At 42.2% G+C, this 115,343-nt stretch carries 103 protein-coding genes, 3 tRNA genes and 1 pseudogene (2 of these 107 cut by a window edge); 50 read left to right on the top strand and 57 right to left on the bottom strand.

Annotation, left to right across the window (positions count from 1 at the left end; all coding sequences use genetic code 11):
- The 3 genes from OEG80_RS05255 to OEG80_RS05245 all read right to left on the bottom strand — a co-directional run.
- On the bottom strand, positions 1-1,317 hold the 5' portion of the coding sequence (locus OEG80_RS05255; protein WP_263242169.1) for a propionate--CoA ligase. The gene continues 729 nt to the left of window position 1, outside the view; 1,317 of the gene's 2,046 nt are visible here — the first part of the coding sequence; it begins with the start codon at positions 1,315-1,317; its stop codon lies beyond the left edge, outside the window.
- A gap of 223 nt (positions 1,318-1,540) precedes the next feature.
- Entirely contained in the window at positions 1,541-3,211 is a 1,671-nt protein-coding gene (locus tag OEG80_RS05250; RefSeq protein ID WP_011513850.1) for a fatty acid--CoA ligase, read from the bottom strand.
- A 252-nt stretch (positions 3,212-3,463) separates the two neighbouring features.
- Complete coding sequence (locus OEG80_RS05245; RefSeq protein ID WP_149409673.1) at positions 3,464-4,642, bottom strand: MFS transporter; 1,179 nt, start codon at positions 4,640-4,642, stop codon at positions 3,464-3,466.
- A 587-nt stretch (positions 4,643-5,229) separates the two neighbouring features.
- Here OEG80_RS05245 and OEG80_RS05240 point away from each other — a divergent pair.
- Positions 5,230-5,652: a tetratricopeptide repeat protein gene (locus tag OEG80_RS05240; protein WP_263242166.1), complete on the top strand. Its 423-nt coding sequence runs from the start codon at positions 5,230-5,232 to the stop codon at positions 5,650-5,652.
- A 193-nt stretch (positions 5,653-5,845) separates the two neighbouring features.
- Entirely contained in the window at positions 5,846-6,592 is a 747-nt protein-coding gene (locus OEG80_RS05235) for a hypothetical protein (RefSeq protein WP_263242164.1), read from the top strand.
- A 28-nt stretch (positions 6,593-6,620) separates the two neighbouring features.
- Here OEG80_RS05235 and OEG80_RS05230 read toward each other — a convergent pair whose 3' ends face one another.
- Together OEG80_RS05230 and OEG80_RS05225 are read right to left on the bottom strand one after the other, a co-directional pair.
- Positions 6,621-6,770 (bottom strand): hypothetical protein, encoded by a 150-nt coding sequence (locus OEG80_RS05230; RefSeq protein WP_263242161.1) that lies wholly within the window; start codon positions 6,768-6,770, stop codon positions 6,621-6,623.
- A 170-nt stretch (positions 6,771-6,940) separates the two neighbouring features.
- The gene (locus tag OEG80_RS05225) at positions 6,941-7,486 is read right to left on the bottom strand and encodes an Rrf2 family transcriptional regulator (protein WP_011513854.1); all 546 of its coding nucleotides are present in this window, start codon (positions 7,484-7,486) and stop codon (positions 6,941-6,943) included.
- A 489-nt stretch (positions 7,487-7,975) separates the two neighbouring features.
- Here OEG80_RS05225 and ychF point away from each other — a divergent pair, with 489 nt between their 5' ends.
- The 3 genes from ychF (at position 7,976) to OEG80_RS05210 (ending at position 11,400) form a co-directional block, all read left to right on the top strand.
- Positions 7,976-9,067, top strand: coding sequence for a redox-regulated ATPase YchF (gene ychF, locus OEG80_RS05220; protein WP_011513855.1), 1,092 nt, complete (start codon positions 7,976-7,978; stop codon positions 9,065-9,067).
- 136 nt (positions 9,068-9,203) lie between these two features.
- The gene (locus OEG80_RS05215) at positions 9,204-10,637 is read left to right on the top strand and encodes a deoxyguanosinetriphosphate triphosphohydrolase (RefSeq protein WP_263242159.1); all 1,434 of its coding nucleotides are present in this window, start codon (positions 9,204-9,206) and stop codon (positions 10,635-10,637) included.
- A gap of 82 nt (positions 10,638-10,719) precedes the next feature.
- Complete coding sequence (locus tag OEG80_RS05210; protein ID WP_011513857.1) at positions 10,720-11,400, top strand: TetR family transcriptional regulator; 681 nt, start codon at positions 10,720-10,722, stop codon at positions 11,398-11,400.
- Between the two features lie 50 nt (positions 11,401-11,450).
- Here OEG80_RS05210 and gspK read toward each other — a convergent pair whose 3' ends face one another.
- The 8 genes from gspK to tsaA all read right to left on the bottom strand — a co-directional run bounded on the left by gspK (position 11,451) and on the right by tsaA (position 19,278).
- Positions 11,451-12,524: a type II secretion system minor pseudopilin GspK gene (gspK, locus tag OEG80_RS05205; protein ID WP_263242157.1), complete on the bottom strand. Its 1,074-nt coding sequence runs from the start codon at positions 12,522-12,524 to the stop codon at positions 11,451-11,453.
- 3 nt (positions 12,525-12,527) lie between these two features.
- On the bottom strand, positions 12,528-13,391 hold the full coding sequence (gene gspJ / locus OEG80_RS05200; RefSeq protein ID WP_263242155.1) for a type II secretion system minor pseudopilin GspJ: 864 nt from the start codon (positions 13,389-13,391) through the stop codon (positions 12,528-12,530).
- Positions 13,388-13,867 carry a type II secretion system minor pseudopilin GspI gene (gspI, locus tag OEG80_RS05195; RefSeq protein WP_133104546.1) on the bottom strand — a complete coding sequence of 160 codons (480 nt, stop codon included), beginning with the start codon at positions 13,865-13,867 and terminating at the stop codon, positions 13,388-13,390. Before gspI ends, gspJ begins: the two co-directional genes overlap by 4 nt.
- 3 nt (positions 13,868-13,870) lie before the next feature.
- Complete coding sequence (locus OEG80_RS05190) at positions 13,871-14,554, bottom strand: prepilin-type N-terminal cleavage/methylation domain-containing protein (protein WP_263242152.1); 684 nt, start codon at positions 14,552-14,554, stop codon at positions 13,871-13,873.
- 176 nt (positions 14,555-14,730) lie between these two features.
- Entirely contained in the window at positions 14,731-15,414 is a 684-nt protein-coding gene (locus OEG80_RS05185) for a TetR/AcrR family transcriptional regulator (RefSeq protein ID WP_011513862.1), read from the bottom strand.
- A gap of 233 nt (positions 15,415-15,647) precedes the next feature.
- Positions 15,648-16,436, bottom strand: coding sequence for a TatD family hydrolase (locus OEG80_RS05180; RefSeq protein WP_263242151.1), 789 nt, complete (start codon positions 16,434-16,436; stop codon positions 15,648-15,650).
- Between the two features lie 148 nt (positions 16,437-16,584).
- On the bottom strand, positions 16,585-18,372 hold the full coding sequence (locus OEG80_RS05175; protein WP_263242149.1) for a GspE/PulE family protein: 1,788 nt from the start codon (positions 18,370-18,372) through the stop codon (positions 16,585-16,587).
- Between the two features lie 63 nt (positions 18,373-18,435).
- Positions 18,436-19,278 (bottom strand): tRNA (N6-threonylcarbamoyladenosine(37)-N6)-methyltransferase TrmO, encoded by an 843-nt coding sequence (gene tsaA / locus OEG80_RS05170; RefSeq protein ID WP_263242147.1) that lies wholly within the window; start codon positions 19,276-19,278, stop codon positions 18,436-18,438.
- Positions 19,279-19,676: 398 nt separating this feature from the next.
- Here tsaA and OEG80_RS05165 point away from each other — a divergent pair, with 398 nt between their 5' ends.
- Both OEG80_RS05165 and OEG80_RS05160 read left to right on the top strand, forming a co-directional pair.
- A complete protein-coding gene (locus tag OEG80_RS05165; protein ID WP_011513866.1) occupies positions 19,677-20,450 on the top strand; it encodes a ferredoxin--NADP reductase in 774 nt (257 codons plus the stop codon).
- 139 nt (positions 20,451-20,589) lie between these two features.
- Positions 20,590-20,676: transfer RNA gene (locus tag OEG80_RS05160), tRNA-Leu, on the top strand.
- A gap of 242 nt (positions 20,677-20,918) precedes the next feature.
- Here OEG80_RS05160 and OEG80_RS05155 read toward each other — a convergent pair.
- A complete protein-coding gene (locus tag OEG80_RS05155) occupies positions 20,919-21,572 on the bottom strand; it encodes a TetR/AcrR family transcriptional regulator (protein WP_263242145.1) in 654 nt (217 codons plus the stop codon).
- 238 nt (positions 21,573-21,810) lie between these two features.
- Between OEG80_RS05155 and OEG80_RS05150 the strand changes: the two genes are divergently transcribed.
- The 4 genes from OEG80_RS05150 to OEG80_RS05135 all read left to right on the top strand — a co-directional run bounded on the left by OEG80_RS05150 (position 21,811) and on the right by OEG80_RS05135 (position 27,637).
- Positions 21,811-22,962: an acyl-CoA dehydrogenase family protein gene (locus OEG80_RS05150; RefSeq protein WP_263242142.1), complete on the top strand. Its 1,152-nt coding sequence runs from the start codon at positions 21,811-21,813 to the stop codon at positions 22,960-22,962.
- Positions 22,963-23,137: 175 nt separating this feature from the next.
- The gene (locus tag OEG80_RS05145; protein WP_263242140.1) at positions 23,138-24,346 is read left to right on the top strand and encodes an acetyl-CoA C-acetyltransferase; all 1,209 of its coding nucleotides are present in this window, start codon (positions 23,138-23,140) and stop codon (positions 24,344-24,346) included.
- Positions 24,347-24,402: 56 nt separating this feature from the next.
- Complete coding sequence (locus OEG80_RS05140; RefSeq protein ID WP_263242139.1) at positions 24,403-26,586, top strand: 3-hydroxyacyl-CoA dehydrogenase NAD-binding domain-containing protein; 2,184 nt, start codon at positions 24,403-24,405, stop codon at positions 26,584-26,586.
- A complete protein-coding gene (locus OEG80_RS05135; protein ID WP_263242138.1) occupies positions 26,579-27,637 on the top strand; it encodes a CaiB/BaiF CoA transferase family protein in 1,059 nt (352 codons plus the stop codon). The genes OEG80_RS05140 and OEG80_RS05135 overlap by 8 nt, the downstream gene beginning before the upstream one ends.
- A 472-nt stretch (positions 27,638-28,109) precedes the next feature.
- Here the strand turns inward: OEG80_RS05135 and OEG80_RS05130 are convergent, their stop codons facing one another.
- Positions 28,110-29,015, bottom strand: a complete 906-nt coding sequence (locus OEG80_RS05130; protein ID WP_263242136.1) for a LysR family transcriptional regulator — start codon at positions 29,013-29,015, stop codon at positions 28,110-28,112.
- A gap of 150 nt (positions 29,016-29,165) precedes the next feature.
- Between OEG80_RS05130 and OEG80_RS05125 the strand changes: the two genes are divergently transcribed.
- The 4 genes from OEG80_RS05125 (at position 29,166) to OEG80_RS05110 (ending at position 32,049) form a co-directional block, all read left to right on the top strand.
- Positions 29,166-29,555: a DoxX family protein gene (locus tag OEG80_RS05125; protein ID WP_133104536.1), complete on the top strand. Its 390-nt coding sequence runs from the start codon at positions 29,166-29,168 to the stop codon at positions 29,553-29,555.
- A 77-nt stretch (positions 29,556-29,632) separates the two neighbouring features.
- The gene (locus OEG80_RS05120) at positions 29,633-30,355 is read left to right on the top strand and encodes a YoaK family protein (protein WP_133104535.1); all 723 of its coding nucleotides are present in this window, start codon (positions 29,633-29,635) and stop codon (positions 30,353-30,355) included.
- 239 nt (positions 30,356-30,594) lie between these two features.
- The gene (locus OEG80_RS05115; RefSeq protein WP_133104534.1) at positions 30,595-31,305 is read left to right on the top strand and encodes a pirin family protein; all 711 of its coding nucleotides are present in this window, start codon (positions 30,595-30,597) and stop codon (positions 31,303-31,305) included.
- Between the two features lie 135 nt (positions 31,306-31,440).
- Complete coding sequence (locus tag OEG80_RS05110; RefSeq protein WP_011513876.1) at positions 31,441-32,049, top strand: nitroreductase family protein; 609 nt, start codon at positions 31,441-31,443, stop codon at positions 32,047-32,049.
- A gap of 148 nt (positions 32,050-32,197) precedes the next feature.
- Here the strand turns inward: OEG80_RS05110 and OEG80_RS05105 are convergent, their stop codons facing one another.
- The 5 genes and pseudogenes from OEG80_RS05105 to speB form a co-directional block, all read right to left on the bottom strand.
- The gene (locus tag OEG80_RS05105) at positions 32,198-32,329 is read right to left on the bottom strand and encodes an aldehyde dehydrogenase family protein (RefSeq protein ID WP_133104532.1); all 132 of its coding nucleotides are present in this window, start codon (positions 32,327-32,329) and stop codon (positions 32,198-32,200) included.
- A 27-nt stretch (positions 32,330-32,356) separates the two neighbouring features.
- A pseudogene (locus OEG80_RS05100) lies at positions 32,357-32,473 on the bottom strand (aldehyde dehydrogenase family protein); the annotation flags it as partial.
- A gap of 207 nt (positions 32,474-32,680) precedes the next feature.
- Complete coding sequence (locus OEG80_RS05095; RefSeq protein WP_263242133.1) at positions 32,681-34,087, bottom strand: YjiH family protein; 1,407 nt, start codon at positions 34,085-34,087, stop codon at positions 32,681-32,683.
- 120 nt (positions 34,088-34,207) lie between these two features.
- Positions 34,208-35,968, bottom strand: a complete 1,761-nt coding sequence (locus OEG80_RS05090; RefSeq protein WP_263242131.1) for a 5-guanidino-2-oxopentanoate decarboxylase — start codon at positions 35,966-35,968, stop codon at positions 34,208-34,210.
- 119 nt (positions 35,969-36,087) lie between these two features.
- Positions 36,088-37,056, bottom strand: coding sequence for an agmatinase (speB, locus tag OEG80_RS05085; protein WP_201532048.1), 969 nt, complete (start codon positions 37,054-37,056; stop codon positions 36,088-36,090).
- Positions 37,057-37,283: 227 nt separating this feature from the next.
- Here speB and OEG80_RS05080 point away from each other — a divergent pair, with 227 nt between their 5' ends.
- Complete coding sequence (locus OEG80_RS05080; RefSeq protein WP_263242129.1) at positions 37,284-38,204, top strand: LysR family transcriptional regulator; 921 nt, start codon at positions 37,284-37,286, stop codon at positions 38,202-38,204.
- Between the two features lie 32 nt (positions 38,205-38,236).
- Here OEG80_RS05080 and nhaC read toward each other — a convergent pair whose 3' ends face one another.
- From nhaC to hppD, 4 genes are all read right to left on the bottom strand, one after another.
- Positions 38,237-39,661, bottom strand: a complete 1,425-nt coding sequence (gene nhaC / locus OEG80_RS05075) for a Na+/H+ antiporter NhaC (RefSeq protein ID WP_263242128.1) — start codon at positions 39,659-39,661, stop codon at positions 38,237-38,239.
- 92 nt (positions 39,662-39,753) lie between these two features.
- Positions 39,754-40,095, bottom strand: a complete 342-nt coding sequence (locus OEG80_RS05070; RefSeq protein ID WP_263242125.1) for a 4a-hydroxytetrahydrobiopterin dehydratase — start codon at positions 40,093-40,095, stop codon at positions 39,754-39,756.
- Positions 40,096-40,190: 95 nt separating this feature from the next.
- Complete coding sequence (phhA, locus tag OEG80_RS05065; RefSeq protein ID WP_263242124.1) at positions 40,191-41,066, bottom strand: phenylalanine 4-monooxygenase; 876 nt, start codon at positions 41,064-41,066, stop codon at positions 40,191-40,193.
- A 204-nt stretch (positions 41,067-41,270) separates the two neighbouring features.
- Entirely contained in the window at positions 41,271-42,377 is a 1,107-nt protein-coding gene (hppD, locus tag OEG80_RS05060) for a 4-hydroxyphenylpyruvate dioxygenase (RefSeq protein ID WP_020443699.1), read from the bottom strand.
- A 154-nt stretch (positions 42,378-42,531) separates the two neighbouring features.
- On the opposite strand from hppD, the gene OEG80_RS05055 reads away from it, so the two are divergent.
- The 4 genes from OEG80_RS05055 (at position 42,532) to OEG80_RS05040 (ending at position 47,121) form a co-directional block, all read left to right on the top strand.
- Complete coding sequence (locus OEG80_RS05055; protein WP_263242121.1) at positions 42,532-43,461, top strand: LysR family transcriptional regulator; 930 nt, start codon at positions 42,532-42,534, stop codon at positions 43,459-43,461.
- A 188-nt stretch (positions 43,462-43,649) separates the two neighbouring features.
- Complete coding sequence (locus OEG80_RS05050) at positions 43,650-44,846, top strand: amino acid aminotransferase (RefSeq protein ID WP_263242119.1); 1,197 nt, start codon at positions 43,650-43,652, stop codon at positions 44,844-44,846.
- Positions 44,847-45,101: 255 nt separating this feature from the next.
- On the top strand, positions 45,102-46,391 hold the full coding sequence (gene fahA, locus OEG80_RS05045; protein WP_263242118.1) for a fumarylacetoacetase: 1,290 nt from the start codon (positions 45,102-45,104) through the stop codon (positions 46,389-46,391).
- Between the two features lie 154 nt (positions 46,392-46,545).
- Complete coding sequence (locus OEG80_RS05040; protein WP_263242117.1) at positions 46,546-47,121, top strand: VOC family protein; 576 nt, start codon at positions 46,546-46,548, stop codon at positions 47,119-47,121.
- 64 nt (positions 47,122-47,185) lie between these two features.
- On the opposite strand, the gene OEG80_RS05035 is transcribed toward OEG80_RS05040, so the two are convergent.
- A complete protein-coding gene (locus OEG80_RS05035) occupies positions 47,186-48,046 on the bottom strand; it encodes an IclR family transcriptional regulator (protein ID WP_263242115.1) in 861 nt (286 codons plus the stop codon).
- Between the two features lie 172 nt (positions 48,047-48,218).
- Here OEG80_RS05035 and maiA point away from each other — a divergent pair, with 172 nt between their 5' ends.
- Positions 48,219-48,863: a maleylacetoacetate isomerase gene (gene maiA / locus OEG80_RS05030; protein WP_263242472.1), complete on the top strand. Its 645-nt coding sequence runs from the start codon at positions 48,219-48,221 to the stop codon at positions 48,861-48,863.
- Positions 48,864-48,967: 104 nt separating this feature from the next.
- On the opposite strand, the gene OEG80_RS05025 is transcribed toward maiA, so the two are convergent.
- On the bottom strand, positions 48,968-49,213 hold the full coding sequence (locus OEG80_RS05025) for a hypothetical protein (RefSeq protein ID WP_020443706.1): 246 nt from the start codon (positions 49,211-49,213) through the stop codon (positions 48,968-48,970).
- A gap of 565 nt (positions 49,214-49,778) precedes the next feature.
- Here OEG80_RS05025 and dinB point away from each other — a divergent pair.
- The 7 genes from dinB to infA all read left to right on the top strand — a co-directional run bounded on the left by dinB (position 49,779) and on the right by infA (position 58,401).
- The gene (gene dinB, locus OEG80_RS05020) at positions 49,779-50,894 is read left to right on the top strand and encodes a DNA polymerase IV (protein ID WP_263242112.1); all 1,116 of its coding nucleotides are present in this window, start codon (positions 49,779-49,781) and stop codon (positions 50,892-50,894) included.
- Between the two features lie 176 nt (positions 50,895-51,070).
- Positions 51,071-52,288: a tRNA preQ1(34) S-adenosylmethionine ribosyltransferase-isomerase QueA gene (gene queA / locus OEG80_RS05015; protein ID WP_263242111.1), complete on the top strand. Its 1,218-nt coding sequence runs from the start codon at positions 51,071-51,073 to the stop codon at positions 52,286-52,288.
- 120 nt (positions 52,289-52,408) lie between these two features.
- Complete coding sequence (locus OEG80_RS05010; RefSeq protein ID WP_263242108.1) at positions 52,409-54,214, top strand: type IV pilus assembly protein FimV; 1,806 nt, start codon at positions 52,409-52,411, stop codon at positions 54,212-54,214.
- Positions 54,215-54,265: 51 nt separating this feature from the next.
- A complete protein-coding gene (locus OEG80_RS05005) occupies positions 54,266-55,951 on the top strand; it encodes a FimV/HubP family polar landmark protein (RefSeq protein ID WP_263242106.1) in 1,686 nt (561 codons plus the stop codon).
- A gap of 142 nt (positions 55,952-56,093) precedes the next feature.
- Positions 56,094-57,179, top strand: a complete 1,086-nt coding sequence (locus OEG80_RS05000) for an asparaginase (RefSeq protein ID WP_263242104.1) — start codon at positions 56,094-56,096, stop codon at positions 57,177-57,179.
- Between the two features lie 33 nt (positions 57,180-57,212).
- Positions 57,213-58,055, top strand: a complete 843-nt coding sequence (truA, locus tag OEG80_RS04995) for a tRNA pseudouridine(38-40) synthase TruA (RefSeq protein WP_263242101.1) — start codon at positions 57,213-57,215, stop codon at positions 58,053-58,055.
- Between the two features lie 124 nt (positions 58,056-58,179).
- Positions 58,180-58,401 carry a translation initiation factor IF-1 gene (infA, locus tag OEG80_RS04990; RefSeq protein ID WP_010199824.1) on the top strand — a complete coding sequence of 74 codons (222 nt, stop codon included), beginning with the start codon at positions 58,180-58,182 and terminating at the stop codon, positions 58,399-58,401.
- Positions 58,402-58,584: 183 nt separating this feature from the next.
- On the opposite strand, the gene OEG80_RS04985 is transcribed toward infA, so the two are convergent.
- The 5 genes from OEG80_RS04985 to leuC all read right to left on the bottom strand — a co-directional run bounded on the left by OEG80_RS04985 (position 58,585) and on the right by leuC (position 64,440).
- Positions 58,585-59,760 (bottom strand): L,D-transpeptidase family protein, encoded by a 1,176-nt coding sequence (locus tag OEG80_RS04985; protein ID WP_263242098.1) that lies wholly within the window; start codon positions 59,758-59,760, stop codon positions 58,585-58,587.
- Between the two features lie 445 nt (positions 59,761-60,205).
- Positions 60,206-61,312 carry a 3-isopropylmalate dehydrogenase gene (gene leuB, locus OEG80_RS04980; RefSeq protein ID WP_263242097.1) on the bottom strand — a complete coding sequence of 369 codons (1,107 nt, stop codon included), beginning with the start codon at positions 61,310-61,312 and terminating at the stop codon, positions 60,206-60,208.
- A 90-nt stretch (positions 61,313-61,402) separates the two neighbouring features.
- Complete coding sequence (locus OEG80_RS04975; RefSeq protein WP_263242095.1) at positions 61,403-62,149, bottom strand: hypothetical protein; 747 nt, start codon at positions 62,147-62,149, stop codon at positions 61,403-61,405.
- Between the two features lie 174 nt (positions 62,150-62,323).
- Positions 62,324-62,974: a 3-isopropylmalate dehydratase small subunit gene (gene leuD / locus OEG80_RS04970; RefSeq protein WP_149409543.1), complete on the bottom strand. Its 651-nt coding sequence runs from the start codon at positions 62,972-62,974 to the stop codon at positions 62,324-62,326.
- A 47-nt stretch (positions 62,975-63,021) separates the two neighbouring features.
- A complete protein-coding gene (gene leuC, locus OEG80_RS04965) occupies positions 63,022-64,440 on the bottom strand; it encodes a 3-isopropylmalate dehydratase large subunit (protein WP_020443717.1) in 1,419 nt (472 codons plus the stop codon).
- A gap of 308 nt (positions 64,441-64,748) precedes the next feature.
- Here leuC and OEG80_RS04960 point away from each other — a divergent pair, with 308 nt between their 5' ends.
- Both OEG80_RS04960 and putP read left to right on the top strand, forming a co-directional pair.
- Positions 64,749-65,621 (top strand): LysR family transcriptional regulator, encoded by an 873-nt coding sequence (locus tag OEG80_RS04960; RefSeq protein WP_020443718.1) that lies wholly within the window; start codon positions 64,749-64,751, stop codon positions 65,619-65,621.
- A gap of 536 nt (positions 65,622-66,157) precedes the next feature.
- Positions 66,158-67,657, top strand: coding sequence for a sodium/proline symporter PutP (gene putP / locus OEG80_RS04955; protein ID WP_011513904.1), 1,500 nt, complete (start codon positions 66,158-66,160; stop codon positions 67,655-67,657).
- Positions 67,658-68,086: 429 nt separating this feature from the next.
- Here the strand turns inward: putP and OEG80_RS04950 are convergent, their stop codons facing one another.
- The 3 genes from OEG80_RS04950 to OEG80_RS04940 all read right to left on the bottom strand — a co-directional run bounded on the left by OEG80_RS04950 (position 68,087) and on the right by OEG80_RS04940 (position 71,694).
- Positions 68,087-69,514 carry an outer membrane protein transport protein gene (locus tag OEG80_RS04950; protein WP_149491800.1) on the bottom strand — a complete coding sequence of 476 codons (1,428 nt, stop codon included), beginning with the start codon at positions 69,512-69,514 and terminating at the stop codon, positions 68,087-68,089.
- A gap of 370 nt (positions 69,515-69,884) precedes the next feature.
- The gene (locus tag OEG80_RS04945) at positions 69,885-71,117 is read right to left on the bottom strand and encodes an OmpP1/FadL family transporter (RefSeq protein ID WP_263242092.1); all 1,233 of its coding nucleotides are present in this window, start codon (positions 71,115-71,117) and stop codon (positions 69,885-69,887) included.
- A gap of 220 nt (positions 71,118-71,337) precedes the next feature.
- Positions 71,338-71,694, bottom strand: coding sequence for a SlyX family protein (locus OEG80_RS04940; RefSeq protein WP_263242090.1), 357 nt, complete (start codon positions 71,692-71,694; stop codon positions 71,338-71,340).
- A gap of 114 nt (positions 71,695-71,808) precedes the next feature.
- On the opposite strand from OEG80_RS04940, the gene OEG80_RS04935 reads away from it, so the two are divergent.
- From OEG80_RS04935 to OEG80_RS04920, 4 genes are all read left to right on the top strand, one after another.
- A complete protein-coding gene (locus OEG80_RS04935) occupies positions 71,809-73,755 on the top strand; it encodes an ATP-binding cassette domain-containing protein (RefSeq protein ID WP_263242089.1) in 1,947 nt (648 codons plus the stop codon).
- Positions 73,756-74,186: 431 nt separating this feature from the next.
- Positions 74,187-74,771, top strand: coding sequence for a ubiquinol-cytochrome c reductase iron-sulfur subunit (gene petA, locus OEG80_RS04930; RefSeq protein WP_011513909.1), 585 nt, complete (start codon positions 74,187-74,189; stop codon positions 74,769-74,771).
- A 22-nt stretch (positions 74,772-74,793) separates the two neighbouring features.
- Positions 74,794-75,999, top strand: coding sequence for a cytochrome b (locus tag OEG80_RS04925; protein ID WP_011513910.1), 1,206 nt, complete (start codon positions 74,794-74,796; stop codon positions 75,997-75,999).
- Positions 75,999-76,712 (top strand): cytochrome c1, encoded by a 714-nt coding sequence (locus OEG80_RS04920; protein WP_011513911.1) that lies wholly within the window; start codon positions 75,999-76,001, stop codon positions 76,710-76,712. Before OEG80_RS04925 ends, OEG80_RS04920 begins: the two co-directional genes overlap by 1 nt.
- Before the next feature lie 227 nt (positions 76,713-76,939).
- On the opposite strand, the gene OEG80_RS04915 is transcribed toward OEG80_RS04920, so the two are convergent.
- The 14 genes from OEG80_RS04915 to OEG80_RS04850 form a co-directional block, all read right to left on the bottom strand.
- A complete protein-coding gene (locus OEG80_RS04915; protein WP_263242086.1) occupies positions 76,940-77,158 on the bottom strand; it encodes a hypothetical protein in 219 nt (72 codons plus the stop codon).
- 9 nt (positions 77,159-77,167) lie between these two features.
- A complete protein-coding gene (locus tag OEG80_RS04910) occupies positions 77,168-77,404 on the bottom strand; it encodes a hypothetical protein (RefSeq protein ID WP_263242085.1) in 237 nt (78 codons plus the stop codon).
- A 3-nt stretch (positions 77,405-77,407) separates the two neighbouring features.
- The gene (locus OEG80_RS04905) at positions 77,408-77,665 is read right to left on the bottom strand and encodes a hypothetical protein (protein ID WP_263242083.1); all 258 of its coding nucleotides are present in this window, start codon (positions 77,663-77,665) and stop codon (positions 77,408-77,410) included.
- A gap of 11 nt (positions 77,666-77,676) precedes the next feature.
- The gene (locus tag OEG80_RS04900; protein ID WP_263242082.1) at positions 77,677-78,165 is read right to left on the bottom strand and encodes a hypothetical protein; all 489 of its coding nucleotides are present in this window, start codon (positions 78,163-78,165) and stop codon (positions 77,677-77,679) included.
- A gap of 343 nt (positions 78,166-78,508) precedes the next feature.
- Positions 78,509-80,146: a YfjI family protein gene (locus OEG80_RS04895; protein ID WP_263242081.1), complete on the bottom strand. Its 1,638-nt coding sequence runs from the start codon at positions 80,144-80,146 to the stop codon at positions 78,509-78,511.
- A 47-nt stretch (positions 80,147-80,193) separates the two neighbouring features.
- Positions 80,194-81,359 (bottom strand): IS3 family transposase gene (locus tag OEG80_RS04890; RefSeq protein ID WP_263241793.1). Its coding sequence is split into 2 segments (ribosomal slippage): positions 80,194-81,101 and positions 81,101-81,359, totalling 1,167 coding nucleotides; the frame shifts between segments, so codons are not numbered across the junction.
- A 39-nt stretch (positions 81,360-81,398) separates the two neighbouring features.
- Positions 81,399-81,896, bottom strand: a complete 498-nt coding sequence (locus tag OEG80_RS04885) for a hypothetical protein (RefSeq protein ID WP_263242080.1) — start codon at positions 81,894-81,896, stop codon at positions 81,399-81,401.
- A 171-nt stretch (positions 81,897-82,067) separates the two neighbouring features.
- The gene (locus OEG80_RS04880) at positions 82,068-82,343 is read right to left on the bottom strand and encodes a hypothetical protein (RefSeq protein ID WP_263242079.1); all 276 of its coding nucleotides are present in this window, start codon (positions 82,341-82,343) and stop codon (positions 82,068-82,070) included.
- On the bottom strand, positions 82,336-82,596 hold the full coding sequence (locus OEG80_RS04875; RefSeq protein ID WP_263242078.1) for a hypothetical protein: 261 nt from the start codon (positions 82,594-82,596) through the stop codon (positions 82,336-82,338). The genes OEG80_RS04880 and OEG80_RS04875 overlap by 8 nt, the downstream gene beginning before the upstream one ends.
- Positions 82,593-82,829: a helix-turn-helix domain-containing protein gene (locus tag OEG80_RS04870; RefSeq protein WP_263242074.1), complete on the bottom strand. Its 237-nt coding sequence runs from the start codon at positions 82,827-82,829 to the stop codon at positions 82,593-82,595. The genes OEG80_RS04875 and OEG80_RS04870 overlap by 4 nt, the downstream gene beginning before the upstream one ends.
- The gene (locus OEG80_RS04865) at positions 82,822-83,070 is read right to left on the bottom strand and encodes a helix-turn-helix domain-containing protein (RefSeq protein WP_263242072.1); all 249 of its coding nucleotides are present in this window, start codon (positions 83,068-83,070) and stop codon (positions 82,822-82,824) included. The genes OEG80_RS04870 and OEG80_RS04865 overlap by 8 nt, the downstream gene beginning before the upstream one ends.
- 105 nt (positions 83,071-83,175) lie before the next feature.
- A complete protein-coding gene (locus OEG80_RS04860; RefSeq protein WP_263242069.1) occupies positions 83,176-84,195 on the bottom strand; it encodes a hypothetical protein in 1,020 nt (339 codons plus the stop codon).
- 328 nt (positions 84,196-84,523) lie between these two features.
- The gene (locus OEG80_RS04855) at positions 84,524-84,826 is read right to left on the bottom strand and encodes a hypothetical protein (RefSeq protein ID WP_263242068.1); all 303 of its coding nucleotides are present in this window, start codon (positions 84,824-84,826) and stop codon (positions 84,524-84,526) included.
- A 37-nt stretch (positions 84,827-84,863) separates the two neighbouring features.
- On the bottom strand, positions 84,864-86,234 hold the full coding sequence (locus tag OEG80_RS04850; RefSeq protein ID WP_263242066.1) for a tyrosine-type recombinase/integrase: 1,371 nt from the start codon (positions 86,232-86,234) through the stop codon (positions 84,864-84,866).
- A 308-nt stretch (positions 86,235-86,542) separates the two neighbouring features.
- Between OEG80_RS04850 and OEG80_RS04845 the strand changes: the two genes are divergently transcribed.
- Both OEG80_RS04845 and OEG80_RS04840 read left to right on the top strand, forming a co-directional pair.
- Complete coding sequence (locus tag OEG80_RS04845) at positions 86,543-87,157, top strand: glutathione S-transferase N-terminal domain-containing protein (protein WP_263242064.1); 615 nt, start codon at positions 86,543-86,545, stop codon at positions 87,155-87,157.
- Positions 87,158-87,283: 126 nt separating this feature from the next.
- Positions 87,284-87,727, top strand: a complete 444-nt coding sequence (locus OEG80_RS04840; protein WP_149491803.1) for a ClpXP protease specificity-enhancing factor — start codon at positions 87,284-87,286, stop codon at positions 87,725-87,727.
- A gap of 88 nt (positions 87,728-87,815) precedes the next feature.
- Here OEG80_RS04840 and dcd read toward each other — a convergent pair whose 3' ends face one another.
- The 6 genes from dcd to OEG80_RS04810 all read right to left on the bottom strand — a co-directional run bounded on the left by dcd (position 87,816) and on the right by OEG80_RS04810 (position 94,142).
- Positions 87,816-88,391 carry a dCTP deaminase gene (dcd, locus tag OEG80_RS04835; protein ID WP_011513914.1) on the bottom strand — a complete coding sequence of 192 codons (576 nt, stop codon included), beginning with the start codon at positions 88,389-88,391 and terminating at the stop codon, positions 87,816-87,818.
- Between the two features lie 135 nt (positions 88,392-88,526).
- Positions 88,527-89,669, bottom strand: coding sequence for a DUF2804 domain-containing protein (locus tag OEG80_RS04830; RefSeq protein ID WP_263242061.1), 1,143 nt, complete (start codon positions 89,667-89,669; stop codon positions 88,527-88,529).
- Positions 89,670-89,814: 145 nt separating this feature from the next.
- Positions 89,815-91,041: an iron-sulfur cluster carrier protein ApbC gene (apbC, locus tag OEG80_RS04825; protein WP_263242059.1), complete on the bottom strand. Its 1,227-nt coding sequence runs from the start codon at positions 91,039-91,041 to the stop codon at positions 89,815-89,817.
- 752 nt (positions 91,042-91,793) lie between these two features.
- The gene (locus tag OEG80_RS04820) at positions 91,794-92,594 is read right to left on the bottom strand and encodes a 3-hydroxybutyrate dehydrogenase (protein WP_263242058.1); all 801 of its coding nucleotides are present in this window, start codon (positions 92,592-92,594) and stop codon (positions 91,794-91,796) included.
- A gap of 136 nt (positions 92,595-92,730) precedes the next feature.
- The gene (locus OEG80_RS04815; protein WP_263242057.1) at positions 92,731-93,360 is read right to left on the bottom strand and encodes a CoA transferase subunit B; all 630 of its coding nucleotides are present in this window, start codon (positions 93,358-93,360) and stop codon (positions 92,731-92,733) included.
- A gap of 68 nt (positions 93,361-93,428) precedes the next feature.
- Entirely contained in the window at positions 93,429-94,142 is a 714-nt protein-coding gene (locus OEG80_RS04810; protein ID WP_133104498.1) for a CoA transferase subunit A, read from the bottom strand.
- A gap of 358 nt (positions 94,143-94,500) precedes the next feature.
- Here OEG80_RS04810 and OEG80_RS04805 point away from each other — a divergent pair, with 358 nt between their 5' ends.
- Both OEG80_RS04805 and metG read left to right on the top strand, forming a co-directional pair.
- A complete protein-coding gene (locus OEG80_RS04805) occupies positions 94,501-95,916 on the top strand; it encodes a GntP family permease (RefSeq protein WP_133104497.1) in 1,416 nt (471 codons plus the stop codon).
- 408 nt (positions 95,917-96,324) lie between these two features.
- The gene (gene metG, locus OEG80_RS04800) at positions 96,325-98,430 is read left to right on the top strand and encodes a methionine--tRNA ligase (protein WP_263242470.1); all 2,106 of its coding nucleotides are present in this window, start codon (positions 96,325-96,327) and stop codon (positions 98,428-98,430) included.
- 99 nt (positions 98,431-98,529) lie between these two features.
- On the opposite strand, the gene OEG80_RS04795 is transcribed toward metG, so the two are convergent.
- Positions 98,530-98,967 (bottom strand): hypothetical protein, encoded by a 438-nt coding sequence (locus tag OEG80_RS04795; RefSeq protein WP_133104496.1) that lies wholly within the window; start codon positions 98,965-98,967, stop codon positions 98,530-98,532.
- Positions 98,968-99,389: 422 nt separating this feature from the next.
- Here OEG80_RS04795 and OEG80_RS04790 point away from each other — a divergent pair, with 422 nt between their 5' ends.
- The 12 genes from OEG80_RS04790 to OEG80_RS04740 all read left to right on the top strand — a co-directional run bounded on the left by OEG80_RS04790 (position 99,390) and on the right by OEG80_RS04740 (position 112,202).
- Positions 99,390-100,439, top strand: coding sequence for an ABC transporter substrate-binding protein (locus tag OEG80_RS04790; protein ID WP_263242055.1), 1,050 nt, complete (start codon positions 99,390-99,392; stop codon positions 100,437-100,439).
- 139 nt (positions 100,440-100,578) lie between these two features.
- The gene (locus tag OEG80_RS04785; protein WP_263242054.1) at positions 100,579-101,604 is read left to right on the top strand and encodes an ABC transporter substrate-binding protein; all 1,026 of its coding nucleotides are present in this window, start codon (positions 100,579-100,581) and stop codon (positions 101,602-101,604) included.
- Between the two features lie 348 nt (positions 101,605-101,952).
- Positions 101,953-102,852 carry an ABC transporter permease gene (locus OEG80_RS04780; protein ID WP_133104493.1) on the top strand — a complete coding sequence of 300 codons (900 nt, stop codon included), beginning with the start codon at positions 101,953-101,955 and terminating at the stop codon, positions 102,850-102,852.
- Positions 102,853-102,883: 31 nt separating this feature from the next.
- A complete protein-coding gene (locus OEG80_RS04775) occupies positions 102,884-103,678 on the top strand; it encodes an ABC transporter ATP-binding protein (protein WP_011513927.1) in 795 nt (264 codons plus the stop codon).
- A 455-nt stretch (positions 103,679-104,133) separates the two neighbouring features.
- Entirely contained in the window at positions 104,134-106,476 is a 2,343-nt protein-coding gene (locus tag OEG80_RS04770; RefSeq protein WP_263242052.1) for an FdhF/YdeP family oxidoreductase, read from the top strand.
- 60 nt (positions 106,477-106,536) lie between these two features.
- Positions 106,537-107,550, top strand: a complete 1,014-nt coding sequence (locus tag OEG80_RS04765; RefSeq protein WP_263242051.1) for a formate dehydrogenase accessory sulfurtransferase FdhD — start codon at positions 106,537-106,539, stop codon at positions 107,548-107,550.
- Positions 107,551-108,300: 750 nt separating this feature from the next.
- Entirely contained in the window at positions 108,301-109,956 is a 1,656-nt protein-coding gene (locus OEG80_RS04760; protein WP_327108143.1) for a sodium:solute symporter family protein, read from the top strand.
- An 88-nt stretch (positions 109,957-110,044) separates the two neighbouring features.
- A complete protein-coding gene (locus tag OEG80_RS12980) occupies positions 110,045-110,179 on the top strand; it encodes a putative transporter small subunit (protein WP_020443739.1) in 135 nt (44 codons plus the stop codon).
- 128 nt (positions 110,180-110,307) lie between these two features.
- Positions 110,308-110,381 (top strand) — tRNA-Cys (locus OEG80_RS04755).
- Positions 110,382-110,506: 125 nt separating this feature from the next.
- Positions 110,507-110,593 (top strand) — tRNA-Leu (locus OEG80_RS04750).
- Positions 110,594-110,947: 354 nt separating this feature from the next.
- Complete coding sequence (locus OEG80_RS04745) at positions 110,948-111,502, top strand: BLUF domain-containing protein (protein ID WP_263242047.1); 555 nt, start codon at positions 110,948-110,950, stop codon at positions 111,500-111,502.
- Between the two features lie 367 nt (positions 111,503-111,869).
- Complete coding sequence (locus OEG80_RS04740) at positions 111,870-112,202, top strand: hypothetical protein (RefSeq protein WP_263242046.1); 333 nt, start codon at positions 111,870-111,872, stop codon at positions 112,200-112,202.
- A gap of 239 nt (positions 112,203-112,441) precedes the next feature.
- Here the strand turns inward: OEG80_RS04740 and OEG80_RS04735 are convergent, their stop codons facing one another.
- Together OEG80_RS04735 and OEG80_RS04730 are read right to left on the bottom strand one after the other, a co-directional pair.
- Positions 112,442-112,597 carry a hypothetical protein gene (locus tag OEG80_RS04735; protein ID WP_263242045.1) on the bottom strand — a complete coding sequence of 52 codons (156 nt, stop codon included), beginning with the start codon at positions 112,595-112,597 and terminating at the stop codon, positions 112,442-112,444.
- 803 nt (positions 112,598-113,400) lie between these two features.
- Positions 113,401-115,343 carry the 3' portion of a YfjI family protein gene (locus OEG80_RS04730; protein ID WP_263242043.1) on the bottom strand. 181 nt of this gene lie beyond the right edge of the window, so the window shows 1,943 of its 2,124 coding nt (coding positions 182-2,124); its start codon lies off the right edge, out of view — the gene reads right to left on this strand; it ends in the stop codon at positions 113,401-113,403.

Raw genomic sequence — 115,343 nt, 5'->3', positions numbered from 1 at the left:
CCAATAATGGTCTAAAATCGGTACACCCAAATGCTTGGTCAGCCAGCTGGCAGTAGACTCATCTAGTGGCTCACCTGCCAAAAAGAACGATTTGACGCTTGAGACATCGTAGCGCGTCATCCATGTCTCATCTTGCTTTTTCAGCATACGTACACCAGTCGGTGCGGTAAACAAAATATTGACCTTGTTGGCTTCCACAATTCGCCACCAGATACCAGGGTTTGGCAGATGCGGTAAGCCTTCATACATAACACTGGTCATGCCAGCGAGCAATGGCGCATAGATGGTATAAGAATGCCCAACGGCCCAACCGATATCAGATATCGCCCAAAACGTCTCGCCTGCCTTACCGTCGTAGATATAGTCCATCGATGTGGTCAGTGCTACTGCATGACCACCGGTATCACGTTGCACGCCTTTTGGTGTGCCCGTCGTACCAGAGGTATAAAGCAGATACGATGGCGTATTAGACTCAAGCCATACAGGCTCGACGATAGCATTGGCTTCACAGCTGATACGGCGTTCAGTGGCATAATCCACATCAAGTTCTTTTACGTCAAACGGCAAAATACCACGATTGACCACTACTACATGCTCAGGCTTAGTGGTTGCCTGCTCGATACCTTGATTGACAAGATTTTTATAGTTGACGACTTTACCACCACGCAAACCTGCATCCACTGTGATGACCATTTTTGCTTCAGCATCATCCATACGAATGGCTAAATTATGGGCGGCAAAGCCACCAAATACCACCGAATGCACTGCACCGATACGCGCACAGGCGAGCATTGCATAAGCGGCCTCTAAAATCATCGGCATATAAATGATGACACGATCGCCCTTCTCAATACCGTAACGCTTTAATACATCGGCAAAATAATTCACTTCTTTATAAAGGTCGTTATAAGTCAAGCGGCGCTTGGTGTAGTCGGTATAAAACTCAACATTATTACCCAAGTCTTTAAAAGCATCGACTACAGCAGGATAGGTTTCTACGAGTTCTTGATTAATCTCTGATGACAGCCAAATAAAAGCATCCTGCTCTGCACGTTCTTCAAGGTGACGATCGACACAGTTATAGCAAAGATTGGTCTCGCCGCCGACATACCATTTAGCAAATGGCAAATTACTATCATCAAGGATTTGCTCAGGCTCTTTATGCCAATAAATACGCTTGGCTTGCTCAGCCCAAAACTCTTCTTTATTTTCAATAGAAGACTGATAAATCTCAGCAAAGGTTTGAGTCGTATTTAGTGCTTGAAATGTTGGGGCTGACGTTTGATTGGTCACTGCAGTGGCGGTTTGCGCGCTCATAATAGCTGTCCTTAGCATAAATGATGGGTAATGCGATATGATTTGTCCGATAATATCATAATATAAGACTGGCTATCCCGGCCAGCTATCCTTACTAAATCAAAAAAAACCGATACACTATGTATCGATTTAGTGTGTATCGGTTTAAAATGTAGCAGAGCCAATCATAAAGGTCAACTATTAAGCCTGTTATCTGCTTAATAGTTGAGTTAGTTTAAAAAAACTATACCTCGCTCTGATTGGCATACATCTCACGCATCACTTTTTTATCGTGTTTACCAACAGAGGTCTTTGGTAGTTCATCGACAAACTTAAACTGACTAGGTATACCGTATTTTGGAATGATACCACGGGCCACTGCCTGCTCTGCCAGCGCTTTGATGTCATCAACTTTGGTATCTTGGCAATTTGGTTTGAGTACTACCAATGCTAATGGACGTTCGCCCCATTGCTTATCACGTACCCCAATCACAGACACATCCGCTACCGAAGGATGTAGCGATAGAATCGTCTCAATCTCTAGTGAAGATATCCACTCGCCACCTGACTTAATCACGTCTTTTAAGCGATCGGTGATTTTGATATAGCCATCAGGTCGTATATAAGCGATGTCTTGCGTATGCATGTAGCCGTTTTCCCACAGCTCTTTGCCAGCGTCATCATTTTTTAAATAGCTTTGGGTCAACCACGGTGCGCGTAATACCAGCTCGCCAGTATTGTCCTGACCTGTACCAACTGGCTGATTGTTCTCTCCCCATACTTGAGCATCAACCATAAGTACAGGCTTACCCGTCATACAGCGGCGAGCAATATCCTCTTCTTCACTCAGCTGCGGTTCATTAAGACTAAAGTCAGTCAAACTGATTAGAGGTGCGGTCTCCGACATGCCATAACCGGTATAAACTTCAATACCCTGATCCATCGCCGCTTTTGCCAAGCCTTCTGTCAATCGTGAACCACCAATAATCATTTTTAGACCATTAAAGCTGGCACCGCGGTCTTGCGCTTCTTTGAGTACCATTTGCAAAATCGTCGGTACACAGTGGGTGATGCTGACCTTTTCATTGATAATCAAATCCATCAACAAATCGGGTGCATAACGACCAGGATATACTTGCTTTAGACCTGTCATAGTAGCTGTAAACGGAAAGCCCCACGCATGGACATGGAACATCGGGGTCATTGGCATATAGACATCACCATAGCTGACGCCTTGTTTATTTGGCAACATACCAATCGACGCTGCTTCCGTCAGAGTATGCAGTACTAACTGACGATGGCTAAAGAACACGCCTTTCGGATCACCTGTCGTACCTGAGGTATAAAAAGTTGTAGCAATGGTGTTTTCATCAAAATCTGGGAAATCAAAATGGTCATCAGCAGCATCAAGTAGCGCCTCATATTCACCTTTGACACGGTTCTGGTTACCCCCGAATACGCCCTCAGAGGTCACGCCATTATCATCTAACCAAATAATATGCTCAATGCTAGAGTTTTCAAACTGATAATCTTTGACCAACGGCGCAAATTCAGAGTTGAGTAGCAGCACCTTTGGCTTAGCATGATTAATGGTGTAAAGGATTTTGTCAGGTGATAGACGAATATTGACCGTCTGCAAAATATACTCTGACATCGGTACGGCAAAGTAAGATTCAAGATAGCGATGACTGTCCCAATCCATCACAGCAACCACATCACCAGCATCAAGGTTTAAGCCGTCTAAAACATTCGCCAAACGATTGATACGGTTAAATAAGTCTTTATAAGTAAAACGTTTTTTATCCGCATAAACGATTTCTTGATCTTGTGATACGGTTTTGGCGCGGTTTAATAACTGCTTAACCAATAGCGGAAAATCATAGGCGGATGGCGCACTGTGATAGATATTTGACATAAGTTTGACGTCCTTGTTTATAGTATTTTTGAGTGCAGATAAAAACCAATTGATTGGATATCAGTCGTGATTACATAGTGATGTTTTTATCAATAACCTCTTGATAGTAAGAAAAAACCAGCCTCATGTAAAGGCATGACACATAAGTGGCACAATACTCATTGTTCTAAGATAATCGTTTCTCGATTGCTTAGCTTGTGATAGCTTATTTTATCTCTTATGTTGGTTTGTCTGGTGTTAGCTTGTCTGGCATTAAGCAGGACGCGGTTTTGTTTTTATCATGCCAAAACTTGCGACCAAAAGTGCCAATACTTGTACAAATAATAATAGCCAAACGGTTAATGACCATTGTCCACGTGCATAAACGATACCGCACAGCCATGCGCCCATCGTGCCGCCCGCATAATAAGCCATGTAATATAAACCTGAGGCTAATGAACGTCCGTTTTTGACATTGACGGCGATATAGCTAATGGTTGCCGCTTGGGTAACAAAAACGCCTGACGACATAATGGCAAGCCCAATAATAATGCCCCATAATGGCGTGACCAGCGTTAATAACGCACCAAGCATCGAAAAAATCACTGCCACTCGAACGGTGCGTGCTGCCCCAAATCGACGTAACAATGTCGTCGACAATGGCGTGATAATCACTCCGATTAAATAAACCGCAAAAATATTGGCAAGCGCGCCAGTGCTAAGCTCATAAGGCGTGCCAGCAAGATGTAGATTGATAAAGGTAAAGCAACCAACGAGCGAAAAAAGCACACAAGCACCGAGCAAACATGCGGTTACCACATAACGATTGGTCAAATGCTCACCAAGCGTCTGCATCGCTGAGCGAAAATTTGGATTGGCTACAAAATGCCGCGACGATGGCAACATCTTGCCAACCCATAGTGCACCGATAAGCGTCATCGCTGCCATCACATAATAGCCTGCACGCCAGCCAATATATTCATGTAAATGCCCCAGTAAGAACCGCCCCATAAAGCCGCCAAGTACCGAGCCTGAGACATAGAATGACATCAGCTCTGTGACAGCTCGCCCCTCGAACTCCTCACCGATATAGGCAATGGTCACAACCGTAATGCCTGGGACAGACAATCCTTGCATAAAGCGCCACATACCTAGCCAGCCAATACTAGGACTTTGGGCGATTAAAGCAGTAGGTATCGCTAAAAACAACAATGCCCCAACGATAAAAGATTTGCGCCCGACGGCATCAGATAGCATCCCTAAAAACGGTGACATAATGGCAATCGCCATCACTGTTGCGCCAACAACCATCCCTGCCTGCACTTCAGTCGCTGAAAAATCTACCATCAATACTGGCAATACCGCTTGAATAGAATACACCTGCAAAAAGGCGAACATCCCAATCAGACCGATAGTTAACTTCAGCACCCATGAAGGCGAATCAAAGGGCATCTTTGTCGTGTTATTATTTATATGATTATTCAAAAGAGTACTGACTATAAAAAGGCTCATTTAGCTTAGGCTAATTGGGCGTGGGTGATAGAAATACGGCAATAGTACACAAAATATCTAATCTAATAACTGTAAAAATCATGACTTAACATCAAAAAAATTTAATGAATAAGACTTTAATCACAGTATTGTCTATTAAAGTCTTATTCATTAAAGCAGCTGGATTTAAAAGCCAATAACTCTCAAAAAGTTAAGTTGCATTTTATCACAGCACATAACAAACACAGGTTGCGCTATGTTACAAAATAGCATTCAACACCATGATGGCAGTAGCCTGCAAATAGAAGCCTATAACTATAAAAATGGCTTATAAAGCGCTCAATAATAAACCGTGGATAAACTCAATCGTCTCTTGAGTCAGCGCAGGTAGGGTGCTATTTTACAGTCCCTTCCAATGTATGGCGTTCAGCAGTAACACAAATGATGTTAAAATAACGATTTTTCCGTATTTTACCTACAGTGTTGTCCGTAATTTCAGCCATATGTTGCCTAAAACGCTATGCTTAATTTTAAAAAGGATGTAAGTCATGATTAACACCAAAATATACAAGTCCGTTTATACCTTGGCTGAAAAGCTACTAGAAGCCGATAGAAAAGGACATCAAGAAGCCTTTAATTGGCTATATAGCGAGTTAAAAGCGATTTGTGTCGATAATGAAAATACCGATAAAGACCATCCAGAGCAATGGGAAACGCTAGCCGACTTCACTGCAGAGTTAGATGAAGCGTTGGTCATTTATGATAAGGCACTTGAAAAAGCCAAAGCCATCAACTCAAAAGACCATCTGTCATCCATTGCGTTTTCTATGGCAGTTATCCAAGTTGAATTGGGGCAAAAAGATACTGCAATTACCAGCCTGCAGAACGCAAAAATTACCGCCAATAAAATCGAAGATAAAGAGTTTAAAGCGGAAATAGATGAATTACTTACCAAATTGTTAGAAGAATAAACAACTCAAACTTTCAATCCGGTGCCAACACAACATCAAATCAATACATTTCTACATTCGTATATTGATACACATCCTGCTATCTTTTTTATGGCAAACTTTGTATACCTATACATAGGCATAAGCGTTTATATATCAGCAACCGTATAACCACTAAAATAGTTAAAAAAATAAACCATAAGGACGAGTATTAATGAGCGATAAAATCATAGATTTGGGTGCAGGATTTTGGAACATTCGTGGTACGTTTCGTTTAGGCGGTGTGCTGAATATAGGTACACAATGCTCATTGGTTAAGCTTGCCTCTGGACGATTTGTTTTTTTAGACAGCTACACCTTGACTGATGACGTGCGAGCGCAAGTGATGGCACTGACTAACAATGGACAAGATGTCGAAGCAGTACTTAATTTGCACCCCTTTCATACGGTCCATTGCGCGCAAATGGCAAAAGACTTTCCGCAAGCGACTTTTTATGGCAGTAGTCGGCATCATAAAAAAGTACCTGAAGTGCAATGGGCAGACGATTTGGTCGAAAGTGATGCGGTCGCTGAGCGTTATCCTGAGCTTAAATTCTCATTGTCACAAGGGGTTCACTATATCGCACCTAATGAGATGATTCATGCAGGTTCGCTACTGGCATTCCATCCTGCTAGCAAAAGCTTACACGTCGATGATACTTTTATGAGTCCACCAACCAAATTGCTAGAAGCAGTGTTACCTGAATTATTGCTACATCCTACTACCAAAAAAGCACTAAAAAATGAGCCAAATGCTGGCAAAGAGTATTGTGATTGGGCGAACAACTTGGCAGATGACTGGCGCGATGTACGCAACTTTTGCGCAGCACATTCTTATTTAGTAAAGTTTAAAGACGGTGAGTTTGAGAAAGCATTATTAAAAGCGATTGCAAAAGCACGACCTAAGCTTGAAAACGCGTAATGGTTGATTGGATAAACGATAAAAAAGGCTACCAAAATGGGTAGCCTTTTTTAGCGCGAAACCCTGTTTGCAACGTCGGGGCAACTTGTATGATACTGTCTTGATTGGCGTTGCTAACCGTATCTAAACTTGAGCAACCTATTAATAACATAACTGCCATAACAGCTGATGCGCTCATTTTGCAAACGCATTTTATAATATGACTCTTTAACAATTTTGAAGTTAATTTAAATAATTTTCACTAGAATGGCATAATATTAATCGTAACTTCACAATGATGCTAAGTAGATCACAAAATCCTGTCTTATCTAAATTGTCTTTCAAAATAGAGAAAATATGTTATGACAATTATGATAATAACGCTGCAAGCTCATCCTTATTCTCGATAATGTCTGCCAATGTATAACGTTCAAGCACGGCAATAAATGCTGTCAACGCTTCAGCAAGCACCTGTTTTAGCTGACAGACCGGACTGATAATACAGCCTGAAGCTATGTGACTTACAGTTTCATCAATCAGTTTTAATGACATATCGTTGGCGCTAGCGTTCTTTTCATCATTTATTACAGCACTATTAATATCAGCGATCGAGCTGTCCAATGAGTTTGTAGAAAAGCACTCAACCAAAGCAAAATCCGGCTCTATCTTTTTAATCAATTCACCCAAATTAATGTCTTTTGGCGCGTGCGCTAAGCGAATACCGCCATTCTTACCGCGCACACTATCGATATAACCAAGCTGTCCGAGCTGCTGGATAATCTTGGTCAAATGACTTTTAGATATATGATAACTATTGGCAATATCACTGATATTTGCCAATAGCGTCGGCTCGGGCTTAGTCGCCAAATATATTAATGAGCGCAGTGCATAATCACTGTAATTGGTCAATCGCACCTTAAAGTGCTCCTATTTTTAATGGGTCATCCATTTATTCTAAGGGCTGGGCTAGATAAGTAAAGTGATTTAAAACCGCTTTATAAAAAGAAATGGATTGAATGTGGAATAACGCCCCAAGATTATCGAATCAGTTATTATCCGCTCTCAAGAAAACAGTAGAAATCTGCTGCTTTCATCGACTTAGACTATTCATATATAAAAACTATCAGGAGTCTAAATGTCTAAAGAGAGAAATAGAAGTTAATGAATGCTATTCTGTCAACAAAAGCACCCTATCGATGTCTATTTTGAAGTGCTTCAACTACAGTAGCTTAGCATAATAATGAGAACCAAAAAGGCAGCTAATACTGCTCGATGAAATTCCAATTAACCAGTATAACAACCTCACCCATATTCGGTTAAATTTGCTACAATACGCCCAATTTTGATTTACTATTTTACTAAGTCTTATATCAACTGATTTTATCAATATATTGAGAGCATGTTATGGGTTTTAATTGCGGCATCGTCGGTCTACCAAACGTGGGTAAATCCACCCTGTTTAACGCCTTGACCAAAGCGGGTATCGCCGCTGAAAACTTTCCATTTTGTACCAAAGATCCCAATACGGGTATCGTTCCAGTGCCTGACCCACGTCTAAAGAAACTGGCTGATATCGTTAACCCTGAGCGCGTACTACCAACGACGATGGAATTTGTTGATATCGCAGGTTTGGTCGCTGGTGCGTCAAAAGGCGAAGGCATGGGCAACCAATTCTTAGCCAATATCCGTGAGACCGATGCGATTGCGCACGTGGTACGCTGTTTTGATGATGACAACGTCGTACACGTTGATGGTCGCGTTAGCCCTATCGACGACATCGAGACCATCAATACTGAATTGGCATTAGCCGATTTAGAAGCGGTTGAGCGCGCGATCTTTAACTTGACTAAAAAAGCCAAAGGCGGTGATAAAGACGCTGGCGCTATGCTTGATATCTTCAAAAAAATTGAACCGTTATTAGCAGAAGGTCAAGCCGCACGCGCCGCCAATCTTGATGCTGATGAGAAAAAATTAATCAGAAGTTATGGTTTAATTACTCTGAAGCCTACCATGTATATCGCTAACGTGAGCGAAGATGGCTTTGAGAATAATCCATATCTTGATGCCGTACGCAACTATGCCACTGGCGAAGATTCTATCGTTATCGCATTGTGTAACCAAATCGAATCTGAAATTGCCCAGCTTGATGAAGATGATAAAAAAGACTTCTTGGCTGAAATGGACATGCTCGAGGCCGGTCTTGACCAAGTGATTCGCGGTGGTTATGATTTGCTTGATATGCAGACTTACTTTACCGCCGGTGTAAAAGAAGTACGTGCATGGACAGTCGCTGTTGGCGCAACCGCACCTCAGGCAGCTGGCGTGATTCATACGGATTTTGAGCGTGGCTTTATTCGTGCTGAAGTGATTGCTTATGACGACTTTATTGAACATAACGGCGAAAAAGGTGCTGCTGCTGCCGGTAAATCACGCTTAGAAGGCAAGACTTATATCGTACAAGATGGCGATGTGATGCATTTCCGTTTTAATGTTTAATACTTAACCTTTAATACCAGACAGCATGTTTACACAGTCTTAGCATAGAACAACCAAAAGCCAGCCTTGATGCTGGCTTTTTTTATTATACTGGGAGCGATAACATCTAAATAATAAGAATAAAGGATTATGCACTATGATCGCTCCTATCAATAAATCACTTAATAGCCGTAGCCACTGGGCAAAACTATTTAGTGCCCAGCGTTTAGGCAGTCATAAAAAAGCCCCTGCTCAAGATACTGCGCGCTCTTCTTTTCACAAAGATTATGACCGATTGGTGTTTTCTCATTCCTTTCGTCAACTCAATCAAAAGACCCAAGTCCATCCATTGACCAATCAATTGGGCATTCATACCCGACTTACACATTCGCTAGAGGTTTCTTGCATTGGGCGCTCTTTAGGGATCATGGCAGCCGAGAAGCTACATGACAAACTAGAAAGTGGTTTACCTGATGGTGTCACGCCAGCTGATGTGGGTGTGATTGTACAAGCGGCGTGCCTCGCCCATGATATCGGCAATCCACCCTTTGGGCATGCAGGAGAATACGCCATTCGCGATTGGTTTATGCATCCTGACCGTCAGGCTATTTTGCAAAATCTGAATAATAATGAGCAATTAGACTTGTTGGCTTATGAGGGTAATGCGCAAGGATTTCGCATACTCATCCGTAATGAGCATCACCCTGATGCAGGTGGTATGCGCTTGACTTGTGCCACGCTAGGCGCGTTTATGAAATATCCTTGGCTTGCGACGCATAGTAATAATGACACTCAAAGCAGTCATCAAAGTACTCCGCACAGCAGGATATCAGCTAAGGCACAGAAATTTGGCTGCTTTTATAGTGAAGCCGCACAGTTAGAAGAGTTAGCAGCCTGCTTGAGTCTACCTCGCTCAGAGCAGCATGACGGTTATGCTCGCCATCCCTTCGCCTATTTGTTGGAAGCTGCTGACGATATTTGTTATGCGCTGATAGACTTAGAAGATGGTATCAATCTAAATATGCTTACCTACAAAGAGGTGGCTGCTATCTTCTATGAGCTGATTGGCGAGCGTCCTAACACTATCAGCCTGCCTACATATATGTCCGTCAGGCAGCATCTGGCATCACTACGTGCACGGGCAATGATGCGATTGGTCAATACTGTCACCGATGCGTTTGTTGATAATAGTGATGCGATGCTAGCGGGTACACTGCAAGGCAGTCTATTTACCTATTGTGATGCGACCGTTCAGCACGGTATTACCCAAGCCAAAGAGTTAGCACGTGAAAAAATCTTTAACCACCCAAGTAAAGTGCGCATGGAGCTAATGGCCAATCAATGTCTGCATCGCCTGTTAGATGCTTTTATGCCGTTAGCTTGGACAAATCAGACAAGCACACCGATGTCCTTTGAACAACAGCGTTTGCTCATGTTGCTAAAGCCACATCTTGATGAGCATCACCGTGTTTTAACAGATAATATTTATCAAAATATGCTCAATGTCTTAGATTTTATAACCGGTATGAATGACCATGAAGCTTATCGATTGGCTCAAGAGCTACAGGGACATTGGGGGACTGTTGTTTAAAAGCTACATTTAAGCGTATTTCATTCGTATTTTTGCAATGAAATGAGTATGATAGACATCTATCAGTTAATTTTGAAATATTATGAGCAGTCGCGAACAAAAAAAACTTCAAACTCGGCACGCCTTTTTTAATGCAGTGCTTGATTTATGTATGACAGGACAATCTTTTAGCTCTATTAGCCTCAGACAAGTCACGCGCGAGGTTGGTGTCGTGCCGACCGCATTTTATCGCCATTTTGATGATATGGAATCGCTCGGTCGCGCTTTGGTGATTGAAGAGCTAGGTGGTACATTAGCCACTTTGAGTGAGAGTTTGCATATTGGACGTAAACGCAGCTTTGAGCGTCAAATCGCCAAAAGTATCCAGCTATTCTTGCATATGGTCAGTGAGCAACCCTACTATTGGCAGTTTTTGGTTAGTGAGCGCTATGGTGGCTCGGACGCCGTCCGTAAAGCCATCAATGAGCTTATCAAACAGCATGGGGGAAGCTTAGCAGACGATTTGGCGTTACAGCCTGCTTTTACACACATTAATACTTATGATCGTAGACTGCTGGCTGAGGCTGGGGTCAATATGTTTTTTTCTTGGATTATTGATTGGCTAGAGCTGACTTATACTGAAGATCATGATGATGAAGTCGACTTGGCTGAAATTGAACAACGAAAGCAGCTGATGCTACATAATTGTACGCGCCAAGCACAGATGTTGTTTTATGGCGCTTATAATTGGAAATCTACTGAAGAAACTCATTTAAGTGATTAATAAGACATATATTTGATTATCCTTTGATGGTTATCGTTTAATGATAATCATCAAAAATTCGGTCGAAATGCCCAAAGTCGTTGCGTCACCACGCGAACCTCTTTGGGCTTTTTGTTATCAGAGTTTTTATTATTGATATTGGTATCATCGCTGTTATTGCTATTTTCCGTAACATCAGTAGCAGTCTTGCTAATCATGATGGTTGCATAGCGTTGTCTCACCTGACCAACAGTTGCATTATCCGTAGCAGTGATAAGTGCCGTAAAAGCTTGGCTATCAACCGCTAGGAGTGGCGCTAGTGCTTTTCGTTGCTTATTATCCAAACTGCTTAATATTGGCAGCTGCCATATCTCATCAATAGACTCGAATACTTGCTTTTCCCGTAGATCAACGATGGTTTGCATTTGCTGGCTAGTCGCGCCGTCGATCAGAGCAGCAAGTATCACCGGACTGGCTGTATTCATATTAATAGGTAAATAATGTGGCACCACTGTGATGTAAGGTCGTAGCACTGCCAATACTTCCGCATCGATGCCTTTCACATTTTGCAGCTGATCGATATTGACCAATCGTTGATTGGGTAAATCGTTATCCGCTGAGCTATTAGACTGCTGGTTATAAACCGTACTTTCATCACCACCATCTTGATAAACCTCACTGTCTGTATCTTGATAATCAAGAACAGCAATAGCAATATCTGGCGCCAAATTCAATTGGGTTAATAGCCGTTGAAACACTGCCAAAGCATTACTATCAACTGCGCCATTTTGATATAAATTATTGATATTAAAGCGACTGGCTTCATCACGTATTTCAATGCCAATACTATGTGTGCCCAAGGTATAAGGGGGTACAGGCTTTGCCCAGATATCTTGCGTACTATCAGTGTCATTTAGATTAGCATCGGCACGAATCATCGTAACCGCTAGTTGCTGACCGGCATCGATATCTTGTAAGAGCTGATTTTGATCAAACAACAAACCGCTGCGTCTAATCGCAATTTTTTGGCTGGCAAGCATCGCCCCTGCAACCACCGTAATACTAACCACTAGTAATAAAATGGTAAGTAGCGCGACACCACGCTGAGAGTCGGCTTTCATGGGCATAACTGGCATGCTTGGCATATATTAAATTCCATTCCCTGAATTATTATCTACATTGCCATTGGCTGCATCATTGTTACTTGCGCCATTACTATTGCCGTTGCCGTTGCCGTTGCCGTTGCCGTTGCCGTTGCCGTTAGAATTATCAGGAGTATTATTTTTATTGGCACTATTATTTGGTATTGGATGAGGAGCAAGTGCCCACTGCCAAGTGATCGGCAGATCTTGATAAGTGAAAGTGATAGCAACTCCTTTCGGTAGTAGCACACTCTCAGGCTGAGCAGTGGTTAACGCCGCCCCTTGTCCAAATTGGCTGTTCAAGCTGGCATTGTTACTATTACTGTCTTCATTGGGAAACTTTGTACTCATTTCTGGCAGATACGCTTGCCATTGCCCTGCTGTCACGCCTTCAAGCAAGATACTATCCAAACTGATGCTATCACTACCTCCGCCTATACTGGCATATTGACGGCGAATCAAACGCTCATCAGCAAAAATATATTCGACATGCTGCATACTAGGACTGCTTTGATATCGAGGATCAGGATCAGCAAAACGGACAAAGCTGATACGCGCACTATCCAAGCTCATAAAAGGTTCAGGCGCAGGCTGTAGTGCATTTTCTTGATTGCTATTATTTGCATTATCAACATTTGAAGCACTGGCAATTTGAGTACCTACTGCTTGATAAGGAACGATTTGCCCCATATCTTGCTGTAGCTGCAGATAAGTATATTGCAAAACGGCTAAATTATCTGCATGGAACTGGGCACGTTCTCGAGCACGGTTGACGCTATCAAACACCTGCCAGCCTGCCACTGCTAGCATCGCAAATATTGCCATAGCAACCATAAGCTCAAGTAAGGTAAATCCATGCTGCGATTTCACAGACTACCTCCATTTGGGTTTGAGCCAGTCAAGTCCAAACTACCTATATCTTGCTTTGAGTTGCTCAGTATCACATTGATATCATTGACTGCGGTACGCGTCTGACCATCTATGATAGGCGCAACGGCGATATTCACTTTTTTTAATGCTGGCGTTATATCCTGACTCACAGTCATCGTAATTTGCCAGTCGCGACCTTGGGCATTGATTGTCTGGGCACTATTAGCAGTTAGCCAGGTGTCTTGAATACGTAAGTCAGCAGCAGCGTTTTGAGCAACGAAATGCGCAAGCGTGCGCGTGCGCAACACATCGACCGAGCTCAAATAAGCACTACTGGCACGACTCGCAGCAACAGCAACGACCGCCAAGATCGCTAAGGCAACCATCACCTCAATCAAGGTAAATCCGCTCTCAGGCTTTGGTAGGTTTGGCTTTCGGTTTACATGGTTAGGTTTGGCCCTGTCATTATTTATCATCGGTTATTGCCCTTGACCTATCGACATACTGCCATCTGGCATAATCGTAATGACCTCACCTACCAGACGCGAATTATGGCGCACTTCAATGGTCACCGGTGCTGCTTGCCCTGTGCCAAACCATAATACTTGCGGCACTGTTTGATCTGTAAACCAAGGTTGCAGTGCTTGGATTTGTCCTCTATTTGACATATTACCAGCATCTAGGCCTTGTATGGCTAAGCTCACCCCAGCAGGCAGCTCAGGCAAAGTGACTTCGGACTCAAGCTCCCAGCTTGGTGTTGGTAGCTTGTCTTTAATCCCACTAGACATATTGGATAAATCGGCAGATAGCTCCATTGAATTCTTAGGCGTACTGTCTCCACTAGAAGACGCCGAGGTATCAGTTTGATAAGCCACATAAGGATTAGATAGAGTGACAATCACAGGGGTAATTTGACCTTGCTTATTGGCTTGCAGACTCAAACCCATCGGCTGCATACGTTCAGCCGATAACAGCCTAACATAGCTTAATGAATCCGTCAGATGCTCATAAAAAGCACGATTTTTACGCGATTCACTACTACCTACTGACAAACTCATCATGCCAGCGAATATAGACAAAATAACGACGACGACAACAATTTCAACCAGTGTAAAGCCAGCTTGGGTGTGATGATGTGTCATTGATGATGAGAGTTTTGACATACAGAGGTCATCTAGGATGGCGTCATTCTTTTAAAAATGACGTTATATTGGGTGAGATATAAAACGGGAGAGAGGATTGATCATATCAAGTAAAGGTTAATGTGCTGCTATATAGCATATAACAACACAGATTTTTATAAAATAACGACTCATGGTTTTCACGTTACAGTAAAAACCTAATAATTGGTGTTGCGATGTTCCTCTGACTCAGTATCAATCTGTTCGACCAATTCCTGCATGTCCTCATCCATCACTTCATCCTCAGCCGCCGGGTAATGGCTTGGCAGCTCTAGCATTTGTTGGACAAAGGCATAACGCAGAGTGTCGCGGCGTCCCAAATAACGCTGATAAAAACTTGAGTTCAACAGCCCTGCACCGCCCTGACCCATTGCCCAGATAGACGATAGATAATCACGCGTGCTTAAGCTACTGTGCTCATCCTTTAGATAAGCACTGATGATATCAATCAAGCGCTTCATGCGCTGACGGCGAATATCATACAGCTCACCAAATAAGCGGTTAAGACCTGTCACTGATGCCGCCAAACGCTCTTCGATTTGATTGAGTAGCATGGCTTTTTGTGGATTAAATAATTGCTGGAAAATCATACGAGCGACGCCTGCTGATGGGCAATCGTCAATACGATTAATCTCAAACAGCTGCTCTTCATAACGAATGATAATACGCAGATAGAGCTCATCTTTACTAGAGAAATGCTTATACAATGTACCTTTAGCCAAATCAAGCTGGTCTGCCAAGCTGTCTAAAGTGATGTCGCCATCGCCTGACTCAAGTAGCAATTGCTCTGCCATTGCTAAGATATTCTCTTCTCGTACCTTGAATTGATGCTGACGACTCATAACTTCTCCTAAAACTTGACAATATCATGCATATGACCACAGTTCGTATTGGCATATCGGCATTCGGAGTATCAAATACTACAAAGACTGCGCGACGAACACAATAAAGAAATATGCGTATGTTTACTAAATAATCATTTATAATCATGTGCTTATATTTAACGCTGCAAGGCGGCATGCATAAAACAGCTGCCACTTGCAAGAAATGACTGAGTGGTCATAGCATAACCATTTTAATGATACTGTGCTAGTAAATTCTCAAAGTTTTTTGCAGTCAGTGTACCGACCTCTTCGCTACTGCAGCCATACATCTCTGCAATACAACTGGCGACATAAGGCACGTAAGCTGGTTCATTCGGGCGACCACGTTTGGGGACAGGCGCTAGATAAGGGCTATCTGTTTCGATCAATATCCTGTCTCTTGGCATATTTTTTGCCGCATCTTTGATATTTTGGGCGCTTTTAAAGCTGACAATGCCTGAAAATGAGATGTAAAACCCTAAGTCTAAGGCATCTTTTGCGGTTTCCCAATCTTCGGTGAAACAATGAATAATGCCATGCTCAGCACCTTCTGCTTTTAGAATATCAATCGTATCTTCTTTAGCATCACGCATATGGATGACAAGCGGTTTTTTTAGGCTTTGGCTAGCATGAATATGACGAGCAAGGCTGGCTTGTTGCGCTTTTTTATTTTCTGTCGACCAGTAATAATCAAGTCCCGTCTCCCCTATTGCCCACACATGGTCAGCGCTAGCCGTTTCTATCAAACGTTCAACGGTTGCAGATTGTAAAACGCTGATATCTTCACAAGGATGTATACCAACGCTCATGCCAAGATTGAGCGTTTCATCGCCATAAATCTTGACGATATTGGCAATCTCATCATATTCAGCAAAATCACACATAATTGCCATCGCGCGAGTGACATTGGCTTCTTTCATCGCGGCAATTGCGCCAGACAATTGACCATCGTATTTGGTCAAATCTAAACGGTTAAGATGGCAGTGGCTATCAGTAAACATAAACAATCTCGTTATAGTCATTTTTAAAAATTATTAGGATAAAAATTTCAATTTGTATGGTATTTATTGTTTTGAAGCATGCACTTTTCAAGCACTGCTTAACAAACCTATTTTTAGTGTAATGGCACCTTTCAATATACCGAAACTACTAATACAAAGGTACCACGCGCATGACCTCTTCCATGGTTGTTACCCCTTCACTAATACGCTTCGCACCCGATAGGCGTAATGGCTGTACGCCTTCACGGTATGCTTGCTGCTTTAATACATCCAGATTGGCATCAGTAGCGACCAGTTTTTTTAGCTCATTCGATAATGGCATAATCTCATAAAGACCAATACGACCTTGATAACCGGTATGGCGACAGTGTTCACAACCCTGCGCTTTATAAACTTGTGCTGGCACTGGGGCGCGCCATGGCTGTACCAGTTCTTGCCATTGAATGGCAATCTCGCTATCTGCCGTAACATCCACGGCTTGCTTACAATGTGGACATAATGTCCGTAATAGACGCTGTGCCATGATGCCCAAGATAGTCGCTGAGGTCAAAAAAGGCTGAATACCCAAATCGTGCAGTCGAGTAATTGAACTTGGCGCATCATTGGTATGCAAGGTTGAGAGCACCAAATGTCCTGTCAAAGACGCTTGTACTGCCATATTAGCCGTTTCAGCATCACGAATCTCACCAACCATAATAATATCAGGGTCTTGGCGCATCAAAGAGCGAATACCATCAGCGAAATGTAAATCAACCCCTGGATTGACCTGCATTTGATTAAAGGCAGGTTCAATCATTTCAATCGGATCTTCAATAGTACAGACATTGACTTGCTCAGTGGCGAGCTGCTTGAGCGTACTATATAAAGTGGTCGTTTTACCCGAACCCGTCGGACCGGTAACCAATATAATGCCATTTGGATGCGCTGTCAGCTCGTGCCAAGTCTCCAGCTGCTTACCTGACAAACCAAGCTGAGCAAAGGAGCGTACCAGAACTTCAGGGTCAAATACTCGCATAACCAGTTTTTCACCAAAGGCAGTCGGCATCGTGGATAAACGCAGCTCCGTCTCTAAGCCTTTCGGTGTGCGCGTTTTCAACCGTCCATCTTGCGGCTTGCGTTTTTCTGCTACATTGAGCCGTCCCAAGATTTTAATACGTGCAGTTACCGCCACTATAATAGCGAGTGGCATCTCATAAACACTATGCAGCACCCCATCGATGCGAAAACGCACCTTGCCCGTCTCACGACGTGGCTCTAAATGAATATCACTGGCACGCTGCTCAAAGGCATATTGCAATAGCCAATCGACCACTTTGACAATATGTTGGTCATTGGCATCGGGGTTGGTATTGTCCCCTAGCTGTAATAGTGCTTCAACATTGGTGATATCAGATGCGGCACGTTTATGTAGTGAGTTCGCCCCTGCAATCGCTTGCGTGACTTGATAAAACTCTTGCCGATAGCGATTGATTTGTTCAGGATTAATAAAGACTGTGCGATAGCTTTTTGACTTAATGAGCTTTTCAATATTGCCATGCCAATCGGTATAAAATGGCTGATCGGTACCTATAACCACCTCATCAAGCGTTACTTCAATCGGTAAAATATGCTGCGACCGTGCATACTCAAACGACATCAGCTGCGTCACTGCTGGCACATCGACTTTTAACGGGTCAATACGGACAAGCGGCATATCTGCTTTGGCAGCCAACCATTGATTGAGCCATGCCAAAGTTAATTTATTTTCAGTATTATTATCAAGTGCATGACTATTAGGCAGACCAAACTCACTTATAGTCAATAGCGGATGCTGACCCTTAGTGCGACGGCTGGTAATGACGAGATTATAACCCCGTTGGTCTATCACTCGATCTGCCAGCAACTCATCAAGGCACCAACGCAAATCAATTACTATCGAATACTGTTGAGCAGGCATATTTTTTCTTCTTTTATGGTTTAAAGCATTTGCGCAATGTCGATATTCATCTTACCTATTAGACTATATTGTGTCGATATCCGTTATCTGTAATTCACCTGAACCTATCAATTGAAAACTCACATCAACAGATTTATAGCGCATGATAAATGAAGTATTAACCTCTTTCTGGCGATAAGCAGGGCGTGGGTCTTGTGCTATCAACGCTTTAATATTATCAAGATCAGGCATAAGCAATTGTTTTTGCATTTTATGAATGACCGATTTTACCGTTGCTTTTTCATTGTGAGCTATTTTTTCTGCTTCATTGTGAATATGTTGATTGTCTATAATTTGCACAAACTGCTCATAGGCAACTTTAGTGACAGTCACCTCCAACAAATGCGGCGCAGAGGGCGCAAAACCGCTTTGTGCATCAGGTAACGCATCACTATAAGCCACATAAGGCTTGATATCGATAATTGGTGTACCATCTATCATATCAGCACCGCTAATGATAAGTAGCACCCGTCCTTCTACAATCTCAATAGCTTCAAGCTTAACCACAGACAATCCAAGCGCTGAGGGTCGATACATACTGCGACTGGCAAACACACCTATCTTTTGATTGCCGCCCAAACGCGGCGGTCGCACTTGCACACGAAAGCTGCTATCCGCTTTATTAGCCTGTTTATCTTTATACAAATAGTTGTGATGAAACTGCCAACTTACCCATATATGGCTAAAATCCTCCAGCCCGATAAATGCCGCTGGCGTATCATAAGGCGCAATCATCTCAATCACGCTGGTCAATGCAACCAGATTTGGCTGTCTTGGCGCGCCAAACTTCTGTGAAAGCGGCGCACGGTGGTAGCCGATAATTGGTGCTATATGATTACTCAATGAAGAAGCAGTCTGACAAGACATAAATCAAATCCAAAAAACAAGGTTTTATAGTTCCACATAAGCGCTATACAAGCCATCTGTGACTAATTATAGATAATAACTCACTAACGATATTCCATTTTATCATGCTATACCAAAGCCGCTTGACGGATTTTTATTTTAAAGTTTGTTATGATGAGCGAGAAATTTATTGAGAATGGCTTGCATTCATCATTAATGGCTTAAAAATCGCGGTCATGCGCGCCGCATCACCTTATAACGCCGAATAATAATGTTAAAATAACAGAGTGATGGCTTAATTAGCATTGATAGCATTCATCTTCTATTAAAATTTTGCACCATTTTGACTTTATCATGAAAAATGGGTATTCAGCATTTATTTAGATTGATACAGATTACCACTTACTAACGAGGAATTTATGTCAAAACTTCGCACCGAAACGGTTACAGAGGTTCATCATTGGAATGATGCACTATTTAGCATCAAAACCACACGCGACGACGGCTTGCGCTTTCGCAATGGCGAGTTTGCGATGATTGGTTTGGTCGTTGATGGCAAGCCGTTGCTGCGCGCTTACTCGATTGCCAGTCCTAACTATGAAGAGCATTTGGAGTTTTTCTCCATTAAAGTGCAAGACGGTCCTTTAACGTCGCGTCTGCAACATATCAAAGTTGGTGATGAGCTATTGGTCAGTAAAAAACCAACGGGCACTTTGGTATTAGATGATCTATTACCGGGTAAAAACCTTTATATGCTCTCAACTGGTACAGGTGTTGCACCATTTTTAGCATTAGCACGTGACCCTGAAGTCTACGAGCGTTTCGAAAAGGTCATATTAGTGCATGGTGTGCGCGGTATTAGTGACTTGGCTTATCGTGACATGTTCGAAAACGAGCTGCCGAATGATGAAATTTTTGGTGAAGATTTCCGTAAGAAATTCATCTACTACCCAACGGTCACTCGCGAAGAATTTAGAAACACTGGTCGTATTACCGACTTAATGAAATCTGGCAAATTTTTTGAAGATATCGGACTGCCTCCGATGAACAAGGAAGATGATCGTGTCCTAATTTGCGGTAGTATGCCATTTAATGCTGAAGTCTCAGCTATTTTGAATGATTTTGGTCTAACAGTATCACCGCGTATGGGTGTGCAGGCAGATTATGCGGTTGAACGCGCCTTTGTGGGTTAAAATCTAATCTTTTATTCAAAATACAATAAATAATTCTTGACGCTCAAAAATAGGCTGCTATAATACGCAGCCTATACAGAGATAACCCTGTAGCCTAATTTGATAATGTTTGCAGTATATAAACTTTATTACCTAACACGCCGGTGTGATGGAATTGGTAGACATGACGGATTCAAAATCCGTTGCCTTTAAAAGCGTGTCGGTTCGAGTCCGACCACCGGTACCAATTAGCAGTACAAGTAAGTTCGAGAATGACTGATTAGCCCTTATGTTTAATAGCATAAGGGCTTTTTTGTGTCTGTAGTAGTCCGAGCAGGTCTATAGCAAACTGAGATTAATAACAGTAAACCAGACAGTAATGCCCCTTTTTACTGTTTTCATTAGTTAAAATGACTGTCTAACGATAAAAGTTAAGATTAGAAACACTGTTAGAAAGTCAGGTTCTAGTATGGTCTAGGCGATAAGCCATTACACTTTCTCTGTTTCAGGCTTAGATATCGCTCGCCATAAAATCACAAATAGCGCGTCAAATTCTGCGTTTATCGGCGTATTTGTCTGCCGCATAATATGCATAAAACCTAGACGGCTGATAAAACCCATAAAAACATCAAATAGGATATATAGCGGCACGCTGTCGTTTAATACCCCTCGTTTTTGCCCATCTTCTAATACATCCAAAAATGCACCAATCAGCTCTTTATTCTCATAGATAGCAATACTACGAATGCGGGATACCGATATCGAGGACAGCACCATCACTGCATCTGGATGGCTGTCGACAAAATCAAAACATACCCAGAGTGTCTTGCGCAATCGATCTTTCACGCTATCAATCCCTTGTAAATGGTCCATGATCCGCGTCGCCAACCTACCAAGTACGATATCCATAATGGTATTAAACAGGGTTTGCTTATCACCAAAGTATTTATAAAGCGTTTGCAATGAAACGTTGGCAGACTTTGCAATTTGCGCCATCGTTACTTCACTAGGGTCGAAGCCTGCGAACACTTTACGAACCGCTTGTTCAATCTTATCCAAGGTGGCAGGTCGCATATCTGATAAGGGCGCTAAATGTTGAGAGGTCTCAATACTATCCTTTTTCTTGACTGTCCTCATTGTCATTACTATTTACTCCCTTGTAATCTACTTAGACTAGAGTCAATCTCTTCACTCAATAAGCCAATTTTATATAAGGTAAGATGTATTACCATTTATTTTAAACGTATTGAATAAAGCATTTTGGTCATCTAGTATATCTTCTTCAAGTTTTTATTTTAAAGAGTTTTTAATACCGAACTAAAGGGTAATATAAATTACCCTAAATTCGATTTCTATATAATTAATGTCAAGGATAGACAACATGAGTATTGAAGCTTTTACCTCAAACTGGATGACCGAAGAACATAGCATGGTGTATGACAGTGCTTTGAAGATGTTTCAAAGTTGGAAGGATAAAGATGAGCAGTGGCGTGAAAATGGCATGATTGACCGTAAAGCTTGGCACGAGGCTGGCGATATGGGATTTTTATGTGCGTCAATGCCTGAAGAATATGGCGGTGGCGGTGGTGATTTTGGTCATGAAGCCGCGATTCTTTTGGCTCAGGCACAGGCTAACCAAGCTGGTTTTGGTGGTATGGTTCACTCAGGTATTGTAGCGCCATATATTTTAAAGCACGGTACTGAAGAGCAGAAAAAAGCATGGCTACCTAAACTGGCTACTGGCGAATCTGTTGGCGCTATCGCAATGACAGAACCAACGACAGGCTCTGACTTACAGGCAATCAAAACCTATGCGGTTAAAGATGGCGACGACTATATCATCAACGGTTCAAAAACGTTTATTACTAACGGTCAGCATACCAACCTTATCGTATTGGCTTGTAAAACGGATCGTGAGCAGGGTGCACAGGGTGTCTCTCTTATCATTGTTGAAACTGATGGTCTAGAGGGTTTCTCGCGTGGCCGTAATCTTAAAAAGACTGGTCTATCTGCTCAAGATACTTCAGAGCTATTTTTTAGTAATGTCCGTGTCCCACAGAAAAATGTATTGGGCGGTATAGAAGGTCTTGGCTTTATTCAAATGATGCAAGAGTTGCCACAAGAGCGTTTAATCATTGCGTTAAGTGGTTGCGGCGCTATCAAGTTAGCTTTAGAGTTGACGCTTGAATACGTAAAAGAGCGTGAAGCCTTTGGAAAGTCAATTTGGAAGTTCCAAAACACGCGCTTTAAGCTCGCTGAAGTTCAAGCTGATTACCTGGCCGTAAGAGCGTTGTGTGACTCTGCTGTTGAAGCGATGATTAATGGCACTCTAACCGCACCGCAAGCATCATTAATTAAGTACTGGGTGACTGAAAAACAGTGCAATGTCATGGATGAATGCTTACAGTTATTCGGTGGTTACGGCTATATGACAGAGTACCCAATCGCTCGTATGTATGCGGATGCTCGCGTCCAAAAAATCTACGGCGGCACTAATGAGATTATGAAGGAGTTGGCCTCACGATTTATGTGATAGCGTTGGGTGAAACCAAGCCGCTGCATGAAAACTGCTACATGCAAATAAATACATGCCAGCCAATATACGAATGTTATTAAGCCAAATGTTCTTAAGTATTGAATTGAGGAGAGTACGTTCTCTTCAAAACTTCATTTAACAAATATCCAATGAAATATTAAAAGGATTTATTATGACTGAGACCGCTTATATCTATGATGCCATCCGCACCCCACGTGGCAAAGGTAAAAAAGATGGCTCCCTCCATCAGGCGTCACCTATTTGGCTCGTTCGTACGCTACTCAAAGAGATGCAACAACGCCATAATTTAGACACCCGTTTGGTAGACGACGTCATTTTAGGCTGTGTGACACCAGTCGGTGAGCAGGGTTCTGACATCGCACGTATCGCCGTTATCGACGCCGATTGGCATGAGAGCGTGGCAGGGTTAACGCTGTCACGCTTTTGTGCATCTGGTTTAGAATCCATTAACCTTGCAGCAACCAAAGTCATGTCTGGTATGGAAGACTTAGTCGTTGCCGGTGGTGTTGAGTCAATGAGCCGTGTACCAATGGGTATGGACGGCGGCGCTTGGTATATGGATCCACGAGTAAACGATGCAGTTCAGTTTGTACCTCAAGGGGTTGGCGCTGATACTATTGCTACCTTAAAAGGTTTTAGTCGTAAAGACGTTGACGAGTTTGCCTCAGAGTCACACAAAAGAGCAGCGGCTGCATGGGAAAAAGGCTACTACGATAAGTCAGTCGTTCCCGTAAAAGATCTAAACGGTTTATTACTATTAGACAAAGACGAAACCATTCGTCCAAACACTTCAGTGGAAACGTTAGCAGGCCTAAACCCATCATTTATAATGCCAGGTAAAATGGGCTTCGATGGCGTTATTCTTGATAAATATACGACGATTGAAAACGTAAATCATGTTCATCATGCGGGTAACTCTTCAGGCATCGTTGATGGTTCAGCATTATGTCTTGTGGGTAGTAAGGCTGCTGGCGAAAAAGCAGGTCTAAAACCACGCGCTAAAATAACGATGGCATCTGTGATTGGTTCAGAGCCAACCATCATGTTGACTGGCCCTACCCCTGCCTGCAAAAAAGCACTGACTAAAGCCGGTATGACTGCTGCTGATATCGACCTTTGGGAAATCAACGAAGCATTTGCAGCTGTGCCGCTTAATACCGCTGATGACTTTGGTCTCTCGCTTGATAAAGTGAACGTCAATGGTGGCGCTATCGCTATGGGTCACCCACTGGGTGCGACAGGCGCGATGCTGCTGACCACGGTACTTGATGAGCTTGAGCGCCGCGATCTAAAAACAGCAATGATTACCCTATGTGTCGGCGGTGGTATGGGTATTGCTACCATTATTGAGCGTGTTTAAGCCTCAAATATTACCTATATATGGACAAACCTACGCATAGAAAATAAGGATATCGAATGAACACAAACAGCGTAAATGCCATTAATGAATTAAACAGTTTTTCAGCAGAATCAGACAACGGTATTATCACGGTTACTATCGATCAAGTAGATCGTAAAATGAATGTCATCGGCGACGGCTTTAATGACGCCTTTGCTACATTGACTAATGCTTTTGTCAACGACCAAGAAGCAAAAGGTTTGATTTTAACGTCTGGTAAATCAACCTTTGTAGTTGGCGCAGATATTGACCAACTGGCCACTATTGAAACTGCTGAGCAAGCGTTTAACTTGGTTGAAGACTTAAAAGCTAGCCTGCGTAAACTTGAAACGTCAGGTAAGCCAGTGGTTGCTGCTATTACTGGTACGGCACTAGGTGGCGGTTTAGAGCTGGCGTTAGCTTGTCATTATCGTATCGCCATTGACTCTCCAAAGACAGCGTCTAAAACCAAGCTGGGTTTACCTGAAGTTAAGCTAGGCCTATTGCCAGGTGGCGGTGGTACACAGCGTCTGCCACGTTTAGTTGGTATTCAAAAAGCACTTGAACTGATGACGCAAGGCAAAACGCTTAGCGCACAGCAAGCGGTTGACATTGGTCTTATCGATGATGTGGCTCATGACAATGATGAGCTTATCAGTAAGGCTAAAGCGTGGATTAATGAAAACCCAAAAGCGCAGCAGCCATGGGACAAAAAAGGCTTTAAAATCCCAGGCGGTGACAGCAAACATCCTAAAATAGTGCAAGTATTTTCGATTGCGCCAGCGATGGCAAATCAAAAGTCGCACGGCAATTATCCGGCAATCACCCATATCTTATCTAGTGTCTTTGAAGGCTGCCTAACCGATATCGATAACGGTCTTAAAATCGAATCACGCTTTTTTGTCGCTTGTGTATTATCAGACGCGTCCAAAAATATGATAAATACGCTTTGGACACAGTTAAATAGTATTAAAAAAGGTCAGTCACGCCCAGAAGGGTTTGAGCGTTCTAAAGTAAGCAAAGTCGGCATACTTGGTGCTGGCATGATGGGTGCGGGTATCGCTTACGTCTCAGCTAAAGCGGGTATGGAAGTGGTGCTGTTAGATACGGCTATCGAAGGCGCTGAAAAAGGCAAAAACTATTCTGCTAAGTTGCTCGACAAGGCTATCAGCCGTGGTCGTTCAACGGAAGAGAAAAAACAAGCACTGTTAGACCTTATTAAAACCACAACGTCTTACGACGATTTAGAAGGCTGTGATTTAATTATCGAAGCGGTATTCGAAGATGTAGACATCAAAGCTGAATGCACGCGTAATGCTGAAGCAGTAATTCCAGAAGATGCCGTTTATGCGTCAAACACGTCAACCTTGCCTATCACTGAACTTGCCAAAGCCAGCAAGCGTCCAAACCAGTTCATCGGTCTACATTTCTTCTCGCCAGTAGATAAAATGCCATTGGTTGAGATTATCGTGGGCGAAGAAACCGATGATGCCACTTTGGCTAAAGGTTTTGATTATGTCGGTCAAATCGGTAAGACACCTATCGTTGTCAATGACAGCCGAGGCTTCTACACTTCTCGCGTCTTTGGTACTTATGTCTCAGAAGGTATTGCCATGTTAAGTGAAGGTATTCATCCTCGTAGTATTGAAGTGGCTGGTATGAAATCTGGTATGCCGATGCCGCCACTCGCACTGCAAGATGAGGTGTCACTAAGCCTATCATTACATGTCATGCAGCAAACCAAGCGTGCCTTAGAAGCGCAAGGCAAAACCTTTACACCGCATCCAGCCATGCCAGTGGTAGAAAAAATGGTCAAAGAACTTGGCCGTGAAGGTAAAAAGGTTGCTAAAGGCTTCTATGACTATCCGCAAAATAGCGAGAAGCATCTATGGCCTGAGCTAACTGAACTGTACCCAACGACAGATGAGCAGCCGTCTCAGCAAGACTTGGTAGACCGCTTACTTTACGTGCAAGCTAATGAGACCGCGAAGTGTTTCGAGGAAAATGTTGTACGTACTGTGGCTGATGCAAACGTAGGTTCAATCTTCGGTTGGGGCTTTGCACCAAACCAAGGTGGTACATTACAGTTCATCAACTCAGTAGGCGTCGATAAATTTGTAGAGCGTAGCCGCGAGCTTGCGAGCAAATACGGTGAGCGTTTTGCACCTGCACAAATATTAGTAGATATGGCTTCAAGTGGTGAGGAGTTTGTAGATGGTTAATCAAGCTGATGCTATGAAAGACTGCTTACAGGGGCTGCGCGTCGTTGATTTGACGCGTAACCTTCCGGGGCCTTTTGCGACTAGACTGCTTGCAGACTTAGGCGCGGATATTATCAAGATTGAACCGTTTAATGGCGATCCAGCCCGCGCTTTTGGCGAGCTGTTTACCGCATTGAACCATGGTAAAGAGACTCAAAAAGTTGATTTCCGTGATCCAGTAGGTATTGAGATGATCAAAGCGCATCTTAAAGATGCGGACGTGATGCTTGATAGTTTTCGTCCTGAGGTGCTTGAGGGCATGGGACTGGACGCTAAGACTTTGCATGCCATTAATCCAAAGCTGGTTATGGTATCGATTACTGGCTATGGCGTAGCTGATAGCGACGACATCACTCATGACTGGGCGGATAAAGCGGGTCATGATGTCAACTTTATGGCGATGAGCGGCGTGCTTGACCAGCTCAAGACGGCAAATGGCGATCAGTCAATGCCTAACATCCAGTTTGCAGACTTAGCAGGTGGCAGTGACACGGCGGTGATTGCTCTTTTGGCCGCTGTATTTTCAGCACAGCGCACGGGCAAAGGTCGCCACGTTGCCGTCAGTATGACTCACAGCTTGTATCAGCATCTGGTTATGCCAAAAGCGACTGGAAAGCTGGTGGCAAGCTTTACTGGTAAAAACCCAAAGCCGCAACATGATTTCTTAGGTGGTTTATTACCTTGTTATCGGTTGTACAAAACCGCAGATGGTCGTCATATGGCGGTCGGCTCTTTAGAGTTAAAGTTCTGGCAAGGATTATGTGAGGTATTAGAATTGCCTGAGCTTAAGACTAAGCATTGGCAAATGGGGGTCATGCCTAATACCAAGGACAGTCAAGAGGCAGCACAAGTGGTTGCTGATACCTTTGCCAGCCATGATCTTGCCCATTGGCAGCAGGTTTTTGAATCCACCGATGTTTGCGTCACACCAGTGCTAACCTTAGAGGAGGCAAAAGCGCATCCTTTATTTGCTCACCAAGATGAGCATGGTGCGACACCGGGCTGGCAGTAGAATGACATACTAAGAACGCTATTTTAAAGTTAATCGTCAAAAACCAAAAAAGGTTTATGCTGCAAAAAATCGTTCATGATACCAACATTAAAAATATCAGCAGCAGCGGTATCGACACCATGCACACAAAAGGCTATATAAAATCTTTGTCGTTAAAGCAGATCTAAGTTTGACTAAAGAGGAAGTCTTGCAATTTTGCAAAGAAGATTTAACGGGATGTAATAGTTATCGCGGTGATAGCAATAAGATACGGCATATGAACCTAAAACATTATTTGCATTGTTGTTTTTAATTATCTTTATTCAGGCATTTTGAGACATCAAAAATAACCACTAATAATTACTACTCATTTAGTTAAGAGCAGTCGTTGTCAGTACCATGGGCAAGTATTTAACACCTATTAAGTTGCTCTAAGCGAATCTATACAGGCATTACAAACTTAAGCAAAACAAACACCAACGCATAAACAAAGTTAAAAACGATCCCAATAAGGATCATCGCCAAAACGCTCAGCGATAAAATCGATTAGATAACGGCAGCGCTGCGATAAGAAACGGTTTTTGGGATAAACAGCATAAGCATTTAAAGTCGGCAATTGATACTGCTGCATGATGGGCACAAGTGCACCACTGGCTAAGGTTTTGTAAGTAATAAAATTGGGCAAAAAAGCGATTCCATGACCTTTTACCGCCATTTCTCGTAAAAAGTCGCCATTATTGACCTTTATCTTTGAGTTGATAGCGACTTGGTGCTTTTTACCTTGCTCATCTATGAGCTCTATCGTGCTGGATTTATTTAGACCGTATTGTAAAAACTCATGCTTGGCAAAATCTTCTAGGGTAGTTGGTGTGCCCATTTTACTCAAATATTCAGGGCTGGCACATAAGGTATAGCGAATCAGCGCCAGACGTTTGGCTTGATAGCTCGAATCCTGCAGTTCTCTAATACGAATCCCCAACTCAAACCCTTCTTCAACCAAATCTGTATGCCGATCAGAGAAATCGAGCTCAAAGTTCAAATTGGGATGCTGATTGGCATATTCATCAATGACATCATTTAGATGCATCAAGCCAAATGATAATGGCGCGGTCATTTTTAAGGTGCCCTCGATACGCGTAGGCGCACCACTGGTTTCTTCGTTTAGGGCGTCAACTTCGCTCAGTATATTGCTCACCTTTTGGTAATACTGCTCACCGGCTTGGGTTAAGTTGGATTGGCGCGTGGTGCGGCTAATAAGTTGACTGCCCAAGCGCGTCTCTAAATCCTTGAGGCGACGGCTAACCGCTGATTTGGCAATATTTAGTTGTTCGGCAGCCTTGGTAATGCTACCGGCTTCAACAATGCGTACAAACATTGCCATGTCTTCTAATTGTCCCATATAAGATGCTCCTTGACTGTTCTCTAAATAAGAACTGTTATTTGCGATTATTACGGTTTATCTATATGTGGTCAACAATTAAAATATAATCATTACTTAGCGACATATAAACGATTTAGATCCACATTGTGACATTTTTGGAGAATTACTATGGATAAATTACAAGAGCTTAGCGCCCCAATTGGTCGGCTATTTTTATCAATGATTTTTATCTTTTCAGGCTTTACCAAAATCACAGGCTACGCTGCTACTCAAGGTTATATGGAGTCGATGGGCGTACCTGATACGCTATTACCGTTGGTGATTGCCCTTGAGTTATTTGGTGGCATTGCTGTTTTGCTTGGTTTTAAAGCACGCCTGATTGCGTTATTGTTCGTGGGTTTTAACATCATATCAGCACTGCTTTTCCATCAGTTCTGGATTGATGAATCACAAATGAACCCCTTTATGAAAAACATCGCGATAGCAGGTGGGTTCTTGATGATTTTTGCTCATGGTGCAGGTGCTTATTCAATTGATCACAGCAACACGCGTAGATAATTGCCTATAACTAAAAGTAAGAAAACGATGGTTAAACGTGTATTTATGCTCACTTATACTTATGACAGCTCCTTATCATGACAACTAACGCTCACAGCCCATCTAATGATAACTTACCAAGTTTTTGGCAGCGTCATCAAACGCCTGTGTTATTGACAGTGGTTGGCGGTGCCATTGATACCATTGGTTTTATCACCTTGTTTGGTTTCTTCACCGCACATGTCACGGGTAACTTGGTAATGGCGGGCAGTGGCTTGGTGAAAGGTGAAGCCGGTCTATGGATTAAACTTGCCGCCTTACCGTTATTTATTTTGACGGTCATGGTGACCAAGATATTTATTGACCATAGTAAAAATAAACAGCTAACACTGAGCCATTTATTCTTAGCGGAAGCATTTTTTCTGACCACTTTTATGATTGCCGGTTTGTACTATCAGCCTTTTGTCGATGCTGGTGATATAACCGTGGCGATAACGGGTGGATTAGGCTTAATTGCGCTGGCGATTCGTAATACCGCTAGTAAAACGGTGATTAAGCATATGAGTCCGACAGTATTGATGACGGGTAATACTACGCAACTGGGTATCAATCTGACCGATTACTTGGTCAATCGCACAGCGGACAATCGCAAAAAACTGGCACACAGCTCAGTATTGGTATCTAGCTTTTTAGTAGGCGCATTAGTGGGTGCGTTGTTATATATGCAGCTAAGTTTTTGGGCAGTAGGCTTATTTGTTTTGCCCGTGCTGTATCTATCAGTTAGGGCGCGTGATAGAGACTTTTTACAACATATTGCGTAATCGATTTTTGGGTTTATGGCAACCGTTTATGCAACTGACCCTGTTATAGAGTCCATGGTTCTACTATGAATATGTGGCGCTATCTCTGCCATCCAATTGTTCTAAAAAAAAGAATAGTTAATTGCAGTTAACGTTGTTTATCTATTATAGGACAACAATTATAATGGACCCATTGTTTAAACAAGTCAATTAATAATACATTTATAGACATTTAACCTATTAATATCTAAGGATAAATTATGAAAACGATCTATCATGCAGCAGACTCTCGTGGCGATGCCAACCATGGCTGGCTAAAAAGCAAGCACACTTTTAGCTTTGCTAATTATCATAATCCAGATCGTATGGGTTTTGGTGCGCTACGCGTCATCAATGATGACTTCGTCATTGGTGGTCAAGGCTTTGGTAAGCACTCACACCGCGATATGGAAATTATCAGTATTCCTTTATCAGGTAAGCTCGGTCACGGCGATAACATCGGTAATAATGGCATCATCGAAACCGGTGAAATCCAAGTCATGTCAGCGGGTACTGGTATCACGCACAGCGAAATGAATGGCGATGACAAAGAAGAGGTGAAGTTCCTACAGATTTGGGTTATTCCAAATAAAATGAACGTTGAGCCTCGTTATCAGCAAGTTCGTATGGACGATATCCTAAAGCCAAATGAGTTCAATCAAGTATTGTCACCCAATGCTGACGATGCAGGCGTATGGATTCATCAAGATGCTTGGTTTAGCATGGGTGATTTCGATAAAGGTGTTACCCATACCTATCAGCTAAAAGATCCTAACAATGGTGTTTATGTCTTTGTCATTAGCGGTAAAGTTGTCGTAAACGGTAACACTTTGGATACACGCGATGGCCTTGGTGTTTGGGATACTAAGAACTTTACGATGGACGTCATCGATGATGCTAAAGTATTGCTAATGGAAGTACCAATGAGCTAATGGACGCTTCAACGCATTTTAATTTATCTATACTAAAAGATAATTATTGGAAGTGTAGATACTGGATATAACCATTAATAGTACCGATCATTTATTAGTTCGAATCAATTTATATTAACCATGTGGAGAAATACTATGTCAGACCTAAATACCTTACAACAACTTGCTGAAAAACGCCGTTCTATCTATGCGTTGAGCAATCAATTACCCGTATCGAATGACGAAGTCGTTAAGTTGGTTGAGCATGCAATCTTGCATACGCCGTCGTCGTTCAACTCACAATCGACGCGTGTTGTCGTATTGTTTGGTGAAGAGCATCAGAAACTGTGGAATATCACTGAAGAGACGTTACATGCAATCGTTGGTGATGAAGAGAAGTTTAAATCAACAAAAGACAAAATCGCGGGCTTTAAGGCGGGTGCAGGTACAATCATGTTCTTTGAAAATCAAAGTGTCGTGAAAAGCATGCAAGAAAACGCGCCGTTATATGCAGATAAGTTCCCCATTTGGGCACATCAAACCAACGCGATGCATCAGTATGTTATTTGGACGGCTTTGGCCAGTATCGACGTTGGCGCAAATCTGCAACACTATAATCCTATTATCGATGACAAAGTTGCTGAAGCATGGAATATTGACAAAGACTGGACGCTAAACGCTCAAATGGTATTTGGTGCTATCGAGCAGCCTGCAGGCGACAAAACGTTTAAGCCTGTTGAAGAGCGCATGAAAGTATTCGGTTAATATCGCATAGTTTTTAATACTAAGCTGCTCACAATATAGACAATAAAACCGCTATCGAAATATCTTAGCGGTTTTATTGTTTTGACATTCTTTATTGGCTTAAAAAAGCCTCCTTATTGGAGGCTTTTCTGTGTACAGATTTTGAGCATTATTGCGGTAACAAGACATGCTTGCTCTTTTGATAAGCTGATAGACCACCTGCGCCCAACTCTCGACCAATACCACTTTGCTTAAACCCGCCCCAGCCTGCTTCTGCCAATACTATTTGTTGCTCATTTATCTAAATACGACCTGCTTGGATTAATGTCACCTCAGAAGGTTTTAACAGTACGGTACAGCCTGCAGCCAATGCAAAGGCTAATTTCCAAGCAGTGGTTACCATTGGAAAATTCCACGGGACAATAAGCGCACAGATATCAACGGGTGTAAGACCGATAGACTTGAGTAGCGACATCCACTGCCATATCTACGCGGGCTTTTGTGCTCAGTCTGGTCTTAGTAATAACCTCTCCTAAATTTGGGTCATATAATGCATAAGTATCTTTCTCATCATCTCGGTCTACCGCTTCAATAGCTACCTTTAATCAGGCACAACCGACTGCTGGCATAGCATTACGCACAAGCACATTTTTTAATACAACAGATGCGCCACAGTGGTAATGACCACCAAACTGATCAGCGTGCGCAGAATAAAAATCATAAATAGCTCTAGCACATTCAGCTTAATGTTTGATTTTAGAATCAGCGCCCCTACTTCAGACATATAGATAATCTGGGTAATAGAAGCTGCACCAACGATAAATCTTGTCATCTCACTCTCAATACTCTTACCAACTAACGCCGGCAAATACATATCAGCAAAGCCCATAATCATCGCTGGTGCCGCTTCAGCAGCTTCTGGAATTTGTAGCAATTCAAGCACTGGTACGAGCGGTGCCGACAACCAATTAAATACAGGTGTATACTCGACTAAGCCAAGACCGATGGTACCGATAGCAAAAACCACCGGAATTAAGCCAAAATAGATATCAAACAAGTTCTTTAGGCTGTGTTTAAAAACTTTACCCAAGCTTGGCATAGAGTGCGCGCGCGTGATGGCACGGTTGAGCGCCCATTGATAGGTGGTGTACTCAGTTGGAATCTCTTCATCAAGCATGCTCTTACCTAAGTGATAAGTATCAGGCTTCAAAGACAATGGTGGTAGGCGCGGCATGATAATGGCAGCAATAAAGCCCGTTAAGGCAATGGTCAGATAAAAATACACAAAGTTATTGTCAACGCCGATGGTTTTGGCAACCACATAGGTAAAAGCGATGGAGGTGACCGAAAAAGTCGTTGCGATAATGGCTGCTTCGCGCTGACTGTAGTAGCTTTTATCATACTCTTGCATGGTCACAAGTAAACCGATAGATGCGGCGCCAAACCAAGAAGACATAGCATCGACGGCTGAGCGACCCGGCAACCGGAACAGTTTGACAAACACCTTACTCGACAAGGTACCCAAAAATTCCATCAAACCAAAATCCGTCAGAAACGGTAAAGATAAAATAGCAAAAAAGAACAAAGGTATCAAAATAGGAATCAGGTCTTCAAAAATGACGCCGCCAGTATTGCGGTTGATAATAAACTCAGGTCCGATTTGTAGGTAAATCATCCAAACAAATAGCGCCCCTAAAAAGCGCGCGGATAGCCAAAACCAATCGACATCAAACAACTTTGCACGCATAGAGTCTGCTGGCAGGTTAGGCTTCAAACCTTTGATCGCTAGCGCCCCTACAAAGGAGACTGTAACAATCGCTAATGCAGTGTAAACAACATAACCTCCAACCAATGCTTGCAAGGTATCGGTAAGCACTCCTAATAAAATAGTGACCTTGCCGTCCCATTGAAACGGGATGATAAATAACGCAATACCCAATGCTGAAAACAGCAAGAACTTCCACATTGCGGCGCGCCATTGTGCGCCTTGCGGGGTCTCTGACACACTAACATGATTGCCCAATATGGGCTGCTGCGATTGATCAATAACATTTGACATCTGATTCCTCCTTGATAAGCGACGATCACCAATTTTTCCCTTTGGCGGTCTGAACAATGCTCGGATTGAGTGAATTGGTCGGATCTAATTTTATTAATTATTTTTAGTACAAATCAATATTCAGCTAAAGCAGGTAAAGGTTTTACCCATTTCAAGAAGAAATTCATCAGCTTCATCAACTTCATAAATCATCGGTTGTGTGCCTTTGATGTCTTCTTTTAATACCTCGATCAGTTGCTGTTTGGCTGTGATTCTGCGATAGCCTGCGCCAAATCCTGCGGCTAATGGCTCAAAGTTCGGGGTTTTAATATTGACCCCAATCAGTGGCATGCCACCCTCTTCCATATAGCGGCGAATCTCACCATAACCTTGGTTGTTCCATAACAGCACAATCAATGGCAGCTCAAGCTCGGCGGCGCAGATTAATTCTGCGATGGTAAACTGAATGCCACCATCGCCAATCAGACTCACAACCGGCGATTTTGAGCCAATCATGGCACCAATAGCGGCAGGCAAACCATAACCCAAGGTGCCAAAGCCAGTCGATGAATTAAACCATCGGCGCGTCGCTAAGGCCTCAAAACCAAGGTTGCCACTATAAACAGGCTGGGTCGAGTCACCAACAAATATGACGTCTTTTACTTCATCTCGAATCAGCTGTAGCAGCGCATTTTGACCAGCAAAGTCTGGTGTCATTTCCTCTATCAACGCCTGCTTTACCTTTGCTACTCTCACGAGGGCTTGATGATTCAGCGGTTGATTTTCTAAGCGCGTACATAAACCGCTAATGGCCATTTGCGCATCAGACAATAGCGTAATATCCGCTCTAAACGGACGCTGTAATTGCTGGGCATCGCAGTCAATGCGAATCAACATGCCATTGATTTGGAAGCCACCGTTAAAGAAAACATCGTAATCAGTCTCGCCAAGCTCAGTACCAATCGCCAATACTAAGTCGGCCTCGCTAATGACGGCGCGACCGGCGTCTAATGACTGATTGCTACCCAAACTCAACGGATGAGCAGGTGGCAGTAAACCTTTGGCATTGATGGTCAAAAAGGTGGGCGCATCGATAAGTTCTGCCAGTTTTTGCGCGTCATGATTAACATCAACGCAGCCACCACCATAGAGCAATACTGGATTTTTTGCCGCTTTTAGAGATTCAACAATCAAATATAATTGCGCAGGATGAGGTAGTGGTCTCATGACTTGCGGTAGTGTTAAACCATCATCAGCTTGGCTTTTTGCAGTGTTATTTAAATTTTTAGTTTTATTAAAATTAGAGGTTAAATCAGGCGGCTTGGCGACATGACTGGCATCGGCGGTAATCACATCAATAGGCAACTGGATATGAACTGGTCCCAGACGCGCGCCATTAAATAACGCAAAAGCTTCAGCGATGACTTTGGGTAACGACTCAGGTTGCCAGATGGTTTTACTCATGAGCGCAACCTTACTGACCATACCTTGCTGGTCATGCAATTCATGCAAGTGCCCTTCACCGCTGCCGGTATGCTGCACTTTATTGACACTAGATATCACTAGCATCGGTATAGAATCTGCCAATGCTTGCGCCATTGCCGTCATGATATTGGTCATGCCGGGACCGGTGATGATAAAGCATACCCCGACTTTGCCAGACGCGCGGTAATAACCATCAACCATAAAGCCTGCGCCTTGCTCATGACGCGGTGTCACGTGGCGGATATCGGTATTGGGCAGGCCACGATATAGCTCGACCGTATGTACGCCCGGAATACCAAATACCGTCTCAACCCCGTAATATTCTAGCCACTGTACGAGTAGCTCACCGCAAGTTAGAGATGAGGTAACTAGCGCAGATTTTGGCAATGAAGAAGGCGTTTGGAGAGAATGCGTCATGAGTTAATCATCCTAAAAATTCAATAGCAAGTAAATAAGTCGTTCAGTATCAAATCCAAGCTAAACCCAAACTGCCCTTTAATTCCTTATAAAGGACAGTTTGGAATTATAAATCATGCTCAATAAATGGCTTTGACTTTGTCGTCATAGCGCACGCCCGGTAGAATACATAGCATCTCAAATAGCAGGTTCGCGGCTAGTACTGAGGTGTTACCAAACGGGTCATACGGCGGTGACACCTCTACCAAATCGCCACCAACCACATCAAGTCCGCGCATACCACGAATGATCTCAATAGCTTGTGTTGACGTTAAGCCACCGATTTCCGCGGTGCCCGTACCCGGTGCAAACGCAGGATCAATCCCATCAATATCAAAACTTAGATAGACGGGACCATCACCTAGCTTCTCGCGCACTTCTGCCATCAAAGGTGTCAGTGATTTATACCAACATTCTTCAGCAGGCACTACTCGAAAACCTTGCTCGGTTGACCAATCAAACTCTTCAGCACTATAACCCGTACCACGTAAGCCAATTTGTACCACACGGTTGCCATCAATGAGGTTCTCTTCAACTGCGCGGCGAAATGGTGTGCCATGAGCAATTTTTTCGCCAAACATTTCATCATTGATATCAGCATGCGCATCGATATGCACCATCCCAACAGGCCCATGTTTTTTGGCAAGCGCACGTAAGATAGGCAAAGCAATGGTATGATCGCCGCCTAACGTTAAAGGAATAGCGCCATGACTGACGATTTTATCGGTATAGAATTTTTCGATAATATCGACGCTTTTTAGCAGGTTAAAAGTATTGATAGGAACGTCGCCAATGTCAGCGACTTGCAAAGACTCAAAGGGAGCGGCGCGAGTGGCGACGTTATAAGGGCGAATCATGCGTGATTCATCGCGAATCTGTCTCGGACCCAATCTTGCACCGCTACGGTTTGAGGCGCCAATATCTAAAGGCACCCCAACAAATGCGACATCCAGTCCTTCAGCATCGGCTTGGGTTGGCAGGCGCATCATAGACGCAAAGCCGCCAAATCTTGGCATGTCGTTGCCGCTTAATGGTTGATTGAATTTCATCACTTACATCCTTGTATCGATTGGTCAAAACAGACAATTTGTCTATATTACTTTTTATCTATGCCACTTTTTCTATAGCTCTGACAATACCTAAATATCAGAGGCGAGACCATGGTAAAATTTAGAAGTAAACTTCTGATTTTTCGTAGTAACTTTGATTTATTCGTTATTTATAGAAGTTTTATAAAGGGTTGATTAAGACAATAGATACGGGGACATGACTTTCGATGCTAGATGAATTGATAAAAATTGACATCAAAACCCTGCGGAGCTTTATGGCCATCGTAGAGTGTCAAGGTGTGACCGCCGCGCAGTCACGCTTAAATGTCACGCCGTCTGTCATCAGCGGTCATTTGACCCATTTAGAAGACCGCTTGGGTATGACACTTTGTCATCGTGGACGCGCGGGTTTTAAGCTCACCGAGGACGGTGCCGCGGTTTACGAGGCTTGCTTAAGTTTTACCGAAGCGGTGGCAAGCTTTCAGCATCAACTGCATTATATTCGGCAACTGGATTCGGTACGCGGCGGTCATATTCGGTTATGTCTTATCGATCAGATGCCGACGGTTTTTTATGATGCCTTACGTCAGTGCTTGGCAGCAAGCTATCGTAATAATCCATTGATACATTTTTCTATCGATGTGCAAAGCCCTGAGAGTATGCTCGACAAGTTACTTAGCAATGAAAGTGATATTGGCGTGGGCTATTTTGGCAGCTTCCCACCCCTATTGACTTTTCAGCCCGCATTTATCGAAAAGCAAGTGGTCTGCTGCGGACGCGAGCATCGGCTATTTTATGAGGCAGAAGGTTTAACCTTTGAGGATTTGGAACACAGCTATCCATGGATAAAACGAGGCTATATTACTGATTTGAGTATCAATCATGTCCGCCCAAAAACGTTAAGCGCCACCACTTACCATATGGAGGCGACCGCGCAGTTGATTTTGGCGGGTCATCATGTCGGCTACTTGCCCAATGACTTGGCAAAGCGTTATGAAGAGATGGGAATGATGAAAATACTGTTGCCCAATGAGGCAAGTTACGAGGTCAAGCATCATTGGGCCTATCGACAAAACCTACATAAGCACGTCGCTGATTTTTTAGAGCAGATGATTAGTCTATTACGAAAAAACCCCTTTAAAGAATGAATATTCTTTAAAGGGGTTTATGTAGCCGTTATTTAATTAACTGCTTGTGCTTTTTGATGCTTACGGACGCTAGACCCATCTTTGCGCGTAATCGTTATCCCTGTAAAGCCAAACAATATCGTCAGTAGCAGTGATAAATAACAGAAGAACGCATAAGGTAGATAATCAAGCACTGGCACGCCTAACGCTTGACTGATAAACACACCGCACACACTCCATGGTACAAGTGGATTGATCACTGTACCGGCATCTTCAATGGTGCGTGATAGATTTTTTGGATGCAAGTTCAAGCGCTCAAACGTCGGACGAAATGCCGTACCCGATAAAAGAATACTCAAATACTGCTCACCGATGAGGACATTGATACTGAGTGCTGACATGGCAGCGGCAAAAATGGCGCGTCCTGCTGTCGTTAAATTGTCTTTGATACCAGATAACAGTGCTGGCAAGATACCCAATGCCGTCAACAATCCGCCTAAACTCAGCGCCAATATCACGATGGCTTGAGTAAAGAACATACTTTGCACACCGCCACGCGACAGCATACCACCCACTTCATCAAGCTCCAATGATTCTGCGGGTGTATAACCTGCAAAGAAATAACCGCCCAACTGCCCAACGTTTGGCGTGCTATGCATATAAGTAATGATAATTGCCACAGCAATGGTACAAATAATGGTGTAAATGGCATTAACTCGAAATAGAGCCAGCGCAATCAAGACCACAAATGGCAATACCGCATAACCATGTACCAAACCACTGTCAATCAATTGTCCTTTTAGCACCGTTACTTGACTTAAATCTGAGCCAGCTGTCTGTCCTGAGAAAAACCAAAATAATATAACCGTTAATATCCATGCCGGAACTGTGGTATACATCATATTGCGTATATGCTCGAACAAATCGATGCCTACAACTGCTGAAGCAATGGTACAAGTATCCGATAATGGCGACATTTTATCACCAAAAAACGCCCCTGATACCACAGCGCCTGCCGCTATCGCAACGTTAGCATCAAAGGCATCACTCATACCAATGAAAGCCACGCCAAGCGTCGCAGCAGTCGTCAAACTACTGCCCAAAGCGATACCGATAATAGAGGTCAATACAAAGGCGGAGATATAATAATACTGCGGAGATATCAGCTCAAAACCAAAATACATCAGCGTTGGGATGGCACCAGACATCATCAAAGCGGCGACCATCAAACCGATAAAGAAGAATAAATAGATCGCACCAATACCGCGCATAACGCCGGATGCCATTTGCGCTTGCATGTCATCAAAACTTAATCCTTTAAATAGACCAATGCCTAGCAGGACACAGATAGCGAGGATCAATGATAAATGCGGTACCCAGCCAAAACCAATCATGGTAACGCCCATGATAGCAATGACAATGGCTGAAATCATAAATGCCAGTTGCGGTGAGATTTGGGTTAGAATTTTTGGAGGCATCACACATCCTTAGAGTGCCAGTAGAGTCTGGCAACAGGGTTTGATTTTAGGGTGACAAGTTTAATCAGTTGCTAGCAGTATTGCTACTCTGATTATTTGGTGAGTAAGCTGTCGGTCTTGGCTGCCATGACAAAGTCATTGCGATGCAAACCTTTAATACTGTGCGACCACCAAGTGACCGTCACCTTGCCCCACTCTACCAATATGCCCGGATGATGCCCTTCTGCTTCAGAAATCTCAGCAAGCTCATTGGCAAATGCCATTGCTAAAACGAAATTCTTAAATTTATATTGGCGCTGTAATTGCTTGATGCCATCGATTTCAATCAACGTCCACTCTGGAATTTGTTGTAATAACTCTGTGGCTTCGCTGTCGCTGACTGTCGGTGCGCCAATACGGCAGGCTTCACAGCTGGCTTGTGATAATGACGTCATGATAATATCCTTTTATATTAACTATTAGTTTTTTAATGAATGTACGTCCGTGTTGACGTTGGTTCTTTTACTACTTATAAAAAATGCACTATCTATTAAGCCGTCTTAATAGCATATGTTGGCTCAAACAATCCTAAACTCATCGCCTTTTTTACAGCGCCCATAATGTCGCTATTCACGATATCAAATAACGTATCCAAATCGTCAATTGCATAATAGATAGGCTGAATTTGATCAATACGGTAAGGCGTGCGCAATACGTCAATCAAATCAAATGCACGACAGTCCGGTTCATCGCTTAGGGCATAGATGGTTTCAGACGGTGAGCTTAAAATGCCGCCACCATAAATCTTGCGGGTTTCTTTGGTCTCGCCCATTAGACCAAATTCGATGGTGAACCAATATAGGCGCGCTAAGTAAAGACGCTCTTGCTTAGTCGCATTTAGACCAAGCTTGCCATAAGTCTCATTAAAAATTGCAAACGCAGGATGGGTCAGCAGCGGACAATGCCCGACGATTTCATGAAAAATATCTGGCTCTTCGATATAGTCCATATCATCAAAGCGGCGGATAAAGGTCGCAACCGGAAAGCGTTTATTAGCTAAGAGTTTGAAGAATTTACCGAAGCTTATTAACGCTGGTACAGCAGCGGTTTGCCAACCAGTACTGGCTTGCAATACTTCATCAATATCTTGTAGTTGCGGAATATGCGTTGCTGGTAGCTTGAGTTTCTCTAAACCCTCAAGATAGGCTGAACTGGCACGATTGGGTATTTGCTTGGCTTGACGTTCAAGCAGTGCTTGCCACATCGCGTTTTCATCGTCACTATAATGAATATGACCATGATCGTCTGGCTGACGCGATACGTAAGGGTGCTTCTTCTGAGTTAAATGATGAGTAGAAGCTTCAGTGCTTAACGAATTGCTACTGAGAGGCTTTATGTACGCAGTTGTCTGGTGACGGCTTTCCATGCCTAGTTTCCTTATATTGCAATGAGTCCAATACCTTGGTATCAGTCATTTGCTTTATTCACTTTATCTGCCTCGCTTTTAACGTTTATTATTAATAGCAGAGTAACAAAGGTAATAAGGACAAGATAAACCCCTTTCATCTTGCCCTTTTGATACTTGTTTAAAAGTGCTTTTTTAAAGGCACTCTTAAGAAATCTCTGAAAATTATGGCGCTTCTGTCTCTATCTCTGTCTGACCAACCATACCGCGGCGTACTTGGTCGCGCTCGATAGATTCAAACAATGCTTTAAAGTTACCTTCGCCGAAGCCCTCTTCGTAATCGCCTTTACGCTGGATAAACTCAAAGAATACTGGGCTACCTAAGATGGTTTCAGAGAAAATCTGTAGTAACAGACGTGGAACATCACCTTCCGTTGTGCCATCTAACAAGATACCGCGCATCTGTAGCTCAGAGATATTCTCGCCATGACCTGGTAGACGCTCATCAAGCATCTTATAATAAGTATCATTTGGTGCCGTCATAAGCGGAATGCCCATCTCTCGCAATTTGTCGATGCTAGACAATAGGTCATCACTCAATAGCGCGATATGCTGGATACCTTCGCCATTAAATTGCATCAAGTACTCTTCGATCTGACCGCCGCCCTGCTTTGACTCTTCGTTCAATGGGATACGAATTTTGCCATCAGGTGCAGTCATCGCTTTACTGGTCAAACCAGTATATTCACCTTTGATATCGAAGTAGCGGATTTCACGGAAGTTAAAGATACGCTCGTAGAAGTCAGCCCAGTAAGCCATGCGCCCACGGTAGACGTTATGCGTTAGATGATCGATGACTTTGAAGCCAAAGCCTTTTGGATGCTTATCAACATCAGGCAGATATTCAAAGTCGATGTCATAAATAGAGTTACCAGCGGTAAAGCGGTCGATAAGATAAATGAGCGAGCCGCCGATACCTTTGATCGCTGGCAGACGTAACTCCATCACCCCTGTTTTGACATCGACTGGCTCAGCACCGTTTTCGATCGCTAAATCATAAGCTTGCTGGGCATTTTTTACACGAAAACCCATGCTGCAAGCGCCGGCACCATGCTCACCTAGAAAGTAGCTACCATGGCTTTTTGGCTCACGGTTTAAGATAAGGTTGATGTCTCCTTGACGAAACAAGGCAACATCTTTTGAGCGGTGATTGGCGACATGAGTAAAGCCAAGGTTGCGAAACAGCTCTTCGACAAGCTCAGGCTCTTGTGAGACGAACTCAACAAAATCGAAGCCTTGTAGACCCATAGGGTTGTCAAATAAATCTGCCATTGTCATCATCCTTAATTGCAATTGGTGGTATAAAGCGCTAAAAATTAGCAAAAAATAAGTTTCATCAATCATTCCTATTGACGATTCATTTATATTAGATTAGCTTGATTTATAAGACTAATCGTATTTTTTGATTTATTTATCAGGTTTACTTATGAATATCAGCATTCGCCAACTTACCGCTTTTATCAAAGTCGCTGACAACGGCAGCTTTACTCGTGCCAGCGACCAGATGCATTTGACCCAATCTGCCGTTAGTGGATTGATAAAAGAGCTTGAATCTAGCCTTGGCATTGTGTTGTTTGATCGCACTACACGCCAGCTGTCGTTGTCGGCAGTTGGACGGCATCTATTGCCGCAAGCTCGGCGCATCTTAAATGAGATGCAGCTGTTTGAAAATGAAGCCAGTAGCTTAACGAGCTTAGCGCAAGGTCAGGTCAGGCTCGCTGTATCACAGTTTGCGGCCTCCTCTATGCCAGCGGTTATCGCTCAGTTTGCCAAAGAATATCCTGAGATTAGCGTGTCTTTGCTCGATTGCTCAGCAGAAAATGTCTTAGAACACATTCAAAACATTGAGGTGGATTTGGGCGTGGGCACTGAGCTTGAATTTATGGACGCTGAAGATGACATCAGCGCCGATTTGTTATATCAGCTGCCATTCTGTGTGGTCATGCCTGATAGTCATGCGCTGGCACGTAAATCTGAGATTATTTGGCAAGATTTGATTGATACGCCGCTTATTACCCTGCAAGGTCCATTTATTGAGCAAGTGACCGCAGAGCTTGATGAGCGCATCGCAAACCACATCCAGCAAGCACGCTATAAAGTAAATTTTATGTCGACGGCGCTCGAGATGACCCGTCAAGGCTTTGGTATTACCTTGTGTCTGCCTTATATGCCGGAGGTGATAGACTGGGTCAGCGCTAATAGTTTGCAGATGCGACCTTTGACGCAACCTGTCAAAATGCGCCGATTCTTTATTTACCAACGTTCATCGCGAGCTTTATCGCCAGCGAGTATCGCTTTTAAGCATTTTTTGCAGCACTACTTTGCGAGCCATTTTGATGATTTGCAAAACATTTAACAGCCAGCTTTCTACCCTTTATCAAAACAAGTCAGACGATGATTCAAGAAAATGGCATCACTAGGCAAAAAAATGCATGAATTGATGGGGATAATGGAATCTAACATTGAGTTAATGCCCAAACTGGTTTATGCTTTTTAGCGCCTCAACTTATACCTTTGTACTTATATCCCTTGTAAGGAAAACACATGTTTGAACGTATCGATTACTATGCCGGCGACCCAATCTTAGGATTGATGGACAAATTTGCAGCCGATAACAACCCAGATAAAGTCAATTTGGGTGTCGGTGTCTATTATGACGAAGATGGCAAAATGCCCGTACTTGAGTGTGTAAAAACGGCTGAACAGCGTATTGCCGACCCCATCTCTCCGCGTCCGTACTTACCAATGGCAGGTCTGCCAGGACATCGTAAAGGTTGTCAAGAATTGCTGTTTGGTAAAGATGCTCAGATTTTACAAGATGGCTTAGTGGCTACTATCGCGACCATCGGTGGTTCTGGTGCATTAAAAGTCGGTGCAGAATTTATCAACGAATGGTTCCCGCAATCTAAGTGTTACGTGAGCGACCCTACATGGGGCAATCACATTGCCATCTTTGAAGGCTCTGACGTCGAAGTCGGTAAATACCCGTACTACGACACTGCTACTGGTGGCATCAAATTTGATGAGATGATTGCGTTTTTTGAGACATTGAATAAAGATGACGTTCTGTTACTTCACCCTTGCTGTCATAACCCAACGGGCGTTGATTTGACTCGTGAGCAATGGGATCAAGTCCTCAACGTCATTCAAGCGCGCGAGCTGATTCCATTTATGGACATTGCTTACCAAGGCTTTGGCGAAGATATGGACAGCGATGCTTATGCCATTCGTAAAGCAGTTGATATGGGTCTGCCATTGTTTGTCAGCAACTCATTCTCTAAAAATCTATCGTTATATGGCGAGCGTGTCGGCGGTCTATCAGTCGTTTGCCCAACGGTAGATGAAACTGATCGCGTCTTTGGTCAGCTGAACTCTATGGTACGTCGTATTTACTCAAGCCCGCCATCACATGGTGGTCGCGTGGTTGATATCGTTATGAACGACGAAGCCTTGCATGAGCAATGGATTGGCGAAGTATATGCGATGCGTGACCGTATCAAATCTATGCGCACCAAACTCAAATCAGTATTAGAAGAAAAGATCCCAGGTCGTAGCTTTGATTACTTGACCGCACAAAACGGTATGTTTAGCTTTACAGGTCTGACGCCTGAACAAGTTGCACAACTACAAAGCAAGTATGGTATTTATATGGTATCGAACTCACGTATGTGTGTTGCCGGCTTAAACAGTAGCAATATCGACTATGTTGCCAATGCAATGGTTGACGTTTTAAAAGATTAATTCCCTAATCGCTTTTATTAAAATATAAACAAAGGCTAAGTATCATTACTTAGCCTTTTTTCATGCGTTGGATTTCGTAGTGGTGATATTTTTAGCAAAAAGAATAACCAAATAGCTTTTCGTCTCGGTCAATACTCAATCAATTTATAGAACGAGCACATAAAAAAACTTGCAATCGATTACGCTATAAATTACATTATACGTAAGTAGTTAATTATAACGTAATTTAATATTCGCTTTAGCAAGGAGCCGATCATGTCAACGATTGACAAAAACCTCTCATCTTTCCTCGATATCGCAACCGATTCTGACTTCTCTATTCATAACCTGCCTTATGGCATTTTTAGTGACAGCATCGACGGCAAACGTCGCGCTGGTATCGCTATCGGCGAGCAAGTGTTAGATCTATCGGTACTTGAAGCTGAAGGGCTATTAAGTTTAGACGGTGGTTCATATTTCGATCAAAATACCTTAAACGCCTTTATTGATTCTGGTCGAGACAACTGGACCAAAGCACGTCAAACCATACAGACGTTACTTTCTAGCGACTGCGATACCTTACGTGATAACGAAGATTTGCAGCAAAAAGCCCTATTTAAGCAAGCGGATGTCACCATGCATCTGCCGGTTCAAGTGCCAGGCTTTACCGATTTCTATTCGTCTAAAGAGCACGCAACCAATGTCGGTACTATGTTCCGTGACCCAAGTAATGCCTTACTGCCTAACTGGACTGAGATGCCAGTAGGCTATAACGGACGCGCCAGCACCGTCATCGTCAGTGGTACAGATGTGATACGTCCATCGGGTCAGCTAAAACCCAATGCCGATGACCGCCCTATTTTCTCACCTTGTAAGCGTCTGGACTTTGAGCTTGAAACGGCGTTTGTCATTGGCAAAGGTAATAATATTGGTCAACCAATTGCCGTAGATAATGCTATTGATCATATTTTTGGTATGGTTTTGCTAAACGATTGGTCAGCTCGTGACATTCAAAAATGGGAATATGTGCCGTTGGGTCCATTTAACGCCAAAACTTTTGCCTCTGAAGTGTCTCCTTGGATTGTGACGATGGAAGCCTTAGCACCGTTCAAGATGCCATGCCCAACGCAAGAACCAAAGCCGCTTGCTTATCTGAACGAAAAAGACAGCAATAATAGCTATGACATCCATTTGTCAGTAGAACTATTGCCTGAAAATGCTGAAGAAGCAACGGTGGTTTGCGAAACCAATTTTAAACATATGTACTGGTCAATGGCGCAGCAGTTGACTCACCATACTATTACTGGCTGTAAAGTAGAAGTGGGCGATATGATGGGTTCAGGGACTATCTCAGGACCGACGCCTGATTCTTATGGCTCAATGTTAGAGATTGCGTGGAATGCGACCAAACCAGTGACCCTACAAGGCGGCGAGACACGCAGCTTTATCGAAGATGGTGACACGGTCATCATGAAAGGCTATAGCGAAAAAGACGGTATTCGTGTTGGCTTTGGTGAAGTACGCGGCAAAGTATTGCCTGCCCTTACCTTCGATTTTGACAAATAGTACTTATTTGTTGACCTGTATATAGTAAACGTTTATGTATGAAAAGGCGTGCAAACGATAGCGTTACGCTGTTAGGGGTTAATGACTTATATTCATAATTACTAACAGCCAACCGATTGATACAAATTGTACGTCCTATCAAAAGGAGTTTGATATGAGTTTTAAAATTGAAAAAATCCATCATGTGGCCTATCGCTGCAAAGACGCTAAAGAGACCGTTGAATGGTATAAAAAATATCTGAATATGGATTTCATCCTAGCATTCGCTGAGGATCATGTACCTTCGACCAAAGCCTTTGACCCTTATATGCATGTGTTTTTAGATGCGGGCAATGGCAATGTATTGGCATTTTTTGAAGTGCCTAATCAGCCTGAAATGGGCTTTGACCCTAATACGCCAAGCTGGGTACAACATCTAGCGATGAAGGTAAAAGACCGGGATGCCTTAATGGCAGCTAAAAAGCATTTGGAAGAAAACGGCATCGACGTGGTCGGTGTGACGAATCATGGTATCTTCCATTCTATCTATTTCTTCGATCCAAATGGACATCGTATGGAGCTTACTTACGATGATATTACCTCAGAAGAAAAAGTTTCGATGATTACTGAAGAGATGAAATATGCGATGCTGGACGAATGGTCACGTACCAAACGTGCGCCCGCTCATACTCAGTTTTTACATGCGGCTGAACTAGCTGAAGCACGAGAAGTCGCGCCTGCTGGTGAGTAATATTTTTTAGCGTTTAGAGTATTCTTTATAAAATAGCTAAGATAAGTTTTAGCTATTTTACGAGCTACACTATTTGATAGCGCTGTGCAATTGCTAATATTTGCTCGACCACATTATGCTGCTCACTCATGGGCAACTGCTCTGTGGTACCAATGATAGTAATGGCATACTCCAAAGACAAACTTTCAACAGATAGTTTGTCTTTGTCATATAGATTCGCAGTGGTTGATAGCTGCGGTATGATAACGGGAATAGTAATCGCATTAATCCCCATTAACATATCACCAGTAACAGTCGCATAGCCTTGGGTACGAACTTTCGCTCGTAACTGGTTAAAGTGCTGCCATTTCTCTGTTATTGCTTGCTCTTGCTTCGCCTGCCATTCTGCGATGACCAAGGGTTTGATAATGGTATCTGGCTGATAGCTTGCGAACAAATGACCTGTCGCCGACGTAGTCAAGGGCATACGCGATCCGATACGAGTAATAATACTAATAGCGCTATCTGGTTCAACAGATTGAATGATAATGGGACCTTCGCTGAACCATTTAGCGATTTGTACACCACAATTAAGCGTGTCTTTGATCTCATTAGCAATATGCGTCAGACGATCCAAGATATTATTTTGATTAAACCCACTATGACCTACTGCTCCTAGCGCGCCCATTGCATGAACTCTATCACCAAGTCCATAACGTCCATCACTGAGCTGGCGAGCATAGTGTTTACGAATAAGACTGACCAAATAACGGTGGCACTTTGCTGGATGCATTTGCATGGCTTGTGCAATATCCTTTAGCATCATCGGCTCGTTACAATCGATGAGCACGTCTAATATCGACAGCCCAATCTCAAGCGATTGTACGCCGCCTTGGTTTTTATTCATCCTAGTAAGATTGTCTATCAGGTTTTCAGCTGCTGGCATGGTTTACTCTGTGAATGATTAACTGAATGCGTTATCAATACAATATTAGAAAATTGAAATAAAGACTTAATGTCATAATAGGTATCTTTTACTCTTTAAGACATTAGTAAGCTTAGTAATTATAACCCTTTATCTTACTCACAACACAGCATAATAAAAGGAATGCCCTATGATGAGACTTTATGGCTACTTTCGCAGTAGTACCTCTTACCGTACACGTATCGCAATGAATTTAAAGCAGTTAGATTACGATTACATTGCGGTTAATTTAGCAAAAGATGAGCAATTAGAAGCCGTCTTTCAATCTATTAATCCTCAAGGCTTGGTACCCGTCGTACAAGTAAATGATTTATGGTTGTATCAAAGTCCTGCTATTTTGGAGTGGTTAGAAGAGGTATATCCTGAGCATCCTCTGTTGCCCAAAGACGCAGCAGGTCGCATGCAAGTAAGGGCTTTGAGCGCTATGATTGGCTGTGATATCCATCCGCTAAATAACCGACGTATTTTGCAGTATCTGCGTAATGAGCTGTCAGTAGATGAAGATCAAGTCATGGCTTGGTGCCATCGCTGGATGAGTGAAGGTTTTGACGCTCTCGAAAAACGCTTGGCACAAGACAAAACACGCGGTAAATTCTGCTATGGCGACAGCCCTACTTTTGCAGATTGCTATCTGATTCCGCAGGTCTCTTCTGCCGAACGCTTCAAGGTAGATCTCAGTGCTTATCCAAATATCGTTGCGATCGACGCCCACTGTCGAACATTAAAGGCTTTTGCCGACGCTGACCCTATGGTGCAGCCTGATGCACCAAATGCTTGATATAAGCTGCAAAAAAGCCTCCTAAATTGGAGGCTTTTTTCTGGAAATATAGTGGTGCTATTGCCATTTATACTATTTAACTTAAAGTATGAAAAATAGGCTATTCAAATATTCATATCAGATTGTGTTGCAGCCACTGTTTTTATGGGTACTGCGAACAGCCAAGCCGTACCACAATTACAGTAAAAACAGCCATCTTTAAATTCGACAATATAAGCGGTAAAATCGTTACCACAATGATCCATCATCGCTTGTTCATCACTGTCATCATCGACTGCGCACCATATTTGTTTGTCGCCTCGTGCAAGCAATGCGCGTGTTAAATCACTTCCTCTCAACTCATTATTCATACCCAGCTCCTTAACTTCTCTCACCATAGTTTGAGCTATTCGTCATGAAATATAGGGTTTTCTATACTGATATTTATTAATGATCTTTATCGTTGCTAAAGCGATGAGCTTGATATAGGCGATGCAAATCCATTTGCTACTCATCTGTACCCATCAAAAATTATGCCTATATTTAACGATGATTTACCTTTCTTACTCTATATCTATAAACGCTTTGTATCCTAGCTGTCTTATTGTAACGCTATGCAAGCAAAAGTGTAACAACCAATTATAGCATTTCCGATGAATGGTCAAGATATGAATATGAACGGTCAGTACATTTAAAAATATTACTAAGTGTTATGCATATTTATCAGATTTGGCACCTTATAATCTAATAGTTCTTTGAATATTATCGATTAAATGAACGATGATGCACTATCGATATTAAATTTTTAGAGTAGTTTTCAATAGTTAAAAACCCTAATGAAACTCTTGTTTTTTATCAATCTATGTAACACTTCTCAATTTTTGAGTGAGCATTAGAGACCAAAATCGGTGCGAAAAATCAGGTAAAATAGTTTTTATGACAATACATGTTACGACAACAAACATTAAGCCTGCCATTAGCCAATCTAACCTTCGCAAAATCATTCATATTGATATGGATGCTTTTTATGCCAGTGTAGAACAGCGTGATTTTCCTGAGCTGCGTGGCAAGCCATTGGTGGTTGGCGGCGATCCCAATGGTCGCGGCGTGGTTGCTGCTGCCAGTTACGAAGTTCGTAAGTTTGGCGTACGCTCCGCCATGTCATGCTATGAAGCCAGAAAGCGCTGTCCTGACGTGATATTTGTACCGCCGCGCTTTGATGTTTACCGTGCTGTTAGTGTTGAGATACGTCGTATCATGCACAGTCTGACCCCACATGTTGAGCCGTTATCATTAGATGAAGCCTATTTGGATGTTACTGGATTGTCTGTTCATCAAGGCTCAGCCACATTAATGGCAAATTGGTTACGAGCGCAGATTTTAGAACAAACGGGTCTAAATGCCTCTGCCGGTGTCTCATTTAATAAAATGCTGGCGAAAATTGCCTCTGATATTAATAAACCTAATGGCACAGCGGTCATCACGCCAGCGGATGCTGATGCCTTTATCAGCGCTTTGCCTATTGAACGCTTCCACGGTATTGGTAAGGCAACGGCCAAACGCCTGCATGCAATGGGTGTTAGTAACGGCGCTGACCTTCGGCGTACGCCAGCTGCCATACTAGTCAATGAGTTCGGTAAGCGTGGACAGTTTTATCATGATATCGCTCATGGACGTGATGAGCGTGCGGTCAAGTCTGAGCGTACACACAAATCGGTGGGCTCTGAGACTACGTTTAGAGAAAACTTAACGGATGATAATGAACTAAAAATACAAATCTATGAACAAAATGCTGATGCCTTTAATCAGCTGCACAAAAAACAGCTTATTGCCTATACTATTACTCTAAAGGTCAAATACGCAGATTTTACTCAAGTCACGCGCTCGCATACCTTATCGACGGCATTTGATAGCGCAGAATCCGCTCACTTTTGGTTAGATAAACTCTTTTTGGACATTCCGCGTGCCCTTCCTATTCGATTGGTTGGTGTGACATTTTCTTCGCTCACATCTGCCATGCAAGTCACGCCACAATTAAATTTATTTGAATGATTTTTCGCCTGAATTCTTTAGAGAGTTTTCCTAAATAAATATCTCAATTTTTTACTTAGGCTATTTTATTTATATTTAGAGGTAAATAAAAAAGTCCTGCTTAGTAAAACATTCTTTCATATCCTCATTTCTGCTACAATTGCTCTCAAAATTCCCACCTATCGAAAGACTTTCTTATGACTGATTCTGAACCTCAAACCTTAAATAATAACTCTGAAATTACTGCCAGTCATAATGACGATATTTTAGAGTATCTAAGTGTTGATGATTATGATTATGAACTGCCAGACCAGCTGATTGCCCGTTATCCATTGGCACAGCGCTCCGCGTCAAAGCTACTTTATTTGCCTGCTAACAATGCTAATCGTCAGGTTGAAGTTGAAGATAAGCTGTTTTCTGAGTTGCCAGAATTGCTTAATGCAGGCGACTTGATTGTTTTTAACGATACTAAGGTGATGAAAGCGCGCTTATTTGGTCAAAAAGATACCGGTGGAAAGATTGAAGTATTAATAGAGCGTTTGGTCGCTCTATCCGATTTAAATAGCGCGGATCTAGACACAATAACGTCAAACTCTGACATCATAGACATGACGGTTATTGCAAAAAAGCATATCGCTCTTTGTCATGTTAAAGCCAGCAAAGCGTTGAAGCTTGGACAAGGTCTTGTACTTGCTGATGGTCATATGACTGGTGTCATGATTGGACGCCAAGAGAACTTATTTATCTTGGCTTTTGATACGCCTATTCTGCCTGATTTAGAGCTATATGGTGAGCTGCCTATTCCACCCTATTTCGAACGCCATGCTGATGCGACCGACAATACTCGCTATCAGACTGTTTTTCATGACCCTGCTAAGCTTGCCAGCGTCGCTGCCCCGACAGCAAGCTTACATTTTGACGATATTGTATTAGAAAAGCTGGCGGCAAAAGGTATTCAAACTGCTTTTGTTACACTGCATGTCGGCGCAGGTACTTTTGCTCCGGTAAAAACAGAGAACCTGCTGAATCATACGATGCATAGCGAATATGCACACCTGCCTCAAGCCACTGCCGACCTTATCAATCAGACCCATGCCAATGGCAAGCAAGTCATTGCTATCGGGACTACTGTCACACGTGTCCTTGAAACGGCCTACCAACAAACTGCAGTCGATGGACAGCCACTCTCTGGCTGGGCAGGTGATACAGAGATTTTTATATATCCCGGTTTTGAGTTTGGCGTCGTAGATAAGCTACTGACCAATTTTCACTTGCCAAAGTCTACGTTGCTGATGCTAGTGTCCGCATTTGCCACAAAAAAATCTATCGAAGAAGCTTATCAACATGCCATCGAATCCGAGTATCGGTTTTTTAGTTATGGTGATGCCATGCTGCTTGATAAAAAAGTTGACTGATGTGTGTAAGTATTAAACATACAATTGAACTATTGGTCACAACAGCAGTGGAATAAACTGGTAAACTAAACAGTATTTTGTTATAACAACACAGACAACTTTTACTCCAAAGGGCTGCATATGTCTTGTCATTTATCTTACCGCTTGACTAGCATACATCGCGCAGTATCGATGGCATTGTTTTATTCAATAAGTTATGCAGCCTTAATATCTAGCGCCCAAGCAGCGACTATCGGCAAAACAGTTGTTATTTCAGCTCAGCACGAACCTTTAGTTGCCAGTATTATGGTCACTGATATTGAAAACACTGACTTTTCAGCCAGTTTGGCAAATTCTGCCATTTATCAGCAAATGGGTCTAACCCCAACTGATTCCATGATCGTACGCTTTCATCCGACTTCAGCTACAAGTGGTCAAGTTTTTATTACCACCACCAAGCCTATGTCCAAACCCTTTGCCGATGTGGTTCTAGCAATTAATGATGGCAATCAGCGTAATGTTATTCCAAAAACATTACTGATGCCACTTAATGACAGCTTACCGATTGCGACTTCTAAAAATATCGTAACAGGCGCAAAAAAGCCTAATTTACCCGTGGTTTCTACAACTAACGCGCAGCCATTGACGGTTAGAAATGGTGCACCGCCACCTTTATTATCATCTGGTTCATCGAAACCCACACTGAACGCTGCAACATTACCCGAGCGCAATGTTCAATCGCCGAATATACGAGTACCTGTTATTCAAACGCCAAGTATCCAAGCGTCAAGCTCACAAATACCAAGCCTTCAAGCAACAGCTATACCCTCTGGCTTACCAACAGCAGTTGCAACAACGACACAAAGCAATATCACAACCTATGCGCCTAGCCGTTTAGAAAACGGTCGATTAAATAATCCTATTGATATAAAAAACGATAGTGTCATGGCGGGCGCAAATAATGACAATAATACAGCTTTAACCGTTTCATCAAATAGTACGCTTTCTGCTACTAGCGAGATTGATAAACAGTTCGATATTTTAAATATACAAATTACTCGTCAGATACAGCCGAAGAGTCAAAACAATACAGATATGATGGTTGCTAGTCCTATGGCGCTCAAAACCCTGACGCCGAATGAAGCAGCTTTCACCAATAAAAATAAAGCTATTATCCCAAATGATAGTAATAATATGGTCGCTACAGCCCCACTCAACAATATTCCCCCTAACTCGAATGTTTGGCAGAAAGCAGTGACGCCTAAAACGTCGGCCGCAGCAAAAAACACTTCAAGCCAAGTATCAGATGAGTCAGCTAGTAGCGAGATCAATTATACCGTGCAGCGTAACGACAACTTGTGGGTGATTGCACAGCAAATCGCAGAGAAGAACAATATCGACGTTCAAACCGTTATGAAAGAAATTCAGACGCAAAATCCTGACGCTTTTATCAATAGAAACGCCAATCAATTAAAAGCAGATGCACAGTTGAGTTTACCTAATTATGATGCGCTACCTTCCCAGCAAAAACTTGAAGCTGCTATCAGTGCTCAAAGGCAATATAGAGGCGCCAATACACCTGTCGCAAAAAAACCAACTGCATCAAATCCTGTGTCCAAAGGTGACAATACGCAAGCAACAAAACATACTGAAAAGCCGGCGACCACTAAGACTCAAATTTTACCAAAGGCGCAGTTTTCTGTCCTTGCTCCCGGTCATGAAGGCAGCGCAGATGGCACTAAAACCAAAGCAGGCATGGCAACAGGTAACGGACTTAGCATGGAAGTGTTAAGCCTGCTTAAATCATCAAGACAAAGTACCGCTTCACAAGCGCAGCAGTTATCAAAAACTAGTGGTACGCTTGAGAGCTATACTCGCAAATTACAATTACAAAATCGAAAACTGGCTGAGCTGCAAGCTCGTCTCAAAAAATTACGCAATCAATAACTGCCTAACAGATCAATGCAAGCAGCTCTGATCGTAGGCGTGGGAGTAACTATGGACAATATGCTATATATCATCGCCGGATTGGTGGTTATTTTACTCGTTGCGGTCTTGGTCATGCGCAAAAACAAAGCGCAAAAGCCATCAGAGCATTTGAGTACAAATACTGGCAAAATTGAGCCCTTATCGAAGCATGCTGCTTCTAGAAGTACGCCTACTCAAACAGCTATCAATCATGAGAAAAGGTTTGATCATATTGAGATTGCTCAACGTTTTATGGACCAACAGCGCTATGATAAAGCGATTGAAACGCTCAATCGCGGCTTAAGCGAAAAGCCAAATGATAGCCAATTATCTCTCAAGCTCCTTGCGGTATATGCCACGATAGATGAGTCTGAGAATTTTAATAAAGTCTATGATGCTATTAAAGCAAATAATGATGACAAAAGTATCGCACAAGCTGATGAGTTAAAAGCTTTGCTGACTGAAGAACAAAACCAAGTCGATAAGCGAACATTGCCAGCAGATAATAGTCAAAGCGCTAAATTTGAAAAACGTATATTAGCAAATAATAATCAAAACGCTGGATTTGAAAGTTTAGATTTCGATTTACCGACCAATAAAGCGAGCAGCAATAGTCCCGTCCTTGATACTAATACGGTTCAAAATGTTGAATACAAAAACGACTTGTCAGAGGCTACTAATGAAACCTTAGCAGCTTCGAATGCTTTTGATGATAATAATTTCGATGATATTGAGCAAGCGTTTGATCTTAGTCTGAGTGATTTAGAAGATGGCACTAATAAACCTGTCCATACTAGTAATAACTCGGTATCTGTCACCACGCTTGATGTAGTAGATGAAGATATTTTTGCGCCTGCAACTGTGGTTATAGACACTGACAGCGACACTGATAATAGCCCTAGTACTGACAGCGATTTTGATTTTGAGTTATCTGAGCACAGTCTTGCATCTATAGAGGCTCCCACCAATGACGCTACCGATGACGCTACCGATGACGCTACCGATGATAGTTTTAACAGCAGCTTAAATGAGCTATCATTAGAAGATGACTTTGTCTTAGATTTAAACAGTGACGCCGATACCAATAACGTTATCAATAATGCACCTGCCACAACAGAGACAATTTATTTAGATGATGACCATCTGACCTTATCTTTACACAGTGATGATGTGTCGAATGAGACGCCAGATCAAATAGAAATTCAGCATTCTATTGTCGAAGATAATTTTGAAGATTTTAGTTTCGAAGATATCAGTATTGAAGATGCAAATATTGAAGATACAAGCGCTGAAGAAATAGATATCATAAAAAATGAGTCCGACGCTTCTAGCAGTGCCCCTACTACTCTGATGTTCGATGATGATACGGTAATAGACGATGATTTTGACTTTGATTCTTTATCTTTATCAGAGTCTACAACAGCAAACACGCCAGTTGAGGTTGATAGCGAATATGCCAATACTCATCTCGACAATGCTATTGATATAGCTCCTGCAGCTGACACTAGCAGTACTGAAGATTTTTCGTCACGGTTCGCAGCAGATTTTGATTTTGTTAAATCGTTAGACAGCAATCAAGTCACACTAGATTTAGCAGGTCAATACGTGCAACTTGGCGAATACGATAGTGCCAAACGCCTACTCAATGAAGTCATTGCTAAAGGCAATAGTGAACAGCAGCAGCAAGCACAACGATTGCTTGATCGCACTGCTTAAAATGACTGGTGTGACAGCGAGTATTCTAGCCACTTAGAATACTCGCTGCATTTATAATAATAGTGCTTTTTCTATCTCTTTTCTTTCAATAATTCTGCTCTATCGTCTATTCAATATTAAAACCAATACAGTGCACTCATCTATGACAAATACAATCCCTGCACCTATTCAACTTATTTATGCTGGCGGCACTTTCGGGAGTTATGGTCGTCCATTAGCGCCGCTATCAGCAGAGGTTTTTTTGCCAACTTTGCAGCAACTACTGGCAGAATTGGATAATGCGCTTAATCTATCGCCCATTGCTTGGCTTCACAATACTCTGATTAAAGACAGCAGTCAGTTTACACCCAGTGATTTTGTGCATTTTTACCAACTTTTATTATCGGCATATCAACAAGGCAGTAGACGTTTTGTGTTAATTACGGGCACGGATACACTCAGTTATTTGGGAGCGTTCTTAGCAGAAGCCTTTGCAGGTAGCGATATTTGTATTGTCGTTACTGGTAGTATGCGTCCGCTCCTAGATAGTGAGGAACTGCACTCTTATAAAGTAGATGCACAGAGTGATGCTTGGAACAACCTTACTGACTCGTTAAAGCTAGCAAGTGCAGGTGAATCTGGGGTGAAGATTGCCTTCGGCGGCGAATCATGGCCAGCGCAAACAGTACAAAAAATACATAGCCACGACTTTATGGCATTTACTGGTCACTCTAGAGCGGCTTATCCTGCCAATAGTTATGTCAAAAGCTTGCCAGATACTCGTCGGCAGCATTGGCTTGATGACCAACAAGATATTAGTGCTGACATTGCAGTTCGTGCCGAGCACGCTTACGTTCATGCGTTGTACTGCTTGCCCAATGCAACCGACGCATTAAACCAACAGCTGCGCGCCTTATTATCACAGCCGCCTTGTGGCATTATTTTATTAGGCTATGGTGCTGGCAACGTTCCTTATTCAGTAGAGTTGGCAGAAGCCTTGCAACTGGCTTATGAAAAAGGTCATATGGTCGTATGCGCTAGCCAATCGCCGTTTGGCGGCGTAAGTGACACTTATGCTGCGGGCAGTTGGCAATACGATTATCAAGTGGTTGCAGGCGGTCGTTTAACCATTCCAGCCATTTATGCACGCTTGCTGTGGTTACTGCTACGCTACGATAGCCCAGCAAGGCGTCGACAACGCTGGTTAAATAACGTCCAGCAAACGGGTACCAGTATCAAAAAACGTTAAACTATCACTCATAAACTCTGTATAAGTTCCAAAATGACCATGTCCATAACTGAAAACAACGAAGCAAAGCGCCCAACTTATACCTTAGCCATTGCTATTGAATTTTTGGGCACTCACTATCATGGTTGGCAACGCCAAAGAGAGGTACTTGGCGTACAAGAAGCGTTAGAGACCGCCATTAGTACTGTTGCCAATGAACCAGTAGAAGTGATTGCTGCAGGGCGTACAGACTCAAGTGTTCATGCTGGCAATATGATTGCCCATTTTGTTACTACTGCTTATCGACCCACGCACAATTGGCTACGTGGTGTAAATAGTCTTTTGCCTGATGATATCGCTTTACGCTGGGTTCAGACGATGCCTGCTGAGTTTCATGCGCGTTTTGCCGCAATTGCTCGTCGTTATCGTTACATTACTCTCAATCAAACTCAGCGACCTGCCATCCTCAACCATCAAGTGACACATATTCACGAGCCGCTTGACCTAAAAGCCATGCAGCTTGCAGCATCTGATATCGTTGGTACACATGATTTTAGTAGCTACCGTGCTGCCGCTTGTCAATCTAATCAGCCCGTGCGCCATATTAGCCATGCCAATCTTTTTACTCATGGTCAGTTTATCGTCTTCGATATTCAAGCTGATGGATTTTTGCACCATATGGTGCGAAACCTGATGGGCACGTTATATGCGATCGGCAGACACGAGTTAGAACCGTCTGATTTCTTAAATATTTTGGCTGAAAAAGATCGGACAATAGCACCACCAACTGCTTCAGGTGATGGCTTATATTTCATTAATGCCTATTATCCTGAGCATTTTCAAACCTTACTGCCCGATGCGCCGCTCACACCTATTTGGCTCAACCTTCCCGATTAAATCAATAGGATCTGACATACATATCACTTACAGGCTGTCAAGTAAAAATCAGGTTCCGTATTGCTTTAATCTGCTAACTTACGTATAATATGGGCTTATTTTAAATTGATTGATGATACAAATTATGGCAAAAGACGAGATTATTGAATTTGAAGGCGAAGTCATTGACACCCTTCCAAATACTTTGTTTAAAGTTCGTTTAGAAAACGGACACGAAATTATTGCGCATATCTCAGGTAAGATGCGTAAGCATTACATCCGAATTTTGACTGGTGATAAAGTTAAGGTTGAGATGACACCTTATGATTTGTCTAAAGGTCGCATTACTTATCGTGGTAAAAACTAAATTCTTATTTACTAAGATAGTTATAAGAGCATATGTATAATGCTTGAGTGGTTTAACTGATAATAATAATGATACTGCTAACCTACTCATTATTGCCTATCATATTTTAGTAAGTTAATATGGTTTTTACCATAAAAAATACCGCTAGATATCAGCGGTATTTTTTTGTCTATAATTTAGCCGTTATTTGAATTCAACGGTTGCACCACTTTGTATCACGCCAAGTAATGCAAGCGCATCCCAATTGGTTAGACGTATACACCCTGCTGATGCCTGACGACTGATACGAGCAGGATCGGGCGAACCATGAATCCCATAAGACGGCTTACTGAGTCCAATCCATACCGAACCTACAGGGTTGTTAGGACCGGGTGGCAAAATAGACTTGCTACCGTTCTCTGCTGTATAAGTATAATTAGGCTCGTGTACCTTAACTGCAACTGTATGCGTACCTGTTGGTGATGGCGTCGCTGTACTTCCTACTGTGGTTGGATAGCTAGCAACCAAGATGCCTTTATCATCATATGCATACAATGTTTCGGTAGTCTTATCAGCAACCACTCGACTAACAGGTTTGATATTAGGATTGCCTGGATTGTAGACAGTAATGGTTTCGCCTACTGCAAATTTAGCATTAGGATTGAGCGCCTTAAGATAACTTTCACTGATATGAAACTTTTCCGCCAAACCTTCAATGACAGTTTCATAGTACATCCCTTCAAGCTTGGATTTGGCTTCTGCTCCTGCTGGAATAACCGTGGTTTTTATATTGATATCTGCATCAGTGAGCTGATAGTTGACCAATACCGGTTGTGCCATAAGCTTATCATTCTTGGTCAATGCATGCCACGTCTCAATATTTAATGTATCGGTCACTGCCAACCCATTTGCCATCTGAAAAGCCTGCATCGCCTTACGAGAGTTCTTTCCCCAATAGCCATCAACTGCACCAACGCCGTTTTGATGCCAGTTTAATAGAGCTTGCAGCTTAGTGGTAGTATCACGATTTCTCCTCATACCTTGTTTCCAAGTAGCACTATTTACCTTTTGCGCCTCCATTGGTAGATTTTCAGTGGTATATTTTATAGTCGGTAAATACTTATTCAACGATACTGCTGTCTTACTTTTACCAGCAACTTTTTGACTTACGCCATTGGTTACTGGGCTGACATCGTTGTTATTACTAGTTACTTGATTTGTATTATTGGACTCTGTGCTCTTAGTGGCAGTACCTTTTGCACTTCCTTCGACCGTGTCATTTTTGACATCGCTCGTTACTGCAATACTTTGCCCCATAAATAAAATGGTCGATAGACCAAGCGCTGCGATTGCCGTGCTGATTTTGGTCAATTGATACATGTATTACTCCAATTTGTTAAGTTATATTTTTTATTACAAACAACTTATAAGTAATTATAAAATTATTACCATTAATGCCCAATTAGGATTATATAATTAGTTCAACATACCATATGCCCATGTCAAAAATCCTGTGACTAGTATAGGACTGATTTTACAATGTGGATTGAGCCAGTAGATATTGATTTATCTAAACCAGTTATAGATAAGCTATGGTGACATATTCCCATGTGAGCATATAACAGCATTGTGTTAATAAGCGCATTAGACTGCAGTATCTGTGTTAAAACAAATGCTTTTATGCAGCTTTCTGTTTAAAGACGTTAACATTAGCGAACGCTTATCTTATCTAAAGGCGAGCAATAAAAAAACCCATAACTTGCTTAGCAAATTATGGGTTCATTATTATAAATTTTCAAAAATTCAGATTAGGATAAAGTAATCTTTATTGAATCAATTTTGCCAATACGGCTTGTCCCATTTGTTGACAACCGACTTGTATAAGTCCAGCTTCATTACGATCCAAGATATCGACCGTACGTAAGCCATCATCAAGCACATCACTGACCGCTTGTTCAATCGCTTGTGCTGCTGCTTCTTGTTTAAAAGTATAACGTAACATCATAGCGACCGATAAAATGGTCGCTAGTGGATTGGCTATATCTTGTCCTGCGATATCAGGCGCTGAACCATGACAAGGCTCATACATGCCTTTGCCCGCTTCATCAAGGCTGGCTGATGGCAGCATGCCAATAGAACCCGTCAGCATCGCCGCTTCATCAGATAAGATATCACCAAACAGATTGCCAGTGACCATAACATCGAATTGTTTGGGGTCTTTAATCAGCTGCATACAAGCATTGTCAGCATACATATGAGATAACGCCACATCGCTATACTCTGACTGCTGTAATTCAATCATCGTCTGTTTCCAAAGCTCAGTAACTTCCAATACATTGGCTTTGTCAATAGAGCAGACTTTGGCAGCGGTTCCTGCTGCTTGCGCGCGTGTTTGCGCCAATTCAAAAGCAACTTTGCCGATACGATTGATTTCGCTAGTGCTATACACCATAGTGTTATAGCCTTGCTGCTCACCATTTTCTAGTGTACGAATACCGCGCGGCTCACCAAAATAAATACCACCAGTCAGTTCACGCACGATCAGCAAGTCTAGACCTGAGATAATCTCAGGTTTAATGCTTGAAGCATTCACAAGCTGCGGATAAAGTTTGGCCACACGCAGATTGGCAAACAAACCAAGCTCACTACGGATTTTTAGTAAACCGCGCTCAGGACGTTTACTACGTTCGATACCATCCCACTTAGGACCACCAACTGCACCTAATAACACTGCATCTGCTGCGCGTGCACGTTGTAGCGTCTCTTCTGGCAAAGGTTCACCTGTTGCATCAACTGCCACACCGCCGATCAATCCAGACTCAAGGGTAAAACCTAACGCAAACTTATCATTGACAGCGTTCAGCACATCAATGGCCTGAGTCATGATTTCAGGGCCAATACCATCGCCCGCTAATGTTAAAATCGTTGCCATACTGGTCCTTGAGGTTGAGTAAATTTATATTTCTATGACTTATTTTATACTTGCTTTTGTTTTTAGCTAATAACGACAGTCTTTTAATAATTATACTTTGGCTTTTACCTTTACTTTTGATGGCACTGATGCCGCCTTAGCGATACCAGTTTCTACAAACTCTCCTTGATGCTCAGTGCCAATCTGCTTGCAAAAGCGGCGCTGCACGGTATTGCCTTGATAAAGCTCAACACATAAAGGCTCTGGCGATGCTGTATCTAACAAGCTACCGGAGCTCTGGCCAGACTTTTTTTGATAAGCACGCAGCTGATAAGTGCCGGGGCCAGCAAAGTCATGAATCATAGCAAAACGCTCGACATAACCTAGATTATTTTCTGGATAAAAATTAACATGCACTTCACGTTTAGCGGGTTTGACCCGAGCATAATAGTTAATAAGATTTGGCATAGCAGACGCTGATAATGGCACAATCTTAATAGCATTATTATGAATAAGCGGCGTCATATCCATCGTCATAGCAGCTTGAGAATGCTTATTTCTTGTGCGAGTTTTATTGTTTTGGCTCGCAGCATTCATCGCAACTACCATGGTGGCATTCACAGGTTTGTGATTTTCAGGCGATATCACCATCGTGCGATCTATCTTTACAATCTCACAGTGGTAGGTGCCGACACAGGCAATATTTACCTCGCCAGCAATGGGCTTAATAGTACCCGTCCATACCTTTGCGCTTTCTGCTTTATCTATCTGTTGATAGCCTGTCAATGCCTGACAACCAGATAATAAGGTTATGGCAATAGCTGTACTTGTCCATACCGCAAAACGTATTTTATTCATAATGGTGGCTACTATTTATCAGATGGAAATATATAATATAAGAATAGATTATCGTTCATTTTAGCCACTTAGTCGCCATAACTCAACGCTGTATTAGCGCTAAGCTCGTTTTTATGGCGATTCATATCCATTATTAATCGTTTGCCATTAGCGGTTTTATTTCATGATTAAACACTAGGCTCTGACTTCATTAAATATCCAAGGCGTTTTTTGCATCATTTTTTGCTCGTATTCTTTAATAGCATCGCTTTGCTGCAACGTCAGTCCGATATCATCAAGACCATTTAATAGGCAATGCTTACGGAAGTCATCGACTTCAAACGCATATTCTTCGCCAGTTGGGGTGATGACCACCTGACGCTCAAGATCTGCAGTCAGCTCATAGCCTTCATTGGCAAACGTGGCTTTCATTAAGGTATCAACGATTTCTTCATCCAATACAATCGGTAGCATGCCATTTTTAAAACAGTTGTTATAAAAAATATCGGCAAAGCTTGGTGCAATGACTGTACGAAAGCCATACTCTGAAAGCGCCCAAGGGGCGTGTTCACGGCTAGATCCACAGCCAAAATTTCGGCGGGCTAGCAAGATAGTAGCACCTTGATAGCGTGGTTTATTTAAAATAAAGTCAGGATTGATAACACGTGTGCTATTGTCTTGTCCCGGATACCCTTCATCCAGATAACGCCAATCATCGAATAAATTGACGCCGAAACCGGTACGCTTAATAGACTTTAAAAACTGTTTGGCGATAATCTGATCGGTATCAACGTTTGCGCGATCAAGTGGGCAAACGATACCGGTTTGGGTGTTATAAGCTTGCATAGTATTTCCTATCGATATAGTGCTTATTGTTAAATGACGCGTAATAACTAAAAAGTTCGCACATCCACAAAGTGACCTGCCAATGCTGCTGCCGCTGCCATTGCTGGGCTGACCAAATGCGTACGACCACCATTGCCTTGTCGACCTTCAAAGTTGCGATTGGATGTCGAAGCACAATGCTCTTGTGGTTCAAGCTTATCAGCATTCATCGCAAGGCACATCGAGCAGCCAGGCTCACGCCATTCAAAGCCTGCATCCGTAAACAAAGCATCTAGGCCTTCTGCTTCTGCTTGTAATTTAACTTGTCCAGAGCCCGCAACGACGATCGCTTCTTTGATAGTATCAGCCACTTTACGACCTTTGATCACGGCGGCGGCATCACGCAAATCTTCAATACGCGAGTTGGTACAAGAGCCAATAAAAATACGGTCCAGCTGAATATCGGTAATTTTTTGACCCGCTTCTAAACCCATATAAGTATAAGCACGCAACCACCCTTCTTCTTGCGCTTCATCAATCGCTTGATCAGGCGTTGGCACTGACTGGGTGATATCAACCACCATTTCAGGTGACGTACCCCAAGACACTTGCGGTGCAATTTGGCTACCATCAATCTCAATCACGCTATCAAACACAGCGTCATCATCTGAGTAAAAAGTACGCCAGTAAGCTTCTGCTTGCTGCCATTGTGACTCGTTCGGCGCATATGGACGACCTTTAACATAGTCAATCGTCGTATCATCGACTGCAACCATACCCACGCGTGCGCCCGCTTCAATCGCCATATTACAGACGGTCATACGACCTTCCATGCTCATGTCTTCAAATACTTGACCAGCAAATTCAATCGCATGCCCTGTTCCGCCAGCAGTACCGATTTTTGCAATGATAGCAAGCACCACATCTTTTGAGGTTACGCCAGCGCCAAGCTCACCCGTGACGCGGATTTGCATATTCTTTGATTTCTTTTGAATCAAACACTGGGTTGCCAATACGTGCTCAACCTCAGAGGTGCCGATACCGTGTGCTAAGCAGCCAAGTGCCCCATGAGTCGCGGTATGAGAATCTCCGCAAACAACGGTCATACCGGGCAATACTAAGCCTTGCTCAGGACCGACGACATGCAAGATCCCTTGACGAGCATCATTAATCGTAAACTCAGCGATATCAAATTTGCTGCAGTTTTCATCTAAGGTCAGTACTTGTAAGCGCGAGACCTTATCCTTGATACCTGCCACACCTTCTGAGCGCTCTTTGGTGACTGTCGGTACGTTATGGTCAGGGCTTGCAATATTAGCCGACAGACGCCACGGCGCTCTATTAGCCAATTCCAAACCCTCAAACGCTTGCGGACTTGTCACTTCATGTAGCAAATGGCGGTCGATATAAATCAGGCTCGAACCATCATCACGCTTGGTGACTTCGTGAGCATTCCAAAGTTTGTCATATAACGTTTGACCGGCCATATTGCTATCCTTTTTAGTGGCTAATGACTATATTTTTCATTTATTCAACCCATAGTGTGCTAGGTTTTTATCTGTTACTTACTAATGGTTGCGATAATAGATGCCTAAAATAAGATTTATGGCGCAGATTATCAAGTAAATACAATAAATATGTCTAAAATACGTTTCGATGTCTTGTGATTATAGCAGGCTAATCCTATAATAATAATTGATGATTCTTTCATAGTTGCAAACTTTTATTTCTAATACATTATGATTGGGTCAGCCAACTTTTATTTATAGCTCGTTATGTAGCTAAGGACATCGGTGTGAATACCACAAATTTGACGACATTCGTGACTGTGATGAATACAGGTAGTATTTCGGGTGCAGCAGAAAAGCTTTTCATTACTCAGCCTGCGGTCAGTAAACGCATCAAAAACTTAGAAGATGAGTTTAATATCACGTTATTTGATACGGTGGGTCGCGGTATTGTCCCAACTCAAGCAGCCAGTGAGATGCTACCTCATGCCAAACGATGGCTTGAAGACTACGAAAACTTTAAAATCAATCTGCAGCACTCTAAGCATATTGTATCCGGCAAACTTGTCATTGGTACTAGCCATCATATAGGCTTACACCATCTCGCCCCTGTTCTTAAGCATTTTATCCAAGCCTATCCTGCCGTACAGCTTGAGGTACATTTCGTCGATTCAGAAACCGCACATAAAGCGGTACTTGATGGTGACTTGTCTCTAGCCTTTTTGACCCTGCCACCCGTTTATGACAAGCGTTTAACCTATCATACTCTATGGTCAGATCCACTTTACTTTATGACTGGCACCTTATCACCTTTGGCCAGTAAATCTAATGTGACACTAGAGCAATTGGCACGTTACCCTGCTATCTTGCCATCTGCCAATACCTTTACCAGTCAAATTACCTTGGCTGAATTTGCCAAACACAATCTAAAGCCTTATGCCACCATGAGCACCAACCCACTTGAATCTATTCGGATGCTGGTGTCTGTAGGACTTGGTTGGTCAGTATTGCCGCAAACGATGATTAGTCAAGACTTAGAGCGTATTGATATGGCAGATAATATCGAATTACAGCGTCATTTAGGCGTGGTAATTAACCCAAAACTGACCCAATCAAACAGTGTAACTGCACTATTAGATTTGCTAGCACCCATTGAATAATGGTGCTATTAAATAACAGTCATTCAATAAAAACTCCTAGTCTGGTGTGGTTGGATATCTAAGATAAAATAACTTTCTAAAATATTACTTGCTGAAAGATACTGAGTTAGCATTTATGACGCTCATACGTTATAATGCCTCTGACGTTTTTTATAACATAATTTTACCCAACTGGCACTGATAATCATATATTGAACATCTCTAGTAATATATGATAGTAAACAGTAGGTTTAATGGTTTTAAATGATTGGTTATATAAGCGACTAATATTTGGCAAGTGATAAAGAGATGATGGCATTTAACATAGCAACACAGAAGTATATTTGCCCTTTTCTATACAACATTGTTTGATAAGTATTGGTCCTAAAACAGCATCAATCATATAAAACTAACAGAAGATATTGAATAAAAGCCATTATGTCCTACTTAATGGCTTTTTTTGTCTTTAGATATTGTTTCTAAACATCGTCTTGCAAGACTTAATTTTTCTCGTTAAAAATAATGACAGCCAACAACGTTGGTTAAGGACTATTTATATGAACGGAGTTTCTAGTGGCGTGCTGATATCACTTGGCGCCTATTTCTTAGTGATGATCGGGATTGGGGTTTATGCTTATTTTAAGCAAGCCAATGATACCGAAGGCTATATGCTTGGTGGTCGTAGTCTCGGTCCTGCGGTAACCGCTTTATCCGCTGGCGCATCAGACATGTCCGGTTGGTTATTACTTGGTTTACCGGGTTATATGTATGCCGATGGCGTCGTGAGTATTTGGATTGCCCTCGGTTTGACATTGGGTGCATTTTTAAACTATATCATCGTGGCACCGCGCTTACGTGTTTACACTGAAATTGCAGATAATGCCATCACATTACCTGACTACTTTGCAAATCGATTCGAAGATAAGTCGCATATGCTGCGTGTTATCTCAGCAGTTGTAATTATTTTATTCTTTACTGTTTATACAGCAGCTAGCTTAGTTGGTGGTGGTAAACTGTTTGAAAGCTCACTCAACTTATCTTATACCACAGGTTTGTGGGTGACTGCTGGTGTGGTTGTCGCCTATACTCTATTTGGCGGCTTTTTAGCAGTGTCAATGACTGACTTTGTACAGGGCATTATCATGCTATTTGCGATGGTTATCGTACCTGTTGTAGCCTTCACTGATCTTGGTGGAATTTCAGCCACAACTGAGGCGGTCAGGAACATCGATCCAAGCTTACTTAATGTCACCAGTGGTATGACAATCCTTGGTATTGTCTCGTTAATGGCTTGGGGTTTGGGGTACTTTGGGCAGCCGCATATTATTGTACGCTTTATGGCTATTCGCTCAGTCAAAGATATACCAACGGCACGTAACATTGGTATGAGCTGGATGATTGTGAGTCTAATCGGTGCATTGATGACTGGTTTTGCAGGTCGTGCTTATGTACAAAAAACAGCAATGACTTTAGATGATCCTGAAACTATCTTCTTAGTATTCACCCAGTTCTTATTCACGCCATTAGTTTCAGGCTTCTTGTTAGCCGCTATTTTAGCCGCGATCATGAGTACAATCTCATCACAGCTATTGGTCGTATCAAGCTCACTAACCAAAGATGTGTATAAGCTATTTTTTGATAGAGATGCACCAGAAGCCCGCCAAGTAATGGTCGGTCGTCTTTCAGTTATCGTGGTCGCCGTCGTTGCTATTTTACTGGCTTCTAATCCTGAAAGCTCTGTATTAAGTTTGGTCTCTAACGCTTGGGCAGGATTTGGTGCGGCATTTGGACCATTGGTTATTTTCAGTCTTATCTGGCGCGGTATGAACCGAAACGGTGCGGTTGCTGGTATGGTCGTTGGTGCATTAACTGTCATCTTATGGATCTATGGTCCTTTCCAGATGAACGGTATGGCACTAAATAGCTGGTTATACGCTATCGTTCCAGGCTTTATCTTAAGTACTATTGCCATCTTTGCTGTAAGTATTATGACAGGTGGTCCAAAAGCCTCAGTCTCAGCGAAGTTTAAAGAAATGGAAATGAACTTAGATCAATAAGCACTTTTTAATTACTGCTGTTAAATTAGAAAACCTCGCTACTGTTATAGTAACGAGGTTTTTTATTGTTTGATTAAATATCATTGGGTTATTTCAATGCTAACTGCCTCTATATCATCAATTTGCGTGATAAAAAGGCAGTTAGCAACCCTCTACGTCTATTATTCTGACAGTTACTACTTATCTATTTTTAAATAGATGCAGTATCACTAGGCTACTTCTTGCAAATCTCTATACTACCTAATAATAGCAAGTAGTAAATATTTATATAAATAGCATTCAAATATCAATATTAACGTACCGTTTCTATCTATTTCTATTTCTATAGCTATAGAAATAGCTATTAGGTTTTTCCTCGATTCATATATAAGAAAGCGACCCTTAATGGATCGCTTTCTCATGTCTAACCTATTTGTCTATAATAATGTTTTATTTAGCTTGATAAGATATTTTTACACCAGCCACATAACCATCGTTGTCTTGGAAGTCACCAACGATCTTATCTGTAGGTAGTTGACCTTGAGCATCACCAAACCATAAGTATTTACCACCTGCTGATACTGCCCAGTTCTCTGTAAGGTTATACTTAGCACCTAGACCAACACTGTAATAACCATCAATTGGACCTAATGAAGTCGTTGGATCACCAGCGCCACTATCCCAACCAACTGTACCACTAATGGCTAAAGCTGGAGCAATACGTTTAGCAAGACCAAGCTCTACCTGCCATTGATCATCTTCATACTCAACCAAATCTAGTCCATTAGGACCATATCTACCTTTACTAACTTCATTATATAAAGGAGGAGTAATGGCAAAATCACTCCACGGTACCCAGCGTACTTTGGCCGTCGCTAATGTAGTAGGATTAAGACCAGTTTGGAAATCAAAGTTTACTGATTGTGGTGTGGTTAATTCCATGTTAGCAACTTGAGTATCTGGAATAGAACGTGGAGGTGTATCAGTAGCACCAATAGCTGGTGCTAAAGGATATTTCTCATAAATATTCATACTATGATCAATTTCAGAGCGATATGTGAGAGCGGCTTTTAAAGCGATTTCAGGCTTGCTGTACGATACACCAGCTAACCATCCATAATCTTGATCTGGGCTAATATGTGAGGTATATCCAGTCGCTGGACCATAAGCAAGACCACGTAATTTAACGTCTGCTTGTACACGCTGTGCTACTGGACCACCGTAGACTTGAAACTCTTTACTGGCACCGAACTTTGCGCCAAGAATAGCAGTAATACTTTCGCTACGAACTTCGACATTAGTTCCTTCACCTTTGTTAGCCGCTTCAGCGCTTGCAATAGCACCTACTGTTTTAAGACTTTTTATAGTCTCTACAGCTGCAGCTCTTTGCTCCGGAGTAGCCAGTGGATTTTGAGCTGCAGCAGTTGCTGCTACAATCGCAGGTCCTATAGTTGCAGCTGTTACTTTCCCACCGCTTAATTCTATAATAGAAGCGTTTTGATCACCTTTAGATACAAAATTATTATCACCTTCGTATTTGGCAGAAGCACCAAATGGCTCGTCATATAAGATACCGACACTAAAAGTATCATTAATGTCTGCCTTTACGCCATAACGAAAGAAGTCGTAAGACTCAGCAATATCACCAGTGGCATTACCTTTAACATAGGTATTGCTTGTAGGGACATTGTTAGCACTGTCGAAACCACTAACGTCTGCGTCGATGTAGGTATAGACCGCCTCAGCATAGGTGCCATCTTGTAGGAATGCTGTAATATCTTGACCTGAACGATCAAGACCTGCAGCATTAGACATACTGGCTATAGAAAGAGTAGCTATCGCTACAGCAAGAGTTTTTAAATGAAAAGTAGCGCGCATTGGGTATCTCCAAACATCCTAGTTGTTAAATCATCTTCATAACTCATATTCGGCATTGTTGCTTAAAATATAAACTTATGTAAACGACGTCCTGAATGAATAGTAATCACTTTTTGACACTAAAACAACACTTAAAACACTTTATTTCTTAATAATGACTGTTCAGTACATTTATCTAGACCTAAAGCAAACGAACAAAAATACAAAACAAATATTCATAAAGTAACTCATAAATTGTAATTTTAGCAAACTTAAATCTAATAGTTAGTAATTCTAGATTTTTAATTTAATACATAAAAAAGCGACCCATTAAGGATCGCTTTTTTGAGACAACAGCATTAACCCTATATCAAGCTAATACCATTACATTTTAGTTAAAATTTTGCTTGGCTTGATAAGATAATTTTACACCAAGAGCAAAGCCATCATTGTCTTCAAAGTTACTGACAACAGTTTTGCTAGGAATTTGACCTTTTGCATCACCGAACCATAAGTACTTACCACCAGCAGAAATAGCCCAGTTGTCGGTCAAATTATACTTTGCACCAAGACCAGCGCTATAGTAACCTTCAATAGGACCTAGTGACGTAACTGGATTGCCAGCACCACTGTCCCAACCAACCGTACCTGTCACCGCTAGTACTGGTGTTAGACGTTTAGCAAGACCTAATTCAACCTGCCACTGGTCTTTATCATAACTAACCAAATCTAAACCTTCAGGAGGAATACCAGGCTGACCTGCTAATTTTTGGCTAGTCTCATTGTATAATGATGGTGTAATCGCAAAATCACTCCATGGTACCCAGCGTACTTTTGCTGTAGCTAGCATCGTAGGATTAATACCCGTTTGGAAATCAAAATTCACTGATTCAGGGGTAGTGATCTCAATATTATCGATTCTATTTGGCGAAAGACCAACTCTCTGAGCGAAAGGATAGATTTCTGCAGCCTGTGTATTATGCTCAATTTCTGAACGATACGTTAGAGCAGCTTGTAAGGCAATTTCAGGCTTACTGTAAGCGACGCCAGCCAACCAGCCATAGTCCTGATCAGCACTGATATTGGTAGTATAACCATTAGCGATACTATAAGCAGTTCCACGCAATTTCACATTGGCTTTCACACGTTGAGCTACTGGACCACCATATACCTGAAAGTTCTTATTTTCGCCAAGTTTTGCGCCAACAATGCCAGTGATGCTTTCAGTACGAACTTCAACATTGGTACCTTCACCATTTCTAGGTGAAAGAGGATTTTGATCTACAAAGTCATTCTTACCACTATAGTCAGCCGCTGCACCAAAAGGCTCGTCATATAAAACCCCAACACTAAAAGTGTCGTTGATATCCGCTTTTACACCATAACGAAAGAAGTCATAAGACTCAGCAATATCATCAATCTCTTTACCTGACGAATCTTTACCAGTGACATCGCCATCAATATAGGTATAAACCGCTTCAGCATATACACCATTTTGTAAAAACGCTGTGATATCTTGACCTGAACGATCAAGACCTGCCGCACTCGCAACACTAGCAACACTAGCAATAGAAAGAGTAGCAATAGCTACCGTGAGGGTTTTAAGATTAAAATTTGCGCCCATTGTGTATCTCCAAACATCCACGTTGTTTACCGCTATCCCGAACTTTGTCAGGTAGACGGTACTTAAGGTGAAGGATACTAATGTTTTTAATACACTAAAACAACATTATTTCTCTAATATGACTGGATAGTCACTGTAAGGTAGTTTTATTCGAAAATACACATATAAATTCATTAAAAATAATTCAGTTTAGTCGCTGTTTATGTATGGCATATTATGGTTAATAATGGGGTGGTCTGTCTGCTATGACGTCAAAAGGTGCTACGCCTCCTTCTTCATCTTGGCTTTCAACTTGTTTATAAATAAATTGTAACTGTCGTTGTAGCGTTTGGATATGTTTGTCTTGACGAGTAATGACGTCGTCAAGGCGTTCTACAGTTAGCTCAAGATGAGACATATTCATCTGCAGTTCAACTAACTGTAATTGTAAATCAGCTTGTGTGGTTGAGTTGTCGGTATGAGGCTTGGATACACTGTTATTTTTTGGATTTGCTTCATTCATATTTTTCTCAATACTGGATGCGATGGCTAAAGCCTTAATAAGATGTTCTACATTGCTTGACAAATTAATAGTCATAAAATCGTGCTGATAAATCTATTTACGCACGCTACAGTTACGTGGCAGCATGTTATACTGCTGCAAATTTTGCAACAACCCCTACCTCACTATTATATAAGCTTAAGATACTCTATGGCACTGATACATTTAAAAGATATTCATCTCGCTTTTGGCGTCGCTCCTGTCCTTGATGGTATTGACTTTGCTATCGATTCAGGCGAGCGCGTGTGCTTAATTGGTCGCAATGGCGAAGGCAAATCCACCTTATTTAAACTGATTAATGGCACATTGTTGCCTGATAGCGGCGAAGTTATTATTAATAATAGTGTACGCGTCGCTATGCTCGAGCAGGATGTACCTGAAACCAGCGGTAGAATTTTAGATATCGTTATGGGTGGCAGCAAACGCACTGCCGAGCTGCTGATTAACTATAATGCGCAAACTGATTTGTGTGCCAATGGTGACATGGATGCCTGCGAGCGTATGGCAGACTTGCAGCATGATATCGATGCGGTACATGGTTGGGATTTAGAGCGCGAAGCAACACGTCTTATCACGACAATGGGTCTCGATCCAGACGATGACTTATCGTCACTATCTGGTGGTCGTAAGCGCCGTGTTTTATTAGCACGCTCGTTAGTGACTAAGCCTGATGTACTGCTCCTCGATGAGCCAACCAACCATTTGGACGTTGATAGTATTGAATGGCTTGAGCGCTTCTTATTGGATTGGCAAGGTCTGACATTATTATTTGTCACCCATGATAGAGCATTCGTTAATAAACTATCCACTCGTATCATTGAGCTTGACCGTGGTCAATTGACCAGCTATGACGTGACTCAAGGCGAAGGTGGCTATGCACGCTACCAAGAGCTAAAAGAGCTACAGTTATTGGCTGAAGAAAAGAATAATGCCAACTTTGATAAAAAGTTAGCCCAAGAAGAAGTATGGATTCGCCAAGGTATTAAAGCACGCCGTACCCGTAACGAAGGTCGCGTCCGTGAGCTAAAAGCCTTACGTGAAGAGCGTAGTGACCGCCGTGAACAAGTCGGCAATGTCAATATTACGATGGGTCAAGGCGAGAAAAGCGGCAAGCTGGTCTGTAAAGTCAAAAATCTACACCTACAATATGATGACCATGTGTTGGTCGATAACTTTAGTACCACCATCATGCGCGGTGACAAAATCGGTATCGTCGGTCCTAATGGTGCAGGTAAAACTACGCTCATTAAAGCCCTACTCGATATGTCAGACGACGATGTGATCAAAACAGGCAGCGTTGAGCTGGGTACGAATTTAAAAATCGCTTTCTTCGATCAGCTGCGTGATCAGTTAGATCTTGAAGCCAGTGTGGCGCAAAACGTCTCAGAAGGCTCTGACTTCGTCGAAGTCGGCGGTCGTAAAACGCACATTATGAGCTATCTACAAGATTTCTTATTTGCGCCAGAGCGTGCCCGTACGCCTGTCAAAGCATTATCAGGTGGTGAGCGTAACCGCGTGCTACTAGCTAAGCAATTATTAAAACCTGCAAATATCCTCGTACTCGATGAGCCAACCAACGACTTGGATATGGCGACACTTGAGCTACTAGAAGAATCAGTCGCCAGCTTTGGTGGTACGATTTTGCTCATTAGCCATGATCGCTCATTTATGGACAATGTCGTCACTTCTACTTGGGTATTTGATACTGATGAAGATGGTAAAGGGACGGTCAGCGAGTATGTCGGCGGCTATCAAGAGTATTTGGTACAAAAGAATCGCGAAGAAGCTTCTAAAGCAGCTAAATCTTCTAATAGTAATACTACTGCCAACAGCAAATCTGCCAATAAATCAGCGGCAGTAGCGAAACCTAATACTGCTGCTAAAAAGCTTAATTTCAATGACCAGCGTGAGCTTGATGCGTTACCAAAAGAGATTGCTGCTTTAGAAGCGGAACAAATGCAGCTAGAAGAAAAGCTAGCCGACGGTACTTGGTTTAACCAAGATTTTGATGCGGCAACAGCTGCTAGTGAGCGACTGCTTGCAATTGAAGATGAGATGATGATTAAGCTTGAACGCTGGAATACGCTTGAGAGCTAATCTAAGTCTTTATGCACGTAATTATCATCATTTTATAATATAAAGTGGTGATAATAGCGTCACAGCGACTTACAAAGTAGTGATGTGCTGAAAGTTAGTGAACATTGTCGTAATTTCAAGTATCATTCGCTATTGCCGAATACCCTTATCATTTATAAGGTCATTATCCATAACATTTTTGTTGATATAAAGCTGCTATTAAACATTGATAATTAAGGTGTTATGTCTTGATCACTTTGTTTAACGCTGAAGCGTGCCCTATTAAGGTTGCTTTATTTTTAACACAATAATTTATTTTATGACCAAAATAGCTTAGAATAGCAACAATTAGCAAAATTAGGCACAGCTAACGTGGCTTGATAATTGTTTCTATTCTAAGTCACAAACCCAGTGTGGGATAATCCCATTTCATTCACCTGGAGGAAGTATTAATGAGCCATGCCGAAGGCGTTAACGTACAACGCCGTAGAGTTCTGATTGCCTCGACTGCCGTAATTGGTGCAGCTGGGGTAGCTGCTGTGGCAACACCTTTTGTCCGCTCTTGGACCCCAAGTGCTAAAGCTGAAGCTGCTGGTGCAGCAGTGACCCAAGATATTGGTTCTATCGAAGCAGGGCAAATGATTGTTGTCAAATATCGTGGCAAACCCATCTTTGTGGTTAAGCGTACTGAAGAGATGCTCACCCTGCTTGAGTCAGTAAAGCCATTATTGTCTGACCCTGATTCTAGTGCCTCTTTGCAACCTGAGTACTGTAAAAATCCTGAACGCTCTATCTCACCAGAAGTATTGGTGGTAGAAGGCGTCTGTACACATTTAGGTTGTGCACCAAACTACCGTCCCGATGTTGGCGCAGCCGATTTAGGTGGTAATGACTGGTATGGAGGGTTTTTCTGCCCATGTCATGGCTCTAAATACGATTTAGCGGGTCGCGTTTATAGTGGCGTACCTGCACCGCTTAACTTACCTATCCCAGAGTACAACATGGATGGTACCATCTTGACGATTGGGGAGGCTTAATATGAGCATGGGTAAAAAGTTAATGCATTGGGTGGACGCGCGTTTTCCTGCGACTGAAACCTATGAATATCATATGTCAAAGTACTATGCACCAAAGAACTTTAACTTTTGGTACTTCTTTGGCGTGTTATCAATGGTGGTACTGGTCAATCAGTTAGTAACTGGTATTTGGCTGACGATGATGTATAACCCAAGTGCCGAAGGGGCATTTGCGTCTGTTGAATATATCATGCGTGATGTTAAGGGCGGTTGGCTCATCCGTTATATGCACTCGACCGGCGCGTCAGCGTTCTTCGTAGTGGTATATCTGCATATGTTCAGAGCCTTGCTATATGGTTCATACCAAAAACCGCGTGAGCTGATTTGGCTTATCGGTATGGGTATTTACTTAGCATTGATGGCAGAAGGTTTCTTTGGTTACCTACTTCCTTGGGGCAATATGTCATTCTGGGGTGCTCAGGTTATCTTGAACTTACCTGCAGCCTTACCTGTCATTGGTGACGGTCTTGCTGAGTGGGTTCGTGGTGATTATATTATTTCAGGTATCACCCTAAACCGCTTCTTTGCCTTGCATGTGGTTGCGATTCCGCTTGTGCTTGTGGGCTTAGTCTTTATGCACTTAGTGGCTCTGCATCATGTGGGTTCAAACAACCCTGATGGTATTGACATTAAGAAGCTAAAAGATAAAAACGGCGTGCCATTAGATGGTATTGAATTCCATCCGTACTACACCGTACACGATATGGTTGGTATTGTTGTCTTCTTTATCTTATTCTTTGCTGTGGTATTCTTTTTCCCAGAAGGCGGCGGCTTCTTCCTTGAGCCACCAAACTTTGAGACTGCCAACTCACTGAAAACACCAGCGCATATTGCACCGGTATGGTACTACACGCCTTTCTATGCCATCTTACGTGCCGTTCCTGATAAGCTTGGTGGTGTGATTGCGATGGGTGCTGCTATTGCCGTATTGTTCTTAATACCTTGGCTTGATAGATCGCCAGTACGCTCGATACGTTATAAAGGCATTTTATCTAAAATCGCTTTAACCGTGTTTGCTATTAGTTTCTTAGTATTGGGTTATTTAGGTGCGACGCCTACCACCCCAACAGCAACTATAATGGCTCGTATCTTTACCATATTGTATTTCTTGTTCTTCTTATTGATGCCGTTTTACACTGCCATTGAGAAGTGTAAACAGCCACCAGAACGCGTTACCGGAGGTCACTAATGAGCACGCTAATTAAATCCCTAGCAGGTTTGGGCTTAGGCGCGGCATTAACTTTGACTGCTGGTAGCGCTCTAGCAGCAGGTAGTGGCTGCGGTACGTTTACCAATGCTGAGGGCATTGTAGAGCATTTGGCTTGTAGTACAGCGCCTATTGATTTTACCAATAAGGGCTCACTACAAAACGGTGCTAAGACGTTTATGAACTACTGTGCTGGGTGTCACTCAGCCAAGTACGTTCGTCACTCACGCATCGCTAAAGACTTAGAGATACCACCTGAGTTGGTCGAAAAGTATTTGATGGTGACGACCGATCAGATCGGTGATCATATCGATGCTGAGATTGACCCTGAAGTACAAGCCTCATGGTTTGGCGCGGCTCCTCCAGATTTGTCACTTGAGACAAGACTGCGCGGCGATGATTGGGTTTACACTTACCTATTGTCTTTTTACGAAGATCCAAGCCGTCCTTGGGGTGCTAATAACTTAGTCCTCGCAAATGCGGCAATGCCTCACGTTTTGCATAACATGCAAGAAGAGCTGAGTCAGGAAGAGTTCGAATCTGAAGTAGGTGACTTAGTTAACTTCATGGCATGGATGGCAGAACCTGTTCGCCATGATCGTAAAGTGATTGGTTTCTTTGTGATTTTATTCTTACTTGTCTTATTAATTCCAGTTTACTTGCTCAATAAAGAATTCTGGAAAGATATCAAATAAGCGATATTGATAATCGAGCAAGATATTGGTATAAAAAAAGCATTACTTCGGTAGTGCTTTTTTATTATATTAAGTATTTGATTTAATTGCTAATAACAATCTGTTATTAATATTTGGTAGCCGTTTTGGTAGCCAGTAGCTTTGATTTTTGAGTATTGGTAGCCGTTAATTATTTTATTTCATGTATGGTTTTGTCAGGTTCTAAGATGTCCGAAAACTAAACTTACTTATACCGCCTTACCTTTATCATTCGTTTTCGGTGCTACCAGTCTTATCACTGTAGGTCTGTTTGCTATTGGCTCAATATCTCGCATTGGTGGCTTGTCTAATAACCCCAATAGCTTTGCTTTTGACATCGTAGCAGCAACCATAGCAGATGCTTGTCCATTCGCCTTAGCGGTCAATCTAGCATCGTCTAATTCAGTCATCAGGTCATCAATACTCATTTTCATTCTTTACCCCATAATATCTTGATAGGCTTGGCTTGCTGCCTCAGGTGATAAGCCTGTAATGTTGAATACTACTGGCTTGCTGTCTGCATAAACGTCTTTGATAACTGGCTTATCTAACCCTGTCAGCTTGGCCATTGTCGCAGTGGCTTGTATCATGGCGGTGGGCTTGCGTTCCTCAATCGCTATCTGCCTTGCCTGTTCTAACTGATCGAGTAAGTCATCAAGTGTTAATCTGCTCATGGTTCAATATTCCTCATCTAATCGCTTACTGATTGCCAATGCTGCCTCAGGCGTTAGATCAGGAATACGTCCGTAAAAATGTCCTAGTCCTGATTTGATATTACTGTTTGGCGTTACGTCTTTAAGTGGCTTATCAATGCCTAGTAACTTAGCTTGGCTCATGGTGGCTATAGTTAAAGCATTGGCGTTTTGATTATCAATCGCTATCTGTTTAGCGAGCTGTAAATCTTGGATCAAATCGTTAAGGTCTGGTAGTCGCATCTGCTTACCTCTTATCTTGTGCAATTTAGTTTATCAAGGGTTGATTGCCATACCTCAGCACTAAGTCGGTCATGCTCATTTACCAACCTATCAAACGTCTTTAAGTGCATGTAGCGAGGCTTTGCACCAATGCCATGAATAACGCCTTGCTGCCAACCTAAACGCGCTCTAATCGCTGCTATGCGACTGAATACGCGGTCAATGGGTTGCTGTAACTGACTGCCATAATTAGCACCAATGCAATGACGGCAAACATACAAGCCAGCGCAATATAAGGTCGATGTCCTATGACGGCATTTAGGGCATAGCCACCAGTAACGATAACCGCCATAGTTGCATGATGTTTTTGTTAGCTGAATAGAGTATTGATAGGGTTTGCTTCGATGGGTGTAGCTTACTTCGATATTTTTAGCGTTACCTTGTCTTAGCTGCTCACGATAGCGTGAGATAGGTAGCTTTAAGTAGTCGTTTAAGCTGTGAGTAGTGGCAAGTGCTGGCATGTTATCTAAACCATTAGGTATTTTTGTTATATTATAACATTATGACCACTTTAGATATTAACTACACTTAGCTTTTCGGTGCTGCATTTGTGATATAGATATTCACCTGTAAAAATGTGCCTAAACTGCCTAGATTGCTTGTAAGCCTTACCATTCCTAGTAACACCTTATTAACGTGTCTATCCTAACCCGTCCTAAATTGCCTAAATTGTCATAAATAGGCATTGTTAAAAACAGTATTTAGGCATAAAGGCACGTAAAGGCAAAAGCCATTAATAAATAAAGCCCTCTAACCGTAAAAGATAGAAGGCATTTAGGCAAAAAGGCATGTTTTAGGGTATGCCTATACTGTTATTAGTTTGGGGTTGATATAGATTACTTTTCTTTTACCTTCATCAGCTTGTTTGATATGCCCCATGCTTTCTAAATTATCGAGTTCGTTTTGTAATATCTTATTATTTTTACGCATTGGTTTAGGTGCTCCATTATAGACATAGGTACGGTTTAAGATCAGTGGGTTTTTACCTTTGGCTTTATCTACTAGCCAGCTACTTAGCTTTTCACTGTCGTTCTGCTCACCTTGTGGCGTTGCATCTAAATAGCGCAATCGTTCAGCTGTAGAATATTCCACTAGCAGATAAGCCCTTTTAACGTCATCTACTGTTATCGTAGTACGTTCATCAAAGAAGGCTATCAGTGACGCTATACGGCTAGCATTTTCTGCCATACGTGACGCATACGCTTTTAATGTTGCAAAAACGCCACCTTTTCGCTGCCTGTTCTCAATAGCTTGCTTATGGTCATCAAAGACTTGCTTTGCCTTACTATCAGCCCATTGTATTTTAATACGTTCAGGCTCACCATTTGGGGCTATAGGTAGGTTGGCTGGTGACGGATTAAGCAAGCTTTCACAGCGTGACCAGTAAGCAATTAGATCAGGATTATTATAAGCTTTATCGTCTTTTCGCTTGGGGTCGTTCCATGTTCTATAACCTCGTAAATCCTCAGGGCAAGCAATCAAAGCACGGGCTAAAAAACCTTGACCATTCAATAAAGGATCGGATAAAGCTGGCTCTAATATAATACGTTGAGCCATAAGCATAAGTGTCAAACGTGCATTAAATGCCTTAGTTCTTGGATTAGCAAAAGCGTTCTTTTGTGACCGTGACCGATTGACTACACCACCACTATAAAGGTCGGTAAAACTTGTTAAAGCATTGCCAGCGGTCTTACTTGTCATTGAATGACCGTTAAAGAATTGCGCTGCGTCATCAGTTGCCCATGATGCATTAATGATCTCAAGATTGACGTACTTATCTAGTATGGTTTCTATAGTAGCGTCTTTAAAGACAGTTTCAGGGTTATAGGGCTTTGGGGTGCTATCAAGAAACGTTTGCCTTTCTTTGCCTGTCAAACTTGCTTTGTCTGTTTCCCATGTGGCTAAGTCCGTTAAATAAGATTCATATTGTTTTTTCTCGTATTCATCTATTTTTAGATGGGTTAAGTTCATGGTTTCAGTTTTTCCGCTACCACTTTCGCCCTCTGTCACCAATATAAGACTGGCTGGGTTATGCCTATCTCCATGCGGTGCATTAACAAACTGTTGCCCTATATGTGCTATAGCTCCTAAAACGCATTGACCTGCCATTGCTAAGGGGACTTGTGCATAGCGTGCTACTGCTACAATCACATTCTTTAATAGTCCTTCCCATGCATCTATAGGATATGGGGTGGGCTTACTAGTATCGGCTGCTAATTGTTCAGGTTCGCCCCATGCCTCAGCTAATAAGTCTTTTATGATCGTTTCAGGCTCATTCAAAACATCATTAAGCGTCTGGTAATTACCAAACGATAGCAGTAAGTCAAAAGTAGTAATAATAGCTTTGACGTTTACCCCTAGCAATGGCTTTGTGATCTCATCTTTTTTATCTATGGTAGCAGTAACGATAACTTGCTTAACCTCAGCAAAATGCTTAACCATGTTGACCCCTGCCGTCAAATCCGTACAATTAAACTTGGGAAATTTAATTACGCAGCTTGACGATAATAATCAAACCACCCCTGTCTTGGCGATTTATGGCCCAAGCTCTTTTGAATCCTAGTTTGGTTGTAGTACAACTCAATATATCCAATGATATCGCTGATAGCTGCAAATCTTGTTTTATAGTCTTGGTGATATACTAATTCATTCTTTAATACGCCCCAGAAACTCTCTATAGGTGCGTTATCAAAGCAGTTACCTTTAGCGCTCATTGAGCCTGCAAACTGATGTCGCTTGATGATCTTGTGGTAGGCATGACTGCAATATTGGCTGCCTCTGTCAGAGTGAACTATTAGCCCTTTGCTAGGTCGTTTGTTCTTGATTGCCATATTGAGTGCACGGCATACTAGATCTGCTGTCATTCGCTTATTGATCGCATACCCGACCAGCTCTTTGGTGTACAAATCTTTGACTCCAGCTAAATACAACCAGCCCTCATTGGTCCAGATATACGTAATGTCACTGACCCAAGACTCATTAGGACGATTGGCATCAAACTTCTGATCCAGCACGTTTGGATAAACCAGCTTGTTGTGATTAGAGTCGGTGGTCACTTTAAAGCGCTTGTGGCGACGGCATTTAATGCCATGTTCTTCTTTAATGCTTCTGACCATATACAGGCTAATGTTGTGGCCTTGCTCGCTTAGATGAGCATGCAGTCGATCTACGCCATAACGTTCTTTCGTTTCACTGTGAGCCGCTTTAACCAGTAATTCAGACTGGTTGCGATGTATCTGCTGATCACTGATGTCACGACTAATCCAGTCATAGTAGCTCGATGGCTTAATCTTTAATACACGGCACATAGTAGTGATGCTAAATATCTGCTGATTGTCTTTGATAAAGGCGTACTTTACGGGCTGTTTTTCGCGAAGTACGCCGTCGCCTTTTTTAGTATCTCTCGTTCCTCTTCGGCAACTTTGATCTGCCGCTTGAGCTGCTTTATTTCTTGAAGAGCACTCATAAGATCAGGATCATATTGCTCTGTGCCGACAAGCTTGCCTTGATTGGCTTTGTTATGCCAATTAGATAAGGTTTGCATGGCGATGCCAAGCTGCTTTGCGGTCGATGAGATGTTGCCGTTATTGTCTGCTATCTTCTTAACGGCTTCAGCTTTAAATTCTGTGCTATAAGTTCTGATTTTTTTGGTCATGGTAAACTCCGATTAATATGCTTAGTTTACCAAGTTTAGTTATACGGTTTCTTCAGCATAGCTCATGTTATTAAAATGAAAGGGGTTAATACTAACTAATATAGTAACGTTTAGCCCTTGGCTTATCAGCTCTCTATATAGGGCTGTACCATCAGCTAGGTTATTCATTGCATACCAGTCACTATCTAAGCTTAGATTGCCAATGATAAAGGCGCTTGGCTGGCTCGGGTCTGTTACTTCTATAGGCTCATCACTGTTAGGGGTGTAAATGCCTATATTGGCTGGCTGGTGCATATTGTCACTTAGTATAAAAGCCACCTTGCCAGCGGTGTTGATAATGTCGCTTTTTCTATCGCCATTTTGAATAGTAAAGCTATCACCAAACTGTCTTAGTTTATCGCCTTGACCTAGTGCTATCAGGCTGTTTGTTATCTCATCATCTGCTATAATTTCAGTTGTAGTTTGCTTTGTGCTGCCAAGTAAAGTGTTAAGCCCCTTGTCATCAGCTTGGGGCTTTGCTTTGTCTGCAATAGTCATTTGTTGCCCTCCTTAATAACAAGTATTTTAGGATCAGTTGGCTGGCAAGCGATTAATGATAGTAGTAAGCCAATGCCTATAACCCATGCCATAAAAATGATAAAGCTAAGTAGTAATCCTCGCTTATGTGGCTTGTTGTGCTGCCCGTGGTCGGCTTTTAGATTGGTTTTGTTATCGCTGGTCATTTCTTACGTCCTCCACGTTAAAGGCGATTTCTGCTATTCGTGTAGATAGCTCTTTGAGTGACTCTACTTGCCGACTGCCTGTAGGTATCGCATTGCCTAGCATCTTTACTTCTAGTTCTGCTATCTTTGTCAGGCTATTAATGGCGGTCACATTGGCGTGTAAGGTAATGATTAGCTGGTCGATAAAGCCATCAGGCATCATCAGCACGCCCTGTTCTTTTAGCCCGTCCATGACTTGATTTATAAAAGTGTTATCACTCATGGCGCGTAACCTCCATTTCAGGCATAGATAGCACTATGTCCATTTGTTCGCTGGCATCGGTGGCAAACAATGAGTCCCTAAACAATGCAGCAATGACGGCTTGAATAACGCCTTTAGATATTGGGTCATCTGTCTGCACGGCTTGCAATGCCATAGCGTAATGTTCGGTATCAATTGATAATAAGATTAGCTGCTCGTTGATATGTTCGAGCGTGTCGGCTATCTGTAATAGCCTGTCGTTTGATTGGCTCATGATTGCACTCCACTAGCTAGATTATCGTTATCAATCCAATACTCATGCCAGTGCTTGCCGTCTTTATCTACTCGCTTGCGCTGTATGGTTAAGCCTGTATTTTCTAACTGATTAATGCGAGTGGGTAGCGTGGCTATTCTATAAAGTTCGATAGCTTGCCAGCTTGTGATTGATTGACCGGTCAAAAGATGATCTTTGATTATTTGGTTTTGGCTGCGTTTTGGCTTATCCATGATTAAGCCCCTCATTAGTAGCATTTAGATAGTCCACAATGTCGCTACCTTTAAAGTAGTAAACGCCATTGATAGATAACGGCTTTGTGATCTTGTCCGTTTTTATCCATCGTCTAATAGTTTCGGGGTGCTTATGGAATACATCGGCTATTTGCTTAACCTGATAAAGCTCTTTAGGGTTCGCTAATAGATAAGCTAGGTTTAGCTTACTGGTGGGTGCTGCGTGGGTAGTGTTAGGCATTGCCTTAACTCCTATTCAGTTGATGAAAGTTGTTAAGGCTTATTGTGGGGCGTGGGGTGTTGTTAGAAATTAATTTGAATTAATTAAAATTAAAACGTGGTATTTTTAATCTTTTGATAGCTTGAACATATCAGCATGGGCTTGTAGTGCTTGACTGATTTTATTCGCATTAGCTTTTAAGCCTGTCATGTCCTCATTAGCTATTTTTAAATCAGTAGCAAGGTTAAGAATAGCTTCATTTATTTGCTTGTAGTTTGGCTTTTGACCAATACGAAAGGTATTAGATTGCTTAGCTAATAATAGCGCCATCATTGCGATTAACTTCTTATCGGTGTTAGTTTCATCTGTTTGCGATCTGCTTCGCTGTGGGGCTTGTTGCTGTTCATCTAATTGCGCTTTGACTTGTTCAAGTTCGGTTTGAAGTTCTGCTACTTTAGCTTGTGCCTCTATTAACTCTTTAGCATCAATTTCTAGCTGTTGGCTTGTTTTATAATCGTTTAGTGGCTTAGCTGGCTCAATAGCCATCCAATCATTAAAACCCCTAAAGAAGTAACCATTTTTCCCTAAGTAATCTTTTAAATCAGCAGCTAATATCTTGTCTTCATGAATATTTAATTCACTGTTTTTTATTGCAAGCTCAATCATTAATTTATAACTGATATATTCTGAAAATACTTGAGTAAATTTTATATGACTTTGAAATTTACGAATTTCTGTTGGACTATCACCTGACAGTAGGCAAGCTGCATACATAATACTATAGGTATCAAGTACCGCTAACTTATCTCGAGAAAACTCATTTATATTAAGTTCGTGTATTTTCTTATGCTCTGGGTTTTCAAGATCAAGGCCATCGTCTGCAAGCCTAAAAATAGGCGGGTTTATATCATTATTGTACTTTCTAGAGGCTTCAGTAACTTGAAACATCACGCTACGACCGAAATCAATATCTAAATTTTTAATGCATTCAATAGACTTTAACTCTTTTATTAAATAACAAAACCCATCTTCTATACCCTCTAAATCATTAGTTACAAAGTACTTGGAAGTTACATACCTAATATCGTCACAATGCGTCAGATATTCTCTAGTGTTAATATCAAAACCAAAATCTTCTCTATGCATGTCTTTGCTATAACTTCTACCTCTATTCGAAAAATAAGACGTAACTTGTTCATCAAAATTTGCATCTATCAGATATAAAGCTACGTGCGCGATTTTTATATTGGGTTTACTACTAAACGAAATTAGTTCTATAAGGTCAGAGACATATATATATACTTATGCATCTCTGAGCAAGGTCTAGCTGAAATTTTCACATTCACACCCTTACACCCTTTAATCAAAGTAGGTGCAAGGCAGTGACAGCATAAGGGTGTGTAAATAGCTGTCGTTCGGGTAATTAGTCCTAGCCTTGCATGGTCATTGTAGCGGTGTTTAGTCGCTAAATCAGTTATGCTGTTAATCGTCTGTCCATTCTTACTAGGCTTTGACTATACCCAGTGATCTTTAAAGTGATATTGTCATGCTTTTTAGATAGGCGTTGCTTTTCTTTAATTGCCAGCTCATAAGGGAATGAGTTCATTAATGTTTTGCCGTCATCTGTTTTAAAGTCGATAGGCTCACCATTATGTAAAATAGAATAAATAGGCACATACGTAAAGCCGTCATATTCTGCACCATCAGGCGGTAGGTTATCCCAAAATGCGCGGTCATCTAATTGCTGGCGTGTTGGTTCGGTATCTAATATCATCATTGTTACTTCTCCTTTGGTGGTTTTTATTAGTTAGGTTTTAGCCGTGTTTCTGTTTATCGCCTTTCTTAAAATCAGCATGAATAACATTATCAAACTTGCCAGCTTTTATATCGTCTAGGTAGTTCGCCCAGTCGTTCATCATTGCAGCGCGTTGATCTAATCCAGTCATGCGATTGTATGCAGTGCCATAAGCGTTTAGCATGCGGTGACCTAATGCCAGTTCGGTTATGAGTTCATCATAGCCTAGCCGTTCCATTAGCATCGTTTTTGCTGTACTTCTAAAGCCGTGGGGGCTATGAATATCTTTATAGCCTTGTCCGTTATTCATTAAGTCACTGTTTAATAATTTGTTGATTGCTTGCGTATGATGGTAAGGCTCTTTTTTGCGTCTAGGGTTATGAAATACATAATCGCTATCACCTGTTAAGGGTTTCATCTGTTCTAATATAGCGAGGGCTTGCGGTGCTAGTGGTATCACTAGACTAGCTACCATATCGCCCCTGTTACCTGCCTTTTGTGGCTTAAACTGCCATTGCTTTTTGAGCCAATTAACATCAGTCCATCGCATAGCGCATAGATCGCCTACTCGAGTAAAGGTTAAAGCCAATAGCTGTAAGATACGTTTGTTATATAGCTGGCTTGCATCGTCTAGCTGGTCAATATCTTTTAGCAGTTCGGCAAAAGCGGTCACATCATTACTCAATGCTGGGCGGTGTTTAGATGCATGTCTTTTTAGCGTTCCTTGTAGGTCGCTTGCTGGGTTGTACTCGATCACCATATGAGCTTTGGCAATCTGTAAGATACTCTTTAGTAATGTTCTTACCCTCAATCCTTTATAAGTATTGGTTTTTTGAATGCTGTTAATAAATTTGATAACTAGACTGGGGGTTATGTCTGTTACCTTCATACACCCTAACTGGTTTTCAATCGGTCTTACTAGTTCTTCAAGATTTTTGATAGTACGTTTATTTAGGTTTTTGCTGGCTTGAATATCGCGCCATTCGTTGATGAAGTGGTTTAAGGTGTTTTGGCGTTCGGTAAGTTCTTTTTGCTTTTTACCTTCTCTATGTTCTATCGGATCAGTATCTTTAGCTAGTAGCTGCATATTGTCATTATGATATTGACGGGCATCAGCAAGGCTTAACGCTGGGTATTGTCCTAGCGTCATGTATGGGCGTTTGCCTGTAATAGGGTGGGTATAGCGGTGTCTAAAATCACTAGTAGCGTCTGCACCTTCTTTATGTGGTCTTATACGCACTTCTAAGCCTTTATAACCTGCTATTGGATAACTAACTGCTTTGTCAGCTTGCACGGCTTCTTTGATTGCCCGTTTGATCTGGGTATCGGTGCTAACCTCCTTCCTAACCATTTTCTTGCCCCTTAATTTGGTAGCCACCTTGGTAGCCATTTATAACGCTTTATGTTGTAATATAATATTGTACGTTGTAGTACATCATATATCTAAAATCGCTATACATCAATAAAATAAAGGGTTCTTAGGGTAATTATATTGTCTATCGCTTTATCAAGTTAAACCATGCATTATGAAAAAAGCATTACTTCGGTAGTGCTTTTTTATGCTTTAAACATTTATAAATCAGCCACAAAAGCGAGCTAAGCGCCAAATTTTTAAGCGACAGTGTTTACGTACGCTACCTTGATAAACACAGCAACATTGTTTACGATGGCAGGCTTTACTATTAACATTAGGCTTTCATGATTGATGCGAATGACATTCCAAGTAGTCAGCTAATTTTATACGCTGATGACGGCTACGACAGTCATGTGGTGCGCCTATTGCTTGAAGAAAAGAAGCTCGCTTATTATTTATCACGTTTGAATTCTGAGCGTCCTGAGGATTTAACCGAGCTAAACCCTTATCATACTTTACCTGTCCTACAGCAGCGTGAGATTGCGCTTTATGAGATTAACGTCATCTTTGAGTACCTTGAAGAGCGTTATCATGCCAATAAGCTCTTGCCTGAGACGCCACAAGAGCGGGCACAATTTCGCCAGTTAGCATGGCGTATTCAGCGCGATTGGCTCTCACTCGGTAAGCGATTGCTTATGCATCCAGACAGCTTTAATAAAGCCCAAGCGGTTATGGCCAGAAAACAGCTGAGCGATTCGCTCATCACTATATCACCGTTATTTGCGCACAAGTCTTACTTTATGGCAGATGAGTTTGGCTGGTGTGATGTGCTGCTAGCACCTTTATTATGGCGATTGGAAGAGATGGACATTGAGCTACCACGTGCTATCAGCCGTCCTCTGTTTGACTATCAAAAACGGGTCTTTGAGCGAGATAGCTTTCAAAAAAGCGTGCGTTAATTAGACAACAGTTAAATGCTGCCTTAAAATAACAAATAATGAAGCGCAAATGAATTTCTGTAAATAATCTTTTGCCGCTGATACCTTTTAACCCTTACTTAATACTGTCAATATAGGAAGCCAAAGATGAGCGAAGAAACCACATCTATTACTCCAACACGTCCTTATATGGTGCGTGCCTTGTACCAATGGATAGAAGACAATGCGCTTACGCCGTATCTGATGGTCGATGCAACCGCCAATAATGTTCAAATTCCAAAAGAGCATGTGCAAGATGGTCGTATCGTGCTCAATATTGCCAGCCGTGCCACTGGTAATATGAGTATGGAGAATGACTACATTCATTTTAGTGCGCGATTTGGCGGTGTATCACAAGAGATCTGGGTACCGCTCACAGCAGTGCTGGGTATTTATGCAAAAGAGAACTCTCAAGGGATGTTTTTCGATCCCAATGAATATGACAATTATGTGCCTGAAGACGATGCCGTTGCGAGTAGCAGCTCTAAAACAAACGTAGCAGCTCCTAAGCCCAAACGTGATAATAAAGCCGGCTTAAAAGTATTAAAATAACAAAATATATCGCATAAAAAAGCTGAGCATATTAAATATGTTCAGCTTTTTTTATTGTCAGCCCAAAAGTGGTGATGACCTTAAACGATTAGGTTCTTGGTAAGGTAACACCGCGCTGTCCTTGGTATTTACCACCACGATCTTTATAACTCGTCTCACAGACATCATCAGCATCACTTTGGAAAAATAGCATTTGCGCAACGCCTTCGCCAGCATAGATACGCGCAGGAAGATTGGTGGTATTACTAAACTCTAAAGTCACATGCCCTTCCCACTCAGGCTCAAGTGGTGTGACATTGACAATGATACCGCAGCGGGCATAGGTTGATTTACCAAGGCAAATAGTCAATACATCGCGTGGAATACGGAAATATTCCATCGTACGAGCCAATGCAAAAGAATTAGGCGGAATAATACACTCGTCACCGATGACATCAATAAAGCTTTTTTCGTCAAAGTTTTTAGGGTCCACAATTACTGAATGTACGTTGGTGAAAACCTTAAATTCAGGTGCGCAGCGTACATCATAGCCATAGCTTGAGGTACCGTAACTGACCAAACGCTCACCGGCATCATTAAAACGTACTTGACCGGCTTCAAACGGCTCAATCATGCCATGTTCTTCGGCCATTTTACGAATCCAGCGGTCAGACTTGATAGACATTGTTATTCCTTAGCAGATATAAAATAAAACTTATAATATGAATGGTGTTTTGATAGCGACGATTATACGGAATTGAGCGCTCAATTTATAGGCTTGGCTACGTTTAAATAAATCTCTAGTCAAAATGATAATCGCCTACCATTTTGCATAATGATCTTCTGCCAGTCCCATCACATTATCAAGCTTAATCACCTCTTGTTTGATTCGAATCTCACCATTATAAAAACCAAGCCATTGCTCAAAAATACTGGCAACGATACCAAAGTTATCGGTCTTCTTATAAACCGTCATAGGGGTAAAGGTTAAATCAATATCAACATTGCTCCAGCCAAGGTTTTGATGATAGATGTACCAAGGCTGCGGTATGTCATCTAACCTATTAGCAACGTTGTCTTGCTGATTGGGTGGCAAGTTTAGAGCATCACGAAGAAACATAACAGGCGGTAAATAACATATCTGCCCATCTAGCCAGCATGCATTTTCACTAGCGCCCGTTTCATTAACACCCATCGATAAGTTCAATGTGAAATGACGACCATCTGGCAAATAGCTATTGATACAGCTCCAAAACCAATTGGTCTCATGACGCATATATCCAAGTGTCCAATCGAGATTGGCAATAGTGTCATCATTGAATGATATTTTCTGAGCTTGTTGTCCGCTATTAAACGTTGAATTGGACTTAATAGCTAAGTGACCTACGATTTTAGTAAGCGGTTCTTTTTGCGTAAAAGTCCAGCCACGCCTGCCAGTCGGTGTGCAGACCGCCAATGGCTGCGACTGCCGCTGTAACGTTGCTTCAATCGCCAGATACTGACTGTCTAGCGCAACGTTGACTTGTGACGGGGTAAAATCTAACGTCAATGTCAGCTTTTTATGTCTAAATGCCATCTGCCCTTGATAGCAACTACCCTTTAAACGCGTATCAAGCGTCAAAGGCTGCAAGGCTTCACACACCTCTATCTCGTTTGTTTCATCATTATAAAGATAAACAAAAGCACTGGTCGCAAGCTTAATAGTCGCCAGTGCCAAGCAGACTCGATAAGGTGGTTGAATAATTTGAATAAAACAGAATTGGTTGGCTTTTAAGTGTTTACGCCAATTGGGCAGATGTTTTTGTGAGATAAGATGGCTGTGATAGTCTAAATAGTTGATGTCTTTGACTTGAGAAAAAACAGCAAAATGAGGCTGACCGTTTTGGATTAGTTGGTCAAGTACCGCTGGTTTGAATGTATCTGAAAAATATTTCTGAGCTTGTTCGTTGCAATTTTGATTCATAATGGTGGCATCCTAGCCAGATTTACACCAAGATATTAGCGGCTTTTTATACGATGGATATCGTTTGCTACCACTTCCTTATAATAGCAAACGACAATTCATTGGTTATTCAAACGCCTTGACGTTCAGTAGTAAAGCCTCGTTATTAAAAAATACGCTTATCATCAACTGGTTTGGCAAACTTATTAATATTGGTTTCAATATTTTTGGCAATACTCAGATAGTAAGACGCAAACTCATCATCTACCAATACGCTTGGCTCACCTTTATCTACCTGTGCACGAATAGCACTTGCCAGTGGAAGCTGTCCTAATAGCGGCACCTGATATTGCTCAGAAATTTTTTCGCCGCCGCCCGTACCAAAGATAGCTTCAGTATGATTGCAGTTACTACAAGTGTGAAGCGCCATATTTTCAACCACGCCAAGCACAGGAATATTGGTTTTGTTAAACATCTCAATGCCTTTTTGGGCATCAAGTAACGCAATATGCTGCGGCGTCGTCACAATGACAGCGCCCGTCACCGGAATACGCTGAGCAAGGGTGAGCTGAATATCACCGGTGCCTGGTGGCATATCAATGACTAAGTAATCTAACTGTGGCCAATTGGTTTGATTATATAGCTGCATCAACGCGCCGGTCGCTTTTGGACCGCGCCATGCGATAGGCGTATTATCTCCATCAAGCAAGCTGCCAATCGATAACATCGCTAGTCCATGCGCATTGATAGGCACAAACTGCTCATTTTCAAGCTCAGGTCTGACACTATTCACACCTAGCATCGCTGGCATACTGGGTCCATAAATATCAGCATCTAATACACCAACGCGGTTGCCGAGCTTTTGTAATGCCAAGGCGATATTGACAGTAGTGGTTGATTTTCCCACGCCGCCCTTACCAGAGGCAACGACAATGATATGACGAATACGCGGATGAGCGGACAACGACGCTTGGGTAGGAGCTTGCTTAGTGATAGGTGGTTCAGCATTTACCGTACTATCATCGCTCTTGGCAACAGGTTTACTATGACTATCCATCGCATTGGTGGTTTTTGGCATTGCTTTTGGCAAACTTGAGCCTTCACCTTTCATCGGCGCTGGTATCCGAACATTCATATGAATGCTTTGAATACCATGCGGCTGTAATAACTGCCCAAGCGCTTGCTGAATGGCCTCAGGATCGCTTTCATGTGGCAGACGCAACTCTAATGTCAGCTCACCACCATTACGCTCAAGCCCAGTGACCATCGTAGCAATACTGCTATCCCCAACATGATAACCCAGCAATACTTTATCAACAGCGCTATCAAGCGCAGCTTTCTGCTCTGGAGTTTCCTTTTGTGCGGTGGGTTTTTTCTTCATAAAATTAAACATAGCGACCGTGACTGCCTATACAAGTGGGTTGGTATGCTAAAAAGTATTATTAATACTATAACGAGAATAATTAACGATAGAAGCCATAAGCTTTTTAGCCAAACCTTTTATCGTGTCAGTGTAGCTCAATTGCAAGCATAAAAAAACCATGATGCCAGTAAGACAGCATTTTGCGTACAGCTTTGATCCTACGGTATCATCGATATCAAATAACATAGATGAATTACTTTATGACACGAGACAAGGATGAATTTGTTTAATACAAAAGGCAAGCTTGCAGCTTATCATCACCACAGACATAATACTCATTACCAATACCATCGACACTATGGAATCACCGCGAACACAGCACAAAGGAATACCGAAGCAAGCGTCCCCTGAATATCGGCATCTGGATCTGGATCTGGATCTGGATCTGGATACGCAAATATTATCGAGCGATTGGGCAACTGCTGTAATAATTACCAAGCAATTTCGGGCTTAATCAGCGCTGTGATATCGACAATATCACTAGGACATAAAGTCTGCACCGCATCAATCGCGCGCTTAAAATCCTATCTTTCAATAGTATCGCTTAACTTTACTGATATATCTTTATTATTCATCACTTTATCCCTGCGCCTAAAATGGCCCAACGAGTGCTCATAAAAAAGAGCCAATATCATTGGCTCTGGTCAATATAAAGCTAAATCCTAGTCGATTGGTCTTTTTTAGCAAGCTCATACAGTTAAGCTGACTGACCAAACAAGTTCTTAATTCATAAACCAGCCGTGGCTTGCGACAATCGATTGTCCGGTAAAGACATTGCTTGGAAATGCAGCCAAAAATAAAGCCAGTTGAGCAATGTCATCAACCGTGGTAAATTCTTTATCAACCGTATTAACGAGCATGATATCGTTCACTACTGACTCTTCACTGATGCCTTTTTCAGCCGCTTGCTGAGGGATTTGTTTTTCGACCAAAGGTGTTTTGACAAACCCTGGGCATATGACATGCGAGCGTACGTTATGGGCAGCGCCCTCTTTTGCCAATACACGGCATAGACCAAGTAAACCATGTTTGGCGGTGACATAAGGTGCTTTAAATAATGAGGCTTCATGTGAATGCACAGAACCCATATAAATCACTGTGCCACCTTTTTCATCTTTATACATATGCTGTACGGCCGCTTTGGTGGTCAAAAATGCACCATCCAGATGAATGGCGAGCATTTTTTTCCAATCCTCAAACGCCATTTTATGGATAGGGTCAATGATTTGGATACCGGCGTTAGATACCAGAATATTAATACCGCCAAAGGTATCGACCAGTTTCTGAACACCGCCATTAACAGCAGTTTCAGACGTTACATCCATCGCAATTGCAACGGCACGCCCGCCTGCGGCTTCAATAGCATCGACGGTTTGCTGAGCAGCTTCAATATTAATATCTGCAATACCAACCGCCGCGCCTGCCTTAGCATAAGTTTCGGCGATATCACGTCCGATACCGCTGGCAGCGCCTGTGACCAATGCTACTTTGCCCGTCAAATCTTGTTGTAATTGGGTCGCCATATATTATCCTTAATAATAGGTGATGGTGTGTAGTGATGAGTAGTAATGAATGAAGCCTATAAATAAGCCACTAAAATATAGTGGCTATTAAACAATTTACTAATCAGTATTTGAACTATTGAGTGGTTTATCAAAGCTATTGAGCAATGCTCACTGGCGTTTTCTCTTGTAGCTCATCGAAGCTAACACCATTTGCTAACTCAACCAGTTTTAGACCATTATCAGTCACATCAAGTACCGCAAGCTCTGTGATAATACGATCAACCACGCCTTTCCCTGTCAGTGGCAACTCGCAATTGGCAAGGATTTTTGGCTCGCCGTGTTTATTAACTTGCTCCATAAGCACAATCACACGCTGTACGCCTGCGACCAAATCCATCGCGCCGCCCATGCCTTTAACCATTTTTTTGGGAATCATCCAGTTTGCCAAATCGCCCTGCTCTGAGACTTCCATCGCGCCCAATATTGCAAGGTTGACATGACCGCCACGAATCATCGCAAACGACTCCGAGCTACTAAAATAACTCGCACCTGATTCGGCAGTGACCGTTTGTTTACCTGCATTAATCAAATCTGCATCGACGTTTTCTGCAGTAGGAAACTCGCCAATACCTAATAAGCCGTTTTCTGACTGTAGCCAGACATCGACGTCTTTAGGGATATAGTTTGCAACGAGTGTCGGTAGACCGATGCCTAAGTTAACATAATAACCGTCTTGTAACTCTTGTGCGGCACGCTGTGCCATCTGCTCTCTTGTCCATGCCATGGTAGCTTCCTTAATTTTTACGATATTCTATTATTATAAATTTATTAATTATGCTGTAATCGCAATGACTAAGCGCCTTCGACCACTTTAGTTGTCGTCTTTTCGATACGCTTTTCAGGGCTGCTATTCAATACGATACGCTGCACAAAAATACCCGGCAGATGAATCTCATCAGGATTTAAGGTGCCAGTTTCTACAATTTCTTCAACTTCAACAATGGTAATCTTGCCCGCCATCGCACAGTCTGGGTTAAAATTACGCGCCGTTTTATTAAAGATTAAGTTGCCTGCCTTATCGGCTTTCTGCGCTTTGATTAAAGACACATCAGCGCGTAATGAATGCTCAAGCACATAAGTACGACCGTCAAATTCGCGGGTTTCTTTGCCTTCAGCAACTAAGGTGCCAACGCCGGTTGCGGTATAAAATGCCGGAATACCTGCACCACCTGAACGCAGTTTTTCTGCCAATGTACCTTGCGGAGTCAGCTCAACTTCCAACTCGCCTGCCAAGTACTGGCGCTCAAACTCTTTATTTTCACCCACATAAGATGAGATCATTTTTTTAATTTGGCGCGTCTGTAATAACAATCCCAAGCCAAAGTCATCGACACCAGCGTTGTTACTGATGCACGTCAAATCTTCAACACCACTATCCCGCAATGCTTCGATTAACGCTTCAGGAATACCGCATAGACCAAAACCACCGATCGCCAGCGTTTGTCCGTCACGCACAACACCACTCAGCGCCGCTTCTGCGCTGTCATACACCTTTGATTGACTCATGCTTATCTCCTTGCACGTCTCATTTTTATTATTTACATTGATTCATTATAGGTTTTGCTTATTCAAGCAAACACTAGACTACCAATCGTTCTTACTTTTAAAGTAATACAATTTATATCACTATAAAATCTAGCGTACAGCTGTAATAACTTAACATATAATTCTAGCAGCGACTAGACAATAATATAAAGCGCGTACAAGGCAGCGCAGCTTGAGCAATATGGGTGAGGTCACCATCCTAATTGTCTAAAATAATGTTTGATAAAATACGTTAAATCGCCCGTTACGTTTAATTTTATTGACGTATTTCCCTATGCCCTGCATACTCTCAGGCTTAACTTAGCCAAGGAGGGCGGTCATGTTTAGCACACTTGCTATTATTATTACTTTATTACTTTTGATGTTCTTTGCTTATCGCGGTTATTCCGTACTGATTTTAGCGCCAATTATGGCTGCTTTAGCCGTACTACTTTCAGGTGATTTTTTAAGCAGTATTCCTGCTTATACTGATGTCTTTATGGGCGCATTGAGTGGCTTCCTACTCAAATTCTTCCCTATCTTCTTGTTGGGCGCACTCTTTGGCCGTTTGATGGCAGATTCTGGGGCGGCAACAGCGATTGCCAAAACGGTGGTCGAAAAGCTTGGCGCCAGTAAAGCGATTTTGGCGGTTATCTTAGTTTGCGGTATTTTGACCTATGGCGGTGTGTCACTGTTTGTCGTGGCATTTGCTATTTATCCAATCGCCAAAGACTTGTTTAAAGCTGCTGATATTCCTAAGCGCTTGATTCCAGCAGCGATTGCCCTAGGTTCGTTTACCTTTACCATGACAGCATTACCTGGCACGCCTGCCATTCAGAATGCTATTCCGATTCCTTACTATAATACCAACGTATTTGCCGCACCTGTCTTGGGACTTATTGGTGGTACGATCATGTTTGTCTGTGGTTGGTTGTGGTTGCAATCGCGTGCCAGAAAAGCGAATGCCGCTGGTGAAGGATATGGTCAGCATGATGAGAGTGATGTAGGCGGTGTTGGTGGAGGCGCAGCAGAGACCAACTTGCTTAGTACCCATCATACCTCATTCACCGTTGCGATGATTCCTCTGATACTGGTCATCAGTTTGAACGCTTTACTGACTTACTTTGTCTTCCCATCGATGGATTTTAGTGGTCTACAGGCTCAGTTCCCAGATTTGAATATCGCAGGTTCGCTTGGTCTATGGTCGATTATCCTCTCATTGGTCGTAGCTTGTATCGTGCTAATCGTCATGCGTCTCGGTCATTGGACCAATCTACAAAAAACCATCAACCGCGGTACTTATGACTCGATGTTACCGATCTTTAATACCGCGTCGGAAGTAGGCTATGGTGCCGTTATCGCGTCATTAGCAGGCTTTCTGCTCATTCGTGATAGTATCTTGAATCTAACGCCAGACAATCCACTCATTTCAGAAGCAGTCGCTATGACCACGCTGGCTGGTATCACTGGCTCATCATCCGGTGGTTTGAGTATCGCACTATCAACCTTGGGTGAAGACTATTTAAGAATGGCAGTCGCAGCCGGTATTGATCCAGAACTCATGCATCGAGTGGCGGTAATGGCAGCAGGCGGTTTGGATACCTTACCACACAGTGGTGCGGTCATTACCTTGTTGGCCATTTGTGGTCTGACACATAAACAGTCCTACTTAAATTTGGCAATGGTCACTATGATTATTCCACTGATTGCTGTCGTCGTTGTCATTACCTTGGGCACGATGTTTGGTTCATTTTAATTGGGTTGAATCAGTAAAGCATATAATGAAGTCAATCTAAAAAAGGGACAGCTTTACTGTTTTAAATTGACTACAAAAACCCCGCTAAGCTTTTGCTTAGCGGGGTTGTTATGAGCGCTTTATAAGGATTTACTATGTTGGACTTTTATCATAAATATCAATAAACACATTACACTTATTATAACGTACTACTGGTATAAACTTTTCTTGCTTGCTATGCCTACGCAGACAGAGTCTAAGAATAATTAATACCAGTAGCGCTGCACTCTTCTAAAAATGGATCAACTATAGCGCTTATTACCGTATTAATTCGTAAGGAATATCACAAATTTAGCCGAATTACGGTATCATAGGCACACTTTTTCAATTTCTATTGATAACCAACCCGTTTATATAAGAATATAGGTGATGAAAGTGCGTGAGATTTTAGTAACCAGTGCCTTGCCCTACGCCAATGGAGACATTCATTTGGGGCATCTTGTAGAGTATATCCAAACTGATATTTGGGTACGATCGATGAAGGCGCAAGGTCATAAGGTGACTTATGTCTGTGCGGATGATGCTCATGGTACTGCCATCATGCTCAAAGCCGAAGACAATGGCGTAACGCCAGAACAGCAAATTGCCAATGTGCAAGCTGCTCATGAAGCCGATTTTGCTAAGTTTTTGATTAATTTTGACAATTATCATTCAACGCATTCAGAAGAAAATCGGGAATTTTCTGAGCTAATTTATCGCCGCCTTAGAGATGCAGGTCATATCTCTACTCGTGATGTGGAGCAGCTATTTGACCCTGAAAAACAGCTGTTTTTAGCCGATCGTTTTGTTAAAGGTACCTGCCCTGAGTGCGCCGCTACCGACCAATATGGTGATAATTGTGAAGTTTGTGGTACTACTTATGATGCGACAGAACTTAAAGATCCGTACTCTACGTTATCAAATGCGACGCCTATTCTAAAGACTTCAAAGCATTATTTCTTTGATTTACCAGAGTTTGAGCAATTTTTAAAGGATTGGACGCGCAGTGATAATCGCTTGCAAACCTCAGTTGCCAATAAGCTGCAAGAGTGGTTTGATGCCGGCTTGACCAGTTGGGATATCTCGCGTGATGCGCCCTACTTTGGCTTTCAAATTCCAGACACGCCAAGCGATGAGCCAGACAAATACTTCTACGTATGGCTAGATGCGCCTGTTGGCTATATGGCAAGCTTTCAGAACTTGTGTGATAAACGTGCAGGTACAGAAGAGGCTCTAGACTTTGACCATTATTGGGCGCAAGAAAACGAGCATAAAACCGAAGTGTATCACTTCATCGGTAAAGATATTGTTTACTTCCATGCGCTATTTTGGCCTGCCATGCTTGCTGGTAGTGAACTCCGTACACCAACTGGCGTCTTTGCTCATGGCTTCTTGATGGTCAATGGCGAAAAAATGAGTAAGTCGCGCGGCACCTTTATTAAAGCCGACACTTATGCTGAGCATTTGCATCCTGAATACTTGCGTTATTACTTTGCGAGTAAGTTATCTGACAAAGTCGAAGACATTAACCTTGATTTAGAAGACTTTATGCAAAAGGTCAACTCTGATCTCGTTGGCAAAGTAGTCAATATCGCCAGTCGCAGCGCTGGGTTTTTAGTCAAAAAGTATGATGGTATGCTGACAGACGTCTGTGCTGAGCCAAGCCTATTAGAAGACATCACCAAGACGGGCGATGAGATTGCTGCGGCTTATGAAAACCGTGAATTTTCTCGTGCCATGCGCCTGATTATGCAGTGTGCTGATAAAGCCAATGAATACATCGATGACAAAAAACCGTGGGCGCTTGCCAAGGTTGAAGGCGCAGAGCAAGAAGTTCAAGATATCTGCTCTGTGGCAATCAATATCTTCCGTCAATTAATGGTATATCTTGCGCCTGTATTACCTGAGCTGACTGCCAATGCTAAAGAATTCTTGAACATTGATGATTTAAGTTTTGCCAGCCGTAATGAGTGGTTGCTTGGTCATCAAATTAATAAGTTTAAGCCACTGATGCAGCGTATTGAAGAAAAAGATATTGCAGCGATGGTTGAAGATTCTAAAGCCTCATTGACACAAGGAGGTGCGCCTACCGCTAGCCAAGACGACGATAAAGCAGCAGCAAAAAATACCTCACCTGCAGCAATGCCAAGCAGTACCGAACAAGCAGACTATATCGGTATCGAGGACTTTGCCAAAGTCGAGATGAAAGTCGCTCATGTTATCGCTTGCAACCATGTCGAAGGCGCGGACAAACTACTTCAGTTCACACTAGATGTTGGTGAAGCACAACCTCGCAACGTCTTTAGCGGTATTCGCAAATTCTATGAGCCTGAGCAATTACAAGGTAAAAAGGTTATTTGCGTGACCAATTTGGCACCGCGTAAGATGAAATTTGGCATATCAGAAGGCATGATATTGTCGTCAGGCGACCCGAAAACAGGTCTGGTGGTAATGACCTTACCTGATGAAGCCGTTATCGGTGATTCACTTGCTTAAAAACGTTAAATTAATTAAGTAATAACAAAAGAACAAAACAAAAAACGGTCTAAATAGACCGTTTTTTATGTTAAAAAGAATAGAAAGTAAGCTTGCTGTTTATCTGGTCAAAATATCAATGATCTGCAACGTATCATTAACGACCGTCACAATTTTATTTTCTGGCGTGCGAATACGAACATAGCGGTCATCATAACGGTCTAAAATTACCGAACGATCATAAATATCTCTATCAATGTTGCCGACTACTCTGTAACCGTATTGATCGAGATCACGCTTGAATGAGGCGTTTGAGTTAGCATGACGATAAGCATTAATGTTAGGCTGGGCATTGCTGCTATAACCATTTTTAAATTTATATTTTTCTGACTGATGCTGCTTGAGCTGTACTTGTTCATGCTTATCTTTACCGACATACGCAGATTTGCCCTTGCCATGATTATTACCGTGACCCTCTTTTGCCATAGCAGGTAAGGAAATCAATGAGATCGCTGTAATGCCAGCGATGGTTAATAACTTAAGATTAGTAGTGTTCATAATGTCATCCTTAAAATATTCATTTGAAAAAGATTAAGTAGATGGTAGAGTCTGTTGAACATTCACTAAGGTCAGCATGATTAATAATGATATGGATTTCAGACTCACTGTAACTTTCGTATAAAAATTAGCTTACGTTTATTATAAAGTGCGTTTGTAATCGCTGAATTGCTGGTTTGTGCGTTTTTTAAGCAGAGTTTTGCCGAATAAAGATGATTTTGCCAAATAAAACAGTCAATACTTGCTTTAATAACACTGGTGACGAATACGCTTTAATTTTTTATTGCGATAAGTTACATTACTGTCATAATATGAACATAATGATCAATGGATTGATTACTTTGATGTTAGCCCGTTATCTCAGCATTCACATAACATTGACTCGGGTAACCTGCACTTTCTAAACTACGAGCCACTATAAAATGATTTTTGCTACTACTTTACGCTTTAGCCTACTTGGTGCTGCGATGAGCGCCGCGCTTGGATTATCAGCCTGCTCTAAACCTGCAGATACTACAACGACCACCGATGACAGTAGCACTACTGCTCAAAAACCTGCCAAAACATTGGCAATCACTCAAATCGTTGAGCATCCCTCATTGGATGATATGCGTCGTGGCATTATTGATGAGTTGGCGGATAACGGTTATGTCGAAGGTCAAAATCTAAAGGTTAACTTTCAAAGTGCGCAAGGCAATACCGCAACCGCAGGACAAATCGCCAAGCAGTTTGTCGGCGACAATCCTGATGCCATCGTTGCTATCTCAACCCCATCGGCACAATCTATCGTCTCTGCAACCACGACCATACCAATTATATATACCGCTGTCTCAGACCCACTGGGTGCCAAATTGATCACTGCAGATGGTAAACCTTTTCAAAGCAATTTGACCGGACTCTCAAGCCAATTACCATTAGAGCCGCAGCTAGATTTGCTACAAAAAATCAAGCCTGACCTCAAAACCATTGGCTATGTATACAGTCCTGGTGAAGCCAACTCGGTATCATTGCGTGATGCGCTTAAAAAAGCGCTGCCGGCACGTGGCTTATCATTACTAGATATTCCAGCCAACCGTCCAACCGATATCGGTATGGCGACACGTAGCTTACAGGGTCGCGCAGATATTATTTATACCTCGTTTGACAATAATGTTGCCTCAGCCTTTGAAGCGATGGCACAAGCTGCCAATGAGCTAAAACTGCCTATTGTTGCCTCTGATGAATTCAGTGTCCAACGCGGCGCCACAGCAGCACTTGGTGTCAATGATTATGACTTTGGTCGTACGACAGGTAAGATGGTTTATCGCATTTTAAATGGTGAGGCGGTCAATACCGTTAAGCCTGAAGTGATGAACGAATTGACGCTCTACGTCAGCCCTAAACATGCTAAAACGCAAGGTGTGGTACTGTCAGATGAGCTGTTAAAAAATGCTATTAATGTCGATGAAAAAGTAAAAATTGCCAGCAAATAATCGCTGGTAGATAAGAGTGAATACGCAGTAGATAGCTTATAATTTATAACAAACACTGTTTATAACCGCAGTACGTAAGATCTTCTATTTATCTTTTATATAATGTACGGACACATTATTATTTTCAGGAGTAAGACCCATGTTGTATCAGAATCGTTTTGCCAAAGCTCTTTTATGGGGCGGTATATGTACCGCTGTTTTGACTGGTTGTAATCAGCCAGCTAAAGAAGGTACCGCGACTGATGGTACTGTGGGCACCGATACCACAACAGAAATGAAAACGGTTGCTATTACCGCTATCGTTGAGCATCCAGCACTTGATGCCGTACGTAAAGGCGTAATCGATGAACTAAACGATGCCGGCTTCAAAGATGGTGAAAACCTTAAAGTTAACTTCCAAAGTGCTCAAGGTAATACTGCCACTGCTGGTCAGATTGCCAAACAATTCGTCGCCGACAATTCAGACGTTATCATTGCTATTGGTACGCCATCGGCTCAGTCAGTCGCTGCTGCAACCAGCAGTATTCCACTGGTATTCTCAGCAGTTACTGATCCGGTTGAAGCCAAACTGGTGTCAAAACTTGATGGTTCTGGCACCAATGTCACTGGTGGCTCTGATGCGCTTCCTTATGAGCCACAAATCGACTTGATGCGCCAAATTATTCCTAGTCTCAAAAACGTCGGCTACGTCTATAGCCCAGGTGAAGTCAACTCAACGATTATCCTAAAAAATCTAAAAGAAAAACTGACGCCACTTGGCATCAAAGTACATGAAGCCCCTGCCCAGCGTAGTACTGATATTGCGATGGCAGCGCGTAGCCTAGAAGGTAAGGTCGATATGATCTATACCTCAACGGATAATAACGTGGTTTCAGCTTATGAGTCACTATATCAAGCCGCTAAAGAAAGTAAGATTCCGTTAATTGCTTCGGATACCAGCTCAGTTGAGCGCGGTGCCATCGCAGCATTGGGCGTCAACTACTATGATCTTGGTCGTGAAACTGGCAAAATCGTTGTACGTATCCTAAATGGTGAAAAAGCAGGCGCAATTCCCGTATACACGCCAAAAGTTCTTGACTTATATGTCAGCCCAAAACATGCTAAAGAGCAAGGCATCACCTTGCCACAAGCGGTTATTGATAAAGCAAAAGAAGTGGTAGAGTAACTGCCTTTTACCTAATTAGTATAAAACAAACAGTAGATGATAATGTTGATTGCGCAAGCTGTCATTATCGTCTACATTAGCTTTACCTTGCTATTTATTGGTGCGAATTATTGCTACAAACAAAACCCAGCTATGTGTCAGTAGGCTGGGCTTGTTGTTTAAAGGCTTTCAATAAGCAAAGATTATGATCATTTATGACAGTGATCGGTTGCGCTTTACCCTAGCTGCAGATTATACAATCTGTTAAATTCACCGCCTAAGTGTTTGGCTTATAGATGATGCTGATATATGTCACTCGTCTCAACCTCATGGTTCTCTAAACACTTGGTTATGACTTACTGATCTCTTATGTCTTTAATTGCTTTTTTTGGTGCACTTGAAAGTGGTCTGATTTATGGCCTAGTGGCGCTTGGCGTCCTTATTTCATTTCGTACCCTCGACTTCCCTGATTTGACCGCTGACGGCAGTTTTCCATTAGGTGGTGCGGTCGCTGGTATCTCTATCATCGCCGGTGTCAACCCGTGGCTTGCTTGCGCCTTTGGTATGCTAGCCGGCTCAATTGCCGGTATCGTTACTGCTTGGTTGCACGTCAAGCTTGGCATATTACAGCTCCTTGCCAGTATCTTGGTGATGGTTGCGCTCTATTCTATCAACTTGCGGATTATGGGTGCGCCAAACTTGCCACTGTTAGGTGAAACGACTGTCTTTAGTACCTTGGTCCATGATGGCAATGGCTATTGGATGCGCTGTCTGATCATTGGTATTGTCGTACTACTGGCTATGTTATTTTTAAATTGGTTTTATAGTACCGAAACCGGTTTATCTATGCGAGCAACCGGCTCAAACCTACGTATGGCGCAAGCACAAGGTATCAATACCTCATGGATGACCATCATTGGTATGGCAATCTCTAACGGTTTGATTGCATTAGCTGGCGCGCTGTTTGTCCAGACCCAAGGTGGCGCAGATATCTCAATTGGTATCGGTACTATCGTTATTGGTTTGGCAGCGGTCATCATCGGTGAGACGATTATTCCCGCTAAACGCATTTGGCTGATTACATTTGCAGTGGTCGTCGGTGCGGTATTGTATAAGCTGTTTATTCAAGTGGCACTATCGAGCGATACGCTACGTAGTATCGGCTTTGGGCCGCAAGATTTGAACTTGATTACTGCCCTACTCGTGGTATTGGCATTGGTATTGCCAAAAGCTAAAAATAAATTCTTAAGTCGTAAAGTTCGGGCTTAATGTCAATGTGCACCCATAAGGAATAATAATTATGATGCAAGCTACAGATTTGCGGTTGACCTTTAATCCTGGAACGCCCATTGAAAACCCTGCCCTACGTGGTATCGATTTAAATATCGCTGATGGTGAATTTGTCACTGTCATCGGTACCAATGGCGCGGGCAAATCGACCTTTTTAAACGCGGTCAGTGGTACCACTCGCGTCGATAGTGGCTCAATCTTACTAAATGGCATTGATGTCACCAAAAAGACCGCGCACCAGCGTGCTCATTGGGTGGCTCGTGTATTTCAAGACCCAATGGCGGGAACTTGTGAAGCGTTAACGATTGAAGAAAACATGGCGCTTGCCTATAAGCGTGGTGGTAAACGTGGTTTAAACTTTGCTCTAAACCAAAATAACCGTGACTTATTTCGCGAAAAATTGTCGGTATTGAAATTGGGTTTAGAAAATCGTTTGACTGACCGCATGGGTCTGTTATCCGGTGGTCAGCGCCAAGCGGTTAGCCTATTGATGGCATCATTGCAGCCGTCTAAGATTCTATTACTTGATGAGCATACGGCGGCGCTTGACCCTAAAACTGCCGCTTTTGTGTTAGAGCTAACCGATAAAATTGTCACTGACAATCAGCTCACCACCATGATGGTCACGCACTCTATGCAGCAGGCATTGGCACATGGCACACGTACCGTTATGCTCCATCAAGGTCAGGTGGTATTAGATGTGGCTGGTGATAAACGTCAAGGCATGACTGTGCATGATTTACTCGATATGTTTGAGCAAACGCGCGGCGAGAAAGTTGATGATGACAGCTTAATATTAAGCTAACCGATAACGCTTATTTCTTTGAATATAAATAAAAAACGCCTACGATGAAGTAGGCGTTTTTTGCTTTTGGTTTACTATAAAAATAATAGCTGATCGTTATTCCCAATTGAGAATCTAACGTCACTATAGTCAAAATACCCTAAAAACACTACGGTACTGCGGGTACAATTTTTTTGCAGACTCTGTCTGCGTAGGCACAGCAAGCAAGAAAAATTGATGCCAGCAGTACATAATATGTCGATATTACTTTTCATTGACTATATCTTTTGAATCAGCTCGATTTTTATATACCAAAGCCCTCTACTCATCAGCCACGCCTAATTTGCTTTGAGGTTTTTGTTATTGATAGGTAATGATATCGCCACTTTGCCACTAGCCATTATATAGTAAGCGTTTATACATCTGCTCTTAGTAAAATGACCGTTATCTATCAGCACTCGCCTATAAGGTTTATCATGCGCAAAATTCCTGTTTATATACACCCTGCAGCGGGCTGGCCTGCACTGATTGCCTCTACGCGTACCTTGATGGATTACAAGGCTTTTTTGCGCGGCAGTATCAGCGTCTTACATAGCAATCAGCCAAAGGACGGCTTTGATTGTCCGGGCTGCGCATGGCCGGATCACAAGTCAAATAAGGCCATAGATGTCTGTGAAAACGGTATCAAAGTCATCGCCAGTGAAACGATGAACAGACGAGCAGACGCGGCTTTTTTTGCTAATAATACAGTCACAGCGTTACAAGGCTGGTCAGGCTATGAGCTTGAACACAGTGGACGCTTATCAGAACCACTCTATTATGATGCTGCTCAAGACCGCTATCTGCCGATTTCTTGGGAAGCGGCTTATGAGATTATCGCTGACCAATTAAAACAGCTTGATTCGCCAGATGAGGCACTGTTTTATACCTCAGGACGGGTGACCAACGAACCTGCTTTTATGTTTCAACTATTCGTGCGCTGTTTTGGCACTAACAACTTGCCTGATTGCTCAAATATGTGCCATGAGCCAACATCAGTGATGCTTGGTAAGCAGTTAGGCATCGGTAAAGCAACCGTAATATTGGAAGATTTTGAGCAGGCTAAATTGATTTTATTGTTTGGACAAAATCCTGCGACCAATCATCCGCGTATGCTTGAGATGCTAGCGCACGCGCATAAGCAAGGCTGCCGCATTGTCTCTATCAACCCCATGCGCGAACAGGGTCTAAGCAAGTTTAGAAACCCACAAAAACCCTCCCATATGGCAGCAGGTCAAAGTGATGAGATGGTCGATGAGGTTATCCAAATACAAATCGGTGGCGATGCGGCTTTATTAACCGGCATGGCTAAATGGCTCACCAAAAACGGTAAAATGAACAGTGGTTTTATTGAGCAGCATACCTCAGGCTATGACGCTCTGGATGCTTGGTTACGTCAGCAATCTTGGACGGATGTAGAGCTTGGCTGTGGCATTAGTAAAGCAGAGATTATTATGCTCGCAAAGTTAGTTGCTGAGAGTCCAGCAACGATTTGTACATGGGGCATGGGCATCACTCAGCATGTCCAAGGCGAGGATAATGTTGCCATGATTACCAACTTGCTATTGTTGATGGGTATGATTGGTATCGATGGTGCAGGCGCATCGCCTGTACGTGGACACTCAAACGTGCAGGGTGATCGTACCATGGGTATTCATGAACGCCCTAAGCAGAGCTTGCTTGATAGTCTTGAGCGTGTTTTTAAGCAACCGATGCCACAAGAAGATGGGCTTGATGTCATCGCCGGTGCAAAGGCACTAATAAAAGGCGACATCAAAGCCTTTGTTAGTATGGGTGGCAACTATGCGGTTGCAGCACCAGACAAGAGTGCCATTCAAACTGCACTGACCTCTACAGAGCTGAACGTCTTTGTAGCAACCAAACTCAATGAAACCATGTTATATCCGGGCAAAAACAACCTCATCCTACCCTGTATCGGTCGTACTGAACGCTTGATTACTGCGAAAGGTGAGCAATTTTCTACCATTGAGGACTCGATGTGTCAGGTTGTACCGACTAGAGGTCGCCTTGAGCCTATCAGTAACACGCTAAAATCCGAAGCGCAAATCGTTGCAGACATGGCAACTCATGTGCTTGGGGCTGAATCCTCAATCCCTTGGCAAGCGATGAGTACGGATTTTGATATTATTCGTGATTATATTGCGCAAGCGATTGAAGGATTTGAGGATTTTAATCAGCGTATTCGTGCTGCTGAGCGTGGTTTTCACTTGTATCATGCGGCGCGTCATCGGATTTGGAATACGGATAGTGGCAAAGCACAATTTGAAGTACCGCAATATCCGATTACCTACGTTGCCGCGCAAATGGCACAAACGACATCTGATTATCAAAATAATTCAGTAAACAATCAAATCTTTGATATGAACCAGTCTGCTGAGCAAAACGTCTGGCAACTAACCAGTGTCCGTAGTCATGACCAATTTAACACCATGATATTCGGCTTCCAAGATCGCTACCGACAGACTGATCGTCGTGATGTGCTCTTTATGCATCCAGATGAAATCAGTCGCTTAGGTTGGCAAAAAGGCGATCAAATCATGGTATCGCGCCAAGACAGTCAAAATGCTGAGCGCACGTTAGGACCTTTAATACTGACAGAGATGGATATTGCAGCGAATGCAGTGGCAACCTATTATCCTGAATGTAATGACCTGCTTGATTTGGACAGTCATGCGCCGGAATCCAGAACACCTGCTTATAAGTCTGTTACCGTGGTATTGAAGTGTCTTGAACAAGCCAGTATAGCAACTGCTGTATGACAGGTATCTCGGCATCAGGACTTTTATTTTATTAATAACACAGGCTAATAAGCACTCACAATGGCAAACAAACCTCACTTGGCTGCAGAAGATAGCTTTAAGAAAGATGCGCCATTGTCACGGCTACATGTGGCATATAAACACAGCTATACATCAGATGCATTTTTAGATGCTGCTAAGAATGCGCCGCTGGATATTGATACCAAGTCAGGAATGTTGGCTGTTGAGGCAGCTGTAGCCATTGTGATTAATGGCATTCACTACGCTGTCTTGATGGCAAGTCCTTATCAACTCGAATACCTTGCCATCGGCTTTTTATATAGTGAAGGATTGATTCAGCATAGTCATGAATTACTAGATTGGGATATTACTCAATTAACAGACGATGAAAGTTATCAAGACTTTACTCCTGATTCTTTCATTCAAAATTCTTCTAATAAAGATTCTCTTAATTCTAATTTGACTGATGAGCTTATAAGCTTGGATCAGCTCTCAGAGCAGCTACAAGACTATGATATATACGTGGTCGAGCTAGTCTTAAACCAGCGCTGTCATCAGCGTATTCAAGCGCAAAAACGCCAACTGGCAGGACGCACAGGATGCGGTATGTGCGGCATAACGGGTTTAACACAAGCACTACCCGATCTAAGTAAATATCAGATAAACAAGCCATTGCTTAGTAGAGCGATGCCTAGTCTTGACGATTTACTGAGTATACAGGCACAAATCAATGTAGCCCAGCACACCCATCAGCTCACAGGCGCTGTCCATGCTGCTGCAACCCTATACGAGCAGCAGCTGTACCTATTTGAGGACGTGGGGCGCCATAACGCCCTCGATAAGCTCATAGGATGGCAGTTGCATCATAAGGCAGAGGTTGACTATGTGCTAATGACTTCGCGTTTATCGATTGAGCTGGTACAAAAATCCATTCGTAGTCGTATACCTTGGCTAATTGGTATGTCTGCACCGACCAGTACCGCGGTACGTATTGCCGAGCGTTATGGCTTGGGTTTGGCAGGATTTTTACGTGATAACCGCGTGACTTACTACGCAGGTTATTCCGACTCCTAAAAAATACATAGACCCTCTTCTACTCTAATGTTTGAACACATTCTTTGTCTAACCGCTTCCATCAAACTTTGTTTTTTAATATCTTCCTCATCTGCCGAACAGGCTTTTCAATGATCAAATTTATATATCATTATTTATAATAATTAACCATAAAATTTGTGATTGATAGCAGAATAGGTTAGTCTTAAGGCACAAACATGTTACTAATATTTAACATTACTGTAGTTTTAATTATCAATGCTACGTATGTCAGGTTAAATGCTTAGACATTTATCACTTGCCATCACGATTACGGATTATGTGTATTAGAGCATAGATTGAGTAAAGCAATACTCGATCCATGGTTATATATATCTGATACACGCTATCTAAACCTAGCATAAGTCAAGCAGTTGCGACTTACCGCTCATCCGTATTATTGCTATAGATGCTTGTACAAGCCTTTATCAGCAGCCAGCTATATCACGTATGCATCATTCGTAGCCTAATGGTTCAGTCATTTACAGACGCATATCGAGCGTTGCCCCTATGATTTTTGACATATTCTTCATAATTTATGATGAAGTCATACAGAGGCAAAAGCCATCCGCTTTCAAATTTTTTTGTGACGGTTCATCTCGTTGCGTGCTACCTATAATTGACCTATAGGCTGAATAGGTCGTTTTTGCATACCTGATAGTCTGGGAGAATACGTTTTAATCTACATTTTACTTATAACAATTGCGAGGTAGGAATTTGAAAACTGAGTCATTGTTCCAATTTTCAGCATTAACCATCATTTTGCTATTACTGGCATTTTATGGTGGCACGTATTTGCTGTCTTTATTAATAAAAAAAGATAAGGAGACGACCTCAGGCTTTATGGTCGCCGGTCACAACGTCGGTTTTGGTATGGGTGCTGCCAGTATGACCGCTACTTGGATCTGGGCAGCGTCATTTTATGCAGCTGCCACGTCCGGCTATAAATATGGCGTCTCAGGACCGTTACATTATGGTTTTTGGGGTGCCTTGATGATTTTATTCATTTACCCTTTTGGGATGCGATTTCGTGAACTTGCCCCTAATGGACATACCTTGGGTGAACTTATTCACGCCCGCCATGGCTCATCAAGCCAATTAATTTTAGCCATATCTAACCTTATGGGCAGCTTAATTAGCTTGATGGTCAATTTCACCGCTGCCGGCGCATTGGTATCAGTATTATCACCTTTGTCATTCCAAACAGGGGTAATTATCGCTGGCGTCGGAGTGCTAAGCTATACCTTAACTTCTGGATTTCGTGCTTCAGTGTTCACCGATTTTGCCCAATTGGTCGCGTTAATGGCGATTGGTGTCATCATTATCCCAGCGGTACTGTTTTCCATGGGTGGTCCTTCCGCCATGGTAAGTGGGCTTTCAAATCTAACCTTGCAGCAACAAGACTTCTTTTCATCCGAGGCCTTTTTTCAGCAAGGTGCGCCCTATTTCGTCGCAGTATTGGCTTATGCTATTGGTAATCAAACCATTACCCAGCGTCTATTTGCCATTGATAAAAGCAAAATTAAAGCAACCTTTATTACTGCTACTGTCGGCTATGCTGGTATTGTAATTGGTCTCGGCATGATTGGACTTATGGCATTAACCATAGGTATTGAGCCGCTTAATGGCAATATGAATAATTTGATTCCGCAAATGGTCAGCACTTATCTACATCCGGTATTCATTGCCTTATTCTTTATCTTGGTTATTGGTGCCCTGTCCTCAACAGCTGATTCAGATTTATCAGCACTATCTACCATTATGATGGCTGACATTTATGGCAAGAATATTGCCAAAAAAGGCGGCGTAAACCAAAAAACCATGATGCTTGTCGGTCGCGGAACCATGATTGTCGCTACGGCAGCAGGATTGATTTTTGCTAGCTTTAAGCTTGATATTCTCGTGATGCTGGTTTTTGTCGGTGCGTTATGGGGTGCGATTGTATTCCCAGTGATCGCCAGTGTGTTCTGGAATCGCGTGACAAACACTGCCTTTACCTCAGCCGTCATCGTCGGATTATTATTATTCTGTATCGCTCGCTTTGAGCTCATACCTATCATTGGCATTACGGCGCTATTTTTTGAAGTATTGGCAAGCGTTGGTGCTGCTGTGGTGATTGGACTCATGGTATTTGGCTTTTTAGGTCGAAAAATGGCTGCAGTAGCTGCCGCCCTCACACTGATACTGATGCTGATATTTGCCACTGGTTTCTTACGTCAATATATGGTGCTGCTTGCATCACTGACCGCTTATGGTGCCAGTACAATCGTCTGCGTCATTATCAGCCTCATGAGCAACGAGCATTTTGACTTTGATCTTATTAAACAGCGCGTTGGCGACTATGACCATAAACCTAGAATACCGCCGACCACCAACGTTCAAAACTAGATTTATATCTTATCGACGTTTTGATGAATTTTTTAATGGCTTGATGTATTCATCATTCATTTTTAATACCTAAAATAAAGGAGTTAATATGGAAACCACGTTTTTTTATGGGCTTTATATCTTAATCTGGCCAGCAATCACGCTGGGTGTACTGATACTTATTTGCACTGCGACCTATAGAGATGTAAAAAAGGCCGTAAATAACAATAAAAGTATCGTTTAGCGACTTAATTAAGGATAGGATTTATCCTGATATGACACTAAATATGCCTAACCTGATAAATAATCGGTCTTTATATCAAAAAGGGCTTGTAATTTAAATTATATTTGCTAATATAGGCGTCCTTGATTGGCTGGGTGGCAGAGTGGTCATGCAGCGGACTGCAACTCCGTTAACGCCGGTTCGATTCCGACCTCAGCCTCCAATTATTTAGGTTAAAAATTTATTAGGATTTATATTAATTTTAGCTTGCTTTATTAATGTAAATGCTTATAATAGCGACCACTATCTAACAAGTAGAAAGCTTACTTATTAGATAATACAAGTTTTGCCCGGGTGGTGAAATTGGTAGACACAAGGGATTTAAAATCCCTCGCTAGTAATAGCGTGCCGGTTCAAGTCCGGCTCCGGGTACCATTATATTGAAAGGCTTCCAAGAAATTGGAAGCCTTTTTCTTATTGTATATCATTAACTTTCTGTAGCTAGATCTTACCTCTACTATCAGCAGATTATGCTGTAATTCTAATGAGAAATTCAGGCATAAAAGCCACCAAGCGCTTTAATACTATCTTATTCTCTATCGTTACGTGTTCTATGAATAGACATAGATTATATCCTCTAAATTATTAATCGATTGAAATAGCATCACTTTATTTATTTAGAAAGTACTAGCTAATGATAGCCGTTAGATAACACAAAGCCTTATTCAACCTGCTTGTTTCATACAAGTTTTTTAGCTACAGTTAAAATTCTTATATTAAATAATGACGATGAACCGTCAAATAAAAACAATCTTTCATAAGCTGGAGTACATTATGGAGCTAAAGCTGAATGAGCTTTCCGATAAAAACAATTTAAATAGTCATCATGGCGAGCATATTATCCTGCGTCTAACTTATGTTAGCCGCTATAACACCGAAAATTCAAATATCGAAGTAGCACGTATTCTTGAGCAGGCGCAGCGTAATAATGAGCGCAATGATATTACTGGTGCATTAGTAATTAATGAAAACTATTTTCTCCAAGTTATTGAGGGCGCAAGACCAGTTATTAACAATCTGTTAAAAAAATTGATTGATGATAAGCGACATTTTTCTTTGCAAATTATTGAGTGTCGTGAAATTGAGGAACGGCATTGGAATAAATGGTCAATGAAATATTTAACGGCTAATGATCAGAATAAAGAGTATGTTCTGAAATACTCAGCCAGCAATGAATTTAATCCTTACCTAATAAGTACTTCTCAAATTACTATGTTTATAGACAAATTATCAAAACTCCAAGAGCGACAAGAAAAACGCGAGTCTAAGATGAAAAAATCTTAGTTTTTGATCAGACGACTAGAATGAGTATATTTTATAGCGTAAGAACAACTTAATCGTCTATCGTATAGCCTACTATATAAGACGCTATACCTCTATATACCCAAAAAACGCCCAAAATAAAGGGCTGACAGTCTATGACAGTCAGCCCTTTATCGTTGTTTGGTGGAGATGGCGGAAACTAAACTATAAGCACAAGCCATTGATTTATATAAGTATTTAAAGTTAAAAATAAGACGATACCAACCATAATACCAACAATCGATTTTTATTTTGATTTTGCCTAATACCTATTATATTGACTGGATGTTATTTTGTAATTGTTTGTCATGATACTATCAACAAATATTTGATTATCGGTGCAATTATTATGAATAAGCTTTTTATCCTACTTACTGCAGTCTTTTTGACTTCATGCAGTGATTCAAATAGTAAGCCTGAATATGGCTCAGATTCTAACTTGCCTGTCAATTGTCGTGCTTATATAGAGGAAGCTATAAGCTACTATGAACGCGAGACTGAGCCTTATGAATATGAGACTTTAGATGTAAATTATCACTGCGCACCTGATGACTGGTATAGCAGCTCATGCCAAGAACACATAGATGATGTAGGAGAGGCTTTAGAGGTAAAGACCGAACAAGTCAAAATATTAAAAGACTCTCTTAGAAGTCATTGCGGCTTAGGGGGTGACTTATGGTGAGATTAGCATTATTCACTTGCTATCTAAATTAAGCATCTTACGCTGTACGCCTAACACTTTTTCCATCAGGTTCATGTATTCGCACATTATTTTATTGTACGTGGTTCGGTGCATTCCTTTGGGTCGTTCACCAATGCCATGGATGATGCCATCTTGCCATCCTAGCCGTGTCCTAATCGCATTCAATCGCCTAAACAAATTATCAATAGGTTGTTCAAGCTGCGAGCCATACTTACCGCCTATGCAATGTCTGCACACATACAAGCCGGCACAATATAATACTGACACTCGCTTGCTGCACTTTGGGCAAAGCCACCAGTGACGATGGCCACCATAATTGCATGCCGTTCTTGACAGCTGAATACTGTAACTGTATGACTTGCCGCGTCGCTCATACCCCACTTGTATGCTGTTAGCCTTTTGGCGTGTTAGTTGATCGCGATAGTGCGATATTTTTAGTTTCGAATGGTGACTGAGGTTTGACGCTGTGGCTATTGCTGGCATGTTTATCTCTCAAGGTTATCTAAATCATTAGCAAATTTGCTTTTTCCTATTGTAGCTTACTTATTTCATGCTCTTTTTATGGACTCAAGAAATTCATCATTGGTGAGCATGCCCCCAATTTTGGGGTTATCTATACGGGCCGTAATTGGACCGTCCTAACCTTAAGTTTTATTAAGTCAGCGTCTTTCTGAATAACAGGTTTTAACAGGTTCTCATCTTATGGCTTTTTTGGGGTTCGTCATCATGTCGAGGGTGTGAAGTTATTAACGCCCAACTTTGGCAGTGGATTGTGTGCGAGTAACTAACCATGATTTGAATGTTGGGTTTTGCTAGGTTGTGGATATTGGGTTTTGCGCGGTGCTGATTGGCTTTGAATGCAATACGTCCAAAACTGGACGCATCTAAAACCTAGGGGAAACCTTAGGTAATTGCTTGCTAATATAGTTTTATACTTAAGATAACCTGCTTAAGTTGCTTAAATTGTCTGTAACGTATGCTTTGTAAGGTATTGGTTTAAGACAGGCGTTTGCTTAAGGTTGCTTAAGTTGCTTAAGTTCATCTTAAATTGAATTTTTTAAGCTCAGTTTAAGCAGTTTAAGCAAGCTTAAGATTTATCAATCTTAATATAAAACCCCTAACCATAGAGGATAGGGGCTGTTTAAGCAGTTTAAGCAATATTTCTTAAGCGTTAAGACTAATCGTATAGTTTAGGATTAATAAATATCACCTTACTACGCCCCTCCACTTCCTGCCTAATATGTTTGGCAGACTCTAATTTATCTAACTCACTTTGTAATAACTTGGTGTTTTTACGCATAGGGTTAGGTGCATTATTAGCAATATAAGTCCTGCTTAACTTATGAGGATTTTTACCCCTCGCTTTATCTACTAGCCAGCAACTTAGCTTTTCACTGTCGTTCTGTTCACCTGTTGGCGTTGCATCAAGATAGCGCAAGCGTTCGGCTGTTGAGTATTCAACCAACATAAAAGCGCGTGTAATGTCATCAATAGTCACCACCTTATGCCCCTCAAAGAACGCCATTAATGACGCTATACGGCTGGCATTCTCTGCCATACGTGAGGCATACGCTTTCAGGTACTCCAATGTCTGCCCTCGTGCTTGGCGGTTCTCTATCGCTTGCATGTGAGTGCAAAATACTTGTTGTGCACCATCTGCCCATTGTATTTTGAGACGCTCGGGTGTACCGGTACTGGCGCTTGGTTCATTGGCTGGCAATGGGTCAAGTAAGCTTTGACAGCGTGACCAGTATTCTATTAAGTGGGGGTTATCATAAGGGCTATCGTTTCTACGCTGAGGATTGTCCCACACACGTTGACCACGCAAGTCAGGAGGGCAAGCAATCAATGCCCTTGCTAAAAACCCTTGCCCATTCATCAAGGGGTCAGTTAATGCCTGTTCTAATACTACCCGTTGACCTTGTAATAGTAGCGTCATGCGTACACCATGCGCGTCTGTTTGCGGTGTGGCATAGGCAGACTTTTGCGATCTTAAGCGTGATACTTCGCCATCACTCCATAACTTAGTGAGTGCTGATAAGGCGCTACCAGCGGTGTCACCTGTCATGGTGTGACCATTAAAGAATTGCCCTGCTTCGTCTGTCGTCCATGATGCGTTATTCATTTCCCCACTGATAAACCTATCTAATATTGGTTCTATGGTCGCATCATCAAACAAGTTCTTAGGGTTGTACGGTCTAGGGTTTTCATCTAAGAACGTGGATAACTCTTTACCCTTTAAACTAACCTTGTCACTTTCCCATGTTGATACGTCATTTAGATAGCTGGCGTATTGCTGCCGCTCATACTCTTTAATCTTGAAATGAGTTAAGCCCATCGCCTGTGTTTTACCGCTACCGCTTTCCCCCTCTGTGATTAGTATTAGGCTGGCTGGCATGTGCCCGTGCCCCATCGGTGCATCAATAAACCGCTGCCCCATGTGTGCCAGTGCCCCTAAAACGCACTGACCTGCCATAGCAGTAGGTACTTGTGCGTAATATGCTACTGCTTCAATGACCTGTCTTAATAAGCCCGTGAACGCACTTATAGGGTAAGGCGTGGCTGCGCTTGGATCATTGGCTAATGGTTCAGGTTCGCCCCATATTTCAGCCTGTAGATCGAGTATGGTTGTATCACTATCAGCTACAATGTTGGTATAGGTAGCGCCATGCTCTAACTGTAGCAGTGCATCAAAAACAGTGATAACCGCTTTGACGTTGGCACCTGCCAGCGGCTTACATACCTTATCTTTCTTATCTATGGTGGTAAAGATAGTAACGGGTGCCACCTCTGCAAAGTGCTTCACCATGCCATTGAATAGCAGACTATCAAGGCATACCAGTAGCGTGACATTATCAGCTATTAGCTTTTGTCCAAACATTACAGCATCATCTAAACCATCAATGGCTATTAGCTCATGGGTGCCATCTAATGTGCCAATGACTAAAGCAGACGGCTGCATACGGTCAATGATTAACGGCTTTTTATTGCTATTGGGTGTCATGCTGGCAATGCTTACTGGCTCATCTTGGTTATTACTCAATACTAGCCCTATCGTGCCCTCTGTAGGCGCTATCATGCCTGTATCAATGCCTACGGTTATGCTAATATTGCTATCAA

Source organism: Psychrobacter sp. SC65A.3 (genome assembly GCF_025642195.1).
In the GTDB taxonomy this organism is placed as follows: domain Bacteria; phylum Pseudomonadota; class Gammaproteobacteria; order Pseudomonadales; family Moraxellaceae; genus Psychrobacter; species Psychrobacter cryohalolentis.
Note: the sequence above shows the minus strand (reverse complement) of the source record. Positions and strands in the feature narration are given on the sequence as shown.

Bases quoted from the DNA above. Each gene is read 5' to 3' on its own strand.
- OEG80_RS05250 (WP_011513850.1), bottom strand. From the start codon at position 3,211: ATGTCAAATATCTATCACAGTGCGCCATCCGCCTATGATTTTCCGCTA.
- OEG80_RS05245 (WP_149409673.1), bottom strand. From the start codon at position 4,642: ATGCCCTTTGATTCGCCTTCATGGGTGCTGAAGTTAACTATCGGTCTG.
- OEG80_RS05240 (WP_263242166.1), top strand. From the start codon at position 5,230: ATGATTAACACCAAAATATACAAGTCCGTTTATACCTTGGCTGAAAAG.
- OEG80_RS05235 (WP_263242164.1), top strand. From the start codon at position 5,846: ATGAGCGATAAAATCATAGATTTGGGTGCAGGATTTTGGAACATTCGT.
- OEG80_RS05230 (WP_263242161.1), bottom strand. From the start codon at position 6,770: ATGAGCGCATCAGCTGTTATGGCAGTTATGTTATTAATAGGTTGCTCA.
- ychF (WP_011513855.1), top strand. From the start codon at position 7,976: ATGGGTTTTAATTGCGGCATCGTCGGTCTACCAAACGTGGGTAAATCC.
- OEG80_RS05215 (WP_263242159.1), top strand. From the start codon at position 9,204: ATGATCGCTCCTATCAATAAATCACTTAATAGCCGTAGCCACTGGGCA.
- OEG80_RS05210 (WP_011513857.1), top strand. From the start codon at position 10,720: ATGAGCAGTCGCGAACAAAAAAAACTTCAAACTCGGCACGCCTTTTTT.
- gspK (WP_263242157.1), bottom strand. From the start codon at position 12,524: ATGCCAAGCATGCCAGTTATGCCCATGAAAGCCGACTCTCAGCGTGGT.
- gspI (WP_133104546.1), bottom strand. From the start codon at position 13,867: ATGATAAATAATGACAGGGCCAAACCTAACCATGTAAACCGAAAGCCA.
- OEG80_RS05190 (WP_263242152.1), bottom strand. From the start codon at position 14,554: ATGTCAAAACTCTCATCATCAATGACACATCATCACACCCAAGCTGGC.
- OEG80_RS05185 (WP_011513862.1), bottom strand. From the start codon at position 15,414: ATGAGTCGTCAGCATCAATTCAAGGTACGAGAAGAGAATATCTTAGCA.
- OEG80_RS05180 (WP_263242151.1), bottom strand. From the start codon at position 16,436: ATGTTTACTGATAGCCACTGCCATCTTAACCGTTTAGATTTGACCAAA.
- OEG80_RS05175 (WP_263242149.1), bottom strand. From the start codon at position 18,372: ATGCCTGCTCAACAGTATTCGATAGTAATTGATTTGCGTTGGTGCCTT.
- tsaA (WP_263242147.1), bottom strand. From the start codon at position 19,278: ATGTCTTGTCAGACTGCTTCTTCATTGAGTAATCATATAGCACCAATT.
- OEG80_RS05165 (WP_011513866.1), top strand. From the start codon at position 19,677: ATGTCAAAACTTCGCACCGAAACGGTTACAGAGGTTCATCATTGGAAT.
- OEG80_RS05155 (WP_263242145.1), bottom strand. From the start codon at position 21,572: ATGACAATGAGGACAGTCAAGAAAAAGGATAGTATTGAGACCTCTCAA.
- OEG80_RS05150 (WP_263242142.1), top strand. From the start codon at position 21,811: ATGAGTATTGAAGCTTTTACCTCAAACTGGATGACCGAAGAACATAGC.
- OEG80_RS05145 (WP_263242140.1), top strand. From the start codon at position 23,138: ATGACTGAGACCGCTTATATCTATGATGCCATCCGCACCCCACGTGGC.
- OEG80_RS05140 (WP_263242139.1), top strand. From the start codon at position 24,403: ATGAACACAAACAGCGTAAATGCCATTAATGAATTAAACAGTTTTTCA.
- OEG80_RS05135 (WP_263242138.1), top strand. From the start codon at position 26,579: ATGGTTAATCAAGCTGATGCTATGAAAGACTGCTTACAGGGGCTGCGC.
- OEG80_RS05130 (WP_263242136.1), bottom strand. From the start codon at position 29,015: ATGGGACAATTAGAAGACATGGCAATGTTTGTACGCATTGTTGAAGCC.
- OEG80_RS05125 (WP_133104536.1), top strand. From the start codon at position 29,166: ATGGATAAATTACAAGAGCTTAGCGCCCCAATTGGTCGGCTATTTTTA.
- OEG80_RS05120 (WP_133104535.1), top strand. From the start codon at position 29,633: ATGACAACTAACGCTCACAGCCCATCTAATGATAACTTACCAAGTTTT.
- OEG80_RS05115 (WP_133104534.1), top strand. From the start codon at position 30,595: ATGAAAACGATCTATCATGCAGCAGACTCTCGTGGCGATGCCAACCAT.
- OEG80_RS05110 (WP_011513876.1), top strand. From the start codon at position 31,441: ATGTCAGACCTAAATACCTTACAACAACTTGCTGAAAAACGCCGTTCT.
- OEG80_RS05095 (WP_263242133.1), bottom strand. From the start codon at position 34,087: ATGTCAAATGTTATTGATCAATCGCAGCAGCCCATATTGGGCAATCAT.
- OEG80_RS05090 (WP_263242131.1), bottom strand. From the start codon at position 35,968: ATGACGCATTCTCTCCAAACGCCTTCTTCATTGCCAAAATCTGCGCTA.
- speB (WP_201532048.1), bottom strand. From the start codon at position 37,056: ATGAAATTCAATCAACCATTAAGCGGCAACGACATGCCAAGATTTGGC.
- OEG80_RS05080 (WP_263242129.1), top strand. From the start codon at position 37,284: ATGCTAGATGAATTGATAAAAATTGACATCAAAACCCTGCGGAGCTTT.
- nhaC (WP_263242128.1), bottom strand. From the start codon at position 39,661: ATGCCTCCAAAAATTCTAACCCAAATCTCACCGCAACTGGCATTTATG.
- OEG80_RS05070 (WP_263242125.1), bottom strand. From the start codon at position 40,095: ATGACGTCATTATCACAAGCCAGCTGTGAAGCCTGCCGTATTGGCGCA.
- phhA (WP_263242124.1), bottom strand. From the start codon at position 41,066: ATGGAAAGCCGTCACCAGACAACTGCGTACATAAAGCCTCTCAGTAGC.
- hppD (WP_020443699.1), bottom strand. From the start codon at position 42,377: ATGGCAGATTTATTTGACAACCCTATGGGTCTACAAGGCTTCGATTTT.
- OEG80_RS05055 (WP_263242121.1), top strand. From the start codon at position 42,532: ATGAATATCAGCATTCGCCAACTTACCGCTTTTATCAAAGTCGCTGAC.
- OEG80_RS05050 (WP_263242119.1), top strand. From the start codon at position 43,650: ATGTTTGAACGTATCGATTACTATGCCGGCGACCCAATCTTAGGATTG.
- fahA (WP_263242118.1), top strand. From the start codon at position 45,102: ATGTCAACGATTGACAAAAACCTCTCATCTTTCCTCGATATCGCAACC.
- OEG80_RS05040 (WP_263242117.1), top strand. From the start codon at position 46,546: ATGAGTTTTAAAATTGAAAAAATCCATCATGTGGCCTATCGCTGCAAA.
- OEG80_RS05035 (WP_263242115.1), bottom strand. From the start codon at position 48,046: ATGCCAGCAGCTGAAAACCTGATAGACAATCTTACTAGGATGAATAAA.
- maiA (WP_263242472.1), top strand. From the start codon at position 48,219: ATGAGACTTTATGGCTACTTTCGCAGTAGTACCTCTTACCGTACACGT.
- OEG80_RS05025 (WP_020443706.1), bottom strand. From the start codon at position 49,213: ATGAATAATGAGTTGAGAGGAAGTGATTTAACACGCGCATTGCTTGCA.
- dinB (WP_263242112.1), top strand. From the start codon at position 49,779: ATGACAATACATGTTACGACAACAAACATTAAGCCTGCCATTAGCCAA.
- queA (WP_263242111.1), top strand. From the start codon at position 51,071: ATGACTGATTCTGAACCTCAAACCTTAAATAATAACTCTGAAATTACT.
- OEG80_RS05010 (WP_263242108.1), top strand. From the start codon at position 52,409: ATGTCTTGTCATTTATCTTACCGCTTGACTAGCATACATCGCGCAGTA.
- OEG80_RS05005 (WP_263242106.1), top strand. From the start codon at position 54,266: ATGGACAATATGCTATATATCATCGCCGGATTGGTGGTTATTTTACTC.
- OEG80_RS05000 (WP_263242104.1), top strand. From the start codon at position 56,094: ATGACAAATACAATCCCTGCACCTATTCAACTTATTTATGCTGGCGGC.
- truA (WP_263242101.1), top strand. From the start codon at position 57,213: ATGACCATGTCCATAACTGAAAACAACGAAGCAAAGCGCCCAACTTAT.
- infA (WP_010199824.1), top strand. From the start codon at position 58,180: ATGGCAAAAGACGAGATTATTGAATTTGAAGGCGAAGTCATTGACACC.
- OEG80_RS04985 (WP_263242098.1), bottom strand. From the start codon at position 59,760: ATGTATCAATTGACCAAAATCAGCACGGCAATCGCAGCGCTTGGTCTA.
- leuB (WP_263242097.1), bottom strand. From the start codon at position 61,312: ATGGCAACGATTTTAACATTAGCGGGCGATGGTATTGGCCCTGAAATC.
- OEG80_RS04975 (WP_263242095.1), bottom strand. From the start codon at position 62,149: ATGAATAAAATACGTTTTGCGGTATGGACAAGTACAGCTATTGCCATA.
- leuD (WP_149409543.1), bottom strand. From the start codon at position 62,974: ATGCAAGCTTATAACACCCAAACCGGTATCGTTTGCCCACTTGATCGC.
- leuC (WP_020443717.1), bottom strand. From the start codon at position 64,440: ATGGCCGGTCAAACGTTATATGACAAACTTTGGAATGCTCACGAAGTC.
- putP (WP_011513904.1), top strand. From the start codon at position 66,158: ATGAACGGAGTTTCTAGTGGCGTGCTGATATCACTTGGCGCCTATTTC.
- OEG80_RS04950 (WP_149491800.1), bottom strand. From the start codon at position 69,514: ATGCGCGCTACTTTTCATTTAAAAACTCTTGCTGTAGCGATAGCTACT.
- OEG80_RS04945 (WP_263242092.1), bottom strand. From the start codon at position 71,117: ATGGGCGCAAATTTTAATCTTAAAACCCTCACGGTAGCTATTGCTACT.
- OEG80_RS04940 (WP_263242090.1), bottom strand. From the start codon at position 71,694: ATGACTATTAATTTGTCAAGCAATGTAGAACATCTTATTAAGGCTTTA.
- OEG80_RS04935 (WP_263242089.1), top strand. From the start codon at position 71,809: ATGGCACTGATACATTTAAAAGATATTCATCTCGCTTTTGGCGTCGCT.
- petA (WP_011513909.1), top strand. From the start codon at position 74,187: ATGAGCCATGCCGAAGGCGTTAACGTACAACGCCGTAGAGTTCTGATT.
- OEG80_RS04925 (WP_011513910.1), top strand. From the start codon at position 74,794: ATGCATTGGGTGGACGCGCGTTTTCCTGCGACTGAAACCTATGAATAT.
- OEG80_RS04920 (WP_011513911.1), top strand. From the start codon at position 75,999: ATGAGCACGCTAATTAAATCCCTAGCAGGTTTGGGCTTAGGCGCGGCA.
- OEG80_RS04915 (WP_263242086.1), bottom strand. From the start codon at position 77,158: ATGAGTATTGATGACCTGATGACTGAATTAGACGATGCTAGATTGACC.
- OEG80_RS04910 (WP_263242085.1), bottom strand. From the start codon at position 77,404: ATGAGCAGATTAACACTTGATGACTTACTCGATCAGTTAGAACAGGCA.
- OEG80_RS04905 (WP_263242083.1), bottom strand. From the start codon at position 77,665: ATGCGACTACCAGACCTTAACGATTTGATCCAAGATTTACAGCTCGCT.
- OEG80_RS04900 (WP_263242082.1), bottom strand. From the start codon at position 78,165: ATGCCAGCACTTGCCACTACTCACAGCTTAAACGACTACTTAAAGCTA.
- OEG80_RS04895 (WP_263242081.1), bottom strand. From the start codon at position 80,146: ATGGTTAAGCATTTTGCTGAGGTTAAGCAAGTTATCGTTACTGCTACC.
- OEG80_RS04885 (WP_263242080.1), bottom strand. From the start codon at position 81,896: ATGACTATTGCAGACAAAGCAAAGCCCCAAGCTGATGACAAGGGGCTT.
- OEG80_RS04880 (WP_263242079.1), bottom strand. From the start codon at position 82,343: ATGAGTGATAACACTTTTATAAATCAAGTCATGGACGGGCTAAAAGAA.
- OEG80_RS04875 (WP_263242078.1), bottom strand. From the start codon at position 82,596: ATGAGCCAATCAAACGACAGGCTATTACAGATAGCCGACACGCTCGAA.
- OEG80_RS04870 (WP_263242074.1), bottom strand. From the start codon at position 82,829: ATGGATAAGCCAAAACGCAGCCAAAACCAAATAATCAAAGATCATCTT.
- OEG80_RS04865 (WP_263242072.1), bottom strand. From the start codon at position 83,070: ATGCCTAACACTACCCACGCAGCACCCACCAGTAAGCTAAACCTAGCT.
- OEG80_RS04860 (WP_263242069.1), bottom strand. From the start codon at position 84,195: ATGCATAGAGAAGATTTTGGTTTTGATATTAACACTAGAGAATATCTG.
- OEG80_RS04855 (WP_263242068.1), bottom strand. From the start codon at position 84,826: ATGATGATATTAGATACCGAACCAACACGCCAGCAATTAGATGACCGC.
- OEG80_RS04850 (WP_263242066.1), bottom strand. From the start codon at position 86,234: ATGGCTACCAAGGTGGCTACCAAATTAAGGGGCAAGAAAATGGTTAGG.
- OEG80_RS04845 (WP_263242064.1), top strand. From the start codon at position 86,543: ATGATTGATGCGAATGACATTCCAAGTAGTCAGCTAATTTTATACGCT.
- OEG80_RS04840 (WP_149491803.1), top strand. From the start codon at position 87,284: ATGAGCGAAGAAACCACATCTATTACTCCAACACGTCCTTATATGGTG.
- dcd (WP_011513914.1), bottom strand. From the start codon at position 88,391: ATGTCTATCAAGTCTGACCGCTGGATTCGTAAAATGGCCGAAGAACAT.
- OEG80_RS04830 (WP_263242061.1), bottom strand. From the start codon at position 89,669: ATGAATCAAAATTGCAACGAACAAGCTCAGAAATATTTTTCAGATACA.
- apbC (WP_263242059.1), bottom strand. From the start codon at position 91,041: ATGTTTAATTTTATGAAGAAAAAACCCACCGCACAAAAGGAAACTCCA.
- OEG80_RS04820 (WP_263242058.1), bottom strand. From the start codon at position 92,594: ATGGCGACCCAATTACAACAAGATTTGACGGGCAAAGTAGCATTGGTC.
- OEG80_RS04815 (WP_263242057.1), bottom strand. From the start codon at position 93,360: ATGGCATGGACAAGAGAGCAGATGGCACAGCGTGCCGCACAAGAGTTA.
- OEG80_RS04810 (WP_133104498.1), bottom strand. From the start codon at position 94,142: ATGAGTCAATCAAAGGTGTATGACAGCGCAGAAGCGGCGCTGAGTGGT.
- OEG80_RS04805 (WP_133104497.1), top strand. From the start codon at position 94,501: ATGTTTAGCACACTTGCTATTATTATTACTTTATTACTTTTGATGTTC.
- metG (WP_263242470.1), top strand. From the start codon at position 96,325: ATGAAAGTGCGTGAGATTTTAGTAACCAGTGCCTTGCCCTACGCCAAT.
- OEG80_RS04795 (WP_133104496.1), bottom strand. From the start codon at position 98,967: ATGAACACTACTAATCTTAAGTTATTAACCATCGCTGGCATTACAGCG.
- OEG80_RS04790 (WP_263242055.1), top strand. From the start codon at position 99,390: ATGATTTTTGCTACTACTTTACGCTTTAGCCTACTTGGTGCTGCGATG.
- OEG80_RS04785 (WP_263242054.1), top strand. From the start codon at position 100,579: ATGTTGTATCAGAATCGTTTTGCCAAAGCTCTTTTATGGGGCGGTATA.
- OEG80_RS04780 (WP_133104493.1), top strand. From the start codon at position 101,953: ATGTCTTTAATTGCTTTTTTTGGTGCACTTGAAAGTGGTCTGATTTAT.
- OEG80_RS04775 (WP_011513927.1), top strand. From the start codon at position 102,884: ATGATGCAAGCTACAGATTTGCGGTTGACCTTTAATCCTGGAACGCCC.
- OEG80_RS04770 (WP_263242052.1), top strand. From the start codon at position 104,134: ATGCGCAAAATTCCTGTTTATATACACCCTGCAGCGGGCTGGCCTGCA.
- OEG80_RS04765 (WP_263242051.1), top strand. From the start codon at position 106,537: ATGGCAAACAAACCTCACTTGGCTGCAGAAGATAGCTTTAAGAAAGAT.
- OEG80_RS12980 (WP_020443739.1), top strand. From the start codon at position 110,045: ATGGAAACCACGTTTTTTTATGGGCTTTATATCTTAATCTGGCCAGCA.
- OEG80_RS04745 (WP_263242047.1), top strand. From the start codon at position 110,948: ATGAACCGTCAAATAAAAACAATCTTTCATAAGCTGGAGTACATTATG.
- OEG80_RS04740 (WP_263242046.1), top strand. From the start codon at position 111,870: ATGAATAAGCTTTTTATCCTACTTACTGCAGTCTTTTTGACTTCATGC.
- OEG80_RS04735 (WP_263242045.1), bottom strand. From the start codon at position 112,597: ATGAGCGACGCGGCAAGTCATACAGTTACAGTATTCAGCTGTCAAGAA.